Annotated in this window: 105 protein-coding genes and 4 pseudogenes (1 of these 109 only partly in view); 37 read left to right on the top strand and 72 right to left on the bottom strand. The window is 71.2% G+C overall.

All coding sequences use genetic code 11. The features are described from left to right. Positions 1 to 90: 90 nt before the first annotated feature. From ACWCXB_RS23375 to ACWCXB_RS23410, 8 genes are all read right to left on the bottom strand, one after another. Entirely contained in the window at positions 91 to 912 is an 822-nt protein-coding gene (locus ACWCXB_RS23375; RefSeq protein WP_450725415.1) for a TrmH family RNA methyltransferase, read from the bottom strand. A gap of 64 nt (positions 913 to 976) precedes the next feature. Continuing rightward, positions 977 to 2,218, bottom strand: a complete 1,242-nt coding sequence (gene cobA / locus ACWCXB_RS23380) for a uroporphyrinogen-III C-methyltransferase (protein WP_450725416.1) — start codon at positions 2,216 to 2,218, stop codon at positions 977 to 979. Positions 2,219 to 2,430: 212 nt separating this feature from the next. Then, the gene (gene cobT / locus ACWCXB_RS23385; protein ID WP_450725417.1) at positions 2,431 to 5,883 is read right to left on the bottom strand and encodes a nicotinate-nucleotide--dimethylbenzimidazole phosphoribosyltransferase; all 3,453 of its coding nucleotides are present in this window, start codon (positions 5,881 to 5,883) and stop codon (positions 2,431 to 2,433) included. A gap of 349 nt (positions 5,884 to 6,232) precedes the next feature. Continuing rightward, the gene (cbiE, locus tag ACWCXB_RS23390) at positions 6,233 to 7,513 is read right to left on the bottom strand and encodes a precorrin-6y C5,15-methyltransferase (decarboxylating) subunit CbiE (protein ID WP_450725418.1); all 1,281 of its coding nucleotides are present in this window, start codon (positions 7,511 to 7,513) and stop codon (positions 6,233 to 6,235) included. A 78-nt stretch (positions 7,514 to 7,591) separates the two neighbouring features. Then, complete coding sequence (locus ACWCXB_RS23395; RefSeq protein ID WP_450725419.1) at positions 7,592 to 8,236, bottom strand: GNAT family N-acetyltransferase; 645 nt, start codon at positions 8,234 to 8,236, stop codon at positions 7,592 to 7,594. Between the two features lie 184 nt (positions 8,237 to 8,420). Further along, positions 8,421 to 9,293, bottom strand: coding sequence for a MetQ/NlpA family ABC transporter substrate-binding protein (locus ACWCXB_RS23400; protein ID WP_450725420.1), 873 nt, complete (start codon positions 9,291 to 9,293; stop codon positions 8,421 to 8,423). 73 nt (positions 9,294 to 9,366) lie between these two features. Further along, positions 9,367 to 10,035 (bottom strand): methionine ABC transporter permease, encoded by a 669-nt coding sequence (locus tag ACWCXB_RS23405; RefSeq protein WP_450725421.1) that lies wholly within the window; start codon positions 10,033 to 10,035, stop codon positions 9,367 to 9,369. Continuing rightward, the gene (locus tag ACWCXB_RS23410) at positions 10,032 to 11,096 is read right to left on the bottom strand and encodes a methionine ABC transporter ATP-binding protein (RefSeq protein WP_450725422.1); all 1,065 of its coding nucleotides are present in this window, start codon (positions 11,094 to 11,096) and stop codon (positions 10,032 to 10,034) included. The genes ACWCXB_RS23405 and ACWCXB_RS23410 overlap by 4 nt, the downstream gene beginning before the upstream one ends. A gap of 617 nt (positions 11,097 to 11,713) precedes the next feature. Between ACWCXB_RS23410 and ACWCXB_RS23415 the strand changes: the two genes are divergently transcribed. Together ACWCXB_RS23415 and ACWCXB_RS23420 are read left to right on the top strand one after the other, a co-directional pair. After that, complete coding sequence (locus ACWCXB_RS23415; RefSeq protein WP_450725423.1) at positions 11,714 to 12,073, top strand: hypothetical protein; 360 nt, start codon at positions 11,714 to 11,716, stop codon at positions 12,071 to 12,073. A gap of 2 nt (positions 12,074 to 12,075) precedes the next feature. Beyond that, complete coding sequence (locus ACWCXB_RS23420; protein WP_450725424.1) at positions 12,076 to 12,519, top strand: hypothetical protein; 444 nt, start codon at positions 12,076 to 12,078, stop codon at positions 12,517 to 12,519. A gap of 16 nt (positions 12,520 to 12,535) precedes the next feature. Here ACWCXB_RS23420 and ACWCXB_RS23425 read toward each other — a convergent pair whose 3' ends face one another. The 3 genes from ACWCXB_RS23425 to ACWCXB_RS23435 all read right to left on the bottom strand — a co-directional run bounded on the left by ACWCXB_RS23425 (position 12,536) and on the right by ACWCXB_RS23435 (position 15,042). Further along, the gene (locus ACWCXB_RS23425; RefSeq protein ID WP_450725425.1) at positions 12,536 to 13,039 is read right to left on the bottom strand and encodes a GNAT family N-acetyltransferase; all 504 of its coding nucleotides are present in this window, start codon (positions 13,037 to 13,039) and stop codon (positions 12,536 to 12,538) included. A gap of 36 nt (positions 13,040 to 13,075) precedes the next feature. Then, a complete protein-coding gene (locus ACWCXB_RS23430) occupies positions 13,076 to 13,723 on the bottom strand; it encodes a sigma-70 family RNA polymerase sigma factor (RefSeq protein WP_450725426.1) in 648 nt (215 codons plus the stop codon). A gap of 146 nt (positions 13,724 to 13,869) precedes the next feature. Then, positions 13,870 to 15,042: a glycerophosphodiester phosphodiesterase gene (locus ACWCXB_RS23435; protein ID WP_450725427.1), complete on the bottom strand. Its 1,173-nt coding sequence runs from the start codon at positions 15,040 to 15,042 to the stop codon at positions 13,870 to 13,872. A gap of 152 nt (positions 15,043 to 15,194) precedes the next feature. Between ACWCXB_RS23435 and ACWCXB_RS23440 the strand changes: the two genes are divergently transcribed. Continuing rightward, positions 15,195 to 15,956: a lysophospholipid acyltransferase family protein gene (locus ACWCXB_RS23440; protein ID WP_450725516.1), complete on the top strand. Its 762-nt coding sequence runs from the start codon at positions 15,195 to 15,197 to the stop codon at positions 15,954 to 15,956. Between the two features lie 91 nt (positions 15,957 to 16,047). Here ACWCXB_RS23440 and ACWCXB_RS23445 read toward each other — a convergent pair whose 3' ends face one another. After that, positions 16,048 to 17,598, bottom strand: a complete 1,551-nt coding sequence (locus ACWCXB_RS23445; protein ID WP_450725428.1) for an MFS transporter — start codon at positions 17,596 to 17,598, stop codon at positions 16,048 to 16,050. Further along, positions 17,595 to 18,146: a TetR/AcrR family transcriptional regulator gene (locus tag ACWCXB_RS23450; protein WP_450725429.1), complete on the bottom strand. Its 552-nt coding sequence runs from the start codon at positions 18,144 to 18,146 to the stop codon at positions 17,595 to 17,597. The genes ACWCXB_RS23445 and ACWCXB_RS23450 overlap by 4 nt, the downstream gene beginning before the upstream one ends. An 85-nt stretch (positions 18,147 to 18,231) precedes the next feature. Between ACWCXB_RS23450 and ACWCXB_RS23455 the strand changes: the two genes are divergently transcribed. Then, positions 18,232 to 18,747 carry a hypothetical protein gene (locus tag ACWCXB_RS23455; RefSeq protein ID WP_450725430.1) on the top strand — a complete coding sequence of 172 codons (516 nt, stop codon included), beginning with the start codon at positions 18,232 to 18,234 and terminating at the stop codon, positions 18,745 to 18,747. 67 nt (positions 18,748 to 18,814) lie between these two features. Here the strand turns inward: ACWCXB_RS23455 and ACWCXB_RS23460 are convergent, their stop codons facing one another. The 3 genes from ACWCXB_RS23460 to ACWCXB_RS23470 all read right to left on the bottom strand — a co-directional run bounded on the left by ACWCXB_RS23460 (position 18,815) and on the right by ACWCXB_RS23470 (position 23,903). After that, entirely contained in the window at positions 18,815 to 21,034 is a 2,220-nt protein-coding gene (locus ACWCXB_RS23460) for an NADP-dependent isocitrate dehydrogenase (RefSeq protein ID WP_450725431.1), read from the bottom strand. Between the two features lie 162 nt (positions 21,035 to 21,196). Next, positions 21,197 to 22,624, bottom strand: coding sequence for an argininosuccinate lyase (gene argH / locus ACWCXB_RS23465; RefSeq protein WP_450725432.1), 1,428 nt, complete (start codon positions 22,622 to 22,624; stop codon positions 21,197 to 21,199). 85 nt (positions 22,625 to 22,709) lie between these two features. Then, complete coding sequence (locus ACWCXB_RS23470; RefSeq protein ID WP_450725433.1) at positions 22,710 to 23,903, bottom strand: argininosuccinate synthase; 1,194 nt, start codon at positions 23,901 to 23,903, stop codon at positions 22,710 to 22,712. 140 nt (positions 23,904 to 24,043) lie between these two features. Here ACWCXB_RS23470 and ACWCXB_RS23475 point away from each other — a divergent pair, with 140 nt between their 5' ends. From ACWCXB_RS23475 to ACWCXB_RS23490, 4 genes and pseudogenes are all read left to right on the top strand, one after another. After that, positions 24,044 to 25,492, top strand: a complete 1,449-nt coding sequence (locus tag ACWCXB_RS23475; RefSeq protein ID WP_450725434.1) for a hypothetical protein — start codon at positions 24,044 to 24,046, stop codon at positions 25,490 to 25,492. After that, positions 25,468 to 26,049 carry a pyridoxamine 5'-phosphate oxidase family protein gene (locus tag ACWCXB_RS23480; RefSeq protein WP_450725435.1) on the top strand — a complete coding sequence of 194 codons (582 nt, stop codon included), beginning with the start codon at positions 25,468 to 25,470 and terminating at the stop codon, positions 26,047 to 26,049. Before ACWCXB_RS23475 ends, ACWCXB_RS23480 begins: the two co-directional genes overlap by 25 nt. 130 nt (positions 26,050 to 26,179) lie before the next feature. Further along, positions 26,180 to 27,547: a ferredoxin reductase family protein gene (locus tag ACWCXB_RS23485; protein WP_450725517.1), complete on the top strand. Its 1,368-nt coding sequence runs from the start codon at positions 26,180 to 26,182 to the stop codon at positions 27,545 to 27,547. Positions 27,548 to 27,623: 76 nt separating this feature from the next. Next, positions 27,624 to 28,085, top strand: a pseudogene (locus tag ACWCXB_RS23490) (FAD:protein FMN transferase); the annotation flags it as partial. A gap of 46 nt (positions 28,086 to 28,131) precedes the next feature. Here the strand turns inward: ACWCXB_RS23490 and ACWCXB_RS23495 are convergent. Further along, entirely contained in the window at positions 28,132 to 29,559 is a 1,428-nt protein-coding gene (locus ACWCXB_RS23495; protein WP_450725436.1) for an MFS transporter, read from the bottom strand. Positions 29,560 to 29,682: 123 nt separating this feature from the next. Between ACWCXB_RS23495 and ACWCXB_RS23500 the strand changes: the two genes are divergently transcribed. Continuing rightward, positions 29,683 to 30,687: a sigma-70 family RNA polymerase sigma factor gene (locus ACWCXB_RS23500; protein ID WP_450725437.1), complete on the top strand. Its 1,005-nt coding sequence runs from the start codon at positions 29,683 to 29,685 to the stop codon at positions 30,685 to 30,687. 5 nt (positions 30,688 to 30,692) lie between these two features. Here ACWCXB_RS23500 and ACWCXB_RS23505 read toward each other — a convergent pair whose 3' ends face one another. The 8 genes from ACWCXB_RS23505 to ACWCXB_RS23540 form a co-directional block, all read right to left on the bottom strand. Next, positions 30,693 to 31,232: an arginine repressor gene (locus ACWCXB_RS23505; protein WP_450725438.1), complete on the bottom strand. Its 540-nt coding sequence runs from the start codon at positions 31,230 to 31,232 to the stop codon at positions 30,693 to 30,695. 7 nt (positions 31,233 to 31,239) lie between these two features. Further along, on the bottom strand, positions 31,240 to 32,439 hold the full coding sequence (locus tag ACWCXB_RS23510) for an acetylornithine transaminase (protein ID WP_450725439.1): 1,200 nt from the start codon (positions 32,437 to 32,439) through the stop codon (positions 31,240 to 31,242). Continuing rightward, positions 32,436 to 33,341 (bottom strand): acetylglutamate kinase, encoded by a 906-nt coding sequence (argB, locus tag ACWCXB_RS23515; protein WP_450725440.1) that lies wholly within the window; start codon positions 33,339 to 33,341, stop codon positions 32,436 to 32,438. The genes ACWCXB_RS23510 and argB overlap by 4 nt, the downstream gene beginning before the upstream one ends. A 21-nt stretch (positions 33,342 to 33,362) precedes the next feature. Then, on the bottom strand, positions 33,363 to 34,517 hold the full coding sequence (gene argJ / locus ACWCXB_RS23520; protein WP_450725441.1) for a bifunctional glutamate N-acetyltransferase/amino-acid acetyltransferase ArgJ: 1,155 nt from the start codon (positions 34,515 to 34,517) through the stop codon (positions 33,363 to 33,365). Further along, positions 34,514 to 35,542, bottom strand: a complete 1,029-nt coding sequence (gene argC / locus ACWCXB_RS23525) for an N-acetyl-gamma-glutamyl-phosphate reductase (RefSeq protein WP_450725442.1) — start codon at positions 35,540 to 35,542, stop codon at positions 34,514 to 34,516. Before argC ends, argJ begins: the two co-directional genes overlap by 4 nt. A gap of 113 nt (positions 35,543 to 35,655) precedes the next feature. Next, complete coding sequence (locus ACWCXB_RS23530; RefSeq protein ID WP_450725443.1) at positions 35,656 to 36,735, bottom strand: sensor histidine kinase; 1,080 nt, start codon at positions 36,733 to 36,735, stop codon at positions 35,656 to 35,658. Next, the gene (locus ACWCXB_RS23535) at positions 36,728 to 37,423 is read right to left on the bottom strand and encodes a response regulator transcription factor (RefSeq protein WP_450725444.1); all 696 of its coding nucleotides are present in this window, start codon (positions 37,421 to 37,423) and stop codon (positions 36,728 to 36,730) included. Before ACWCXB_RS23535 ends, ACWCXB_RS23530 begins: the two co-directional genes overlap by 8 nt. Before the next feature lie 68 nt (positions 37,424 to 37,491). Next, positions 37,492 to 38,196 carry a VanZ family protein gene (locus ACWCXB_RS23540; RefSeq protein WP_450725445.1) on the bottom strand — a complete coding sequence of 235 codons (705 nt, stop codon included), beginning with the start codon at positions 38,194 to 38,196 and terminating at the stop codon, positions 37,492 to 37,494. A 352-nt stretch (positions 38,197 to 38,548) separates the two neighbouring features. Here ACWCXB_RS23540 and ACWCXB_RS23545 point away from each other — a divergent pair, with 352 nt between their 5' ends. The 4 genes from ACWCXB_RS23545 to ACWCXB_RS23560 all read left to right on the top strand — a co-directional run bounded on the left by ACWCXB_RS23545 (position 38,549) and on the right by ACWCXB_RS23560 (position 43,083). Next, entirely contained in the window at positions 38,549 to 39,289 is a 741-nt protein-coding gene (locus ACWCXB_RS23545) for a VOC family protein (RefSeq protein ID WP_450725446.1), read from the top strand. Positions 39,290 to 39,725: 436 nt separating this feature from the next. Then, positions 39,726 to 40,976 (top strand): MFS transporter, encoded by a 1,251-nt coding sequence (locus tag ACWCXB_RS23550; RefSeq protein ID WP_450725447.1) that lies wholly within the window; start codon positions 39,726 to 39,728, stop codon positions 40,974 to 40,976. 183 nt (positions 40,977 to 41,159) lie between these two features. Then, complete coding sequence (locus tag ACWCXB_RS23555) at positions 41,160 to 41,954, top strand: ArsR/SmtB family transcription factor (protein WP_450725448.1); 795 nt, start codon at positions 41,160 to 41,162, stop codon at positions 41,952 to 41,954. 85 nt (positions 41,955 to 42,039) lie between these two features. Further along, complete coding sequence (locus ACWCXB_RS23560) at positions 42,040 to 43,083, top strand: pyridoxal-phosphate dependent enzyme (RefSeq protein WP_450725449.1); 1,044 nt, start codon at positions 42,040 to 42,042, stop codon at positions 43,081 to 43,083. Here the strand turns inward: ACWCXB_RS23560 and ACWCXB_RS23565 are convergent. The 3 genes from ACWCXB_RS23565 to ACWCXB_RS23575 all read right to left on the bottom strand — a co-directional run bounded on the left by ACWCXB_RS23565 (position 43,060) and on the right by ACWCXB_RS23575 (position 45,631). Further along, positions 43,060 to 43,635 (bottom strand): histidine phosphatase family protein, encoded by a 576-nt coding sequence (locus ACWCXB_RS23565; protein WP_450725450.1) that lies wholly within the window; start codon positions 43,633 to 43,635, stop codon positions 43,060 to 43,062. The genes ACWCXB_RS23560 and ACWCXB_RS23565 overlap by 24 nt on opposite strands. Before the next feature lie 61 nt (positions 43,636 to 43,696). Beyond that, a complete protein-coding gene (locus tag ACWCXB_RS23570; RefSeq protein WP_450725451.1) occupies positions 43,697 to 44,137 on the bottom strand; it encodes a GNAT family N-acetyltransferase in 441 nt (146 codons plus the stop codon). Between the two features lie 57 nt (positions 44,138 to 44,194). Further along, positions 44,195 to 45,631 carry an aminotransferase-like domain-containing protein gene (locus tag ACWCXB_RS23575; protein WP_450725452.1) on the bottom strand — a complete coding sequence of 479 codons (1,437 nt, stop codon included), beginning with the start codon at positions 45,629 to 45,631 and terminating at the stop codon, positions 44,195 to 44,197. On the opposite strand from ACWCXB_RS23575, the gene ACWCXB_RS23580 reads away from it, so the two are divergent. Both ACWCXB_RS23580 and ACWCXB_RS23585 read left to right on the top strand, forming a co-directional pair. Then, positions 45,630 to 46,580: a DMT family transporter gene (locus ACWCXB_RS23580; protein WP_450725453.1), complete on the top strand. Its 951-nt coding sequence runs from the start codon at positions 45,630 to 45,632 to the stop codon at positions 46,578 to 46,580. The genes ACWCXB_RS23575 and ACWCXB_RS23580 overlap by 2 nt on opposite strands. A gap of 91 nt (positions 46,581 to 46,671) precedes the next feature. Beyond that, positions 46,672 to 46,866 (top strand): DUF1918 domain-containing protein, encoded by a 195-nt coding sequence (locus ACWCXB_RS23585; protein WP_450725454.1) that lies wholly within the window; start codon positions 46,672 to 46,674, stop codon positions 46,864 to 46,866. A 48-nt stretch (positions 46,867 to 46,914) separates the two neighbouring features. On the opposite strand, the gene ACWCXB_RS23590 is transcribed toward ACWCXB_RS23585, so the two are convergent. Further along, positions 46,915 to 48,156 (bottom strand): glycoside hydrolase family 10 protein, encoded by a 1,242-nt coding sequence (locus ACWCXB_RS23590; protein ID WP_450725455.1) that lies wholly within the window; start codon positions 48,154 to 48,156, stop codon positions 46,915 to 46,917. Between the two features lie 192 nt (positions 48,157 to 48,348). Between ACWCXB_RS23590 and ACWCXB_RS23595 the strand changes: the two genes are divergently transcribed. Then, a complete protein-coding gene (locus tag ACWCXB_RS23595; protein ID WP_450725518.1) occupies positions 48,349 to 49,209 on the top strand; it encodes a 3-hydroxybutyryl-CoA dehydrogenase in 861 nt (286 codons plus the stop codon). 145 nt (positions 49,210 to 49,354) lie between these two features. Continuing rightward, entirely contained in the window at positions 49,355 to 49,612 is a 258-nt protein-coding gene (locus ACWCXB_RS23600) for a hypothetical protein (RefSeq protein WP_450725456.1), read from the top strand. A gap of 93 nt (positions 49,613 to 49,705) precedes the next feature. Here the strand turns inward: ACWCXB_RS23600 and ACWCXB_RS23605 are convergent, their stop codons facing one another. The 14 genes and pseudogenes from ACWCXB_RS23605 to ACWCXB_RS23670 all read right to left on the bottom strand — a co-directional run bounded on the left by ACWCXB_RS23605 (position 49,706) and on the right by ACWCXB_RS23670 (position 64,944). After that, positions 49,706 to 50,236 (bottom strand): NUDIX hydrolase, encoded by a 531-nt coding sequence (locus ACWCXB_RS23605; protein WP_450725457.1) that lies wholly within the window; start codon positions 50,234 to 50,236, stop codon positions 49,706 to 49,708. 85 nt (positions 50,237 to 50,321) lie between these two features. After that, positions 50,322 to 51,662, bottom strand: coding sequence for a transcriptional regulator (locus ACWCXB_RS23610; protein WP_450725458.1), 1,341 nt, complete (start codon positions 51,660 to 51,662; stop codon positions 50,322 to 50,324). 263 nt (positions 51,663 to 51,925) lie between these two features. After that, positions 51,926 to 52,941: pseudogene (locus ACWCXB_RS23615) on the bottom strand (PP2C family protein-serine/threonine phosphatase). A gap of 342 nt (positions 52,942 to 53,283) precedes the next feature. Further along, complete coding sequence (gene pheT / locus ACWCXB_RS23620; protein WP_450725459.1) at positions 53,284 to 55,815, bottom strand: phenylalanine--tRNA ligase subunit beta; 2,532 nt, start codon at positions 55,813 to 55,815, stop codon at positions 53,284 to 53,286. Continuing rightward, positions 55,815 to 56,939 carry a phenylalanine--tRNA ligase subunit alpha gene (gene pheS, locus ACWCXB_RS23625; RefSeq protein ID WP_450725460.1) on the bottom strand — a complete coding sequence of 375 codons (1,125 nt, stop codon included), beginning with the start codon at positions 56,937 to 56,939 and terminating at the stop codon, positions 55,815 to 55,817. The genes pheT and pheS overlap by 1 nt, the downstream gene beginning before the upstream one ends. A 134-nt stretch (positions 56,940 to 57,073) precedes the next feature. Continuing rightward, a complete protein-coding gene (locus tag ACWCXB_RS23630; protein WP_450725461.1) occupies positions 57,074 to 58,213 on the bottom strand; it encodes an ATP-binding protein in 1,140 nt (379 codons plus the stop codon). A gap of 104 nt (positions 58,214 to 58,317) precedes the next feature. After that, positions 58,318 to 59,166 carry a TrmH family RNA methyltransferase gene (locus tag ACWCXB_RS23635; protein ID WP_450725462.1) on the bottom strand — a complete coding sequence of 283 codons (849 nt, stop codon included), beginning with the start codon at positions 59,164 to 59,166 and terminating at the stop codon, positions 58,318 to 58,320. A 336-nt stretch (positions 59,167 to 59,502) separates the two neighbouring features. Continuing rightward, positions 59,503 to 59,895, bottom strand: a complete 393-nt coding sequence (gene rplT / locus ACWCXB_RS23640) for a 50S ribosomal protein L20 (protein ID WP_242333133.1) — start codon at positions 59,893 to 59,895, stop codon at positions 59,503 to 59,505. Positions 59,896 to 60,000: 105 nt separating this feature from the next. Further along, entirely contained in the window at positions 60,001 to 60,195 is a 195-nt protein-coding gene (gene rpmI, locus ACWCXB_RS23645; protein ID WP_017945471.1) for a 50S ribosomal protein L35, read from the bottom strand. 103 nt (positions 60,196 to 60,298) lie between these two features. Further along, positions 60,299 to 60,919: a translation initiation factor IF-3 gene (gene infC, locus ACWCXB_RS23650; RefSeq protein ID WP_450725519.1), complete on the bottom strand. Its 621-nt coding sequence runs from the start codon at positions 60,917 to 60,919 to the stop codon at positions 60,299 to 60,301. Positions 60,920 to 61,284: 365 nt separating this feature from the next. Beyond that, positions 61,285 to 61,677, bottom strand: coding sequence for a DUF1844 domain-containing protein (locus tag ACWCXB_RS23655; RefSeq protein ID WP_450725463.1), 393 nt, complete (start codon positions 61,675 to 61,677; stop codon positions 61,285 to 61,287). A gap of 24 nt (positions 61,678 to 61,701) precedes the next feature. Further along, on the bottom strand, positions 61,702 to 62,433 hold the full coding sequence (locus ACWCXB_RS23660) for an SseB family protein (protein WP_450725464.1): 732 nt from the start codon (positions 62,431 to 62,433) through the stop codon (positions 61,702 to 61,704). A 52-nt stretch (positions 62,434 to 62,485) separates the two neighbouring features. Then, the gene (gene mycP / locus ACWCXB_RS23665) at positions 62,486 to 63,682 is read right to left on the bottom strand and encodes a type VII secretion-associated serine protease mycosin (protein ID WP_450725465.1); all 1,197 of its coding nucleotides are present in this window, start codon (positions 63,680 to 63,682) and stop codon (positions 62,486 to 62,488) included. Continuing rightward, complete coding sequence (locus tag ACWCXB_RS23670; RefSeq protein WP_450725466.1) at positions 63,679 to 64,944, bottom strand: hypothetical protein; 1,266 nt, start codon at positions 64,942 to 64,944, stop codon at positions 63,679 to 63,681. Before ACWCXB_RS23670 ends, mycP begins: the two co-directional genes overlap by 4 nt. Before the next feature lie 183 nt (positions 64,945 to 65,127). On the opposite strand from ACWCXB_RS23670, the gene ACWCXB_RS23675 reads away from it, so the two are divergent. After that, positions 65,128 to 66,330 (top strand): amino acid deaminase/aldolase, encoded by a 1,203-nt coding sequence (locus ACWCXB_RS23675; protein ID WP_450725467.1) that lies wholly within the window; start codon positions 65,128 to 65,130, stop codon positions 66,328 to 66,330. 27 nt (positions 66,331 to 66,357) lie between these two features. Here ACWCXB_RS23675 and ACWCXB_RS23680 read toward each other — a convergent pair. The 5 genes and pseudogenes from ACWCXB_RS23680 to ACWCXB_RS23700 all read right to left on the bottom strand — a co-directional run. After that, positions 66,358 to 66,539 (bottom strand): annotated as a pseudogene (locus tag ACWCXB_RS23680) (hypothetical protein); the annotation flags it as partial. Between the two features lie 199 nt (positions 66,540 to 66,738). Continuing rightward, positions 66,739 to 66,870 (bottom strand): annotated as a pseudogene (locus ACWCXB_RS23685) (hypothetical protein); the annotation flags it as partial. A 78-nt stretch (positions 66,871 to 66,948) separates the two neighbouring features. Further along, entirely contained in the window at positions 66,949 to 67,767 is an 819-nt protein-coding gene (locus tag ACWCXB_RS23690; protein ID WP_450725468.1) for a 3-oxoacyl-ACP reductase, read from the bottom strand. A gap of 5 nt (positions 67,768 to 67,772) precedes the next feature. Beyond that, positions 67,773 to 69,143 carry an aldehyde dehydrogenase family protein gene (locus tag ACWCXB_RS23695; protein WP_450725469.1) on the bottom strand — a complete coding sequence of 457 codons (1,371 nt, stop codon included), beginning with the start codon at positions 69,141 to 69,143 and terminating at the stop codon, positions 67,773 to 67,775. Between the two features lie 8 nt (positions 69,144 to 69,151). Beyond that, positions 69,152 to 70,525 (bottom strand): glutamine synthetase family protein, encoded by a 1,374-nt coding sequence (locus ACWCXB_RS23700; RefSeq protein WP_450725470.1) that lies wholly within the window; start codon positions 70,523 to 70,525, stop codon positions 69,152 to 69,154. Between the two features lie 103 nt (positions 70,526 to 70,628). Between ACWCXB_RS23700 and ACWCXB_RS23705 the strand changes: the two genes are divergently transcribed. The 5 genes from ACWCXB_RS23705 to ACWCXB_RS23725 all read left to right on the top strand — a co-directional run bounded on the left by ACWCXB_RS23705 (position 70,629) and on the right by ACWCXB_RS23725 (position 74,923). Further along, entirely contained in the window at positions 70,629 to 71,354 is a 726-nt protein-coding gene (locus ACWCXB_RS23705) for a FadR/GntR family transcriptional regulator (protein ID WP_450725471.1), read from the top strand. A gap of 102 nt (positions 71,355 to 71,456) precedes the next feature. After that, on the top strand, positions 71,457 to 72,905 hold the full coding sequence (gene eat, locus ACWCXB_RS23710) for an ethanolamine permease (RefSeq protein ID WP_450725472.1): 1,449 nt from the start codon (positions 71,457 to 71,459) through the stop codon (positions 72,903 to 72,905). Positions 72,906 to 72,919: 14 nt separating this feature from the next. Further along, a complete protein-coding gene (locus ACWCXB_RS23715) occupies positions 72,920 to 73,597 on the top strand; it encodes a gamma-glutamyl-gamma-aminobutyrate hydrolase family protein (RefSeq protein WP_450725473.1) in 678 nt (225 codons plus the stop codon). A 220-nt stretch (positions 73,598 to 73,817) separates the two neighbouring features. Further along, complete coding sequence (locus tag ACWCXB_RS23720) at positions 73,818 to 74,441, top strand: DUF6230 family protein (protein WP_450725474.1); 624 nt, start codon at positions 73,818 to 73,820, stop codon at positions 74,439 to 74,441. A 23-nt stretch (positions 74,442 to 74,464) separates the two neighbouring features. After that, entirely contained in the window at positions 74,465 to 74,923 is a 459-nt protein-coding gene (locus ACWCXB_RS23725; protein WP_450725475.1) for a DUF6114 domain-containing protein, read from the top strand. Here ACWCXB_RS23725 and ACWCXB_RS23730 read toward each other — a convergent pair. After that, positions 74,898 to 75,827, bottom strand: coding sequence for a LysR family transcriptional regulator (locus ACWCXB_RS23730; RefSeq protein WP_450725476.1), 930 nt, complete (start codon positions 75,825 to 75,827; stop codon positions 74,898 to 74,900). The genes ACWCXB_RS23725 and ACWCXB_RS23730 overlap by 26 nt on opposite strands. Positions 75,828 to 75,897: 70 nt before the next feature. On the opposite strand from ACWCXB_RS23730, the gene ACWCXB_RS23735 reads away from it, so the two are divergent. After that, positions 75,898 to 77,094 carry a TDT family transporter gene (locus ACWCXB_RS23735; protein ID WP_450725477.1) on the top strand — a complete coding sequence of 399 codons (1,197 nt, stop codon included), beginning with the start codon at positions 75,898 to 75,900 and terminating at the stop codon, positions 77,092 to 77,094. Here the strand turns inward: ACWCXB_RS23735 and ACWCXB_RS23740 are convergent. The 4 genes from ACWCXB_RS23740 to ACWCXB_RS23755 form a co-directional block, all read right to left on the bottom strand. Continuing rightward, positions 77,033 to 77,737, bottom strand: a complete 705-nt coding sequence (locus tag ACWCXB_RS23740; protein WP_450725478.1) for a helical backbone metal receptor — start codon at positions 77,735 to 77,737, stop codon at positions 77,033 to 77,035. The genes ACWCXB_RS23735 and ACWCXB_RS23740 overlap by 62 nt on opposite strands. Further along, positions 77,734 to 78,285: a helix-turn-helix domain-containing protein gene (locus tag ACWCXB_RS23745; protein ID WP_450725479.1), complete on the bottom strand. Its 552-nt coding sequence runs from the start codon at positions 78,283 to 78,285 to the stop codon at positions 77,734 to 77,736. Before ACWCXB_RS23745 ends, ACWCXB_RS23740 begins: the two co-directional genes overlap by 4 nt. Positions 78,286 to 78,556: 271 nt before the next feature. After that, positions 78,557 to 80,368 (bottom strand): ABC transporter permease/substrate binding protein, encoded by a 1,812-nt coding sequence (locus ACWCXB_RS23750; protein ID WP_450725480.1) that lies wholly within the window; start codon positions 80,366 to 80,368, stop codon positions 78,557 to 78,559. Beyond that, positions 80,361 to 81,479 carry a quaternary amine ABC transporter ATP-binding protein gene (locus tag ACWCXB_RS23755; protein WP_450725520.1) on the bottom strand — a complete coding sequence of 373 codons (1,119 nt, stop codon included), beginning with the start codon at positions 81,477 to 81,479 and terminating at the stop codon, positions 80,361 to 80,363. The genes ACWCXB_RS23750 and ACWCXB_RS23755 overlap by 8 nt, the downstream gene beginning before the upstream one ends. A gap of 336 nt (positions 81,480 to 81,815) precedes the next feature. Between ACWCXB_RS23755 and ACWCXB_RS23760 the strand changes: the two genes are divergently transcribed. Both ACWCXB_RS23760 and ACWCXB_RS23765 read left to right on the top strand, forming a co-directional pair. Then, positions 81,816 to 82,721, top strand: coding sequence for a 5'-3' exonuclease (locus ACWCXB_RS23760; RefSeq protein WP_450725521.1), 906 nt, complete (start codon positions 81,816 to 81,818; stop codon positions 82,719 to 82,721). A gap of 96 nt (positions 82,722 to 82,817) precedes the next feature. Continuing rightward, entirely contained in the window at positions 82,818 to 83,660 is an 843-nt protein-coding gene (locus ACWCXB_RS23765; protein WP_450725481.1) for a siderophore-interacting protein, read from the top strand. Positions 83,661 to 83,771: 111 nt separating this feature from the next. Here the strand turns inward: ACWCXB_RS23765 and ACWCXB_RS23770 are convergent, their stop codons facing one another. After that, positions 83,772 to 84,404, bottom strand: coding sequence for a MerR family transcriptional regulator (locus ACWCXB_RS23770; protein WP_450725482.1), 633 nt, complete (start codon positions 84,402 to 84,404; stop codon positions 83,772 to 83,774). 103 nt (positions 84,405 to 84,507) lie between these two features. On the opposite strand from ACWCXB_RS23770, the gene ACWCXB_RS23775 reads away from it, so the two are divergent. From ACWCXB_RS23775 to ACWCXB_RS23815, 9 genes are all read left to right on the top strand, one after another. Then, the gene (locus ACWCXB_RS23775) at positions 84,508 to 85,464 is read left to right on the top strand and encodes a hypothetical protein (protein ID WP_450725483.1); all 957 of its coding nucleotides are present in this window, start codon (positions 84,508 to 84,510) and stop codon (positions 85,462 to 85,464) included. Beyond that, positions 85,461 to 85,931, top strand: a complete 471-nt coding sequence (locus ACWCXB_RS23780; protein WP_450725484.1) for an ABA4-like family protein — start codon at positions 85,461 to 85,463, stop codon at positions 85,929 to 85,931. Before ACWCXB_RS23775 ends, ACWCXB_RS23780 begins: the two co-directional genes overlap by 4 nt. Before the next feature lie 40 nt (positions 85,932 to 85,971). Further along, positions 85,972 to 86,556 (top strand): sigma-70 family RNA polymerase sigma factor, encoded by a 585-nt coding sequence (locus ACWCXB_RS23785; RefSeq protein WP_450725485.1) that lies wholly within the window; start codon positions 85,972 to 85,974, stop codon positions 86,554 to 86,556. Next, a complete protein-coding gene (locus ACWCXB_RS23790; protein ID WP_450725486.1) occupies positions 86,553 to 87,362 on the top strand; it encodes an anti-sigma factor in 810 nt (269 codons plus the stop codon). The genes ACWCXB_RS23785 and ACWCXB_RS23790 overlap by 4 nt, the downstream gene beginning before the upstream one ends. 476 nt (positions 87,363 to 87,838) lie before the next feature. Then, complete coding sequence (locus tag ACWCXB_RS23795; RefSeq protein ID WP_450725487.1) at positions 87,839 to 88,966, top strand: GNAT family N-acetyltransferase; 1,128 nt, start codon at positions 87,839 to 87,841, stop codon at positions 88,964 to 88,966. Positions 88,967 to 89,068: 102 nt separating this feature from the next. After that, positions 89,069 to 89,191: a hypothetical protein gene (locus tag ACWCXB_RS23800; protein ID WP_450725488.1), complete on the top strand. Its 123-nt coding sequence runs from the start codon at positions 89,069 to 89,071 to the stop codon at positions 89,189 to 89,191. 411 nt (positions 89,192 to 89,602) lie between these two features. Further along, positions 89,603 to 89,818: a hypothetical protein gene (locus tag ACWCXB_RS23805; RefSeq protein ID WP_450725489.1), complete on the top strand. Its 216-nt coding sequence runs from the start codon at positions 89,603 to 89,605 to the stop codon at positions 89,816 to 89,818. A 214-nt stretch (positions 89,819 to 90,032) separates the two neighbouring features. Beyond that, positions 90,033 to 90,374, top strand: coding sequence for a DUF397 domain-containing protein (locus ACWCXB_RS23810; protein ID WP_450725490.1), 342 nt, complete (start codon positions 90,033 to 90,035; stop codon positions 90,372 to 90,374). A gap of 489 nt (positions 90,375 to 90,863) precedes the next feature. Next, positions 90,864 to 91,802: an ADP-ribosylglycohydrolase family protein gene (locus tag ACWCXB_RS23815; RefSeq protein ID WP_450725491.1), complete on the top strand. Its 939-nt coding sequence runs from the start codon at positions 90,864 to 90,866 to the stop codon at positions 91,800 to 91,802. 669 nt (positions 91,803 to 92,471) lie between these two features. Here the strand turns inward: ACWCXB_RS23815 and ACWCXB_RS23820 are convergent. Next, positions 92,472 to 93,095: a TetR/AcrR family transcriptional regulator gene (locus ACWCXB_RS23820; RefSeq protein ID WP_450725492.1), complete on the bottom strand. Its 624-nt coding sequence runs from the start codon at positions 93,093 to 93,095 to the stop codon at positions 92,472 to 92,474. 242 nt (positions 93,096 to 93,337) lie between these two features. Here ACWCXB_RS23820 and atzF point away from each other — a divergent pair, with 242 nt between their 5' ends. After that, positions 93,338 to 94,975, top strand: a complete 1,638-nt coding sequence (gene atzF / locus ACWCXB_RS23825) for an allophanate hydrolase (protein ID WP_450725493.1) — start codon at positions 93,338 to 93,340, stop codon at positions 94,973 to 94,975. Between the two features lie 97 nt (positions 94,976 to 95,072). On the opposite strand, the gene ACWCXB_RS23830 is transcribed toward atzF, so the two are convergent. The 13 genes from ACWCXB_RS23830 to ACWCXB_RS23890 form a co-directional block, all read right to left on the bottom strand. Then, on the bottom strand, positions 95,073 to 97,910 hold the full coding sequence (locus tag ACWCXB_RS23830; RefSeq protein ID WP_450725494.1) for a DEAD/DEAH box helicase: 2,838 nt from the start codon (positions 97,908 to 97,910) through the stop codon (positions 95,073 to 95,075). A gap of 164 nt (positions 97,911 to 98,074) precedes the next feature. Then, positions 98,075 to 99,025, bottom strand: a complete 951-nt coding sequence (gene tatC / locus ACWCXB_RS23835) for a twin-arginine translocase subunit TatC (protein WP_450725495.1) — start codon at positions 99,023 to 99,025, stop codon at positions 98,075 to 98,077. A 41-nt stretch (positions 99,026 to 99,066) separates the two neighbouring features. Beyond that, a complete protein-coding gene (tatA, locus tag ACWCXB_RS23840) occupies positions 99,067 to 99,354 on the bottom strand; it encodes a Sec-independent protein translocase subunit TatA (protein WP_450725496.1) in 288 nt (95 codons plus the stop codon). Positions 99,355 to 99,564: 210 nt separating this feature from the next. Further along, positions 99,565 to 99,762 carry a hypothetical protein gene (locus ACWCXB_RS23845; RefSeq protein WP_450725497.1) on the bottom strand — a complete coding sequence of 66 codons (198 nt, stop codon included), beginning with the start codon at positions 99,760 to 99,762 and terminating at the stop codon, positions 99,565 to 99,567. A gap of 40 nt (positions 99,763 to 99,802) precedes the next feature. Beyond that, positions 99,803 to 100,066: a hypothetical protein gene (locus ACWCXB_RS23850; RefSeq protein ID WP_450725498.1), complete on the bottom strand. Its 264-nt coding sequence runs from the start codon at positions 100,064 to 100,066 to the stop codon at positions 99,803 to 99,805. 25 nt (positions 100,067 to 100,091) lie between these two features. After that, complete coding sequence (locus tag ACWCXB_RS23855; RefSeq protein WP_450725499.1) at positions 100,092 to 101,060, bottom strand: helix-turn-helix transcriptional regulator; 969 nt, start codon at positions 101,058 to 101,060, stop codon at positions 100,092 to 100,094. A gap of 19 nt (positions 101,061 to 101,079) precedes the next feature. Then, positions 101,080 to 102,039 carry a helix-turn-helix transcriptional regulator gene (locus tag ACWCXB_RS23860; RefSeq protein ID WP_450725500.1) on the bottom strand — a complete coding sequence of 320 codons (960 nt, stop codon included), beginning with the start codon at positions 102,037 to 102,039 and terminating at the stop codon, positions 101,080 to 101,082. A 134-nt stretch (positions 102,040 to 102,173) separates the two neighbouring features. Next, positions 102,174 to 102,548, bottom strand: a complete 375-nt coding sequence (locus ACWCXB_RS23865; RefSeq protein ID WP_450725501.1) for an FKBP-type peptidyl-prolyl cis-trans isomerase — start codon at positions 102,546 to 102,548, stop codon at positions 102,174 to 102,176. 54 nt (positions 102,549 to 102,602) lie between these two features. After that, positions 102,603 to 103,574: an FKBP-type peptidyl-prolyl cis-trans isomerase gene (locus tag ACWCXB_RS23870; RefSeq protein ID WP_450725502.1), complete on the bottom strand. Its 972-nt coding sequence runs from the start codon at positions 103,572 to 103,574 to the stop codon at positions 102,603 to 102,605. A 206-nt stretch (positions 103,575 to 103,780) separates the two neighbouring features. Continuing rightward, positions 103,781 to 104,269, bottom strand: a complete 489-nt coding sequence (locus tag ACWCXB_RS23875; protein ID WP_450725503.1) for a hypothetical protein — start codon at positions 104,267 to 104,269, stop codon at positions 103,781 to 103,783. A 191-nt stretch (positions 104,270 to 104,460) separates the two neighbouring features. After that, complete coding sequence (locus tag ACWCXB_RS23880; protein WP_450725504.1) at positions 104,461 to 105,078, bottom strand: matrixin family metalloprotease; 618 nt, start codon at positions 105,076 to 105,078, stop codon at positions 104,461 to 104,463. Positions 105,079 to 105,503: 425 nt separating this feature from the next. Then, the gene (pafA, locus tag ACWCXB_RS23885; RefSeq protein ID WP_450725505.1) at positions 105,504 to 106,865 is read right to left on the bottom strand and encodes a Pup--protein ligase; all 1,362 of its coding nucleotides are present in this window, start codon (positions 106,863 to 106,865) and stop codon (positions 105,504 to 105,506) included. A 9-nt stretch (positions 106,866 to 106,874) separates the two neighbouring features. Next, positions 106,875 to 108,146, bottom strand: coding sequence for an MFS transporter (locus ACWCXB_RS23890; protein WP_450725506.1), 1,272 nt, complete (start codon positions 108,144 to 108,146; stop codon positions 106,875 to 106,877). 127 nt (positions 108,147 to 108,273) lie between these two features. Here ACWCXB_RS23890 and ACWCXB_RS23895 point away from each other — a divergent pair, with 127 nt between their 5' ends. Continuing rightward, a complete protein-coding gene (locus ACWCXB_RS23895) occupies positions 108,274 to 109,299 on the top strand; it encodes a LacI family DNA-binding transcriptional regulator (protein ID WP_450725507.1) in 1,026 nt (341 codons plus the stop codon). Between the two features lie 311 nt (positions 109,300 to 109,610). On the opposite strand, the gene prcA is transcribed toward ACWCXB_RS23895, so the two are convergent. The 4 genes from prcA to dop all read right to left on the bottom strand — a co-directional run. Next, a complete protein-coding gene (gene prcA, locus ACWCXB_RS23900; protein WP_450725508.1) occupies positions 109,611 to 110,369 on the bottom strand; it encodes a proteasome subunit alpha in 759 nt (252 codons plus the stop codon). Between the two features lie 52 nt (positions 110,370 to 110,421). After that, entirely contained in the window at positions 110,422 to 111,267 is an 846-nt protein-coding gene (gene prcB / locus ACWCXB_RS23905; protein WP_450725509.1) for a proteasome subunit beta, read from the bottom strand. 171 nt (positions 111,268 to 111,438) lie between these two features. After that, the gene (locus tag ACWCXB_RS23910) at positions 111,439 to 111,657 is read right to left on the bottom strand and encodes a ubiquitin-like protein Pup (protein ID WP_093657191.1); all 219 of its coding nucleotides are present in this window, start codon (positions 111,655 to 111,657) and stop codon (positions 111,439 to 111,441) included. A 154-nt stretch (positions 111,658 to 111,811) separates the two neighbouring features. After that, positions 111,812 to 112,329, bottom strand: the 3' end of a protein-coding gene (dop, locus tag ACWCXB_RS23915; RefSeq protein ID WP_450725510.1) for a depupylase/deamidase Dop. Its footprint extends 994 nt past the window's final position; the window shows 518 of its 1,512 coding nt (coding positions 995–1,512); its start codon lies off the right edge, out of view; its stop codon occupies positions 111,812 to 111,814.

Raw genomic sequence — 112,329 nt, forward strand, 5'->3', positions numbered from 1 at the left:
CCTCCACACCTACAACCACCACCGCTGCCACACCGCAATCGGAGGGCAACCTCCGATCAGCCGCGTCAACAACGCTGCGGGTCAATACACCTAGGCGCTGTCGGGGCGGCCCGTGGCGACCGCGTAGAAGGCGACCGCGGCCGCCGCGCCCACGTTCAGCGAGTCCACGCCGTGCGCCATGGGGATGCGTACCCACTCGTCGGCCGCCACCAGGGCCTGCGTGGACAGTCCGTCGCCCTCGGCGCCGAGCATCAGCGCGACCCGGTCGATCCGGTGGGGAGCCGCCTCGTCGATGGCCGAGGCCTTCTCGTCCGGGGTGAGGGCGAGCAGCTTGAAGCCCGCCTCCCGTACCGCCTCCAGGCCCTTGGGCCAGGTGTCCAGGCGGGCGTACGGGACGGAGAAGACGGCGCCCATGGAGACCTTCACCGAGCGGCGGTACAGCGGGTCCGCGCAGTCGGGCGACAGCAGTACGGCGTCCATACCGAGTGCGGCCGCGCTGCGGAAGATCGCGCCGATGTTGGTGTGGTCGTTGACCGCCTCCATGACCACGACCCGGCGGGCGCTCCGGAGCAGTTCGTCGGCCGTCGGCAGCGGCTTGCGCTGCATGGAGGCGAGCGCCCCGCGGTGCACGTGGTAGCCGGTGACGCGTTCGGCGAGCTCCGGGCTCACGGCGTACACAGGGGCCGGGAGCTCGTCGATGACATCCCGCATGACGTCGACCCACTTGGCCGAGAGCAGCATCGAGCGCATCTCGTAACCGGCGTCCTTGGCCCGTCTGATGACTTTCTCGCCCTCGGCGATGAAGAGGCCCTCGGCGGGCTCGCGCTTACGCCGCAGCTCGACGTCGGTCAGGCCCGTGTAGTCGCGCAGACGCGGGTCGTCGGGGTCGTCGACGGTGATGAGATCAGCCACAGGGTGATACTGCCTTGTCCGGGGGGAGGTGCCAACGGCTCGGGCGGGGATTGGTTACCGCTGGTTACTTCTGTGGGCCCTCGGCGACGACATCGCCGATGACGATGACGGCCGGAGGCCGGACGTCCTGGGCGCTGACCGTCTCCGCGACCGTCGCGAGCGTGGCGTCCACGCGGCGCTGGGCGGCCGTCGTGCCCTCCTGGACGAGGGCGAGCGGGGTGTCGGGCGCCTTGCCGTGGGCGATGAGCGCCTCGGCGATCGCGCCGATCTTGTCGACACCCATGAGGATCACGAGGGTGCCGGTCAGCTTGGCGAGCGACTTCCAGTCGACGAGGGAACGCGGGTCGTCCGGCGCGACATGGCCGCTGACGACCGTGAACTCGTGGGCGACGCCCCGGTGGGTGACCGGGATGCCCGCTGCGCCGGGGACCGAGATCGCGCTGGAGATTCCGGGGACCACCGTGCAGGCGATGCCCGCCTCGGCGAGTGCCTGGGCCTCCTCCATGCCGCGGCCGAAGACGAACGGGTCGCCGCCCTTGAGGCGGACCACCGACTTGCCCGCCTTGGCGTGCTCGATGAGCGCGTTGTTGATGGCCTCCTGGGCCATGAAGCGGCCGTACGGGATCTTCGCGGCGTCGATCACCTCGACATGCGGAGGGAGTTCGTCGAGCAGGTCGCGCGGGCCGAGGCGGTCGGCGATGACGACATCGGCCTCGGCGAGGAGGCGGCGGCCCCGGACCGTGATCAGGTCAGGGTCGCCGGGACCGCCGCCGACCAGCGCGACGAAGGGGGCGCGGGCGCGGCGGTGGGGTGCGGCGAGGGACCCGTCGCGGAGGCCCTCGACGATGGCGTCGCGCACGGCGGCGGAGCGGCGGGGGTCCTTCCCGGTGAGGACCGCGACGGTCACGCCCTCGCTGCGGCCGGTGGCCGGGGTCCAGGCGGTGGCCGCCTCGGCGTCGTCGGAGCGTACGCACCAGGTCCTGGTCCGCTCGGCCTCGGCGGACGCGGCCTCGTTGGCGGCGGGGTCGGAGGTGGCGACAAGCACGTACCAGGTGTCGGCGAGGTCCCCGTCCTCGTAGCGGCGCTTCGTCCAGCTGATCTCGCCGGCCTCCGCCATGGCCTCGACGGACGGCGTCGCCGACGGCGAGATCAGGGTGACGTCGGCGCCGGCCCCGATGAGCGCCGGCAGACGGCGCTGGGCGACCTGGCCGCCGCCGATGACGACGACGCGGCGGCCGGAGAGGCGGAGTCCTACGGGGTACGCGGGGTGCTCGACGTTCTCGACGTTCTCGACGTGCTCGGCCATGGCGGTGCGGCTCCTCGGGGCGGCGGTGCGGGGCCGCTGCGACGGTGAAGCGGCTGGTGGGGACGGGGATGAGGGTCCTGGCGACCACGATACGGCGTCGCGGTCACCCGGTACCGGGCAACCCCATCCACCCGGCCCGTCCGGCGATTGAGGACGGACACACCGGCCACGCCCGCGGTACCGGGCAAGCCCCGGTACCGCGGGCGGCCGGGCTATTTCTCCGTGACGCCCGCCGAGTCGAACGTCGCGACCTCGTGCATCGCGCGGGCAGCGCTCTGGACCAGCGGGAGGGCCAGGAGCGCGCCCGTGCCCTCGCCGAGGCGGAGGTCGAGGTCGACCAGGGGGCGCAGGCCGAGCTTGTTGAGGGCCGCGACATGGCCGGGCTCCGCGCTGCGGTGGCCCGCGATGCAGGCCGCGAGAGCCTCGGGCGCGACCGCGCGGGCGACCAGCGCCGCAGCGCCCGCCGACACACCGTCCAGGACGACCGGCGTACGCAGCGACGCGCCGCCCAGGATGAAGCCCACCAGCGCCGCGTGCTCCAGACCGCCCACCGCCGCGAGGACGCCGACCGGGTCGGCCGGGTCGGGCTGGTGGAGCTCCAGCGCGCGCCGGACGACATCGACCTTCCGCGCGTGCATCTCGTCGTTGATGCCGGTACCGCGCCCGGTGACCTCCGCCGCGTCCACCCCCGTGTACACGGAGATCAGCGCGGCCGACGCCGTCGTGTTGGCGATGCCCATCTCACCGGTGAGCAGCGCCTTGTTGCCGGCGGCGACCAGATCGCGGGCCGTCTCGATGCCGACCTCGATCGCGGCGAGCACCTCGTCGCGCGTGAGCGCGGGCCCCGTCGTGAAGTCGGCCGTGCCGGGGCGGACCTTGCGCGGCAGCAGGCCGGGCGTGGCCGGCAGGTCGGACGCCACGCCGACGTCGATGACGCAGACCTCCGCGCCGACCTGGTTGGCGAAGGCGTTGCACACGGCTCCGCCGCCGAGGAAGTTCGCGACCATCTGGCCGGTCACCTCCTGAGGCCAGGCGGTGACGCCCTGCGCGTGCACGCCGTGGTCCCCCGCGAAGATCGCGACCGCCGCAGGCTCCGGGATCGGCGGCGGGCACAACCGGGACAGCCCGGCCAGCTGCGCGGAGATGATCTCCAGCATGCCGAGCGCTCCGGCCGGCTTGGTCATCCGCTTCTGCCGCTCCCAGGCCTCACCGAGCGCCTTGGCGTCCAGGGGACGGATGTTGGAGACGGTCTCCTGGAGCAGGTCGTGCGGCTCCTCGCCGGGCAGGGCGCGGCGGCCGTACGTCTCCTCGTGGACGACCCAGGACAGCGGGCGGCGCTTGGACCAGCCCGCCTGCATCAGCTCGGGCTCCTCGGGGAACTCGTCGACGTAACCGACGCACAGGTAGGCCACGACCTCGAGGTGTTCCGGAAGGCCGAGCGCGCGGACCATCTCGCGCTCGTCGAAGAAGCTGACCCAGCCCACCCCGAGACCCTCGGCGCGGGCGGCGAGCCACAGGTTCTCGACGGCGAGGGCCGAGGAGTACGGGGCCATCTGCGGCTGGGTGTGCCGGCCGAGGGTGTGGCGGCCGCCGCGCGTCGGGTCGGCCGTGACCACGATGTTCACCGGCGTGTCGAGGATCGCCTCGATCTTCAGTTCCTTGAACTGCTTCGCCCGGCCCTTCGGCAGCGACTTGGCGTAGGCCTCGCGCTGACGCTGCGCCAGTTCGTGCATCGTGCGGCGCGTCTCGGCGGAGCGGATGACGACGAAGTCCCAGGGCTGCGAGTGGCCGACGCTGGGCGCGGTGTGCGCGGCCTCCAGAACCCGGAGGAGCACCTCGTGCGGGATGGGGTCGGAGCGGAAGCCGTTGCGGATGTCGCGGCGCTCGCGCATCACGCGGAGCACGGCCTCGCGCTCGGCGTCGTCGTAGCCGGGGGCGGGGGCTGATACGGGAACGGGGGTGCTGCCGGTGCTGGTGACGGCTTCGCCGTCCGGGACGACCGGCTCCGACGGAGGCTCCGTCTCCTCGGCCGCCTGCGGTTCCGCCGGTTCGTCGAGCAGCTCGGGCTCGCCCGTGGGCTCCTCCATGGGCTCCTCCATGGGCTGCGCCGCCGGCTCGTCGTCACCGCCGCCGTTGCGGGAGGCGGGTACGACGGCGATCGCCTCGGGCTCCGGCTCGGGTGCGGGAGCGGGCTCCTCGGAAACGGGACCTTCGGCTGCGGGACCTTCCGAGGCGGGACCTTCGGCTGCGGGACCTTCCGAGGCGGGAGCTTCGGCTGATGGAACTTCGGCTGCGGGAACTTCGGCTGCGGGGTCGGCGACGGCGGCCTGCTCGGCGGGCTCCGCCGGCTCCTCCGCGGGGGCGGGCTCGGCTGCCGACTCCACCGACTCGGCTGCCGCCTCCACGGCCTGCGGTTCGGGCGCGACGGCAACGGGCTCCGTCGCGAAGCGCTCCTCCTCGGCCGGAACCATCACGGCGACCGGTGACGGGGCCAGGTGCGGCGTGGTCGGAAGCGAGCCCTCCACGGGCACGAACTGCCCGACGGGCACGGGCTCCGGAGCCATGACGGGGGCCTCGGCCGGGACAGCGGCCGGGGCGGCCGCAGGGGCAGCCAGGGCCGTGTCGGAGGCGACCTGAACGGCCTCAGGGACGACCGTTTCTGCTGGAGCCGCGACGACGGGCGCCCCGGGCACGGGAGTCCACGGGGCCGCGCCCTGCGGCGGAATCTCGCCCAGCTGCGGCGCGGCGAGCACCGCCGCCCCTTCGCGCGCTACGTCGAGGTACTCGGGCCCCGTGGTCGGCGGGCCCGCATGGCGGACGGCCATGGGGTGCGGCGGCGTGTGGCCGCCCCCGCCGGCCGGCTGCCCGGCCGGTCCGCGGTCCGAGAGGGAGCGCACGACACCACCGGTGGCGTCGGGCACCGGCGGGCCCATGTGGAGCGGACGACGCGCTGGAGGAGGCGTGGGGGCGGACGCGGGCGGCGGGACACGTACGCCACCGAGGTCGAGCGAACCGGAGTCCCGGCCGCCGGCCTCGTGCGCCCCCGCCTCGTGCACCGCGTGCGCGTGGACCAGCGGCTCGGGCGCGACCTGGTGCGGTACGGGGACGACCTGCTCGGCCATGACCGGCTCGGCCGCGACCTGCTCGTGGACCACCGGCTCCGGGGCGACGGGCACTCCGGACCCGGGGACCGACGCGGTCTCCGGGGCCATCGGCGCGGCCGGCGCGACGGGCTCCGCCGTCATCGACTCCGCCGGCGCGGGCACCACATGCGCCACCGCCTCCGGCGCCACCGGCTGCGGCATCGCCTGCTGCGGCATCGCCTGCTGCACGGCCGCCTGAACGGCCGCGGCGGCAGCGCCCGGAGCCGCGCCCTCCATGGGCAGTTGCGCGGCGGTCGCGGCCGGGGCCTGTGACGCCACGGGAGCGGCAGGCGGCACGACCGGGGGCGCGGACGCGGCCGGCGGAACCATCGACTGCGGCTCGCTCCACGCACCCTGCGCGCCCGGCATCAGCAGCAGGTCGTCGTCCTCGCCGGCGGATTCGGCTGCGTGCTCGGAGGGGTCGAGGAAGGTGTATGCGCCCGGAGCGGGGATGCCCGGCTGCTCCACCATGCCTGCGTTCTCCGGCAGCCCCTCGCCCGGGATCTGGCCGGTGTCAGTCATGCGTACCCCTCGCCCATCGGTTGTGCTCCTTCAGACCTTCGCCCGGGGCGCCCGATCGCGGCACACACATGGCGCCCGTCAGTACAAGAACGAGCGTGTGCGCCGCGCGGCACGAAAAGCCCACAGACACCAAGCATTGTCGTGGCCGTTCGCCCCCATGGCAGCAGGATCCGCCACGGTTCGCTGTGGACTGCGCCACGTTGCGCGTCCCCCGGTCGCGCCGTACCACAGCAGGACCCAAAACGGTCCCCTTTTCCGGACATTGACGAACGAATCGACGAACGGCCGGCTGCGGTACAACGATCGGCCAGCCTACCGCGCCGCCGTACGGCGCCAGGGGCAGGGGGCGTCAGAGGGCCTGATCCCGCCGGTGGCCGGCGAGCAGGAAAACGACCGACCGCTCGCGCTCCGACCAGGCGCCGGGGTCCAGCTCGACGGACTGGAGCAGGGCGCATTCGACGGCGTAGCCGCCGTCGGCCAGGGCCGCGCCGATCGCCTCGGCCTCGTCGCGCGTGGAGGCATGGGTGACGATGCGCTCGGGACGCCGGTCGGCGCAGGCGGTGACCACGGGCACTCCCCCGCCACCGATGCGTACGACATCGGGCTCGGGCAGCCGCTCCAGCACGTGCGGCGCACGGCCGCGAACAGTCTCGAGCTGAACGCCGTGGCGGCGCGCGGCGGCTTCGGTGCGCAGACAGGCGGCGGGGTCGTCGTCGACCGCGATGACCGCGGCGCCGAAGCGCGCGGCGTCGGCGGCCAGCTCCCCGCTGCCGCAGCCGATGTCCCAGACGAGGTCGCCGAGGCGCGGGCCGAGGCGGGCCAGCTGCGCGGCGCGCAGCTGCACCGACTCGCCCTCGCCGAGCGGCGGCCGGGCGTGCTCGCCCGGCCGGACATGCTCGCCCATGTGCTCGCGGCCGCTCTCCCGGACGTCCTCCCGGTCGGGCTCCGGGGGCAGCGCCCAGCCGCGCACCTGCGAGGGGTAGCCGGGCTCGCGCCCGGCCACCCAGCCTCCGCCGGTCACCGACGCGGCGCCCCCGATGACGATGACGACGTTCGGGTCTCGCCAGGTGTGGTCGGCGACCTTGTCGGAGGTGAGCACGGTGACCTGTTCGCGCTCGGTGCCGAGCTCCTCGCAGATCACGAAGGTGCGGTGGACGCCCTCGAGGAGGAGGGCGAGTTCGGCCGGGCCCGCTCCGGGTGAGGTGAGGACGGCGACCTTGGTGTGGGCGCGGCAGACGTTGACCGCACGCCGGAGCGTACGGCCGTGGGCGACGACGACCTGGGCGTCGTCCCAGGGCATCCCGGCGCGGGCGAAGGCGGTGGCGACGGACGAGACGGCGGGGACGACCTCGACCTCGAGTCCGTGCTGCGGTGCCCTGAGCGTCCGTACGACGCCGAAGAAGCCGGGGTCGCCGTCGGCCAGGACGACGGGGCTGCCGCGGTGCGCGGCGATCCTGCGGGCTGCGAGATCGACGCTGCCGAGCCGGATGCGCTCGGCGCCCGCGGGCACCTCGGGGAGCGCCAGATGGTGGGCGGCGCCGGCGACGAGCGTGGCGGCGGCAAGGGCGGACCTGGCGGCCGAGGGCAGGGGTGAACCGTCCCAGCCGATCACCGTGACCCGGTCGGCCATCGTCGTCTGTCTCCTGGAGTTCGCTGAGGTCGCCGACGGTCTCGCCGACGTTGTCCCAGGTCGTGAGCGTACCTGGTATCAGTTCCAGTCGGCGAAGGAGGAATATCCGGCATCGGCCATCTGGTCGGCGACGCCGTCGAGGTCCTCGGGGAGCAGGCTCCAGACGATCAGGTCGGTTCTGATGTCCGCCCAGCCGGTCTCGGTCCGGGTGCGCGCTATCCAGGCGTTGCGCAGGACACCTTCGCTGATGCAGCCGATCTTCTGGGCGACCTGCTGCGATGCGGTGTTGTCGGCGGCCGTCCGGATCTCCAGTCGCTCGAACTTCTGGTCGCGGAAGAGCCACTGGGCGACGGCGAGCATGGATTCGGTGGCATAGCCCTCGCCGCGCGCCCAGGGGGCGGTGGCATAGGCGGCCTCGGCGGCGAGGACACGCCAGTCGGTGTTCTGCAGATACACGATGCCGACGAGCCGCTGGGTGAGGAACTCGGTGACGGCGAAGACGATGCCCCGGCCCTCCGCGCGCTCAGCAGGAGCGATCCTGCGCACCCAGTCCTCGGCGTCCTGCTGGGTGTACGGGTGGGGCACGGAGGTCCAGGTGGTGACCATCTCGTCGTTCATCATCTCGGTGTGGGCCGGGATGTCGGCGTCCTCGAAGGCGCGCAGGACCAACCGCTCCGTGCTGATGGAGATGTCCGGGAAGGTGGTAGTCATGCGCAGCTCCATGCCGAAGACCGTCGTGAATGTCGTGAAGGCCGTAAGGGCACAGCATGCAGCATCGGGTGAGGGATGTGCATGGCCGGGTCGGTACGCGGAGGACATGCCGAAGGAAACGCGGCGGTGACGCCGAAGGCCCCGAGCACCACGGGGATGCGCGGGGCCTTCGCCCACAAGGTCCTTACGTGTGCCGTTACTTGGCGGCGGCACCGAAGGCCGGGACGACGGAACCGTCGTAGGTGTCCTCGATGTACTTCTTCACCTCAGGGGAGTTGAGGAGCTTCGCGAGCTTCTCGACGCGCGGGTCCTTCTCGTTGCCCTCCTTGACGGCGAGGAAGTTGGCGTAGGGGTTGCCCTCCGCCTTCTCCAGCACCAGGGAGTCCTTGGCGGGCGCGAGGTCGGCCTCGATGGCGTAGTTGCCGTTGATGACGGCGGCGTCGACGTCGTTCAGGGCGCGGGGCACGGTGGCGGCCTCCAGCTCCTTGAACTCCAGGCCCTTCTTGTCGGTGATGTCGGAGAGCTTGGCGTTGGTGCCGACACCCGGCTTGAGGGTGATGAGGCCGTTCTCCGCGAGCAGCTGGAGCGCGCGGCCCTCGTTGGTGGTGTCGTTGGGGACGGCGATCGTCTGGCCGGCCTTGATGTCCTTGAGGGACGTGACCTTCTTGGAGTAGAGGCCGAGCGGCTCGAGGTGGACGTTGACGACCGGGACGATGGTCGTGTTGTTCTTCTTGTTGAAGTCGTCCAGGTACGGCTTGTGCTGGAAGAAGTTGGCGTCGACCTGGCCCTGCTGGGTGGCGGTGTTGGGCAGGACGTAGTCCGTGAACTCCTTGACCTCCAGCTCGAGGCCGGCCTTGTCGGCAAGGTTCTTCTTGACGAAGTTCAGGATGTCGGCGTGCGGCGTCGGGGACGCGGCGACGACGAGCGGCTTGGACCCGGCGGCCTTGTCGCCGGAGTCGGCCTTGGCGCCCGGGTCGGAGGCGGTGCCGCAGGCAGTGAGGCCGAGGGTGAGGGCTGCGGTGGCGGCAGCGGCCGCGGTGAGCTTGATGGTCTTGCGGTGGTTACGCACGAAAAGTGCCTCTTTCTGGTGTTGCGGTGGTGACGCCCGGACAAGGAGTGCGGGCCATGGGGGGCAGATGAGGTCAGGCGGTGCGGCCGCGGCGGGCCAGCAGGCGCACGACTCCGTCGCCGATCAGCTGTACGGCGGTGACGACGGCGATCAGGATGACGACGGTGATGAGCATGAACTGGGTCTCGAAGCGCTGGAAGCCGTAGGTGACGGCCTTGGATCCGAGGCCCTCGCCGCCGACCGCGCCGGCCATCGCCGAGTAGCCGACGAGGACGATCACGGTGGTGGTGATCGCGGCGACGATCGAGGGCAGGGCCTGCGGGAGCAGCACCTTGCGGATGATCGTCGGGATGGAACCGCCCATGGACTGGACCGCTTCGACCAGTCCGTGGTCGACCTCGCGGATCGCCGTCTCGACGAGTCGCGCGAAGAAGGGGATGGCGCCGACGGCGAGCGGCACGATCATGGCGGTGGGGCCGATGAAGGTGCCGACCACCGCGGTGGTGAAGGGGATCAGCGCGATGAGCAGGATGATGAACGGCAGCGAGCGGCCGATGTTCACGATCACGCCGACGACCTTGTTCACCGGGGTGTTCTGCAGCAGTCCGCCCTTGTCGGTGAGGACCAGCAGAATGCCGAGCGGAAGTCCGCCGGCGACGGTGACGACCGTGGACCAGAGCACCATGTAGAGGGTGTCGATGGTGCCCTGGGTCAGCAGCGGCTGCATCTCGGACCAGGTCACTTGACGGTCTCCTTCACCAGCGGGGTGTTCTGTGCCGGCACGGCGGCGGCCGGCGTGTCCTCGTCGACGACCTCGACCTGGAGGCCCTGTTCGCGCAGGAAGCCGACGGGTACGACGTTCTCCTCGTAACGGCCGGGCAGTTCGATGCGCATCCTGCCGATCTGCTTTCCGCCGACGGTGTCCATCGCGGCGCCGAGGATCGAGATGTCGATGTTGTACGTGCGCGAGAGCTGCGAGATCACCGGCTGGGTGGCGGCCTCACCGTGGAAGGTGACGTCGACGACCGTACGGTCAGGGCCCGAGGCGGCCCCGGTGACCGGGAACAGCTCCTGGGCGAGCTCGGAGCCGGGCGTGGCGAGCAGTTCGCTCACCGTGCCGGACTCGATGATCCGGCCCTGCTTCATCAGGGCCGCCGAGTCGCAGACCGTCTTGACGACGTCCATCTCGTGGGTGATGAGGAGGACGGTGAGTCCGAGCTGCCGGTTGAGGTCGCGCAGCAACTGGAGGATCGAGCGGGTTGTCTCCGGGTCGAGGGCGCTGGTGGCCTCGTCGGAGAGGAGCACCTTCGGATTTCCGGCGAGGGCGCGGGCGATGCCGACGCGCTGCTTCTGGCCGCCGGAGAGCTGTCCGGGGTATGCCTTGGCCTTGTCGGCGAGGCCGACGAGGTCGAGGAGTTCGAGGGCGCGGCGGGAGCGCTCGGCACCGGAGACGCCGAGGATCTCCAGGGGCAGCTCGATGTTGTCCTTGACGCTGCGCGAGGACAGCAGGTTGAAGTGCTGGAAGACCATGCCGATGCGGCTGCGCGCCCGGCGCAGTTCCTTGCCGGCGCGGTTGCCGCGGCCCGCGAGGGCGGTGAGGTCGACGCCGTCGACGGTCACGGTGCCGGAGGTGGGACGCTCCAGCAGGTTGACGCAGCGGATGAGGGAGGACTTTCCGGCGCCGCTGCGGCCGATGACGCCGAAGACCTCGCCCTCACGGACGTGCAGGTCGACGCCGTCCAGAGCGGTGACGTCGCGGCCTCGCGACTGATAGACCTTGGTGAGGCCCGTAGTGGTGATCACAGGGGTTTCCGTCACTGTCGAGTGCACGGCGTGCGGTTCCGCCGGGCACGGGGCATGTCGTCTTGGGGACAGCAGGGCGCAGCACGGGTGACTGGGTGGCAGCGTGCACGCGGGGCAGACCGGTCCGGCAGTCTTCGGCGGACGCGGCGTGGCTGTCGGGTCTCGCTTCGGGGCGCGAGGCTCAGGCAGGGGCCCTCAGAAGGCGCACATTCGACACATACAACGAGCACCGGGCGTCGTGTTCGCCTCGGTCGCAAGGGTGCGGCTGCTCGTCGTGGTCATGCGGGCAAGTAAAGCAGACACGCGTGCGAGCGGATCACCGGTGTCCGTATAGCGGACTCGCTTGATCCGGAGTGCGGACAGCCCGGCCGGCCGCGGTGCCCTCGATCCCATGGGCCGTGGCCGGCGGGGCCACGGCGGAGAGGGTCCTTGACGACGACGTCCGGGAGAAGCTCGGCCGGCTCGTTGTGGCCAAGGCCAAGGCCAAGACCACGGTCGTTCCGGGCACGATGCCGGACCGCGTCCGGGCCCCACCGCGTCCGGCACGGTTCCCGGCCCCGGTCCGGGCACGGGGGGCGAGCACCAGGGGCCGCTCGGCCCGTAATACCCTCGGCTGCATGCTCGACGCCCTCACGATCGCCCTCTCCGCGGCCGCGCTCGCCCTCGCCGCCTGGTGCGGTTTCGCCGCGTACCGGGACCAGCCGACGAAGGACTGGCACTTCATCGGCATGGCCGTGGTGACGGTGCTGGCGCTGGCCCAGCTGGTGACGGGGATCGTGCAGCTGGCCCGTGGCGAAGAGGCCGACGAGGGCTCGGTGATCTTCGTCGCGTATCTGCTCGGCACGTTCGCCGCGATCCCGGCGGCCGGCTTCCTGTCGCTGACCGAGCGGACGCGCTGGGGTTCGGTGACGGTCGCGGCGGGTGCCGTGGTCCTCGCCGTCCTGGAAGTACGGCTCTACGACATCTGGAAGGCCTGACGATGACCGACGCCGCCACCGACGCCACCGGCGTCACCGAGGAGCGGCCGGGCGGACCGCGGACCCGGCTGGTCCGCGGCCCCGGCGTACTGGTCGTCTGGCTGTACGGCGTGATGTCGGTGGGCGCGGTGTCGCGCTCGGTCTACCAGATCGCCACGGAGTACGAACGGGCCCCGCTCGCCTACTCCCTCTCGGCGATCGCCGCCGTCGTGTACGCGTTCATCACGTACACCCTGGTGCGCGGCGGGGAGGCGGCCCGCAGGGCGGCGCTGGTGTGCTGCGCCGCCGAGCTCGTGGGCGTACTGGTCGTGGGCACCTGGACGCTGGCGGATCCGTCCGCGTTCCCGGATGCCACGGTGTGGTCCGACTACGGAATGGGCTACCTCTTCATCCCGGTGCTGCTGCCGGTCACGGGAATCCTGTGGCTGCGCAAGGCCCGGCGCTGAGCCGGGCGTTCGTCCGCTACGCGCTCGCGGCGTAGTCCCGAGCGTCGGCGTCCTTCTCCAGGGTGATCAGCGTCAGCCTCGGGCCGACCTCGCGGGTGGACACGGGTGCGTAGCCGTGGCTGCGGTAGAGCCGCAGATTGCCCTCGCTGCGGTGGCCGGTGAAGAGCTGGAAGCGCTTGGCGGCCGGCTCGCCCGCGAAGTGCGTCTCGATGGCGTCGAGCAGCCGTCCGCCGAGGCCGTGGCGCTGCATCCGCGGGTGGACGATGAGCTTGGCGATCCTGGCCGTGCCTGCGTCGTCGATCTCGCCGCGTACGGACGCGATGACCTCCTCGCCGAGGCGGGCCACGAGGGCGTGTCCGCGAGCCAGCTCGGCCCGCAGGTCGTCGAGGGTCTGGGTGAGCGGTTCGATGCCGTAGTCGCCGTAGAGCTCCGCCTCGCTCTGGTAGCACAGGTACTGCAGCTTGAGGATGTGCTCGGCGTCCTGCGCCGCCGCCGCTGAGATGCTCACGCTCATACCCATGTGTGCATGCCTCCCGCTCACCTGTCGCCCGGTTGTCTACCGCTCCTTTCCCCGGAGTTCAGGAGCCGCAACCTCTGCCCCGAGCATTCTGCGCAGACATCCCAGGCAACGGGAACGCATTGGCCCCAGACTTCCTTGTGAGATACCCAACTGTCCTGCGATTTCTCGGTAGGTGGGGTCCACCGGGGACAGCATCGCAGTCAGCAGCCGCGGACAGTGTCCTGGAGTACGGGCCACCGCGGCACGCAACACCCGGCGCCGTTCGGCGACGAGGGCCGCCCGCTCAGGGCACGCCGTGGGTCCCGCCGCCGGTTCGTCCGCGTAGGGCCGCTCCCGCAGGACCCGCCGCCGGGCGCGGCGGGCCTCGTCGCGTACGGCTCCGCGGACCCAGCCGGCCGCGTCGGCGGGCGGCCCTTCGGCGTCGAGCCGTTCCAGCAGCCGTACCCACACGTCCTGTTCGATGTCCCCGGAGTCCAGGGCACTGTCGTCCGCCTCCGCTCCGGCCTCCGCGACGACGAGCGGCTGCAGCACGCGTACGAGCGCGCTCGCCGCACCGGGCGACGCGGCGCCGGACGAGGCCGCGCCGGATGCGGCGGCGCCGAGGGCCGGACGGCGGTGTCCGCCCTCCGTAGCGGGCTGCGTGGTGAGGGCAGGCAGGAAGGCGATGTCTTCGCGGGGGGTCATGTCCGGCGGGACGTCACCGCCGCGAGCTGTGGTTTCGACGGCGGCCCGCTCTCACCCGACCGCATGACTGCCGTTCAGCCGCTGACGCACGCCCGCCGGGCAGCGGCGGGTGCCCCTGCCCGGCGGTCGCCGCGCGCTGCGGCGGGTCAGCCGTCGACGAAGTCGGCGCGGGCGAGCAGTCCCGTGTCCGGGTTGTCGGTGAAGATGCCGTCGATGCCCTGCTCGAAGTAGACCTTGAGGGCGCCGAAGGCGTCGCCGTACGCGTTCGGGTCGGTGCCGCGCCGGAAGTCGGCGGGCAGGAAGGAGTTCTCGTTCCGCATTGTGTACGGGTGCAGGATCAGCCCCTCCGCGTGCGCGTCCCGGACCAGCGTGGTCGGCGTGCCGAGTTTGCCGCTCGCGTCCTTCGGGATGATCAGGTCGAGGGTCGGTCCGATGCCCTGCGCGAACGAGGCGATCCACCGCAGGCCCTCGGGCTTGACGAGGTCCGCGACCGTGCGCGGGTCGCCCGCCTGGACGAAGTCCCAGGGGCGGGTGCTCGCGCCGGAGAGCAGAACGACGCGCGGCGAGGAGACGAGCTTCGCGAGCCGCTGGATGCTGCTGGGCTCGAACGACTGAAGGAAGACGGGCGAGTTCGCGCGATGGCGTCCGTACCGGCGCAGCAGCTTCGCGAGCGGCTCCTCCAGGCCGAGGCCGATGCCGCGGAAGTAGGTGGGGTGCTTGGTCTCGACGTGCAGCCAGACGGGGGCGCCGCGGCGGTGGCCCTCCTTCTCCGCCCAGCGCAGCACCTCCTCGAAGGTGGGGATCTCCCAGCGGCCGTCGTAGAGGCTGTTCTCCTGCCTGGTGCCGGGGATCCGCTCCTTGGCCCGCAGGGTCTTCAGTTCGGCGAGCGTGAAGTCCTCGGTGAACCAGCCGGTGAGGTTCGTTCCGTCGACGGTCTTCGTCGTCCTGCGCGCGGCGAACTCGGGGCGGGATGCGACGTCCGTCGTGCCCGTGATGTCGTTCTCGTGACGGCAGACCAGATGTCCGTCCTTCGTGGGCACGAGGTCCTGCTCGATGACGTGCGCGCCCATGTCGAGGGCCAGCTGGTACGAGCCCAGGGTGTGCTCGGGTCGGTAGCCGCTCGCGCCGCGGTGCGCGATGACCGTGGGCACGGGCAGCCCGTGGCGGCCGGACCCGTACGCCTGGCCCCGGCCGTCGGCGCCGTGACGTTCCTGCGCGTGCGCCGCCGAGGCGGCACCGAGACCGAGCGTCGCCGAACCGAGCACCGCGGCGCCCAGGACGGTGCGCCGCCCGGGGGTCCTGTCCGCACCGTGTGTCATGAGCGCTCCTCCAAAGGGATGTGATGTCCCGCACCTGTCGGACGGGGCCTGCGCGGCGCACGATGCTAGGTGCCGGGACGTTACGTGCGGCAGACGCTGGGCGAACGCGTCGAAAACTCGGGTCAACACTGTGTATCCACTCGGTGAACCCAATGTGCGCGGGGGCCGGACCCGCGAGTATCGTCCTCACCTGCAGAGACTTCGCCGGCCGTTCCCGCCCGCCCATGACTTCGGAGGACCCGTTGTCCCGCTTGTCGCTCATCAAGGCAGTGCTCGGACCGATCCTGCGCCTGATGTTCCGCCCCCGGGTGGAAGGCGCTCAGCACATTCCCGGGGACGGCCCGGTCATCCTCGCCGGCAACCACCTCACGTTCATCGACTCGATGGTCCTGCCGTTGGTCTGCGACCGGCCGGTCTTCTTCATCGGCAAGGACGAGTACGTCACGGGCAAGGGTGTGAAGGGCCGGCTGATGGCCTGGTTCTTCACGGGCGTCGGCATGATCCCGGTCGACCGGGACGGGGCGAACGGCGGAGTCGCGGCGCTGATGACGGGCCGCCGGGTGCTGGAGGAGGGCAGGATCTTCGGCATCTACCCGGAGGGCACCCGCTCCCCTGACGGCCGCCTCTACCGGGGCCGTACGGGCATCGCACGCCTGACCCTGATGACGGGCGCGCCCGTCGTCCCGTTCGCGATGATCGGCACGGACAAGCTCCAGCCGGGCGGCGCGGGCCTGCCGCGTCCCGGCCGGGTGACCGTCCGCTTCGGCGAGCCGATGGAGTTCTCGCGCTACGAGGGCATGGACCGCGACCGCTATGTGCTGCGCGCGGTGACGGACTCGGTGATGGCCGAGGTGATGCGCCTGTCCGGCCAGGAGTACGTGGACATGTACGCAACGAAGGCGAAGGCGGCGTAGCGCTCGACATGGCTTGAACGGGTGGGCCCCGGCCGGGTGTGACCGGTCGGGGCCCGCGCAGCTCTGGGGGTGGGACGCATGCCCACACCGGTTACGGGTGCTCGATGCCGTCGGCCAGCTTCTGGCCGCGCAGCAGGAACCACGCGGCGGCCGCCGTGGCGAGCAACACCGCCGCGCCCACACCCGATGCGAGCCTGAGCCCGTCGACGAACGCCTCCTGGGCCGCGCCGACGAGCGCCGCACCCTGCTCCTGCGGCAGCACCGCGGCCGCCTCGACGGCGCCGCCCAGCGACTCGTGCGCCGCGGACGCAGCGCCCGACGGCACCCCGGCCGGGGTCACGAAGTCGCGGTAGACGCCGGTCACGACCGAGCCGAGCAGGGCGATACCGAGCGCCGCTCCGAGTTCGTACGCCGTCTCGGACACCGCGGACGCCGCGCCCGCCTGCTCCTTCGGCACGCTGGACAGGATCACGTCCGCCGTGACGGTGAACGAGAACCCGGCGCCGATACCGACGACGAGCAGGGCCGCGCCGAGCGACGGATATGCGGTCGACCGGCCGATCAGGGTCAGGGCGGCGAGTGCGAGCCCGACCGCGGCGAGACCGCCGGCGACCACGGACCGTACGGAGAACCGCCGGGCGACGGTGCCCGCGACCAGACCGGTGGCCACGGCGCCGATCGCGGCGGGGAGTTCCGCGAGTCCGGCCTCGAACGGCTGCCTCCCCTGGACCAGTTGCAGGAACTGGGAGAGGAAGAAGACGAGCCCGGACAGGCCCAGGATCGTCAGCAGGTCGGCCAGCACCGCGCCGGAGAAGCCCCGGTGCCGGAACAGCCGCATGTCGAGCAGCGGCGCGGGCAGCGTCAGCTGTCTGCGGACGAAGCCGTGCAGTCCGGCCACGCCGATGAGCGCGGAGGCGACCGTCTCCCAGGTCAGCCCGTGGGTCGCGGCTTCCTTGACGGCGTACACGACGCCGACCATGCCGATGAGGGACAGCGCGACGCTCATCAGGTCCCACGGTCCTGCGACCGGGTTCTTGGACTCGGGCAGCAGCTTGATGCCGACGAGGACGAGGACCGCCATCACGGGAAGGTTGATGAGGAACACCGAGCCCCACCAGAAGTGCTCCAGCAGGAATCCGCCGACGACCGGACCGACGGCCGCACCCGCCGAGGCCATGGCGCCCCAGATGCCGATGGCGAGGCTGCGCTCCCTGGGGTCGTGGAAGATGTTCCGGATCAGCGCCAGGGTGGACGGCATCAGGGTGGCACCGGCGACACCGAGCAGGGCGCGAGCGGCGATCATCATCTCGGGCGTGGTGGCGTACGCGTTGAGCACGGACACCGCGCCGAAGGCGACGGCACCGCTCAGCAGCAGCTTCTTGCGGCCGATGCGGTCGCCGAGGCTGCCCATGGAGACGAGCAGGCCGGCGATGACGAAGGAATAGACGTCGCCGATCCACAGGAGCTGGGTGGCCGACGGTTTGAGGTCCTCACTGAGGAAGGGCGTCGCGAGGCCGAGTACGGTGGCGTCGACGGCCACCAGCAGCACGGCCAGCACCAGTACCGCGAGCGCGAGCCAGCGCCCGGGGCGGTACAGGGTGTCGTCCGTCCCGCTCGGGCGCTGGACGGTACTGCTGCTCATTTCTCCACACTCCGTCGTGCTCCGCCGAGCAGCAGCTCGGCGATCATGTACTGGAAGTCGTTCTTGGCGACCCGGCCGTCCATGACGGACCAGGCGCAGGTGCCGATCAGCCCGTAGAGGGCCTCGGTGAGCCATGCGGGCGAGAGGTCGATGCGGAACTCGCCCTGCTCCTGGCCCCGCCGGAAGAGGGCGGACACGCGGGCGTCGAGCCTGGCCCAGCCCTCGTTCATCTGGTCGCCCTCGAACAGCTGGTTCTCGGTGACCAGGAAGGCGAGGAGCTCTGCGGCTGGCTCCATCTCGGCGATCAGCCGGCGCAGCGCGTCGCTCGCACCGCCCTCGTCGAGCCGGGCCCGGTCCAGGGCGGCCTCGAACTCCTGGATACCGAAGGCTTCGAGCGCCCTCACGAGGGCGTCCCGCCCCGCGAAGTGCCGGTGCAGCGTGGCGCGCCCGATGCCCGCCGCGCGCGCGACCTCGTCCATCGTGGCGGTCGACTTGCGGGCGAGGAGGGCGGCGGCGGTGCGGAGCACCTGTTCACGGTCCATGGCCATGAGACAAGCATACACCGAATGAGACGTCAATGTCTCATTCGATAAATCGATGCCTCACTGAGAGGCTGAGGGAGATCCTGTGCGCATGAAGCCGCTGCTGCTGATCGACATCGACGGTCCGCTCAATCCGTACGGCGGGAAGCCGGAGCGCCGGCCGGATGGCTATACGACCCATCGGATGCGGCCGAGCGGCTGGACGCACGACAAGGCGCTGCGGGTCTGGCTCAACCACGGGCACGGTCGCGAACTGCTGGCCCTGGCCGAGTGGTACGAGCTGGCATGGGCGACGACCTGGAAGGGCGAGGCCAACGAGTGGGTGGGCCCGCATCTGGGGCTGCCCGAACTCCCGTTCATCGACTGGCTCGTGATGCACGGGGCCTCGCCGCGCGGGACGTTCTGGAAGACGCAGTACGTGCTCGACTACGCGGCCGGACGGCCGTTCGCGTGGATCGACGACGAGATCACGCACCTGGACAGGGAATGGGTGCAGCAGCACCATCTTGCCGACGCACTGTTGTTGCGCGTCGACCACCGGATCGGACTGACCCGGCCGGACTTCGACGCGCTCGCGGACTGGGCGTCGGCGCTCCCGCGGGACTGAGGGCCTGGAAAACACGGCCGCCCCGGCCGGACAGGCGTCCGGCCGGGGCGGTCAGTGGATGTGCGGATCAGGCCAGGGTCGCCAGAGCCTGGTTGAAGGTCGTCGACGGGCGCATGACCGCCGACGCCTTCGTGACGTCCGGCTGGTAGTAGCCGCCGATGTCGGCCGGCGAGCCCTGCACCGCGAGCAGCTCGTCGACGATCGTCCGCTCCTGCTCGGTCAGCGTCTTGGCCAGGGGCGCGAACGCCCCCGCGAGCTCCGCGTCGTCGGTCTGCCTGGCCAGCTCCTGGGCCCAGTAGAGCGCCAGGTAGAAGTGGCTGCCGCGGTTGTCGATGCCACCCACGCGGCGGGTGGGCGACTTGTCCTCGTTCAGGAAGGTCGCCGTCGCCCGGTCCAGGGTGTCGGCGAGGACCTGGGCGCGAGCGTTGCCCGTGGTCTGCGCGAGGTGCTCGAAGCTGGCCGCGAGCGCGAAGAACTCGCCCAGGCTGTCCCAGCGCAGGTAGTTCTCCTTGACGAGCTGCTGGACGTGCTTGGGCGCGGAGCCGCCGGCACCCGTCTCGAACAGCCCGCCGCCGTTCATGAGCGGGACGACGGAGAGCATCTTGGCGCTCGTGCCGAGCTCGAGGATCGGGAAGAGGTCGGTCAGGTAGTCACGCAGCACGTTGCCGGTGACCGAGATGGTGTTCTCGCCGCGGCGGATGCGCTCCAGGGAGAACTTGGTTGCCTCGACCGGGGAGAGGATCCTGATGTCCAGGCCCTCGGTGTCGTGCTCCGGCAGGTACGCCTTGACCTTCTCGATGAGCTTCGCGTCGTGCGCGCGGTTCTCGTCGAGCCAGAACACGGCCGGGTCACCGGTCGCGCGGGCGCGGGTGACGGCGAGCTTGACCCAGTCCCGGATCGGAGCGTCCTTGGCCTGGCACATACGGAAGATGTCCTCGGCGCCGACGACCTGCTCCAGGACGACGTTGCCGGCCTCGTCGACGACGCGCACCGTGCCCGTGGTGGGGATCTCGAAGGTCTTGTCGTGGCTGCCGTACTCCTCGGCCTTCTGCGCCATCAGACCGACGTTGGGCACCGAGCCCATCGTCGACGGATCGAAGGCGCCGTTCGCGCGGCAGTCGTCGATGACGACCTGGTAGACACCGGCGTAGCTGCTGTCCGGGAGGACCGCGAGGGTGTCGGCCTCCTGGCCGTCCGGGCCCCACATGTGGCCGGAGGTGCGGATCATCGCCGGCATGGAGGCGTCGACGATGACGTCGCTCGGGACGTGCAGGTTGGTGATGCCACGGTCGGAGTCGACCATCGCGAGCGCGGGGCCCTCGGCGAGCTCGGCGTCGAAGGACGCCTTGATCTCGGCGCCCTCGGACAGCGCCTCCAGGCCCTTGAAGATGCCGCCGAGACCGTCGTTCGGGGTCAGGCCGGCCGCGGCGAGCGTCTCGCCGTACTTCGCGAACGTCTTCGGGAAGAAGGCGCGCACCACGTGGCCGAAGACGATCGGGTCGGAGACCTTCATCATCGTGGCCTTCAGGTGCACCGAGAACAGCACGCCCTCGGCCTTGGCGCGGGCGACCTGCGCGGCCAGGAACTCACGCAGCGGCGCCACGCGCATGACGGACGCGTCCACGACCTCGCCCGCCAGCACCGGCACGGACTCGCGCAGGACGGTGGTGCTGCCGTCGTCACCCTTCAGCTCGATGCGCAGCGAGCCGTCCTTGGTGATGACCGCGGACTTCTCGGTGGAGCGGAAGTCGTCGGCGCCCATGGTGGCGACGTTCGTCTTCGACTCGGGCGTCCACGCGCCCATGCGGTGCGGGTGGGCCTTGGCGTAGTTCTTGACCGACGCGGGGGCGCGGCGGTCGGAGTTGCCCTCGCGCAGGACCGGGTTGACGGCGCTGCCCTTGACCTTGTCGTAGCGGGCGCGGATGTCGCGCTCCTCGTCGGTCTTCGGGTCGTCCGGGTAGTCCGGCAGCGCGTAGCCCTGCTCCTGCAGCTCGGCGATCACGGCCTTCAGCTGCGGGATCGACGCCGAGATGTTCGGCAGCTTGATGATGTTCGCACCGGGGGTCTTGGCCAGCTCGCCGAGCTCGGCGAGGGCGTCGCCGATCCGCTGCCCCTCCTCCAGACGCTCCGGGAACTGGGCGATGATCCGCCCGGCCAGGGAGATGTCGCGGGTCTCCACAGTGACCCCGGCGGTCGAGGCGTACGCCTGGACGACAGGCAGGAACGAATACGTCGCCAGGGCCGGAGCCTCGTCAGTGTGCGTATAGATGATGGTCGAGTCAGTCACCGGGTGCTCCGCTCCACGTCTGCAACATTGCTCGACATCAAGATATCTCGTGCCGACGGCCCTCTCGACAGGGCCCTGCCCCCACGCGTGGCGGTGCGGCCGGAAGAAGACGCCGCCGCCCCGTCTCCGTGAAACAGGGCGGCGGCGCCGTGACGACCGCTGTCAGAGCTTGGCGGTGGCCCAGGCGCGCTGGGCGGCCAGGTCGGCCTTGACCTCCGCGAGCTGGACGGCGACGGCCGACGGGGCCGTGCCTCCGCGTCCGCTGCGGGAGGCGAGCGCGCCGGGGACGTTGAGGACCGTGCGGACCTCAGGGGTCAGGTGCTCGGAGATCTTGGCGAACTGGTCGTCCGTGAGCTGGTCCAGCTCGATTCCGTGCGCCTCGCACTCCTTGACGCACTCCCCCGCGACCTCGTGCGCGACGCGGAACGGCACGCCCTGCTTGACCAGCCACTCGGCGATGTCGGTCGCGAGCGAGAAGCCGGCCGGGGCGAGCTCCTCCATCCGCTCGCGATGGACGGTGAGCGTGGCCATCATCCCGGTGAAGGCAGGGAGCAGGACCTCCAGCTGGTCGCAGGAGTCGAAGACCGGCTCCTTGTCCTCCTGGAGGTCGCGGTTGTACGCGAGCGGCAGCGCCTTCAAGGTCGCGAGCAGCCCGGTGAGGTTGCCGATGAGCCGGCCCGACTTGCCGCGCGCCAGCTCGGCGATGTCCGGGTTCTTCTTCTGCGGCATGATCGACGAGCCGGTGGAGAAGGCGTCGTGGAGGGTCACGAAGGAGAACTCCTTCGTGTTCCAGATGATGACCTCCTCGGCGATCCGGGAGAGGTTGACGCCGATCATCGCGGTGATGAACGCGAACTCGGCGACGAAGTCGCGGGACGCCGTGCCATCGATCGAGTTGGCGGCGGAACCGTGCTCGAAGCCGAGGTCCTTGGCCACCGCCTCCGGGTCGAGCCCGAGGGACGATCCGGCGAGCGCACCGGAACCGTACGGGGAGACGGCCGTGCGCTCGTCCCACTGCCGCAGCCGTTCGGCGTCCCGGGACAGCGACTGGACGTGCGCCAGGACGTGGTGGGCGAAGAGGACGGGCTGGGCGTGCTGCAGATGCGTACGACCGGGCATGGCGACGTCCGGGTGGGCCTCGGCGAGGCCGACGAGGGCGTCCTGGAGGTCGGCGATCAAACCGCCGATGATCCGGGCGTGGTCGCGCAGGTACATCCGGAAGAGGGTGGCGACCTGGTCGTTGCGGGACCGGCCGGCGCGCAGCTTGCCGCCGAGGTCGGGGCCGAGGCGCTCGAGGAGTCCGCGCTCCAGGGCGGTGTGGACGTCCTCGTCGGCGATGGTGCCCACGAAGCTTCCGTCGGCGACGTCCGCCTCGAGCTGGTCGAGCCCGGCCAGCATGCGGGTCAGCTCGTCCTCGGTGAGCAGGCCCGCCTTGTGGAGCACGCGCGCGTGGGCGCGGGAGCCGGCGATGTCGTACGGCGCGAGCCGCCAGTCGAAGTGGACCGAGGCGGACAGCTTGGCCAGGGCCTCGGCGGGACCGGCGGCGAACCGGCCGCCCCAGAGCCGTACGTCACCGTTGTTGCTGCTCACTTCTGAAGCTCCTCAAAGACTGTGGATGTGCCACCGCCTCCCCGGCACGGAGGAACGGGGAGGCGGTTGGTTCAACGTGCGGGGGTTACGCGAGGTCCCGCTTCGCCGCGATCTTCGAGGACAGGCCGAAGATGTCGATGAAGCCCTGCGCCTTCGACTGGTCGAAGGTGTCGCCCGAGTCGTACGTGGCGAGGTTGAAGTCGTACAGCGACTCGTCCGACTTCCGGCCGGTGACCACGGCGCGGCCGCCGTGCAGGGTCATCCGGATGTCGCCGGTGACGTGCTGGTTGGCCTCGTTGATGAAGCCGTCCAGGGCGCGCTTGAGCGGCGAGAACCACAGGCCGTCGTAGACCAGCTCGCCCCAGCGCTGCTCGACCTGCCGCTTGTAGCGGGCCAGCTCGCGCTCGACCGTGACGTTCTCCAGCTCCTGGTGGGCGGTGATCAGCGCGATCGCGCCCGGGGCCTCGTACACCTCACGGGACTTGATGCCGACGAGCCGGTCCTCGACCATGTCGATCCGGCCGATGCCCTGGGCGCCGGCGCGCTCGTTGAGCTGCTGGATGGCCTGCAGGACGGTGACGGGCTTGCCGTCGATGGCGACCGGGACGCCCTCCTTGAAGGAGATGATCACCTCGTCGGCCTCGCGCGGGGTGGCCGGGTTGGAGGTGTACTCGTAGATGTCCTCGATCGGCGCGTTCCAGATGTCCTCCAGGAAGCCGGTCTCGACGGCCCGTCCGAAGACGTTCTGGTCGATGGAGTACGGCGACTTCTTGGTGGTCGCGATCGGGAGCTGCTTCTCCTCGCAGAAGGCGATCGCCTTGTCCCGGGTCATCGCGTAGTCACGGACCGGGGCGATGCACTTCAGGTCGGGGCCGAGGGCCTGGATGCCGGCCTCGAAGCGGACCTGGTCGTTGCCCTTGCCGGTGCAGCCGTGGGCGACGATGCCGGCGTTGTGCTTCTTGGCGGCGGCGACCAGGTGCTTGACGATGGTCGGCCGGGAGAGGGCGGAGACCAGCGGGTACCGGTCCATGTAGAGGGCGTTGGCCTTGATCGCCGGGAGGCAGTACTCCTCGGCGAACTCGTCCTTGGCGTCCGCGACCTCGGCCTCGACGGCACCGCAGGCGAGCGCGCGCTTGCGGATGACGTCCAGGTCCTCGCCGCCCTGGCCGACGTCCACGGCAACGGCGATGACCTCGGCGCCCGTCTCCTCGGCGATCCAGCCGATGGCGACGGAGGTGTCCAGACCGCCCGAGTAGGCGAGTACGACGCGCTCGGTCACGGGATTCTCCTTACGGTGCATGCGGTGATGGGTATAACTATGCAGACCTCCGTATGTTTTGTCAACGCCATGGATATCCGGTCGCCGTCGAGGATCGCTCTCCGTGCGCTCACACCATGCCGACCAGGAGATACGCCGCCATGGAACGGTTTGCGCAGGGAGGGCCGGTCCAGCAGGGAGGGCCGGTCCATGAGGCGCTCGTGACGGATCCCGAGGCATGGCTGGACTTCGACACCGCGGTGCGCATCCGGCGACTGAACACCCCCGAGAGCGACGCCGGAGGAAACACGCACCACCCGGCCCTCGCCCTGTGCCACCGTGACGGCCGCGTCCGGGAGTCGGCGCTGGAGCAGGCGGCAGCACGGCCCGAACTCCTGTCGCTGATCGTGATCCGCACCGCGGACTGGGCCGCTCCGGTACGCGGGCGGGCCCGGGCCCTGCTCCCGGGGCTGCTCGCCTCCGCGCGCCCCGAGACGCTCGCGCCGCTCACCGCGCTCGTCCTGCGCCTGGCCCGCCGTGAGCGCGGCGCCTTCGCACGCGACACCCTCGCCGCACTCCTGCGGTCCGCTCCGCCCGCGGTCTTCCCACCACTGCTGTCCGCCGAGGACCGGGACACACGCCGTTTCGCGTACAGGGCGGCCGTCGAACGCAGCCTGCTTCCCGCGGCGCGCCTGGCACGGGCCGCCGCGACCGACGCCGACACCGTCGTGCAGAACCTGTGCGCCGAGGCCGCTCTCGCCCTCGACGCGAGCGGTGACGAGGTGATCGTTCCGCTGCTGGAGTCGCGGCAGCCGGGAGTGCGGTCCGCCGGAGTCACCGCACTGCGCCGGGCCGGACGCCACGCCGAGGCCCGGCCGTATCTCACCGACCGCTCAGGACTGGTCCGGGCCTGCGCCCGCTATGTGCTGCGGCAGGGCGGCCTCGAACCGCTCCCGCTCTACCGCGCCCTGTGCGCCGACCCGTCCGACCCCGGCGTACCGGGGTGGGCGCCCCTGGGGCTCGCCGAATGCGGCGAGCCCCGCGATGCCGCGCTGCTGTGGCCGCTCACCGCCCACCCGGTCCCGGCGGTGCGGGCCCGGGCGGTCGCCGGACTGCGCACGCTCGACAAGGTCGACACGGAGCGGCTGCGCCCGCTGCTCGACGACCCGGCGCCTGCCGTCGCGCGGGAGACGGTCTCCGCGCTGCTCCCGTCGGCCGACCGGCTGCCGGAGGACTGGCTCGCGCGGCGGCTCGCCGCCGACCGGCCGGCCCACACACGGCGGGCGGCGTTCCGGCTGCTGCGCGCGCAGGGCGGAATCGCGCAACTCCGGGCCGCCGTGCGCCTGCTGGATGATGAGGACCCCTCGCTCCGGGCCCTGGCCGGTTCCGCGATCCAGCAGTGGGAACCGCCGGTGGGAGGGCACCACGACCCTGCCGAACTCGCCGCACTGCTGTTGGACCGTTGCACGCACCTGTTCGGCGACTACGAGATGCAGCGACTGCGGGTGCGGTCAGGCGTACCGGAGTCCGGGACGAACAGCGCGGAGCGTCCCCGCCGTTCGCTCATCAGGTCCATAATCCGAGCATGGGGCAAACATACGAACGCATAGAGGGTCGTATCCGGACATTCATCGAAGAGCAGCCGGTTTTCTTCACGGCCACCGCCCCGCTCGCGGGCGACGGTCACGTCAACCTCTCCCCCAAGGGCCGCAAGGGCACCCTCGCCGTCGTCGACGAACTGACCCTGGCCTACCTCGACTTCGGAGGCAGCGGCGCCGAGACCATCGCCCATGTACGGGAGAACGGCCGCATCACCCTGATGTGGTGTGCGTTCACCGGTCCGCCGAAGGTGCTGCGGGTGCACGGTCAGGGGGAGGCGGTGTTCCGGGACGATCCGCAGTGGGCGGAGTTCATCGCGTACTTCAAGGACGCGGACGGGGCCGCGGCCCGGGCGGTCATCGTGGTGCACGCCCGCCGGATCAGTGACGCGTGCGGATTCGCCGTACCGTTCATGGACTATCGCGAGGAGCGAACGCAGCACGCTGAGCACTTCGGGCGGAAGACGGACGAGGAGTTCGCCGCGTACTGCGAGAAGAAACCGCATGTCGGAGTGAGCCTCGACGGGCTGCCGGCGCTCCCTCTCCCGCTGCCCGCCCGTACCGACTGACCCCCTGTCAGCAGGCCCTGCGGACGTCCGGACGCGCGCAGGTGACACATGAGGCCCGGCGTTGAACTCCTCGGCCCTCGTCTCCGTATCCACCAGAGCGATACGGATGAGCCGAGGAGCAGCCGTGACGATGATTCAGAGCGGTCGGGCCGCAAGGCGCCAGACCATGCGCGCGATCCGGCCGCGCCGCAATCCGGCGGCGGTGCTGCTGGCCGCGGCCTGGGCGGGAGCGGCCGCCGTCCTGTGGCTGTGGTGGGAGAACACGGCGGTCGTCCATATGGACACCGCCGAGTGGCTGATCGGAGCGGGCCGGATCACGGGCCTGCTCGGCGGCTACATGATCGCGCTCGTGGTGCTGCAGATGGCGCGTGTCCCTGCGCTGGAACGACGTGTGGGTTCCGACCGGTCGGCCCGCTGGCACGCGATGAGCGGCCGGTACGCGATCGGTCTCGTCGTCGCCCATGTCGTACTGACCATCTGGGGATACTCCGTACAGGGCCGTACCGGCCTCGCCGAGCAGACCGTGACCGTCGTCGTCGACTTCCCCGAAATGATCAAGGCGGCGGTCGGCACCTTCCTCCTGCTGGTGGTCGGCTTCGTGTCGGCCGGTGCGGTGCGCCGCCGTATGCGCTACGAGACCTGGTACTACCTGCATCTGCTGACCTATGCCGCCGTGTACCTGACCTTCTGGCACCAGCTCGCCACCGGCGCCGAGTTCGTGGCCAGTGCGACCGCTCGTACGGTCTGGTACGTGCTGTACGCCGCGGTCGGCGCACTGCTCCTCTGGTACCGCGCCCTGGCACCGGTGCGGCTCAACCTCCGGCACCGGATGCGGGTGGAATCCGTCGTGAACGAGGCTCCCGGCGTGGTCTCCGTGCTGATCACCGGTCGGCGACTGCACCGGCTCGGCGCCGAGGCCGGTCAGTTCTTCCGCTGGCGGTTCCTCACCAGTGGTCTGCGCTGGAGCTCCAATCCGTACTCCCTCTCCGCTCCGCCCCGCCCGGATCTGCTGCGCATCACCGTCAAGGCCGTCGGCGAGCACAGCACGGCGCTCGCCCGGCTGGAACCGGGGACGCGGGTCTGGGCCGAGGGACCGTACGGAGCGATGACCGCGGGCCGGCGGAGCCGGAACAAGGTGCTCCTGATCGCCGGCGGGGCGGGCATCACCCCGCTGCGGGCCCTGTTCGAGACGCTGCCGGGCGGCCCCGGTGACCTGTCCCTGCTCTACCGGGCCGGGACGAGGGAGGACCTGGCGCTGTGGAGTGAGCTGCAGCAGATCGCCGAGGCGCGGGAGGCGAAGCTGATGTACGCCGTGAACGGGCCGGACGGGGCACGTCCCCGCATCACCACCGAGCGGCTCAAGGAGGTGCTGCCGGACATCGATCAGCACGACGTCTATCTGTGCGGACCGCCCGGTCTCGCCGAGGAGTCGTACCACGCGCTGCGCGCGGCGGGAGTGCCGTCCCGCCGTATCCACCACGAGTCGTTCGAGATGTGAGGCCGTCCGTGAAGAGGAAACACCCCCTGCGCCGGATCCTTCTCGCCGTCGCCGGCACCACGTCGGCCGTCGTGCTGGCTGGGCGGTGGAATGCGCGGCGCGCATGCTCGCCTCGTCCGGTGCCTCCGCGGTCTGTCTCAACGGCGGGGGCGACGTCCAGTTGCACGGCGGCCCGTGGCGGGTCGGCATCTCGGACCCGCTGTCCCCCGGCGGGCTGGTCGCGGTGGTCGAGACCGAAGAAGGCCTCGCCGTCGCCACATCGGGGCCGGCCGAACGCGGCTGCCACATCGTCGATCCGCACACGGGCGCCCCGCCGGCCGGCGGTCTCGCCTCGCTCACCGTCGTGACGCCGGGCCTGACCCAGGCGGACGCCCGGGCGACGGCCGCCTACGCCATGGGCGAGCGGGCCCGCGACTGGCTGGAGGGGATGCCGGACACGGAGGGCTTCGCCGTCGCCGCGGACGGCAGCACCTGGCAGACCAGTGGCTTCGCCCGTCATCTGGCGAAGCAGCGCCACCCGGACGCACCGGCCGCCTGACCCCGGGGCCGCCGAGGGAGCGCCGGGGGCGGCGGCCCGGGGTCTCTCAGCGGCGGGCTCGGCCGAGGAGCAGCAGGGCGACCAGCAACCCGGCCGCCGAGAAGCCGATCGAGGCGGCGAAGTCCGTGCGGAAGCCTTCGGTGAGGGCGGCGAGGGGATCGGCCGCGCCGGTACGGGGCACGGCGACCGTGGAGAGGACGGCCACACCGAAGGCGCCGCCGATCTGGAAGGACGCGGTGTTCAGTCCGGAGGCCAGTCCGGACTCCTGTTCGGCGACTCCGGCGAGCGACGCGACCGATGCCGCGACGAAGGCGGCTCCGAGCCCGGGCCCGAACACCAGCAACCCGAGGAAGATGTCACCGAAGTAGCTGCCGTCCGTCGAGACCTGGGTGAGCAGAAGGCAGCCGATGCCCGTCAGGGCCATGCCGACCACGGCGACGGAGCGCGGCCCGGTGCGGGTGACGACGGCCTGGCCGGCCACCGAGCCCACGGCCGCCATGACCGGCATCACGGCGGAGCTGAGTCCGAACAGCAGGGCGGAGTAGCCCAGCACCTGCTGGGCGTACTGGGACACCGTGAGCGACATGCCCCAGGCGGCCATGCCGAGGAGTATCAGCACGAGGTTCCCGCCCACCAGTGCTCGCGAGCGGAAGATCCGCAGCGGCGCCAGCGGGGCGGCGGAGCGCGACTCGACGAGGGCGAAGACCGCGATCAGCAGCGCCGACAGGCAGAGCAGCCCGACGGTCCGGCCGTGGCTCCAGCCGATGTGCGGTGCCTCGACCACGGCGTACACGAGCAGGGCGAGCGCCGCGGTGACCGTCACGGCACCCGCGAGGTCGAAGTGCCGCTCGCGCGTCAGGGCCCGGCTCTCGCGCAGCAGTACGGGGCTGAGCCCGAACAGCGCGAGGGCGACGGGCACATTGATGAAGAAGATCCACTCCCAGCCGAGCCACGACGTCAGCGGGCCGCCGATCAGCAGCGCGGCCGTGGCACCGATGCCGCCGACCGCCGACCAGGTGCCGAGCGCCTTGTTGCGCTCGGAGCCCTCGGGGAAGGTCGTCATCAGGATGGAGAGCGCGGTGGGCGCCATGATCGCCGCCGAGATGCCCTGGAGGACCCGGGCCAGGATCAGTACGCCGCCGGTCCAGGCGAATCCGCACAGCAGCGAGGAGACGAGGAACAGGGCGGTGCCCGCCATGAACATACGGCGCCGACCGAGCAGGTCGGCCGAGCGACCGCCGAGCAGCAGCAGACCGCCGAAAGCCAGCAGATAGGCGCTCATGACCCACTGTTCGCCGCCTCCGGCGAAGCCGAGATCGCGCTGGATCGACGGGAGGGCGAGGATGACGATCTGCGCGTCGAGAATGACCATGAAGTCGGCGGCGCAGAGCAGCGCCAGCGCCCTCCAGCGGCGCGGATCCGGCTGCTGCTCCGCATCGGGCCGATGCTGTGTCCGGGGGTCTGAAGCGTCCATACCCGTACCGACGGGGCGGCTGCGGAAAAGTCATCGCTGTTCCACCGGGCGGCGGGCGATGAGTTCCGGCCGGTCCCCGAGTCTGTTCAAGTGGGCCACGTACGTGCGAAGGGGGCGGAGGGAGTGACAGCCATGGCGAGCGACACGGACTTCGCGAGCCTCACCGAGCCGTACCGTCGCGAGCTGCTCGCCCACTGCTACCGGATGCTCGGCTCCGTCCACGACGCCGAGGACCTGGTCCAGGAGACGTATCTGCGCGCCTGGCGCGCGTACGACGGCTTCGAGGGCCGCTCCTCGCTGCGCACCTGGCTCTACCGCATCGCGACCAACGCCTGTCTGACCGCCCTGGAGCAGGGCAGCCACCGCCCGTTGCCGTCGGGGCTCGGCGCGCCCGGCGACGACCCGGGCGGGCCGCTGGCTCCCGAGCAGCCGGAGGTGCCCTGGCTGCAGCCGCTGCCGGACGCGCTGCTCGCGGCGGACCGCCCCGAAGGGGCCGACCCGGCCGCCGTCGTCGCCGCGCGCGAGAGTGTCCGGCTGGCGTTCGTCGCCGCGCTTCAGCTGCTTCCGCCCCGGCAGCGGGCGATCCTGATCCTGCGCGATGTGCTGCGGTGGCGCGCCTCCGAGGTCGCCGAACTGATCGAGACCACGGAGACGGCCGTGAACAGCGCCCTCCAGCGCGCCCGCACCCAGCTCTCCCGGGCGGCGCCCGCGGCGGACACGGTGGCGCGTCCCGCCGATGCCGAGCAGCGGGAGCTGGTGGAGCGGTACGCGACGGCGTTCGCCAACGCCGACATCGAGGGCCTGATTCGGCTGCTGACGGATGACATCGTCTTCGAGATGCCGCCGATCCCGACGTGGTTCACCGGCCGCGAAGCCGCCGTGCAGCTGATCTCGACGCACTGCCCGGTGTTCGGCAACCCGGGCAGCCGTCTCGTACCCACGGCGGCGAACGGCCAGCCGGCGCTCGCGCTGTACGAGTGCGGCGAGGACGGCGTCCTGCGTGCGTTTTCCGTCGAGGTGCACACGGTCACGGCGTCCGGGATCGCCCGGGTCGTCTCCTTCCAGGACCCGTCGCTCTTCCCGGCCTTCGGGCTGCCGCTCGCCGAGCAGGCACCGGCGGTGCGCTGAGGCTGTCAGCGGTCGTTCTGCGCCAGCCGCAGCAGATGGTCCGCCAGGGCCTTGCCGCCCGCCGGGTCGCGGGAGATCAGCAGCAGGGTGTCGTCCCCCGCGATCGTGCCGAGGATCGCCTGCAGTTCGGCCTGGTCGATGGCCGAGGCGAGGAACTGGGCCGCGCCCGGCGGCGTACGCAGGACCACCAGGTTGGCCGAGGCCTCCGCGGAGATCAGCAGCTCACCGGAGAGGCGGCGCATCCGCTCCTCCTTCGCGGACTCGCCGAGCGGGGCCTGCGGGGTGCGGAAACCGCCCTCGCTCGGCACCGCGTAGATCAGCTCGCCCCCGGTGTTGCGGATCTTCACCGCGCCGAGCTCGTCGAGATCCCGGGAGAGCGTCGCCTGGGTGACGCTCAGCCCGTCGTCGGCGAGGAGCTTCGCCAGCTGGCTCTGCGAGCGCACCGGCTGCCGGTTGAGGATGTCCACGATCCGGCGGTGGCGTGCCGTGCGGGTCTGCGGCACCGACTGGCCGCCGGTCTCGGTGTCCTGCGTCGCCTCGGTCATCGTCGTCTCATTCTCCGGATCGTCCGTCCCCGTGCTGTACCGCGTCGAGGATGCCGGGGAACGCCTGAAGGAATACGTCCACCTCCGCGTCGCCGATGATCAGCGGCGGCATGATCCTTACGACATCGGGGGCGGGCGCGTTGACCAGGAGGCCGGCACCCTGAGCCGCCTTCTGCGCCTGGGGCGCGAGGGGCTCGTTGAGCACGATACCCAGCAGCAGGCCCGCGCCGCGGACATGCGAGACCAGAGGATGGGCCAGGGACTCGATTCCGTCCCTGAGCCGCTCGCCGGTCCGCTTCACCTCGTCGAGGGTGCCGTCGAGGGTCCTGAGTACGGCGAGTCCGGCCGCGCAGGCGACCGGATTGCCGCCGAAGGTCGTGCCGTGCTGGCCCGGACGGAAGAGGTCGGCCGCCTCGCCGAACGCGACGACCGCGCCGAGCGGCAGGCCGCCGCCGAGGCCCTTGGCAAGGGTCACGATGTCCGGCTCGACGCCGTGCGCCTGGTGCTCGAACCAGTGTCCGGTCCGTCCGATGCCGGTCTGGACCTCGTCGAGGACGAGCAGGGTGCCTGTGGCGCGGGTGATCTCGCGGACGGCCTTGAGATAGCCGGCAGGCGGGACGACCACGCCGTTCTCGCCCTGGATCGGCTCGATGATCACGATGGCGGTGTCGGTGGTCACGGCGGCCCGGAGCGCTTCGACATCGCCGTACGGAACGTGGGTGACGTCACCGGGCAGCGGGAGGAACGGCTGCTGCTTCGCGGGCTGGCCGGTGAGCGCGAGGGCGCCCATGGTCCGGCCGTGGAAGCCTCCGGCCGTGGCGACCATGTGGGTGCGTCCGGTCAGCCGGCCCAGCTTGAAGGCGGCTTCGTTGGCCTCGGCGCCCGAGTTGCAGAACAGGACGCGTCCGGGCCGGCCGAAGAGCTGGAGCAGCCGCTCGGCGAGGGCGACGGGCGGCTCGGCGACGTACAGATTGGAGACATGGCCGAGCGAGGCGATCTGGCGGGAGACGGCCTCGACGATCGCAGGGTGGGCGTGGCCGAGCGCGTTCACGGCGATGCCGCCGACGAAGTCGAGGTACTCGTTGCCGTCGGCGTCCCAGACCTTCGCGCCCTCGCCCCGGACGAGGGACAGCTGTGGCGTGCCGTAGTTGTCCATCATCGAGCCCTGCCAGCGCTGCGACAGCCGCTGATTGGCCGTGTCGCTCACGGGGTTCCCCCTTCGGTTCCGTCGGGCACGACCATCGTGCCGATGCCCTCGTCGGTGAAGATCTCCAGGAGGATGGAGTGCTGCACCCGGCCGTCGATGACACGCGCGGTGTTGACGCCGTTGCGCACGGCGTACAGGCAGCCCTCCATCTTGGGGACCATTCCGCTGGAGAGCTCGGGCAGCAGCTTCTCCAGCTCGGTGGCGGTGAGGCGGCTGATGACCTCGTCGCTGTTGGGCCAGTCCTCGTAGAGGCCCTCGACATCGGTGAGGACCATCAGGGTCTCGGCGCCGAGCGCGGCGGCGAGCGCCGCCGCCGCGGTGTCGGCGTTGACGTTGTACACATGACCGTCGTCGGCGCTGCGTGCGATGGAGGAGATGACGGGGATACGGCCGTCGTTCAGCAGGGCCTCGATCGCTCCGGTGTCGATCTCGGTGATCTCGCCGACCCGGCCGATGTCGACGAGCTCGCCGTCGATGGTCGGGCGGTGCTTGGTGGCGGTGATGGTGTGCGCGTCCTCGCCGGTGAGGCCTATGGCGAGCGGGCCGTGCTGGTTGAGCAGCCCGACCAGCTCGCGCTGGACCTGTCCGGCCAGCACCATCCGTACGACGTCCATCGCTTCGGGCGTCGTCACACGGAGTCCGGCCTTGAATTCGCTGACCAGCCCGTGCCTGTCGAGCTGTGCGCTGATCTGGGGGCCGCCGCCGTGCACGACGACGGGCTTGATGCCGGCGTGCCGCAGGAAGACGACGTCCTGGGCGAAGGCCGCCTTCAACTCCTCGTCGACCATGGCGTTTCCGCCGAACTTGATGACGACCGTCTTGCCGTGGTGCCGGGTGAGCCACGGGAGTGCCTCGATCAAGGTCTGCGCCTTGGGGAGTGCGGTGTGCTTACGCGTGCTCATTGGTCCCTTGTCCCTGGTTCCTCAGGAGGAGTAGGCGCTGTTCTCGTGGACGTAGTCGGCGGTGAGGTCATTGGCCCAGATGACGGCCGATTCGCTGCCCGCGGCGAGGTCCGCGGTGATCCTCACCTCTCGGTAGCGCATGTCGACGAGGTCGCGGTCCTCGCCGACGGAGCCGTTCCTGCAGACCCAGACGTCGTTGATGGCCACGTTGAGCATGTCGGGTTCGAAGGCGGCCTTCGTCGTGCCGATCGCCGACAGCACCCGGCCCCAGTTGGGGTCCTCGCCGTGGATGGCGCACTTGAGGAGGTTGTTACGGGCGATCGAGCGGCCCACCTCGACGGCGTCATCCTCGCTCGCGGCGTTGATCACCTCGATGCGGATGTCCTTGGACGCGCCCTCGGCGTCGCCGATGAGCTGGCGGGCGAGGTCGTCGCAGACGGCCCGTACGGCGTCGGCGAACGCGTCGTACTCCGGGGTGACCTCGGCAGCACCGGACGCGAGGAGCAGCACGGTGTCGTTGGTGGACATGCAGCCGTCGGAGTCGACCCGGTCGAACGTGACGCGGGTGGCGTCGCGCAGCGCCTTGTCGAGGGTGGCGCTGTCCAGGTCTGCGTCGGTGGTGAGGACGACGAGCATGGTGGCGAGGCCGGGGGCGAGCATGCCCGCGCCCTTGGCCATGCCGCCGACGGTCCAGCCCTCGCCCTGGTGGACGGCCGTCTTGTGGACGGTGTCCGTGGTCTTGATGGCGATGGCGGCCTTCTCGCCGCCGCGCGCGCTGAGCTGGGCGGCCGCCTTCTCGATGCCGGGCAGCAGCTTGTCCATGGGCAGCAGGACGCCGATGAGCCCGGTGGACGCGACGGCGATCTCACCGGCGCTGTGGCCCTCGAGCACCTCGGCGGCCTTCTCGGCGGTGGCGTGCGTGTCCTGGAAGCCCTTGGGGCCGGTGCAGGCGTTGGCGCCGCCGGAGTTGAGAACGACGGCGGAGACGGCTCCGCCCTTGAGGACCTGCTCGGACCAGAGGACGGGCGCGGCCTTGACACGGTTGGAGGTGAAGACACCGGCGGCGGCGTGGCGCGGCCCGTTGTTGACGACGAGCGCCAGGTCGGGGTTGCCGTTCTCCTTGATCCCGGCGGCGATCCCGGCAGCCGTGAATCCCTGTGCAGCGGTGACGCTCAAGGTGCCACTCCGATCGTGGAAAGGCCCGTGGTCTGGTCGAGACCCAGGGCGATGTTCATGCTCTGGACCGCGCCGCCCGCCGTTCCCTTGGTGAGGTTGTCGATGGCGCTGATCGCGATGATGCGGCCGGCGGCCTCGTCGTGGGCGACCTGCACCTGAACGGCGTTGGAACCGTAGACGGACGCCGTGGAGGGCCACCGCCCCTCGGGGAGGAGATGGACGAACGGCTCGTCCGCGTACGCCTTCTCGTACGCGCTGCGTACGGCGTCGGCGGTCGTGCCCGGCTTCGCCTTGGCGCTGCAGGTGGCGAGGATGCCGCGGGACATGGGGGCGAGGGTGGGCGTGAACGACACGGTGACCGGCTCCCCCGCCACCGCGCTGAGGTTCTGGATCATCTCGGGTGTGTGCCGGTGGCCGCCGCCGACGCCGTAAGGGGTCATGGAGCCCATGACCTCGGAGCCGAGCAGATGCGGCTTGAGGGCCTTGCCGGCGCCTGAGGTGCCGGTGGCGGCGATGATCACGGCCTCGGGCTCGGCGAGCCCGCCCGCGTACGCCGGGAAGAGCGCGAGCGAGACCGCGGTCGGGAAGCAGCCGGGCACCGCGATGCGCTTGGACCCCTCCAGCGCGACGCGGGCACCCGGCAGTTCGGGCAGGCCGTAGGGCCAGGTACCGGCATGCGCGGAGCCGTAGAACTTCTCCCAGTCGGCGGAGTCCCTCAGCCGGAAGTCGGCGCCCATGTCGACGACGAGGACGTCGGCGCCGAGCTGCTCGGCGACGGCGGCGGACTGGCCGTGCGGCAGTGCGAGGAAGACGACGTCGTGGCCCTCGAGCACCTCGGCAGTGGTGGGCTCGAGGACGCGGTCGGCGAGCGGCAGGAGATGCGGCTGGAGGGAGCCGAGCCGCTGCCCGGCGTTGGAGTGGCCGGTCAGGGCACCGATCTCGACTCCGGGGTGCGCGAGGAGCAGCCGGAGAAGCTCTCCGCCCGCGTATCCACTCGCCCCCGCCACTGCTGCACGTACCACCATCGGACCCTCCTCATTCATGGCATGACTATACGCAGGACTGCAGGTTTATGCAACGGCCCCTTGTTCCGCGCACGCGGTCAATACATCTAGCGGGCACCGCTCGGGGACGATGCCTAGGGTGCGCCGGGAAGCCGGACCGTGACGAGGAGACCGCCGGCGGGGCGGGGGACGAGGTCGAGGGTCCCGTCGTGGGCGCGGACGATGCTGTGCACGATGGCCAGGCCGAGGCCGACGCCGGCGTGCTCGTCGGTGCGTACGCGTTCCGTTCCGCGCTGGAAGGGTTCGGTGAGGGTCGGTACCAGTTCCGGTGGGAGCCGACGGCCCGTGTTCTCGACCCGCAGCACGCTCGTGTCGCCGTGCGCCTCGGTGTGGACCGTCACGGTGCCGCCGGCGGAGAGGTTGTGGACGATGGCGTTCTGGACGAGGTTCGTCACCATCCGCAGCAGGAGCTCCGCGGAGCCGCTGGTCCGTGTCGCTCCGCCGGTGACGTCGAGCGTGATCCCGCGCTGTTCGGCGAAAGGGAGCAGGGTTTCGGCGGCCTCTTCGGCGACGAGGGAGAGGTCGACGCTCCCGCGGGTGAAGTTTCCGCGGTCGCTGCGGCTGAGCAGCAGGAGGGCCTCGGTGAGGTCGATCGCGCGCGTATTGACAGCCTGCAGGCGTTCGATGAGTTCGCCCCGGTCCCGCGTGGGGTCCTTGCGGGCGACGTCGAGCAGCGTCTGCGAGATGGCCAGCGGGGTGCGCAGTTCGTGGGAGGCGTTCGCGGCGAACCTCTGCTGCTCGGCGACGTGCGACTCGAGTTGTTCGAGCATGGTGTCGAACGCGTCGGCGAGTTCACGGAATTCGTCCTGGCGGCCTTCCATGCGGATCCGGTGGGACAGCGATCCGTTCCCGGCCATCCGTGCCGCGGCCGTGATCTGTGTGAGTGGTGCGAGCATCCGGCCGGCGAGGATCCATCCCCCGACGAGGCCGAACACGAGCAGGAAGACCATCGCCACGGCCGCGGCGGGGGCGAAGGTGCGCACAAGGAGGTAGCGGTTGGGCGAGATCCCGAGAAGGCCCTTGGGGGTGTCGGGTACGTAGCGCAGCAGGAACACCCACACCACGGCCAGAAGGAGAGCGCCGGCGACGGCGAGGAACCCGGCGTAGCTGAGGGTGAGTTTCAGTCGGACGCTGAGCCCTGGGCGTCTATGCATGCGTACTGCCGGGGCGGGTGGTGTCGGGGCCGGTGTCGATGCGGTAGCCGACACCCGGCACCGTGGCGATGATCCATGGTTCGCCGAGCCGTTTGCGCAGTGCGGAGACGGTGATGCGCACGGCGTTGGTGAAGGGGTGGGCGTTCTCGTCCCAGGCCCGTTCCAGCAGCTCTTCGGTGCTGACGACCCCGCCCTCGGCGGCGACGAGGACTTCCAGCACGGCGAACTGTTTGCGGGTGAGCGCGACGTAGCGTCCGTCGCGGAAGACCTCCCGGCGGAAGGGGTCGAGCCGCAGGCCCGCGATCTCGCGGACCGGGGGCCGGGAGAACGCGCGCCTGCGGTCGAGCGCCCTCAGCCGCAGGACGAGCTCCCGCAGCTCGAACGGCTTGGTGAGGTAGTCGTCGGCACCGAGCTCGAACCCGGACGCCTTGTCGTCGATCCGGTCGGCAGCGGTGAGCATGAGGATCGGGATGCCGCTGCCGGAGGCGACGATGCGCCGGGCGACCTCGTCGCCGGAGGGGCCGGGGATGTCGCGGTCGAGGACCGCGAGGTCGTAGGAGTTGACGCTGAGCAGTTCCAGGGCGGAGTCGCCGTCGCCGGCGATGTCGGCGGCGATCGCCTCCAGCCGCAGACCGTCACGGACGGCTTCGGCCAGGTAGGGCTCGTCCTCCACGATCAGTACGCGCATGTCCGAAGCCTAAGCAGCACAACATATCGCCGACGTATGCAAGGACATATGCACACCGGACACGCGACTCAGCCTGCCGGTGCCAGCGCGGGGCGAGGCTTGTCCGACGGCGCTGCCGCCGTAGTGCGCCACCAGCGGCGCGACGCCAGCGCGGCCAGCACGGCGCCGGCGGCGTTGACCAGTACGTCGTCCACGGAGGACACCCGGTCCAGCCGCAGGACGTACTGTGCGGTTTCGACCAGGACCGAGCAGCCCGCCCCGAGCGCCAGGATCCGCGGCACGGTCGCCAGCGCCGCGAACCGCATCGGGGCGAAGAACCCCAGCGCCGCGAAGACCAGCAGGTTGCCGACGATCCCGAGCGGCCCCATCGTGAGCAGGTCCCGCAGCGGTACCAGGCTCACCCGGCCGGGGACGATGCCGACCCCGGCGCCCGGCATCATGGTCATCCATACGAACGGCACCGTCCCGTGGACCATGCCCACCTCGGCCAGCGACATCCGCCACGCCGATGTGATGCCGGCGGCACGCCGACGACGCGCAAGAGCCCACACCACCAGCGCGGCCAACGGCAGCGCGACCAATGTCATGAGCACTACACCGTTGAACGTATCGAAGCAGCCGTGCCACCGCCCGGCCATGCACCTCGGAGCGGACATCATCAGCGGCCCCCGCACGACGAACAAGGCGCTCGCCATGCCGAGGACCGCCAGACTGAGGAGCACGATCCTGCGCGTGCGGCGGGGCGGTGCTGACAGGGATGCGGTGTGGTTCATGCCCCCATTGGAGACGGAGGGCCGTTGCGGTGGCGTATGCGATTTTCGATACGCCCGCGATACACGGAATCCGATCCCCGGCATCGAGGAACTGGCGCAAGCCGGCATGGAGATGGTCCCGCCTCCGGTGATCGCGCCAGTGCGAGAGTGAGCGTGCAGTTGGCCAGACGTGCCATCTATGGCACTCAGTCATACCGGGTGTGACTTGGCGCTTCACTTGGCGAGTGAGCAGTTGACCTGGCGGGGCTGGGCGCCCTGGTTGGCGAGCTGAGCATTGCGGCTGTGAGCGAGTCGATCTCTGTTTGGCGACGGTGCGGATGTCGTTGCTGAGCGGGTGCATAGGATCGCCGGCATGGCACTGCGACCAGTTCAGGTGAACATCAAGGCTCTTGATGGCTCGGCGGTCGGCCGGTTCTGGGCGGAGGCGCTCGGCTGGAGTGCTTACAGCCCCGGCGTGACCACCTACGTTGGACCCGTCGGCGGCCTCATCTGGCCGGACCCGGTCGCCGTCTGCGTCGACGTCGTTCCCGTCCCGGCACCCAAGACAACAACAAAGAACCGTGTGCACCTCGATCTCGCCACCACCTCTGCGGCCCATCAGGCGGAGTTGGTCGCGCGCCTCCAGGCTCTCGGTGCGACGCCCGCCCACGTGGGCCAGGGCAAAGTGCCGTGGACGGTCCTCGCCGATCCGGAGGGCAACGAGTTCTGCGTGCTGGAGCCTCGGGAGATCTACCGCGACACCGGGCCGATCGCCCGGGTGGTGGTCGACTGCGCGGATCCGCAGGGCATGGCCCGGTTCTGGGGCGAGGCGATGGACTGGACCCTGCACGAGGTGACCGACGATCATGCGGTGCTGCGCTCCGCCAAGGGTGTCGGCCCGTATCTCGAGTTCCTCCGCACGCCCGGCGTGAAGACCGTGCCGGACCGCGTCCATCTTGACCTGCTGCCGTACCCCGGTGACGACAAAGAAGCGGAGGTGGCCCGGCTGCGGGCCCTCGGCGCCACCGACCTCGACCTCGGCCAGGGCGACGTCCCGTGGACGTGCCTGGCCGACCCGGAGGGCCACGAGTTCTGCGTCCTCGCCCCGTCCTGACGCGGAGCCTTGACGACACCCCGACACATGAGCCCTGTCTGCTCATGTGATGAGCGCAGATGGGGAGCGGGAGCGCTGGGAACTGCGGTCCGAAGCCGGTGTGGGGCCACGGCAGTTCGGGATGTCTCCAGCCGAGGTCGCCACGCACTGCTGGTCTCTGATACTGAGGGCTGGTGTTCGCGCAGCGAGTGACTCACGAGGAGCGAAGACATGGTCGGTCGTCCGAGCACGCGTTGACATGTGAGGCCCTGAGCGGCCTGTCATCGTGTGCTGCCCTTGATGCGCGGCATAGCGAGCCTTCCTTCCCCGCTGCCTGAAATGGTCGGTGCACCTGTCGTGCGCCGGTTGGCGGGGCTCGTCTTCGGTCATCCGAGGGGTCCCTGTGCCGTCCTCTTCCTCCGCTGTATCCGATTCCGGTCGACCTGTTCCGTCAAGCATGTGGCGGGACGGCGACTTCCGCAGGCTCTGGGTGGGCCAGACGGCCTCCCAACTGGGCGAACATGCAAGTCTGGTGGTTCTGCCGCTCTTCGCTGTCCTGACGCTCAACGCCGGTGCCGGCCAGTTGGGCGCCCTGCGCGCGGTGGGGCAGGCGCCGATCCTGCTGCTGTCGCTCTTCGTCGGCGCATGGGTGGACAGGTGGCGGACCCGTACGGTGATGGTGCTGACGGACGCCGGTCGGGCCCTGGCACTGGGCGCCGCCGCCGTGGCGGGCCTCCTCGGTGGGCTCGGCCTGCCGGCGCTGCTTGTGGTTGCCTTCGCCGTCGGGACTCTGTCCGTGTTCTTCGACGTGGCATACCAGGCGTCTTTGGTACGGCTGGTGAAACGCGATCAGTTGGTGCGGGGCAACAGCGCGCTCGAGGGCAGTCGGTCCGCTGCGCAGATCGGCGGTCCCGCCCTCGGCGGTGCGTTGGTGTCTGCGCTGTCGGCGCCGATCGCGGCCGCCTCCAGCGCGCTGTTTTTCGCGCTGTCGTTCCTGTCGATCCGACGGATCGGTCGCCGCGAATCCATCCCGGCACGCTCGGAACGTCCTCCTCGGGTCTGGCGGCGGATCCATGAGGGCCTCCGCTTTGTCGCCGGCGACACCTCGCTGCGGACTGTGTGCCTCGCATCAGCCGCCTTCCAGTTCTTCTTCGCGGCTGTGATGACCGTCTATCTGTTGCTCCTGCCACGGGACCTGCACCTGTCGGGCACCGTCGTTGGGCTGGCACTCGCGGCGACGGGGCCGGGCGCGCTCCTGGGCTCGCTGCTGGCCGCCCGCCTACCGAGCCGCTTCGGATATGGCGCTGTGCTCGTGTCCGCGGCAGCACTCGGCGACGGCGTGTTCCTGTTCGTGCCCGCACTGCACGGCTCCTCCGTGGCGACGGTTCCGGCGCTCCTTACGGTCAACTTCGTCTTCGGGACCTTCAGCCAGCTGGTGAACGTCACGGTCATGGCCGTCCGGCAGACCGTCACTCCGGACGGGATGCAAGCCCGCGCGGCCGCGACGATCAACTTTGTCGGCATGGGGCTGACCCCGCTCGGCTCGCTGCTCGGCGGCTTTCTCGCGGAAGTGTGGGGGACGCGCACCAGCCTCCTGGTAACAGCCGCAGGCATGCTGCTGTCGCCGGCACTGATGGCCGTTTCCCCGCTCGCCCGCCTGGGACGGACGCTTCCCGCCCCTCCGGAGACTCCGGTCCCGTCTGCGTGAGGGCTTCCATCGCCGTCACAGCCGCCGTCATGGCGCCCGCCCCACGTGCACCCCGCCGCAGCACTGTCAGTTTCGGGCGTGCGCGGCTCCGGCGCCCGCCCGCGTGATTGACGTGCAGCCAATTGGCTGCCTATATTTCATGCAGCTGATCGGCTGCATCTTTGGGGAGGGCGAGAGACTCGGATGGACGAGGTGTTCAAGGCACTGGCCGACGCGAGCCGCCGCCGATTGCTGGACAGCCTGAACGCCCGGAACGGGCAGAGCCTGCGCGAGCTGTGCGCCGGGCTCGACATGGCCCGGCAGTCGGTCAGCAAGCACCTCGCGGTGCTGGAGGCGGCCAATCTGGTGACCACCGTGCGGCGCGGCCGGGAGAAGTTGCACTACCTCAACGCCGTGCCCATCAATGCCATCGCCGAGCGCTGGATCAGTCAGTACGACCGCGAGCGCGTGCGCGCCCTCGCCGACCTGAAGGCCGCATTGGAGCGAGAACCCATGAACGACACCCCCTCATTCGTCTACACCACGTACATCAACACCACTCCGGAGCGGCTCTGGCAGGCACTGACCGACCCGGCCTTCACCCGTCGCTACTGGGGCGTGACGTTCACGTCGGACTGGACGGCGGGGTCGCGGATGACCTGGGAGCAGGAGGGCGTCACGATCGCGGACCCGGCCCAGGTCGTGCTCGAGTCCGAGCCGTACCGCCGGCTGTCGTACACCTGGCACAACTTCACGCCCGAGCTCGCGAAGGCCTTCGGGATGAGCGAGGAGCTCTTCGCCCGGATGGCCGATGAGCCCCGCTCCAAGGTGACGTTCGAGATCGAGCCGGCCGGGGAGCTGGTCAAGCTGACCGTCGTCCACGACGGCTTCACCCCCGGGAGCACCGTGCTGGAGGCCGTGGGCGGCGGCTGGCCCCACATCCTGTCCGGCCTCAAGACGCTGCTGGAGACGGGCGAGGCACTGCCTCGGCCGTCGTAGCCACCCACACCGCCGCCGGACGGAGGCTCTGCCATACGGAGGTGATGGTGCGGAGTGTGCCGGGCAGGGCGGGGATCATAGGCGCATGGTGCATGCGGAGAGCGGCGGCGGTTGGGCCGCGGATGCCGTACGTGAGCTGTGCGCGGACGCGGAACCGACCCCGTTGGTCCGGCTGGCCGGGCCGCCCGGCGAGCTGTACGTCAAGGACGAGTCCGCGCACCCGTCGGGGACGCTCAAGCACCGCCTCGTCCGGGCGCTGCTGTGCGAAGCGGTCCTGGACGGCGCGGTGCGCGAGGGGACGACCGTCGTGATGGGGTCGGGCGGCCCCGCGGCCGTGGCCGGGGCGTACTGCGCTCGCCGGGCCGGGCTGGCGTTCGTCGCGCTCGTACCGGCCATGACTCCCCCGGCGGTGCGGGAGTCGGTCGAGCGGTACGGCGGCCGGTGGCGGATCGCGTCGGTGCCCGCGGACATCCAGGACGAGGCACGCGGGCTCGCGGACAAGATCGGCGGTCACTTCCTGGATCATTTCGCCGACTCGGAGCGGGCGATCGGGCGCTGCCCGCTGCCGGATCTCGCCGAGGAGCTGTACGGGCAGCTGGCGGAGGCCGATGCCGCGGATCCGGCGTGGCTGGTGGCAGGGCTCGGCACGGGTACGACCACGGCGACGCTCGGGCGGTACGCACGCAAGCGGTGCGGACCCGGGACCCGGGTCGCGGGCGTGGATGCCGAGCACTCCGCGTACTTCCCGGCCTGGGCGAGCGGCTGCGCCGACTACACGACCGGGTTGCCGTCCCAGATCCCCGGCATCGGCCGGCCGCGCACGGAACCGGCGTTCCGCCCGGAGCTGCTGGACCTCGTGATCCCGGTGGCGGAGGACGCGGCGGCGGACGGGCTGCGGTGGCTGCGCGCGCAGGCGACGCACGGGAACGGGGACGGCCTGGGAAAGGGCAGGGGAAGCGGCAAGGGCGGCCCGGGCTGGGGCGGGGGCGAGCTCGCGACCGGCGCTGTCGGCTGGGCCGTACGCCACCTGCTCACGCGCATGCGGGAGTCGGCCGCTCCCGGGAGCGTGGTCATGGTGACCGGTGAGCGGGCGGCCCGCTCGCGCTCAGCCACCCGCCTCCAGACATAGGTTCCAGCGGCCCGACCTGCCCGTCAGGACGACGGTGGAGAGCGGGCGGACGTCGACGTTCCAGTACGTCGGCGGCGGGGCCTTCAGCGCGTACACGAGCGCGGCGCGTACGACAGCGGGTTCGGCGACGGCCACGACGGAACTGCCGTCGTCGGCGGGGCGGGTGTCCAGCCAGCCGCCTATGCGGGAGATGAACCCCAGCAGCGGCTCCCCGCCGTGCGGCGCCGACCGCGGATCGGCGAGCCACGCATCGACCGCGGCCGGCTCCCTCGCCGCCACCTCCGCCAGCGTGAAGCCGCGCCACCGCCCCATGTCACAGTCGCTCAGCGCGGGCTGGGCCAGCGGGGCGTATCCGAGCGCGTCGGCAGTCGCCCGGCTGCGGGCGGTCGGCGAGCAGTAGCGCAGCTCGGCGGCGCCCAGGGGCATGAGGGCAGGCGCGGCGAGCTGCACCTCGTGCCAGCCGGCCAGGTCCAGCGGCCGGTCGTCGTCGAAGCGCTCGGCCAACCGGGAGGAGCAGCGCGCGGCGGCGACAAGGGTGACCCGAACACTCATGGCGGGATCGTGGTGCCGCACGCGGCCCAGGTCAAGGGGGGTTACTGACCGTTAACGAAGCTCACCGGAGTCCGAGGGCCATCCACTTCCCCGGCTCACTGAGCTGGGCGAATCCGGCCTTCTCGTAAACACCGTGGGCGTCCTCGGTGGCGAGCAGGATCCGCCGCAGCCCGAGCGGTGCGAGGTGGTCCCGGACCGCCTCGACGAGCGCGGTGCCGAGCCCCTTGCCGCGCACGGACCGGTCGACGTACACATCGCAGAGCCAGGCGAAGGTGGCGTGATCGGTGACGACGCGGGCGTACGCGACGAGCTCGCCGGAGGCCGTTTCGTACGCCCCGAAGTTCAGCGAGCCGGCGATCGCCCGGTCCTGCTTCTCGCGGGCGCGGCCGACGGCCCAGTACGCGTCGGTGGAGAGCCAGTGGTGGATACGGGCGGGGTCGAGGCGGGCGGGGTCGGTGGAGATCTCGTAGGCACCGGAGGTGACCGTCATGTCGTCGCTCATCACCGCACTCTCACAGGCCTGGGGCCGATTGTCAGTGGCCGCTGCCACGATCTTTCGTCACCTCAGGACCTCGTCGCAGGCGGTGCGCAGCCGCCGTACGCCTTCCGCGATCTCCGTCGGCCCCGCCACACCCGCGAAGCTCAACCGCAGGTGGCCGGCCGGGGGTTCGGCGCTGAAGTAGGGGCGGCCGGGTGCGACGGCGACGCCGGCGCGGAGGGCCGTGGAGACGAGGGCGGACTCGTCCGTGCCGTCGGGAAGGCGTAGCCAGAGGTGGTAGCCGCCGGAGGGGATGTGCGGGAGGGCGAGTTCGGGGAGGTGCAGGCGCAGGGCGGCGGTCGTGGTGTCGCGGCGTGCCTTCAACTCGGCGGCGACGGCTCGGAGATGGCGGCTCCAGGCCGGGGAGCCGACGAGTTCGAGAGCGGCCTCCTGGAGGGGACGGGGCACGAAGAAGTTGTCGACGACGTGGATGGCGCGCAGGCGTTCGAGGACCGGGCCGCGGGCGGTGAGGGCGCCCACGCGCAGGCTCGGTGACGTGACCTTCGTGAGGGAGCACACGTGGACGACGACGCCGTCGGGGTCGTCCGCGGCGAGTGCGGCGGGGAGAGGGCCCGCATCGTCGTGGACGAGGCGGCGGGCGAAGTCGTCCTCGACGACGAACGCGCCGGCGGCGCGGGCGATCCGCAGGACCTCGGCGCGACGTGCCGGCGCGAGCACGGCACCCGTGGGGTTCTGGAAGAGCGGCTGGGAGACGAAGACCCGGGCGCCGGTCGCGTGGAAGGCGGCGGCGAGAAGCTCGGGGCGCACGCCCTCGGGGTCGACCGGCACGGGCACCGGGCGGAGTCCGGCGGCGCGGGCGATGGCCAGCATTCCTGGATAGGTGGGCGATTCCACGAGTACGGGGGCGCCGGGCGGGGCGAGGGCGCGCAGCGCGGTGGTGAGGGCGGACTGGCCGCCCGCGGTGACCAGCACCTCGGCGGACGTGACCCCGGGGCCGACACCGCGAGCGAACCATTCGCGCAGCTCCGGCAGCCCGTCGCTGGGTGGCCTGCCCCAGGCTCCGGGACGCCTCCCGGCCCTGGCGAGCGCGGCGGCCATCGCCTGCTCGGGCTGGAGGGAGGGGTGCAGATAGCCTCCGTTGAACTCGATCACTCCGGGCGGCGGGGCCGCCAGCGTCACCAGCACACCCGACGCGTCGACCGCCCGCGGCACCACCTCCGTCGCGGCGTCCGCGCTGAGCGCGACCTCCTGCCAGGACGTGTCCCCGGGCTCGGGGGTGCCCGTACGCGGCTGCGCCCGGAAGGCGCCCGCGCCCGGCCGGGTGACGACCAGCCCCTCGGCGGCGAGCTGCGCGAGGGCGCGGGAGACGGTCACCGGGGACACGCGGTAGCGCTCGACGATGACACGACTCGACGGCAGCTTCTCGCCGATCGAGTAGCGGTTCAGCTCCCGCTTCAGCGAGTTCGCCAACTCTGCCACACTGCTACGCTCTTGCATGACAGCACAGGATAGCGCTACTCCCATCAGCTCGATAGCGGTCAGCGGTTCGGTCCCGAACGGCGCGACGGCGACCGGCACGACGGTGCCCGGTGGACGTCGCGGCACGCTGCTCGCCTCGCTCGGTGTCGTCGCCTTCTCGCTCACCTTCCCCTCCACCGTCTGGGCCATGGAGTCCTTCGGCCCCTGGTCCCTCGTCGCCGTACGGAGCGTTCTCGCCGCCGTCATCGCGGGCGGCTTCCTCCTCGCCCTCCGTGTGCCGGTCCCCGACCGGCGGCTCCTGGGCTCCCTCGCCGTCGTCGCGGGCGGCGTGGTCGTGGGCTTCCCGCTGCTGACGACCCTCGCCCTGCAGAGCTCGACGACCTCGCACGCCGCCGTCGTCGTCGGGCTCCTCCCGCTCACGACCGCCGTCTTCGCCGCCGTACGCACCGGGCGGCGGCCCTCCCGCACCTTCTGGGCCGCCGCGCTCGCCGGCGCGGCCGTCGTGATCGCGTTCACGCTGCAGCAGAGCGGCGGCGCGCTCTCCACCGGCGACGTCTACCTGTTCGGCGCCCTGCTGGTCTGCGCCGCGGGCTACACGGAGGGCGGTCGGCTGGCGCGGCTGATGCCCGGCTGGCAGGTGATCGGCTGGGCGCTGATCCTGTGCCTGCCGCTCGCCGTGCCGGGAGCGGTCGTCGCTCTGATGGCCGAACCCGTCCGGCCGACCGCCCACGGCATCGCCGGCCTGCTGTGGGTGGCCGCCGGATCGACGTTCTTCGGGCTGTACGTCTGGTACCGCGGCATGGCCTCGATCGGCATCGCCAAGGCCAGCCAGCTCCAGCTCGCCCAGCCCCTGCTGACCCTCGTCTGGTCGGTGCTGCTGCTCTCCGAGCAGTTCTCCCCCGCCGCACCGCTGGCAGCCGGTGCCGTCCTCGTCTGCATCGCCGTCACCCAGCGCGCGAACACCTGAGGACCCTGAGACAGTCTGCGGGTGACAAGGGTCACACCCCCGGACGTAGACTCAGGAATACCGACCACCCCCTTCAAGGAGGTCACGCCCGATGGAAGCGAGTGTGGGAGACAAGCTGCTCGTGCACGGCCGGGTCGTCGGCCAGCACGACCGGTTCGCCGAAGTCGTAGAGGTTCTGGGCGATCACGGCACTCCGCCCTACCGCGTCCGCTTCGAGGACGACGGTCACGAGTGCCTGATGTCACCAGGTCCCGACACCGTCGTACGCCACCGCGAGCAGGCCTGATCAAGAGCTCGGCATCCGTGGCCGGTCTTCCCGATCAGGTACTCGAGCTCAGCGCGGCGCCCGGACCCGGGTCGGATAGTGATCGGCCACGACCTTGGCCATCGCCCCGATCCGGTCCGCCATGACTTCCTTCCCCGAGAAGAAGCAATGGCCGCGCACCTCCGCGTAGTCGGCGGCGAGCGTGAGATGCCGGGACAGCTCGGCCCGGTCCTGCCAGGCGTCGGCCTGAGCCGGATCTCCCGCCTTGTACAGGGCCTCGCCGATGTAGAGGTCGACACCGGTTCCCCGCACCACTTCGTCCCACCAGGGCACCAGGGTCGCGTAGTCAGCGGCGGCCATGCCGATGTGCCAGTACAACTGCGGGACGACGTAGTCGATCCAGCCCTTGCGCACCCACTTACGGATGTCGGCGTACAGATCGTCGTACGTCTCCACGCCCGCCGTCGTGTCGGAGCCGAGCGGGTCGGTCCCGGCGTTCCGCCAGACCCCGAAGGGGCTGATGCCGAAGCGCACCCCCGAACGGGTCGACGGGATCCGTGCGGCCGTCTCGCGCACCAGTAGGTCGATGTTGTTGCGCCGCCAGGCCGCCTTGCTCCGAAAGCCCGCGCCGTGCTCCTCGTACGCCGCGTCGTCGTCGAACTTCTGCCCGGCGACCGGATAGGGATAGAAATAGTCGTCCCAGTGCACGGCATCGATGTCGTACCGCGCGACGGCGTCGAGGATCGCGTCCTGGACGAAGGCCCTGACCTCGGGGAGTCCCGGGTTGTAGTAGAGCTTTCCGCCGTACGGAACCACCCAGCCGGGGTTCAGCCGGGCCGGATGCCTCGCGGAGAGCCGCGTCCGGTCCGTGTGCGTGGCGACCCGGTACGGGTTGAACCAGGCGTGGAGCTCCAGTCCGCGCGCATGGGCCTCGCGCACGGCGGTGCCGAGCGGATCCCAGCCGGGGTTGCGCCCCTGGACACCGGTCAGGCACTCGGCCCACGGCTCGAACGGCGACGGCCACAGCGCGTCGGCCGTCGGCCGGACCTGGAGGACGACGGTGTTGAGCCGGCGGGCCACCGCCGAATCGAGGTGGTCCAGCAGCTCCGCGCGCTGCTCGGCCGCACTCAGCCCCTTCTCGGACGGCCAGTCGCGGTTGGCGACGCAGGCCAGCCACATGCCGCGGAACTCCCGCCCGCTCCTGCGGCGGGCCGGGGCGGCGGCCGCGCCCGCCGAGCTGTCCGCGGCCACGGCCAGCGCGGCGAGGGAGCCGGCCGCTGACATGAATCCTCTTCTGGTGATCCGCCTCATGAACCGACCCCTCCACTGCTCCGTACTCAATCCCTTACTCACTGTCACCACACAGCATGCCGCCCCGGCCCTCGGAGCACACGCACCCTCGGAGTAACGTCGTGGGGTCGAGGCGGGCACCGGAACCAAACGGGGGACCTGCCGCACTGAAGACCGCGCAAGATCAGCGAAAGGCACGATGTGACCGAGACTGTGGCCGACGTATCCCGCGTCGGAGTGGTGGGCTGTGGCCAGATGGGCGCCGGTATCGCCGAGGTGTGCGCGCGCAGCGGACTCGAGGTCAAGGTCGCGGAGACCACCGGCGAGGCCCTTGAGATCGGCCGTACGCGTCTGTACAACTCCCTCTCGAAGGCCGCCGAGCGCGGCAAGATCACCGAGGAGGAGCGCGACGCGACGCTGGCTCGGCTCAGCTTCACGACCGATCTCGGGGAGTTCGCGGACCGCGACCTCGTCATCGAGGCCGTCGTCGAGAACGAGCAGGTCAAGACCGAGATCTTCCAGGTGCTCGACCAGGTGGTGACCCGGCCGGATGCCATCCTCGCGTCGAACACGTCCTCCATTCCCCTGGTGAAGCTGGCCGTCGCGACGTCCCGTCCCGACCAGGTCATCGGCATCCACTTCTTCAACCCGGCGCCGGTGCAGAAGCTCGTCGAGCTGATTCCCGCGCTGACCACCTCCGAGGAGACCATCAAGCGCTCCGAGGGCGTGGTCCAGCAGGCGCTGGGCAAGCACGCGATCCGTGCGCAGGACCGCTCTGGCTTCGTCGTGAACGCGCTCCTCATCCCGTATCTGCTCTCCGCGATCCGGATGTTCGAGTCGGGCATCGCGAGCCGTGAGGACATCGACAACGGCATGGAGCTCGGCTGCGCCCACCCCATGGGCCCGCTCAAGCTGGCGGACCTGATCGGCCTCGACACGGTGGCCTCGGTCGCCGACTCGATGTACGCGGAGTTCAAGGAGCCGCTGTACGCCGCCCCGCCGCTGCTGCAGCGCATGGTGGACGCGGGGCGGCTGGGCCGTAAGACGGGGTCCGGCTTCTACTCGTACTCCTGATTCGTACAGGTGTTTCACACGGGGTGTGAGGAGCGTGTCCGCATATGCCGTGCGCACACGCTCCCCCGCTCCCACCAGGGAGAGTTGACTCGGATCCGCTCAGCAGAGGGACCCGTGGGACAACTTTCCGAAGAGGAGCACTCAGGTGACCACCGACCCCGATCACTTAGCGGCCGTCGAGGAGTTCGCGGAGCTGCGCCGCTCTCTCGACGTCGGCCTCGCCCGGATCGACGGGCATCTCGCCCTGCTCGCCCAGCGCCATGACCAGATCGACCGGGACCTCATCGATCTGGCCACGCGCGTGGTGGCGCTCGAGCACGCGAAATGGCCGCTGCCCGCCGTCGCCGCGCTCACCGCGGTGGGCGCGCTGGCGGTAGCGGTCTGGCAGGCGCTCGGACCGTAGCGGAAGCCGCCGCACGTACGGGCGGCGGCAAGGGCAGCGACGCGGTCGGCGGCCTGGGCGGCAGCGAGGCCGACAGTCCGGCCGGCCGCACGGTCAGCCCAGGCGCAGATGGTGCAGCATCAACAGCCCGGCCGCCATGTTGGCGGCCGGGACCTCGCCTCGGGCGATCATGTCGGGGACCAGCTTCAGCGGTATCCACTCGCGGCGCGAGGACTCGAAGTCGTCCTCGGGATGGCCGGTGTACGTCGCCGCCTCCGACCAGTAGAGATGGTGCCGCGAGTCGGTGAGGCCGTTGGACGGCTCGACGGTGAGCAGATGCTGGAGCGGCCCCGGCCGCCATCCGGTCTCCTCCTCCATCTCCCGCGCCGCCGCGGCCTCGATGTCCTCGCCGTCCTCGACGACACCCGCGGCGAGTTCCCAGCCCCAGCTGTCGGTGATGAAGCGGTGCCGCCAGAGCATGAGGACTTCGTTCGCCTCGTTGACGGCGGTCGCGACCGCGACCGGGCGCAGACGGATGAGGAAGTGGTCCAGGTGCCGGCCGTCGGGCAGTTCCACGTCCGCGAGGTTGACCCTGAACCAGCGGTTCTCATACACAGTGTGTTCGCTTAAATTCGTCCACTGCACTTCTCTGCCACCTTCCGACAAGTAGATGGCAATATCGCAGCAGGAGTGCGCTCACAGGGGAACGCTCACCAAGCAACCCGCTCCGTCACAGGGGCACGCGCAGCGCCCCGTCGATGAGTTCTGCCGCCTCGGCGGCGGTCGCGGATCCACTGTCGACCAGGTGCCGGCGGACCTCCCGCAGCCGGTCCCTCAGCCGCTGGGACTCCATCCCCCGCGCCCGCTCCGCCATTTCCGTCGCGGTCCCCGCGGCCCGGTCCGCCTCGCCCTGAAGGACCTCGATCTGGCTGAGCATGGCCAGCCGGTGGACCCGGCCCCGGTCGTGCGCCGGTGTCGCCGCCGCCGCCGCGGCGTGCTCGCGGGCCGCGGTCAGATCGCCCAGGCTCAGCAGGGCCTCCGCGACCTGGACGTTCACGAGCCCCGGCTGCACATAGCCCGTCTCGTCCGGCTCATGTCCCGGGCGGATCCGCTCCGCCTCGGCCTCGGCGCGCCGGATGCGGCCGAGCGCGCTGCTGCCGTCGCCGAGATGCGCGTACGCCTTCGCCTGCATCGCGTACAGATCGGCGGCCAGCGCGGGCGTGATCTGGCGCCCGGCCGCCCGCAGCGCGGCCTCCGCGAAGGCGACCGCCTGCCGGAACTCCCCCATGAACAGTGACTGGTTGACCAGCAGCGCGATGACATAGGCGCCGAGGCCCCGGTCGCCGCTCGCCTTCGCCAGGCGCAGCGCCTGGTGGAAGTAGCGCTGGGCGAGTCCGTGCGCGTCGGAGTCGTACGCGCAGATGCCCGCGACGGCCACCAGTCCGCCCGTGGCGCGATGCAGTTGGCGGCCGAGGGCGTCGCTGTAGGCGCCGCGGAGCAGCGGGGCGGTCTCGGCGTTGAGGAAGCCGACGATCCGCGAGCGGGTGGCGATGCCGCCGGCCTTCCGGTACATCAGCTCGTAGTGCGCGCGAGCGGCGCGCAGCATCTTGATGTCGGCCATGCTGACCCGGGTCTGGCCGTTGCGGGAGACGTCCGCGTCCTCCGGGGGGTTCTCCCACTCCCAGACGGGCATCACCGCCGGCGTGCCCGTGACCGCCACCGCGCCGATGATGTGCGGGCGTTGCTGCTCGTCGCAGCGCCACAGGGCGGTGGCGCGCTCGACGAACCCGGAGAGTGACGAGCCGTGCGGGGTCGCGGCCTCCCCGGGGACGCCGAGACCGATGTCGTCGAGCGTGACCGCGCGGTGCAGCCGGGAGGCGAGCACCTCGCAGATCAGATCGGGTACCTGGCCACGGGGCCGCTGGCCCTTCAACCAGCGGGCCACGGCCGTGTGTTCGTACCGGAGGGCGAGGCCTCTCGCTCGGCCCGCCTGGTTGACGTGGGCGGCCAGGCCCGCGTGGGAGATGCCCGCCTCGTCGAGCAGGGCGTCGAGCAGGGTGTTGGGCTGCATGGGCCCCTCCGTTGGCTCGGTGCGGCCCAGCGTAGTGGAGCGCCGTTCGCACGGGGTGTGAAACGAGTGCATGTACCCATGCCGCGCGCGCTCTGCCGCCGTGCGCTGTGCGCCGGTTGACTGAGCTGTCTCTCAGGAGGCGGCCGGGCCGCCGGCTCCCCCTCGTACAGTGCGGCGGCCCGCACCCGCGCCGTCCGTCCTGCCGATCTGCCCGACACTCCGCGGCAGGGCGGGCGGCGCCGGCCGCGAGAGCCCTTTGCTCTCTATCGATTGGAGGGTTCCGGGCGGGTACGGCGCAGGCCTGGTTCTGCGGACTGCGCCGGGACCCGCATGCGGTCGTTGCGGAGCACCATGAGCGCCACATCGTCGGTGAGCCGTCCGCCCGTGTGCCGCAGCAGCGCCGAGTGCACGCGGTGGATCACCGCGGCGGGCGCGGCGGACGGGCCGACGGCGGTCTCGGCGAGCACTTCCTCCAGCCCGAAGAACCGTCCGGCGGCGTCGCGCGCGTCCTCCGCGCCGTCCGTGTGCAGGAACAGCGCCTCGCCGGGCAGGAGTCGGGCACACGGGTGGACGGGGATGCGGTCCGGCAGCGGGAAGGGTCCGAGCGGCGGCAGCGGGGATCCGGCGGCGAGCTGCCGGGCGCCGTGGCGCAGGCGGTACGGCCACGGGTGGCCGCAGTTCACGGCGTGTACGTCACCGTCGGCGCGGATCTCCAGGAGCAGGACGGTCACGAACTCCTCGGGCTGATCGTCCCCGCCCCGCTCCCGCAGATGGCGCTGCAGCGCCCGGTCCAGTCTCCGCAGCACGCCGGGGAGTTCCGCCTCGTCGTGTGCCGCCTCCCGGAAGCTTCCGAGCACCGCGGCGACGGCCCCGACGGCGGCGAGCCCGTGCCCGCGTACGTCCCCGATGACGACCCGCACCCCGTGCGGGGTGGCCATGGCCTCGTACAGGTCCCCGCCGACGGCCGCGCCCCGGTACGCGGACAGCTGTCCGGCGGCGACGGCGAGGCCGTCGAGCCGCGGCGGCAGCGGCCGCAGGAGCACCTGCTGCGCCGCATGCGCGATCTTCCGCACCCGTTTGAGCTCCCGTGCGGGCCCCCGCCGCACCCCGTACAGCAGCCCGCCCCGACGGTCAGGAACACGACGCTGGTGCCGATCCGCGCCCCGAGCCCGTCCTGCCCCGCCAACGGACACCACAGCCGCCATGCCACGGCCGCGGCCCCCCACGCCCCTGGCAGCACGAACGGCAACACCCTCCTGACCGGGGCCGGACCGGTCACCCCGCGTCGCCGGACCGCCCGCGCCACCGCGGCCAGTCGCCGCCCCGCCCCGTGCAACGGCAGCCACCGCCTCGTACGCCGGTGGAGCCATGCAGGGAAGGGACACCGTGACCTGATTCGCATCTGCCGCTGGCCCCCCTCGTAGGCCCGTCCGGCGCGCAGGCCCGCCCCTACGGCCGGGACGATTCTGTCGATCGTCGATGGGGGTTGGGAACGTCACCCAGGGTTCTCACCCGAATGAGTGAGGGGCGTACCCGGAACACGTCCGGGTACGCCCCTCGGCTCAAGCGCCAGGCGTCAGGCGTCGGGCGCCAGACGTCAGGCGTCGGGCCTGCGCAGCCGTCAGGCGCCGCGCAGCACCGCGCCCACGCGCTCCGCGGCGAGCGCGATCGCGGCGTCGCGGGCGGCGGAAGCCTCCTCGACCGTCAGCGTGCGGTCCGCGGCGCGGAACCGCAGCGCGTAGGCCAGCGACTTCTTGCCCTCGCCGATCTGCTCGCCGGTGAAGACGTCGAACAGCCGGATGGACTCCAGCAGCTCGCCCGCGCCCTCGCGCAGGACCCGCTCGACCTCTTCGGCCGGGACGTCGGAGGAGACGACCAGCGCGACGTCCTGCGTGGCCACGGGGAAGGTGGAGATCCGCGGGGCCCGGAGGGTGCCCTGGCCCGCCTGCTCCAGCAGGTCCAGCTCGACTTCCATCGCGCAGGTGCGCTCCGGCAGTCCGAGCGCGTTGATGACGCGCGGGTGCAGTTCGCCCGCGTGGCCGACGAGGATCTCCTCGCCGTTCACGGTGGCGTACAGCGCGGCGCACCGGCCCGGGTGCCACGGCGCGTGCTGATCGGCACGCACGGTGAGCTCGACACCGGCCTCGCGGGCGACCGTACGGGCGGACTCGACCGCGTCGGCCCAGTCGGCCGGACGGCCTGCGCCCCACCAGCCTGCCTGCTCGCGGGAGCCCGCCAGGACGGTCGCGGCGCGGCGCGGCTGGCGCGGCAGCGCCGCGTTCAGCGCGGCGACCTCCTCGTCCGTGGGGCGGCGGTCGACGGGCAGCAATGCCGGGAGGACGCTCTCCTCGCCGGTCGGCCGGAAGACCAGACCGGTCTCGAAGAGAGCCAGGTCGTGCGAGCCGCGACCGACGTTGCGCCGCAGCGCGGCGAGCAGCCCGGGCAGCAGCGTGGTGCGCAGCGCCGGTTCCTCGTCGGAGATCGGGTTGACCAGCTTGACCACGGTGCGCCGCGGGTCACCGGCCTCCAGACCGAGCTGGTCGAACACGGCCTCGCCGACGAACGGGTAGTTCAGCGCCTCGACATGGCCGGATCCGGCCAGCGCCCGGCCGACCCGGCGGTGCAGCCGCTGCCGCGCGGTGAGCCCGCGGCCGGACGGCGGCGTGGGCAGCGTCGAGGGGAGGTTCTCGTATCCCTCGAGCCGGATGACCTCCTCGGCGAGGTCGTTCGGCGCGCCCAGGTCGGGCCGCCACGACGGGACGGTGACGACGAGCTCGTCCTGGCCGTACACGTCGCAGCCGACTTCCTGGAGGCGGCGTACGACGGTCTCGCGGCCGTATTCGACACCCGCGACGCGGTCGGGGTGGTCGGCGCGCATCGTGACCGTGCGCGGCGCGGAGGGCGCGACGATCTCGGTGACACCGGCCTCGGCCGTGCCGCCCGCGAGCAGCACCAGCAGGTCGACCGTGCGCTGCGCGGCAGCGGCGGCGGCCTGCGGGTCGACGCCGCGCTCGAAGCGCTTGGACGCCTCGGAGGACAGCTTGTGGCGGCGCGCGGTGCGGGCGATCGAGACGGCGTCGAAGTGGGCGGCCTCGATGACGACCTCGGTGGTGCCCTTGACCTCGCCGGTCTCGGGGTCGCGGACCGAGTCGGCGATCTCGGTGTTCGCGCCGCCCATCACGCCCGCGAGACCGATCGGCCCGCGGTTGTCGGTGATGACGAGGTCCTCGGCGTCCAGGACGCGCTTGGCCCCGTCGAGGGTGGTGAACTTCTCGCCGGGCTCGGCGCGGCGCACCCCGATCGGTCCGTCGACGAGGGACCGGTCGTAGGCGTGCAGGGGCTGGCCGAGCTCCAGCATCACGTAGTTGGTGACGTCCACGGCGAGCGAGACCGGCCGCATGCCGGCCTTCTGCAGACGACGCCGCAGCCAGATCGGCGAGTGTGCCTCGGGGTCGAGACCGACGACCGTACGGGCGACGAAGCGGTCGCAGCCGATCGGGTCGGCGATCTTCACCGGGTGGCCGAAGGAGTTCGGGCCCGGGACGTCGAGCAGCGCCGGGTCGCGCAGCGGCAGCCCGTACGCGATGGCGGTCTCGCGGGCGACACCGCGCATCGACAGGCAGTAGCCGCGGTCGGGCGTGACGGCGATGTCGAGGACGTCGTCGAACAGCTCCAGCAGCTCGGTGCCGTCGATGCCCACCTCGTACTCCGGCGGCAGCACGATGATGCCGTGCGAGCCGTCGTCTCCCATGCCGAGCTCGTCGCCGGAGCAGATCATGCCGCGGGACATCCGGCCGTACGTCTTGCGCTCGGCGATCTGGAAGTCGCCGGGCAGGACCGCACCGGGCAGGGCCACGACGACCTTGTCGCCGACGGCGAAGTTCCGGGCGCCGCAGATGATCTCCTGCGGCTCGCCCGTGCCGTTGGCCTGGCCGACGTCGACGGTGCAGTAGCGGATCGGCTTCTTGAACTCGGTCAGCTCCTCGATGGTGAGCACCTGGCCCACGACCAGGGGGCCCTTGAGCCCGCCGCCGAGCTGCTCGACGGTCTCGACCTCCAGGCCGGCCGCGATGAGCTTGGTCTGTACGTCACGGCCGGTCTCCGTCGCCGGCAGGTCGACGTACTCCCGCAGCCATGAAAGCGGGACCCGCATCAGATCTCCATCCCGAACGGCCGGGTGAACCGGACGTCACCCTCGACCATGTCTCGCATGTCCTCGACGTTGTGGCGGAACATCAGCATCCGCTCGATACCGAACCCGAAGGCGAATCCGCTGTACTTCTCGGGGTCGACGCCGCAGGCGACGAGCACCTTCGGGTTGACCATCCCGCAGCCGCCGAGCTCGATCCAGCCCTCGCTCGAGCAGGTGCGGCACGGCCGGTCCGGGTTGCCGACGGACTCACCGCGGCACACGTAGCAGACCATGTCCATCTCGGCGGACGGCTCGGTGAACGGGAAGAAGTTCGGCCGCAGCCGGGTCTTCATGCCCTCGCCGCCGAAGAGCGCCCGGACCATGTGGTCCAGCGTGCCCTTGAGGTCGGCCATGGTGAGACCCTCGTCGACGGCGAGCAGCTCGACCTGGTGGAAGACCGGCGTGTGGGTGGCGTCCAGATCGTCGGTGCGGTACACGCGGCCGGGGCAGATCACGTACAGCGGCGGCTCGCGGTCCAGCATCGAGCGGACCTGCACGGGCGAGGTGTGCGTGCGCAGCACGACGCCGGAGCCGGCGCCGCCGTCCGGGGCCTGCACGAAGAAGGTGTCGTGCTCGCCGCGGGCGGGGTGGTCCGCGGCAATGTTCAGCGCGTCGAAGTTCAGCCACTCGGACTCGACCTCGGGGCCTTCGGCGACCTCGTAGCCCATGGCCACGAAGATGTCCTCGATGCGTTCCGAGAGCGTCGTCAGCGGATGCCGGGCGCCGGCCGGAGTGCGGTCGTAGGGCAGCGTGACGTCCACCGCCTCCTCGACCAGCACGCGTGCGTCGCGCTCCGCCTCCAGCTCGGCCTGGCGGGCGGCCAGGGCCTTGTTCACGGCACCGCGTGCCTGGCCCACGCGCTTGCCGGCGTCGGCCTTCGCGTGCGGCGGCAGGGCGCCGATCTCCCGGTTGGCGAGCGCGAGCGGCGACGTGGGGCCGGTGTGCGCGATCTTCGCCTCGTGCAGCGCGTCGAGGTCGCCGGCGGCGGCGAAGGCGGCGAGCGCCTCGTCCCGCATGCGCTCGATCTCTTCCGGTTTCAGTGCCTCGACCTCGACTGGGTCGTACGACTTATTGGGTGCCGACATTTCTTCCCGTACTTCCGATGGGGTGGCTGGGGCCCCCGCTCGACGACCGAGGACGCAAACGTGCCAAAGGTCGAGTCTAACGGGGTGAGGTGTGCGTAAGAGCCCGTGGGCCGAAGGGCGAGACTCAGCGTGTGTCAGCTGAGGTACGCCGGGGCGCCGACGGGCAGAATAAATCGGAACTCGGCGCCGCCGCCGGGTCCGCGGCCGACGGTGATCGTGCCGCCGTGCGCCTCGACGATTCCCTTGACGATGTAGAGACCGAGTCCGGTGCCGCCACGCTTGCTCCCCCGCCAGAAGCGGGTGAAGACACGGCCCATCGACTCCTCGGGAATGCCGGGGCCTTCGTCGCTCACGGTGACGGCCGTTCCCTTCACAGCGTTCTTGCCGGTCCCGCCGGGGGCGGCGGGCGCGGGTGCCACCTCGATGGTGACGGTTCCCTCGCCGTGGCGCACCGCATTTTCCAGCAGGTTGCCGAGGACCTGGTCGATCTTGTCGGGATCCGCCCAGAGGTCGGGCAGCTTGCGCTGGATGCGGACGAAGAAGCGGTCCGGTGACTGGCCGGCCGCGGTGTGGGCCTGGATGTGGCGGCCGACGGCGGCGGCGATGTCGACGGGCTGGCGGCGCACCTCGAGGCGTCCGGAGTCGATGCGGGAGATGTCGAGGAGCTCGGCGATGAGCCGGGTGACACGGTTGGCATCGGCGTCGACGGTCTCCAGCATGAGCCGCTTCTGGTCGTCGGTGAAGCGCTCCCACTTGGCGAGCAGGGTGGCCGTGAAGCCCTTGACGGAGGTCAGCGGGGAGCGCAGCTCGTGGGCGACGGTGGCGATCAGTTCGGCGTGGCTGCGCTCGGTGCGGCGCCGGGCCTCGGTGCCGCGCAGGCTGACCACGACGCGGCGCACCGGCCCGGTGGGGGCCTCGCGCACGTACCGCGCGCAGACGAGGACCTCGCGGCCGCCGGGGAGCAGGAGATTGCGCTCGGGCTGGCCGACGCGGGTGGCGAGGCCACCGTACGGATCGGTCAGGGTCCACCAGCGGCGTCCCTTGAGGTCCTCCAGGGGCAGGGCCTGCTCGAGCGGGCGGCCGAGCGCCTCGGCCCGGGGGGTCGCGGTGATCCGTACGGCCGCGGCGTTGAAGCAGATCACCCGGCCGGTCTCGTCGGCGACGACGAATCCGTCGGGGAGGTCGTCGGGGTCGATGTCCGGGCCCGCGGCGCCCGTGGAGGAACACGCGAAGGCGAGGTGCGCCTCCGACGGCCCGCTCGTGCCGACAGCCATCCCCGTACCCCACCTCTCGAACCGGTGCAGTGGGCCCCCGAGTTCGTCACTTTACTAGTCGCCGGTGACGGAGCGACACCCTGCGGGTCCCGGGGTCCCCTCGGTCACCGTGCCCGGCAGCCGCCTTGGGTGCGCTGCGCGCGGGCGGAGGCGTACAGGCACACCGCGGCGGCGGTCGCGAGATTGAGGCTCTCGGCCTTGCCGTGGATGGGTACGCGCACCACGGCGTCCGCGAGCGCGCGGGTCTCCTCGGGCAGGCCCCAGGCCTCGTTGCCGAAGATCCACGCGGTCGGCCCGCCCATGGTCCCGGCGTCGAGCTCGTCGTCCAGGTCGTCGTCCCCGGCCCCGTCGGCGGCGAGGATCCGCACACCGGCGGCCCGCAGCCCGCTGACGGCCTGCTCGACGGGTACGCCGACGGCGACGGGCAGATGGAACAGCGAACCGACCGACGCCCGCACCGACTTGGGGTTGTACAGGTCCACGGACGCGTCGGTGAGCACGACGGCGTCCGCACCCGCGGCGTCCGCGCAGCGCAGGACCGTACCGGCGTTCCCGGGGTCGCGTACGTGTGCGAGGACGGCGACGAGCCTGGGCTCGGCGGCGAGGATCTCCTCGAACGGCGAGTCGAGGAAGCGGCAGACGCCGACGAGCCCCTGAGGCGTGACGGTCTGCGAGACCTCGGCCAGCACCGTGTCGGCGGCGTAGTGGATCCGGGCGCCGGCGGCGCGGGCGGCGTCGACGATGTCCGCGTAGCGCTCCGCCGCCTCGACGGTGGTGAACAGCTCGGTCAGTGTCGCCTCACCGTCACCGCCCCGGTGCGCCACGGCCTCCCGCACGGCCTGCGGCCCCTCGGCGATGAACCGCCGGTCCTTGGACCGGAAGTTCCGCCGGGCCAGGCGTCGCGCGGCGACGACGCGCGGGGACCGGGGGGAGATCAGCTCGGGGGTGCGCATGGGGGTGCTCCTTCGTGACCGGGCCCTGGGCCCGGGGCCCGGGGCCCGGTGCGCCCTGCGGGCGGGCTGCTGGGGTGCCCGGTACCGGGTGGGTCCCGGTGTGTCCGTCCTCGAGCTCCCCCTACGCCCTGCTGCGTGGGGGACCCCCAGACGGGCTGGGATGCGTGGCCGGTGCCGCGGGGTGCGGCGGGGTGTCCGTCCTTGAACGCCGGACGGGCTGAAATGCGTGGCCGGCACCGCAGAGTGCGGCGGGAAACGCCGGGCCCGACGCACGCGGACCCGCAGGCCAGGGGCCTGCGGGTCCGGGGCAGTCCGGAGGGACGCGAGGGGCGGCCGTCAGGCCGCCGACGCGGCCTTCGGGGCGTTGACGTCCGCCGGGAGCGCCTTCTGGGCGACCTCGACGAGCGCGGCGAACGCACCGGCGTCGTTGACCGCGAGCTCGGCGAGGATCTTGCGGTCCACCTCGACGTTGGCGGCCTTCAGACCCTGGATGAAGCGGTTGTAGGTGATGCCGTTCGCGCGGGCAGCGGCGTTGATGCGCTGGATCCACAGCTGACGGAAGTCGCCCTTGCGCTTCTTGCGGTCGTTGTAGTTGTAGACGAGGGAGTGGGTGACCTGCTCCTTCGCCTTGCGGTACAGGCGGGAACGCTGACCGCGGTAACCGCTGGCCTGCTCGAGGATCGCCCGGCGCTTCTTGTGGGCGTTGACTGCCCGCTTGACGCGTGCCACTTGTTAACTCCTTGTAGCGGGGCCGTGGTTGGACTCACACGACCCGGAAACGAATTGGTCCCGGTCTTTGCCCGGAAGCCCCCGTCACCGAGGGCAGGGAATCAGTCAGATGCCCAGCATCTTCTTGATCTTGGCGGCGTCACCCGGGGCCATCTCGGCGTTGCCGGTGAGGCGACGCGTCAGCTTGGACGACTTGCGCTCGAGCAGGTGGCGCTTGCCGGCGCGCTCACGGAGCACCTTGCCGGAGCCGGTGATCTTGAAGCGCTTCTTGGCACCGCTGTGCGTCTTGTTCTTCGGCATAGCGCCGTTCTCTCCTCGTCAGTGCGCTTCCGTCGCCGGTCCGTAAACCGGCAGGCGAAAGCGTCAGATGTATCGGTTGATGTCCGGGACGGTTGTCCTGGAATCAGGCCTCGGCAGGCTCCTCGGCGGAGTCCGCCGCCGGGGCGGACTGACCCTGGCGCTCCGCCTTGCGGGCGGCCTGGGCCTCGCGGGCCTCGGCCATCGCCTCGGTCTTCTTCTTGTGCGGACCGAGAACCATGATCATGTTGCGGCCGTCCTGCTTCGGGTTCGACTCCACGAAGCCGAGGTCCTGGACGTCCTCCGCGAGCCGCTGCAGCAGCCGGTAGCCGAGCTCCGGCCGGGACTGCTCGCGACCACGGAACATGATCGTGATCTTGACCTTGTCGCCCTGCTTGAGGAACCGGACGACGTGACCCTTCTTGGTGTCATAGTCGTGCGGATCGATCTTCGGCCGGAGCTTCATCTCCTTGATGACCGTGTGCGCCTGGTTCTTGCGCGCCTCACGGGCCTTCATGGCCGACTCGTACTTGAACTTGCCGTAGTCCATGAGCTTGCAGACAGGCGGACGGGCGTTCGCCGCTACCTCGACCAGGTCGAGGTCGTACTCCTGGGCAAGCTCCAGGGCCTTGGCAAGCGGAACAATCCCGACCTGCTCGCCGCTGGGACCGACAAGTCGCACCTCGGGAACGCGAATCCGGTCGTTGATGCGGGGCTCGGCGCTGATGGATCCTCCTCGGTAGCACCACGCGGCAGTCTGGCGGACGGCCGCGCAACGTCTGTTTCGTTAGACCAACCACGCCGGTTCATGAAAAATGCCCCGACGGGACACAGGCGGGGCTCCTTGAACTACCGGAACACCGCCGCGGTCAACCGCGGGGCGCTACATCGGACGGCTCCATCGTCCGTACGGAACGATGGTCGCCGTCTGACCGGTGACCCGCCGCCCCTGAGGGTGGCCAGGTGGGAGATCGGAGCCTCCACTTGTGGGTCGGACACAGGCGCGTCCGACCGGTCGTTACACAAGGTTAGCAGCTCCGGGCGGAAGGGGCTAACCGGCGGGCGGCAGGTCGCCGCCCGCGCGTCACGGGCTCAGCCGAAGACCGGCCCCGTGTACTTCTCGCCCGGGCCCTGGCCCGGCTCGTCGGGCACGACCGACGCCTCGCGGAAGGCCAGCTGGAGCGACTTCAGGCCGTCGCGCAGCGGCGCCGCGTGGAAGGAGCTGATCTCCGTCGCACCGGCGTCGAGCAGTCCGGCCAACGCGTGGACGAGCTTGCGGGCCTCGTCCAGGTCCTTGTGCTTCTCGCCGTCCTCGGTCAGGCCGAGCTTCACCGCTGCTGCGCTCATCAGGTTCACCGCGACCGTGACGATGACCTCGACCGCGGGGACCTCCGCGATGTCGCGGGTCATGGCGTCGAAGTCGGGAGACTCCTCGCCCGGGGTCTCGTTGCCGGGGGTCGCATTGCTGGGGGTCGCGTCACTCATGCGCCACACGATATGCGGTGCCCCTCAGGGCCGTACGTAGAGGGGCTCCCCCGGAGGCGATGCCTCCGCCGGCAGCAGCGCCAGGTCGAGTCCCCGCACCAGCCGGGCCCGCAGCGTCTCGTCGGCCGCCAGCGTGCGGGCGACACGGCGGGCCGCATCGGCCGGGACCGCGTCCGGTGCCAGGACGAGCGCGAGGGTGCCGTCGGCGCTGCCGGGGCCGAGGTGCGCGCGGAGGACCGCGGGCTCGGCGGCGACCGCCGCCCGTACCGCCGCCGTCACCGAAGGGTCGGCCAGCGGGTCCGTGCTCGTGCGTCCCTCGGCGAGGGCGAGCAGGGCGGGGCCGGTGAGCTGGTACGGCACCGGGCCCGCGAGGTCCAGGACGAGCGTGTCCGCCTTCTCGTGCGCGGCGGCCTGCAGCGCCTGGTGCAGAGGTACGGCGACGGGCCGGGCCGCCGGGTCCCAGCGGGCCAGCGACGCGGTCGACGTGAACGCGGGCAGGGCCCGGCGGCCGCCCGCCGTCAGCGTCGGCACGGCCATGTCGCTCGTCTTCTCGCGGCGCAGACCGTTCTCGTCCTCCTCGACCTCACCGAGCACGGCGACGACCGGGACGAGCAGCCGGGCGCCCTTGAGTGCTTCGAGCACGGGCCGCTCGGCGCTCCTGTCCTCGGCCCAGGCCGCGAGCGCCGCCGTCAGGGCGGGGTCGGCGGTGCCGTCGTCGTCGGAGAAACCGGGGTCGGGAATGTTCTTGAGCGCCACGCGAGGAGCCTAACCTCCCCCCGGTGGGTGCCCGTGTCCCGGTCGCCGCACTTCAGGTGCGGCGGCGGCCGCCGCGCCACAGGACGACGGCGCCGGCGAGCAGCAGGGCGCCCGTGCCTCCGGTGGCGGGGACGAGCCAGCCGCCCGGCTCGTCCGCCGCGGACGGGGCGGCCGGGCCGCTGCCGAAGTAGCGCTTGCGGTAACCGGACGTGGCCGCGGCCTTCGCATCGGCCGGGGTCAGCTTGCCGGCCGCCTCGAGCGCGGCGGCCGGGTCGACGATTCCGTACCCCTTGGCGTCGTCGCGGCCGCTCTTGGGGCTGCTCCGCGCGGTGTCGGCGAGGAGTTTCTTGATCTGGGCGGGGGTCAGACCGGGGTGGGCGGACCGTACGAGCGCGACGGCTCCGGAGACGAACGCCGATGCGGCGCTGGTACCCCAGCCCTCGTAGTAGCGCCGGTCGGGGTCGGCGATGACGACATCGACACCGGGGGCGCTGACGGTGGCGTACCAGCGGCGGGTCGAGAAGGAGGCATGGGTGCCGAAGCGGTCGACGGCGGCGACGGCGATAACACCGGGGTAGGCGGCGGGGTAGGAGATGTGGTCGCCCTTCTCGCCGCCGTTGCCGGCCGACGCGACCACCACGGCGCCCTTGGCGAGGGCGTACTGGACGGCGGCGTCCTCGCTCTTCTCCGGGTGCGCGGACTCGCTGTCGTCGCCGAGGGAGAGGTTGATGACGTCGGCGCCGTGGTCGGCGGCCCAGCGGATGCCGTCGGCGAGGGCGGAGCCGCGGGTGCTGCGGGCCCTCTTGCGGGCGGGGTCACTGCCTTCGAGGATCACGCGGACCGGCTGGATCTTCGCCTCGGGGGCGATGCCGAGGACCCCGTCCTCGCCGCCGGGCCCGTGACCGTGCCCGGCGATGATGCCGGCCATGGCGGTCCCGTGCCGGGCCCAGGCGCGGTCACCGCGCCCGGCCCCGAAGCCGACGAGGTCCTTGGTCGGGAGCACCTGGCCCGCGAGGTCGGGGTGGCTGTCGTCGACACCGGTGTCGAGGACGGCGACGGTGATCCCCTTGCCCTTGGTGGTCTGCCACGCCTCGTCGGTGTGCATGTCGTCCAGGGCCCACTGGCGGGCGCGGATGCCGTCGGCCTGGGCGGGGGCGGCGGACACCAGGACGAAGGCGAGGGCGGCGGCGAGGGCCCCGGTGAGGCGGCGGCGTGCGGGCTTCGCGGGACGGACGGGCTTCGCGGTCATTCGGGGCGCTCCGTGGCCGGGGCTGCGGTCTTGCGGAGGGCGCGCTCGATGCGGTCCGCGATGCCCTTGGCCTCGTGGCCGAGGCCCGCCTGGGCGGGTGCGGAGGTGGCGCCGCCGACCATCGCCTCGCCGGCGGGCTGGGGGTCGGCGACGGTGCGGCCGTCGGCGAAGCCCGAGACGGCGTACACGATCACCGGCGCGTCGCGCAGGACGCCGAACGTCCAACTTGCCCGCTGCTTGTCGCCGAAGCGCGCGGCGACGGTCCCGGGGGCGGCGTACGTCCGGGGCATGAGGTCCGTGCGTTCGTCGAGGCCCTCGGCGGAGAAGCGGGTGCGCAGGGCGGCCATCGCGGCCTGGTCCGCCTCGGTGAAAATCATGCCGACGGTGGTGACACTGCTGGCGGTGGCGTCGGTGTACGTCGCCCGCAGGACGCGCAGGCAGCCGACCGGCTGCACCACCTTCACCAGCAGCGGGTCGAGAGCCCCCGTGCAAGGCCCGTCGGGTGCGACGGCGATCCTCGTCCACGTCCGGTCGGCGCCTCCGGGCCCCGCGCCGGTGCCTTTGAGGGTGCGCGGGAAGAGGCTGTCGACGGGGGCGCTGTGCCAGAGCGTGCGTGCCTCGGTGTAGCCGCCCCGGGTGGTGGGCGACGCGGACGAGTCCCCGACGAGCCAGCTCCCGGTGACGGCGCCCCCGACCAGCCCGAGCCCGAGGACCAGGCAGGCGAGCGCGCCGGCGGTCCGCGCGGGGTGCCGGGTCCGTATGGGCCGTAGTCGGGTCGTGATCTCCGTCGGTGTCTCGGGGAGGGCGCTCGAGTACGGGAAGACCGGGGGCGTCCACGGCGGCCTCGAGGGCTGCGGAGGAACGGCCGCGCCGATCCCCGGTACCGGTGCCGAGGCGGCCTGACCCGCCGGATCCGCCGGACGCGCAGGACCCGCCGGACGCGCAGGACCGGCCGGGCGCGCCTGCTCGGCGTACGGACGCGGCCCGGCACCTCCCTGCCCGCCCGGCACCGACGAGCCGTCACCTTGTGAGGGGACGGAGGCGCCCGGCCGGCTCCCGGGCGGCGGCCCGGAGGGGCGCGGGGGCACGGCACCGGGTGCCGCGTCGGCAGCAGCACGCGGCGGAGGCGTCGAGTCGGTGATCGGGCGGAGGCGGGTGGTGGTCTCGGCAGGGGACGGCGAGGGCACGGGGGGCTCGGCCGGAGGCACCGGAGGGAGGAGGGCGTCGGTGATGCGCGACGAGCGTGGTGCTTCGGTGCTCATCCGCCCCCCGTTTCCCTCGTCTCGTAGCGCCGCCGGATCGCCTTTCGGGGCACGCCCGTTCGTCACCGCGTGTGCTCACTCTACGGGCAGATACGGGCCTCGCGGCAACGGGACCGCAGGCCCGGGGCATCTGACCGGAACGTCCCCCTACCCTCCGGTAATCCGGTCTGGCAGGCTCGGGCCATGACTCCCCGTGCCGCAGACCGGACCCGGTACGACCGGGCCACCGCCCATCTCGACGCGCCCCTCGCCATCGTCGATCTCGAGGCGTTCGACGCGAACGCGGCGGACCTGGTCCGCCGGGCGGGCGGGAAGCCGATCCGCGTGGCGAGCAAGTCCGTCAGGTGCCGTGCGCTGCTGGAGCGAGTGCTGGCCATGGACGGTTTCGCGGGGATCATGTCGTTCACGCTGGACGAGTCGCTCTGGCTGGCCAGGGCCGGCTTCGACGATGTGCTCCTCGCCTATCCGTCCGCGGACCGGGCCGCGTTCGCCGAGCTGGCCGGGGACGCCAAGCTCGCCGCCGCCGTCACCGTGATGGTCGACGACCCGGCGCAGCTGGAGCTGATCGACCGGGCGCGGGACGGCGGCGCGGAGGAGATCCGGGTCTGTCTGGAACTCGACACCGCGCTGCATCTCCTCGGCGGGCGGGTACGGATCGGGGCGCGCCGTTCGCCGCTGCGCGAGCCGGCCCAGCTGGCCGAGCTGGCCCGTGCCGTCGTCGGCCGACCGGGCTTCCGGCTGGTGGGCCTCATGGCGTACGAGGGGCATGTCGCGGGCGTCGGCGACGCGGTGTCGGGGAGCCCGTTGCGGTCGCGGGCGATCCGGCTGATGCAGTCGGCGGCCCGCCGCGAGCTGGCGCTGCGCCGCGCCGCCGTCGTGCGCGCGGTCCGGGCCGTGGCCCCCGAGCTGGAGTTCGTGAACGGCGGCGGCACGGGCAGCGTGCAGCACACGGCGGGCGAGGACGCGGTCACGGAGATCGCCGCGGGCTCGGGGCTCTACGTGCCGCGGCTGTTCGACAACTACACGTCCTTCAGCGGGCGGCCGGCGGCGCTGTTCGCCCAGCCCGTGGTGCGCCGCCCCGGCGTGGGCGTGGTGACGGTACTCGGCGGCGGCTATCCGGCGTCGGGGGCCGCTGGACGGGACCGGCTGCCGGTGCCGTATCTGCCGGAGGGGCTGCGGTACGACCCGCAGGAGGGGCCGGGCGAGGTGCAGACCCCGCTGCTGGGCGCGCCGGCCGACGATCTCCTCATCGGCGACAAGGTGTGGTTCCGGCACGCGAAGGCCGGGGAGCTGTGCGAGCGGTTCGACGAGCTGCGGCTGATCGAGGGCGACCGGGTGGTGGCGTCCGTACCGACGTACCGGGGCGAGGGCCGTACGTTCCTCTGACCTCTGAGCACCCCCTGACGAGTGCCTTTACGGGCCGACCGTCGACCCGACGCCTCCGCTCACATCGCCGATCGGGCGGATGCCCTCGACGATGCGGTCCATGTCGATGAGCGGCGGCCCGTCGGGGCCCGCGTCGAGTCGAAAGCGAGGCGCACGATGATCAGCGCCTCGGAGCCGACCGCGGAGGGGAAGACCAGCGACTGGACGTAGGCCGTGTTCGAGAACTCCCGCCTGGCCCGCGACGTCTGGCACGCACACTCGCTGCGTTGTCGGAGTCATCCAAGTACGTCCAGTACGAGGATGATCCTCCGCCTTGCGATTGCACGCACCAGCGCCGCGAGCCCCGCCCTACGGGCGGACGGCGCCAGTTCTCAAACACGGCCTGGCCGCCGGGCCCCGCGCCGGTCGTCACCCGCCGGCGGACGAGGTGCCCGGTGCGTCCGGCGACCACGGCGGATCTCGACGCGAGCTGCTCATGGTCGGGGCGGACAAGGCCGTCGGCGCGGCGACGGGCCGGGTGTGCCCGGTCCAGGCTGAGCCGTCCCACCAGCGTTCGGTGGCCGGGGTGCCTGGATCCGGTTACCAGCCGGGCGGAGTCGCCATGCTCACGCGGTCACCCTACAGAGGCGTGACGTACGCCCCCGAGATCCCGCCGTCGACGAGGAAGTCCGTCGCGTTGACGAACGACGAGTCGTCACTGGCGAGGAAGGCCACGGCCGCCGCGATCTCGTCCGCGTCCGCGAAGCGTCCCACCGGGATGTGCACGAGCCGCCGCGCGGCCCGCTCGGGGTCCTTGGCGAACAGCTCCTGCAGCAGCGGGGTGTTGACCGGTCCGGGGCAGAGGGCGTTGACCCGGATACCCTCGCGGGCGAACTGCACACCGAGCTCACGGGACATGGCGAGCACGCCGCCCTTGGAGGCCGTGTACGAGATCTGCGAGGTCGCAGCGCCCATGCGCGCCACGAACGACGCCGTGTTGATGATGGAGCCCCTGCCCTGCCGCCGCATGTAGGGGATGGCGGCCTTGCAGCACAGGTACACGGAGGTGAGGTTGACCTCCTGCACCCGCTTCCAGGCGTCGAGGCCGGTCTCCAGGATCGAGTCGTCGTCGGGCGGCGAGATCCCCGCGTTGTTGAAGGCGATGTCCACGCTGCCGTACGTGTCGAAGGCGGCCTTGAACAGCGCTTCGACCTGTTCGGCATCGGTGACGTCGACCTTCACGAAGGTCCCGCCGACCTCGTCGGCCGCCGCCTTGCCGGCGGTCTCGTCGATGTCGCCGCAGACGACGTTGGCGCCCTCGGAGGCCAGCCGGCGCGCTGTGGCCAGGCCGATGCCGCTGCCGGCACCGGTGATGACGGCGGTACGGCCGACCAGGCGGCGGCAGACGGCAGCCTCGGGGGTCCGGGGGGCGCTCCCCGGAGATGCAGGCGTGGTCATGTGGTTCAGGCCTCCGTGCTGAGGAAGACGTTCTTGGTTTCGGTGAAGGCGGTGAGGGCGTCGGGGCCGAGTTCACGGCCGAGGCCGGACTGCTTGTAGCCGCCGAAGGGGGTCCAGTAGCGGACGCTGGAGTGGGAGTTGACCGAGAGGTTGCCGGCGGCGACGGCCCCGGAGACGCGCAGGGCACGGCCGACGTCACGGGTCCAGATGGAGCCGGAGAGTCCGTACTCGGTGGCATTGGCCAGGCGTACGGCGTCGTCCTCGTCGTCGAAGGGGAGGACGACGGCGACGGGGCCGAAGACCTCTTCGGTGGCGATGGGGGCGTCGGGGCCGACGCCCGTGACGAGGGTCGGTGGGAACCAGAAGCCCGGGCCCTCGGGAGCGCTGCCGCGGACCGTTGCAAGGTCATCGGTGACATACGACCGTACGCGGTCCAGTTGCACGCGTGAGATGAGCGGCCCCATCTGTGTCTTCTCGTCAGCCGGATCGCCGACGACGACCGACTTGAGGGCGGGGGCGAGCCGGTCCAGGAAGTCGTCGTACACGGAGCGCTGGACGAGGATGCGGGTGCGGGCGCAGCAGTCCTGGCCGCTGTTGTCGAGGAACGACATGGGGGCGGCGGCGGCCGCGGCTTCGATGTCGGCGTCGGCGAAGACGATGTTGGGGCTCTTGCCGCCGAGTTCGAGGGTCACGCGCTTCACGCGGTCGGCGCACAGCGACATGATCTGCTTGCCGATCCGGGTCGATCCCGTGAACACGATCTTGGCTACGCCGTCATGGCGTACGAGTGCGTCGCCCGCGATGTCGCCGCGGCCGGGCAGCACCTGGAACAGCCCCTCCGGCAGTCCCGCCTCCAGGGCGAGTTCGGCGAGCCGCAGCGCGGTGAGCGGTGTGGTCTCGGCGGGCTTGAGGACGACCGCGTTCCCGGCCGCGAGTGCGGGGGCGGTGCCCCAGGCGGCGATCGGCATGGGGAAGTTCCAGGGCGCGATGACGCCGATGACGCCGAGGGGCTCGAGGATCGTGATGTCGAGTCCGCCGGGGACCGGGATCTGGCGTCCGCCGAGCCGCTCCACTCCCCCGGCCGCATAGTCGAGCAGGTCACGGACGTTCCCGGCTTCCCAGCGGGCGTTGCCGATGGTGTGGCCGGCCTCGCGGACCTCGATCCGCGCCAGTTCCTCGATGTGGTCGTCGACGACACCCGCGAAACGGCGCAGCAGCCGGGCGCGGTCGGCGGGGGCCGCGGCCGCCCAGGCGCGCTGGGCGTGTGCGGCCCGGACGACGGCGGCGTCGACGTCCCGCTCGACGGCGCCGGGGACCGTGGCGATGACTTCCTCGGTGGCCGGGTTCAGCACATCGAGTGCGTACGTTTGCGACAAGTGGTGCCTCACATGCGTTCGAAGGAGCGGCGGAGCTCCCAGTCGGTCACCGCGGCGTCGAAGGCTTCCAGTTCGACCCGCGCCATGTTGCGGTAGTGGGCGACGACCTCGTCGCCGAAGGCGGCCTTGGCGATGGGGCTGTTCTCCCAGAGCTCGGCGGCCTCCCTGAGGGTCGTGGGGACGTGCGCGTAGTCGGCGGAGTAGGCGTTGCCGGCGCAGACCTCTGGGAGCTCGAGCTGCTGCTCGATGCCGTACAGCCCGGCGGCGACCAGTCCGGCGACGGCGAGATGCGGGTTGACGTCCCCGCCGGGGAGCCGGTTCTCGAAGCGCATCGAGCGTCCGTGGCCGACGACGCGCAGCGCGCAGGTGCGGTTGTCGTGGCCCCAGGCGACGGCGGTGGGGGCGAACGAGCCCGGCTGGAAGCGCTTGTACGAGTTGATGTTCGGGGCGTACAGGAGCGAGAAGTCCCGCAGCGCGGCGAGCTGCCCGGCGAGGAAGTGCCGCATGACCTGTGACATGCCGTGCTCCTGGCCGCTCCCCTCCCCTGCCATCACATTGCGTCCGTCGGCGTCCTGCAAGGACAGATGGATGTGACAGGAGTTGCCCTCGCGCTCGTTGTACTTCGCCATGAACGTGAGCGAGACGCCCTCCTGGGCGGCGATCTCCTTGGCGCCCGTCTTGTAGACGGCGTGCTGGTCGCACGTGACCAGGGCCTCGTCGTAGCGGAAGGCGATCTCGTGCTGGCCGGGGTTGCACTCGCCCTTGGCGGACTCGACGGTCAGTCCGGCCGCGCCCATCTCGTTTCGGATACGCCGCAGCAGCGGCTCGATCCGGCCCGTCCCGAGGACGGAATAGTCGATGTTGTACTGGTTGGCGGGGGTCAGCCCGCGGTAGTTGGCGTCCCAGGCCTGCTCGTACGAGTCCTTGAAGACGATGAACTCGAGCTCGGTGCCGACCTGCGCGGTGTACCCGAGTTCGGCGAGGCGCTCCAGCTGGCGGCGCAGGATCTGGCGGGGAGCGGCGACGACGGGTGTGCCGTCGTTCCAGGCGAGATCGGCGATCAGCATCGCCGTGCCCTCGTTCCAGGGGACGCGGCGCAGGGTGGCCAGGTCGGGGTGCATGGCGAAGTCGCCGTATCCCTGCTCCCAGGACGACATCTCGTAGCCGTCCACCGTATTCATCTCGGTGTCGACGGCGAGGAGGTAGTTGCAGCCCTCGGTGCCGTGCTCCAGGACCTCGTCGAGGAAGAAGCGCGCGGCGAACCGCTTGCCCTGGAGCCTGCCCTGCATGTCGGGGAAGGCCAGGACTACGGTGTCGATCTCACCGCTCGCAACGAGGACTCTCAGCTCCTCGACGGTGAGTGGGGGTGTGCGGTCTGCCACGGGATGCGCCTCCTAAGGTCAGCCGGGAAGCCATAAGGTATTCCCGAAGACCATTGCTTGGGAAGGGGAAACCGCACGGAATGCGATCGCGAGGTGGATCCAAGTGACGAAGAGCGAGGCCGGGGACCGGCTCACGTCCGTCCTGCGGCCGGTGCGCGCGGGCAACGGCTTCGAGGAGGCCCTGGAGCAGATCCTCCAGGTGGTACGGCTCGGGCTGGTGCCCGGCGGCGAACGGCTGCCGGCCGAACGCGAGCTCGCGGACCGGATGGGGATCAGCCGCGTCACGCTCCGCGAGGTGCTCAAGGTCCTGCAGGAGCAGGGGCTGGTCGAGAGCCGGCGCGGCCGCTACGGAGGAACGTTCGTCCTGCACCGCGGCCGGGTCCCGGGCGAGGAGGAGCTGCGCCGGCGCATCGCGGCGGTCGACGTCGAGGACACGCTCCGCTTCCGCGAGGTACTGGAGGTCGGCGCCGCGGGGCTGTGCGCGGCGCACGGCCTCACCGACGAGGGCGCCGAGCGACTGCGCACGGCGCTCGCGGCGACGCACGACGCGCCCCTCGACGACTACCGCCGCCGGGACACGCTGCTCCACCTCACCCTCGCCGAACTGTCCGGCTCCCCGAGCCTGACCGCTCAGTACGCGGCCGTCCGGGCGACCGTGAACGATCTGCTGGACTGCATTCCGCTGCTCGTACGGAACCTGGAGCACTCCCAGCAGCAGCACACCGCGCTGGTCGAAGCGGTGCTGGACGGGGACGCCGACGCGGCGCGCGAGGTGACGCGGGAGCACTGCGCGGGCACGGCGGCACTGCTGCGCGGCTTCCTCACGTAGATCGTGACGTAACCCGAAAGTAACGCACGGGTCTTGCGTTCTCCCCACGCTCACCGCAAAGGTATGGCTCCATTCCATTGGGCCCGACGCGGGAGCTCTGCCATGACACTGGAAGACACCACCGGGAGCAACACACCACCACCACCGGACGACTATCTGGAGCGCCGCACTCTGCGGCGCGGCAGCGCGGGCTGGCTGCTCCTCACGGGGCTCGGTGTCGCCTATGTCGTCTCCGGGGACTTCTCCGGCTGGAACATCGGTCTGTCCAAGGGCGGCTTCGGCGGGCTCGCCGCCGCCACCGTGCTGATGGGGGTGATGTACGCGTGCCTCGTCTTCGCGCTCGCCGAGCTGTCCGCGATCCTGCCGACGGCGGGCGGCGGCTACGGCTTCGCACGCAGGGCGCTCGGCACATGGGGCGGCTTCCTCACCGGTACGGCGATCCTCATCGAGTACATCCTCGCGCCCGCCGCGATCGTCATCTTCATCGGTGACTACGTCGAATCGCTCGGGCTGTTCGGCCTCACCTCGGGGTGGCCCGTCTACCTGGCCTGCTTCGCGATCTTCATCGGGATCCATCTGTGGGGCGTCGGCGAGGCGCTGCGGTTCAGCCTCGTCGTGACGGCGATCGCGGTCGCCGCACTCCTGATCTTCGCCATCGGCGCCTTCACCGACTTCCAGACCGCCGGGCTCGACGACATCCCCGTCGACAAGGAGGCGTTCGGCTCCGGTTCCTGGCTGCCGTTCGGGCTGCTCGGCATCTGGGCGGCGTTCCCCTTCGGAATGTGGTTCTTCCTCGGGGTCGAGGGGGTGCCGCTCGCCGCGGAGGAGGCGAAGGATCCGGTACGGTCGATGCCGAGGGCCCTCGCCGTCTCGATGGGCATCCTGGTCCTGCTCGCCGTGCTGACGTTCTTCGCCTCCACCGGGGCGCGCGGCTCGGCAGCCATCCAGGAGGCCGGAAACCCGCTGGTGGTGGCGCTCCAGGGCGACGGCGACCCCACCGCGCTCAGCCGCTTCGTCAACTACGCGGGCCTCGCGGGCCTGGTGGCCTCGTTCTTCTCCCTCATCTACGCCGGGTCGCGCCAGCTCTTCGCCCTGTCCCGGGCCGGATACCTGCCCCGCTTCCTCTCCCTGACCAGCCGCCGCAAGTCCCCCTACCTCGGGCTGCTGATCCCCGGCGCGCTCGGCTTCGCGCTGGCCGCCGGCACGGGCGACGGGGCGCGGATGCTGAACATCGCGGTGTTCGGCGCGACGATCTCGTACGCGCTGATGGCGCTGTCGCACATCGTGCTGCGGCGCCGCGAGCCGGAGCTCCCCAGGCCGTACCGCACCCCGGGCGGCATCCTGACCTCCTCGGTCGCCTTCGTCCTGGCCCTGTCCGCCCTGGTGGCCACCTTCCTGGTGGACAAGGACGCGGCCTTCATCGCTCTCGCCGTCTACGGCGTCGCCCTCGCGTACTTCGCCTTCTACAGTCGGCACCGGCTGGTGGCGCGAGCGCCGGAGGAGGAGTTCGCGGCGCTGGCCGCGGCCGAGGCCGAACTCGCACGCGACTGACCGGAGAAAAGACAGTGACCCAGCCGCTCATCGGCGTCAGCACGTATCTGGAGCAGGCCTCGTGGGGCGTGTGGCAGCTGCCGGCCGCGCTGCTGCCGGAGGGCTATCCACGGCTCGTCCAGTCGGCGGGGGGCATCGCCGCGATGCTCCCCCCGGACGATCCGGGTCGCGCGGCGTCCGTCGTGGCCCGGCTGGACGGGCTCGTCGTGGCGGGCGGACCGGACGTCGAGCCGGTCCGCTACGGCGCCGAGCCCGACCCGCGCACCGGGCCGCCTGCGCGGGAGCGGGACGCGTGGGAGCTGGCGCTGATCGAGGCGGCGCTGGGGTCCGGGACGCCGCTGCTCGGGATCTGCCGGGGGATGCAGCTGCTGAACGTTGCCCTGGGCGGGACGCTCGTCCAGCACATGGAGGGCCATGCGAAGGAGGTCGGCGTCTTCGGGCGGCACGCGGTGACACCGGTGCCGGGGACGCGGTACGCCGCGCTCGTGCCGGAGGAGTCGTCCGTGCCGACGTACCACCACCAGTCGGTGGACCGCCTCGGCGCCGACCTCGTGGTCTCGGCCCACGCGGAGGACGGCACGGTCGAGGCGATCGAACTGCCGGACCCCGCCTGGGTCCTGGGCGTCCAGTGGCATCCGGAGATGGGCGAGGACACGCGGGTGATGCGGGGGCTGGTGCGCGCGGCGTCCTGACGGGCCCTCCGGGCCGGTGCCGGCCGCGGCACCACACTGCCGCGGCGCCGACACCGCGTGTCCGCCGAAAGCGCCATCGACGAGCCGATCACCCGTCTGCACGGCCTGACGTGCGGACGGAACGGGCGCCAGCAAGCCTAGGCTCAGTCATTCACCGTTGGACGTCGCTTTCCGCTGCCCGGTATCGGCAGGCCCACCTCACTCGACCGGAGGACACGCAATGTCGCGCGGCTTCGGCAGGACCCGCTGGAAGCGATTCGCCGCTGTCCTGGTCCTGAGCGGCACGGCGGCAGCGGCTCTCGGTATCGGCATGGCCCAAGGGGCACTGGCCGCGTCGTTCTTCATCTCCGGCCGTAAGTTCCAGATCACGGCGGACACTCTGGACGCTCGGGGTCTCAGCATCTACGGCATGGTGGACGTGACCAAGAAGGGCAGCCTCGTGCCGGTCGTGGTCAACGGGTTCCGCCATGCGAAGATCAGCGGGCTGTGCCAGTCCGTGGTGGTCCCGATCCCGGTCCTGGGTCCGTACACACTGAGGCTCACCGGCGGCGACGAGCGCCGGGCCGAGGCGGAGAACCTGTTCATCGACGCGACGTCCGTGTCGGTCGGCCAGGCGGACCTCGACGACCTCGACATCGGTGTGGCGATCGGCGCGGTCACCAAGGGACCGATCAATCCGGAGGACCGGGACTCGCGGTTCTTCGACCCCAACGGCGTCGCCCAGCAGGCGGAGTCGGTCACCCTGACCGACGTGCGGGTTACCGCGGTCGCGCTCTCGGCGGCCACGTTCAACATCCCTGACCTGAGTCTGCGCGTCAAACAGGGCAACCGCGAGTGCCCCTGATCCTTGGCACAGGGAAAAGACACGTGATCCTCGATCTCTTCGGCAGACGCCCGGAAGTACGCAACGCGATCGTCGGCGCCCGACGGAGATTCAGGACATGGCGCCGTGAACGACCCTTCTGGGCAGGGCTGTTCACGCTCGCCGCGGGCCTGCCCATCATCTATTTCCCTTACGTCCGCCTGAGCCTCAGCGGCATCCCGCTGGCGCTGTCCACCACGGCCGGCGCAGGGTCGCTGATCATCGGGATCCTGCTCGTCGTCCTGGGCATCGCCCTCTGGTTCCAGCAGCAGGCGCGCGTGTTCGCCGGGATCACGGCCCTGCTGCTCACCCTCGTCTCCTTCCCCGTCGCGAACTTCGGGGGCCTCTTCCTCGGTCTGCTCCTCGGGCTCATCGGCGGTTCCCTGGCCTGTGCCTGGGATCCGCCCACCGGTCAGGCCCCGGTCGACCGGCCGCCCGCTACCCCGGGGCACCCCGGCGTGTGAGCGCGAGAAGGTCGCGCGCCGGGCCCGCGGGGCGGTGACCCACGGGCCACACCGCGCGGAGGTCGCGGTGGAGGTGGACGGCCTCCAGCGGGACGCGGACCAGGCGGCGGGCGGCGAGCTCCTCGGTCACCGCGAGTTCGCTGAGGACAGCGGGCCCCGCGCCGCTGACCGCCGCCGCCTTCACCGCCGTCGTGGAGGCGAGTTCGAGCAGCGGCTCGGCGAGCCCCCCGTACTCCGCGAGCGCCGAGTCGAGGACCTGCCGGGTGCCCGAGCCGCGTTCGCGCAGCACCAGGGAGGTCGCCGCCAGCTCCTGTGGCGGAAGCGGCGCGCGGCGCCGCGCCCACGCGTGCCCGGGCGCGGCCACCACGACGAGCCGGTCGTGGCCGATGACCGCCCCGTCGAGGCCCGCCGGCACCGCGAGCCCCTCGACGAAGCCGAGGTCGGCCTCGTCCCGCAGGAGCCGCTCCGCAACCGCTGCGGAATTGCCCGCGAGCAGCGACACCGCCGTGCCCGGGCGTTGCTCCCGCAGGGCGATGAGCCAGCCCGGAAGCAGGTACTCCGCGATGGTCATGCTCGCCGCCACCCGCAGCCGCGAGTCCCTCCGCCCCCGCAGCGCCTGCGCGCCCACGTCGAACGCCTCCGCCGCCTCCACGATCCGGCGCGCCCAGTCGGTGACGAGCGCCCCCGCGTCGGTGAGCCGGGAGCCTCGCGGCGAGCGGTCGAGGAGGGCGACGCCGAGCTGCCGCTCCATGGAGCGGATCCGGCTGCTCGCGGCGGGCTGGGTGATGCCCAGCTCACGCGCCGCGCGCCCGAGGCTGCCGTGCCGGGCGACGGCCAGCAGCAGTTCCAGCGCCCCGAGGTCGGGCACCCGGTGGGCCAGCAGGCCTTGTCGCTCATCACTCATAAACCCAGCTTATGGGGGCATAGAAGAACCATCCCTGGTGGGAGGCCGTACGCAAGCCGAGGCTGGCCCCATGGTCCACTCCCCGGTCACCGAGCCGCCCTCGCTCTCCTCGCCGCGCCCGCTTCCCTCGCCGCGCCCGCCCGCGCCGCCCTCGCTCCCCGCGCCGCCTTCGTTCCCCTCGCTCCGCGGCCTCGGACCGAACTGGTACGCCACGGTGATGGGCACCGCGATCGTGGCCAACGCCGGTGCGGCCCTGCCGGTGCGGCCACCGGGGCTGCGGCCCGCGTGCGAGGCGGTGTGGCTGCTGTCCGCACTGCTGCTCGTGGCCCTGCTCGTCGCCCGCGCCGGCCACTGGATCCACCACCGCGACCAGGCCCGCGCCCACCTGCTCGACCCCGCGGTCGCCCCGTTCTACGGCTGCCTCGCGATGGCGCTGCTCGCAGTCGGCATCGGCACGCTGTCGGTCGGCCCCGGCGTGATCGGCCAGGAGACGGCGACCGTGGCGGGCGCCGCCCTCTTCGGCGTCGGCACGCTCACCGCGCTCGCCGTCGCCGTGGCGATCCCGTATCTGATGATCACGCGCCACGAGGTCGCCCCGGGCAGCGCTTCGCCGGTGTGGCTGCTGCCGGTGGTGGCTCCGATGGTGGCGGCGGCGGCCGGACCGTTGCTGGTGGAGAGGCTGCCCGCCGGTCAGTGGCGCGAGGCGATGCTGGTGGCCTGCTACGGAATGTTCGGGCTGAGCCTGCTGGCGGTGCTGATGATGCTCCCCTTCGTCTTCGCCCGGCTGGTCCGCCACGGTCCGCTGCCGCTCGCCCTGACCCCGACGCTGTTCCTGGTCCTGGGTCCGCTGGGCCAGTCGACGACCGCGGTGAACAAGCTGGCGGATGTGGCGCCGACGGCGGTTTCGGCGCCGTACGCGAGCGGGATGAGCGTCTTCGCGGTCGTCTACGGGGTTCCGGTGCTGGGTTTCGCCCTGCTGTGGCTGGTCCTGGCCGGGCTCATGGTGGTCCGCGCGGCCCGCCGGGGGATGCCGTTCGCGATGACGTGGTGGGGGTTCACCTTCCCGGTCGGCACCTGTGTCACGGGCGCGGCGGGGCTGGCCGCTCGGACGGGTCTGCTCGCCCTGGAATGGCTGGCGGTGGGGCTGTACGTGCTCCTGCTCGCGGCCTGGGCCGTGGCCGGGGTCCGTACGCTGCGCGGCCTGGTCAGCGGAGCGCTGCTCGCAGCGCCGCGGGTGCCGCTGCCAGCGACGGGCCGTACCAGGTGAGCATGCGTCCGTCGACGAGGGCGGCGGGCAGTCCGGGGAACGCCTCGGGCCCGTCGTCCGCAGTGAAGCGATAGGGCTCGTCGGGCAGGACGACGAGGTCGGCGCCCGCCGCGTTGAGCTCGTCGAGCGGGATCCGGGGATACCGCTCCGGGTGCCCGCCATAGACGTTCTCCACGCCGAGGCGGGCCAGCAGATCCCCCGCGAAGGTGTCGCGGCCGAGCACCATCCAGGGCCGCCGCCAGACCGGTACGACCGCGCGCCGCACCTCGCCCGGCTCGACGGCCGCCCAGGCGGCCTGCGCCTCGTCGATCCAGCGCGGCCGGCCCACTCCGCAGGCCCGCAGGACGCGCTCCAGTTCCGTGAAGGCCTGCGGCAGCGTCCGCACCTCCGTCACGAGGACGTCGAGTCCGGCGGCGCGCAGGGCGGCGATGTCGGGGGCCCGGTTCTCCTCCTCGTTGGCGATGACGAGATCGGGGGCGAGGGCGGTGATCGCGGGGACGTCGGGGTTCTTGGTACCGCCGACACGGACCGCGTCGAGGTCCGCGGGGTGGGTGCACCAGTCGGTGACGCCGGCCAGCAGTCCGGGCGCGCTGACCGCGACGGCCTCGGTGAGGGACGGGACGAGCGAGACGACCCGTTTCACGGTCCGGGTTCGATGTGTTCGCGGACGGCGACGACGAGGAGGCGGGTGCCCGGCCTGGTGGCCCGCCACCGGTGGCGCACGCCTCCGGACAGATACAGGGTGTCGCCCTTCTCCAGCCGGTAGGCGCGGCCCTCGGCCTCGACCTCGGCGGCCCCGTCGGCGACGTACATGAGCTCGTCGTTGCGGTGCTGGTACTCCCGGTCCGCGTCCTGCTCCCCCGTGTACTCGACCGCGTGCAGCTGGTGATGGCCGCGCACGAGGGACCGCACGCCCGGGGCCGCGCCGGAGGCGCCGGGGTCGTCCGCGCGGACGACATCGACGATGCGGGCCGAGTCCGCGGCGGCCAGCAGCTCGGCGGCGGTGGTCCCCAGCGCCTCGGCGACCCGCTGAAGGGAGCGCATGCTGGGCCGGGCCCGCTCGTTCTCGATCTGACTGAGGAAAGGCACGGACAGGCCGCTGCGTTGGGCGACGGCGGCCAGTGTGAGGTCGAGGGCCTTGCGGCGTCTGCGGACGGCGGAGCCGACGCGGAGTGTTTCCTTGTCTGCCATGGCTGCGTTCCCTCCCTCCTTGTCTGTACCTTACGCAGATTCCGGGCACCGATTCGCACAGTTGTCACAGGCGTAACGGTGAGGGCCCCGCCACTGTATGTGACGGGGCCCGACCGGTGGGGGGAGGGGGATGGTCTACTGAGGTGCCGGCCGGTCCACGATGCCTGGGTTCTGCTCCATCCAGGCCTTGACCGCTTCCTCCTCGTGGCTCGTGCCGCGCTTCTGGATCTCGTTCTCCAGGCCGGCGAGCTCCTGCTCGCTCAGCCTGAAGTCACTTGCCGGCCTTGGCGACCGGGGTCCACTTGCCGACGAGGCCGGGGTTGTCCTTCAGCCAGGCCCGGACGGCTTCCTGCTCCTTGCCCTTGCCGGTCTCCTGGATCTTCGCCTCGAGACCGGTGAGCTGCTCCTCGGTCATCGTGAAGTTCTTGAGCCACTTGCCGACCTGCGGGTTCTCGGCGGAGAAGCCCTTGCGGGCGAGCGTGTGCACGCCGTCGCCCTTGCCCCAGGTGCCCTTGGGGTCCTTGAGCTTCTTCAGGTCGTACGTGCTGTAGGCCCAGTGCGGCGACCACAGGGTGGTGACGATGGGTTCCTTCTTGTCGTACGCGCGCTTCAGCTCGGCCAGCATGCCGGGCGTGGAGCCGTCGACGACCTTGTACTCGCCCTCCAGGCCGTACTCCTTGAGGACCTTGTCCTTGAGGATCCCCATCATTCCGGCGCTCGGCTCGATGCCGATGATGCGGCCCTTGAAGGTGGACGCCTTGCCCTTGAGGTCGTCGAGGGAGTCGATGCCCTTCATGTACCCGGGGACGGACAGCTCCAGCGAGGTGGGGCCGTACCAGGAGCCCACGTCCTCCAGCTTGTCCTGGTACTTGTCCCAGTACTGGGCGTGGGTGACGGGCAGCCAGGAGTCGGTCTGGAAGTCGATCTGGCCGCCGGCGAGACCGGTGTAGAGGGAGCCGGCCTCCAGCTGCTTGGCGTCGACCTCGAAGCCGCGCTGCTCCAACAGCTCCTTCCAGAGGAAGGTGGAGGCGATGCCCTCGTCCCAGGGGATGTAGCCCATGGAGATCTTCTTGCCCTGGCCGACGCTCGTGGCGTCGGAGGTGCCGGCGGACTTGGCACCGCCGAAGATCCCCATGCCGCCCGCGACGAGCGCGAGGATCACGACACCGGTGACGGCGACGACGGGCTGGGGGCGGTAGTTCCAGATCTTCATCCCGCCGGTCATGGCCTTCGCCTTGGCGAGGGCGCGGCGGCCGAGCGGCGAGACCTGGCGGCCCAGCGCACCGGTGATCCGGTCCAGGTACATGGCCAGGATGACGATGGAGATGCCCGCCTCGAAGCCGAGGCCGATGTCGACGTTGCCGATGGCGCGGTAGACCGCGCCGCCGAGGCCGCCGCCGCCGACCATGCCGGCGATGACGACCATGGACAGGCCGAGCATGATGACCTGGTTGATACCGGCCATGATCGTGGGCAGCGCGAGCGGCAGCTGGACGCGCAGCAGGGTGTTGCGCGGGGTCGTGCCGAAGGCCTCGGCGGCCTCGACGAGTTCCTTGTCGACCTGGCGGATGCCGAGTTCGGTCATCCGTACGCCCGGCGGCAGGGCGAAGACGATGGTGGCGATGATGCCGGGCACCACGCCGACGCCGAAGAAGATGATGCCGGGGATCAGATAGACCATGGCCGGCATGGTCTGCATGAAGTCCAGGACCGGCCGGGTCACGGCGCTCACGGCCTTCGAGCGGGAGGCCCAGATGCCGAGCGGCACCGCGATCGCCAGGGTGACGATCGTGGCGACGAGGACGAGCGACAGGGTCGACATGGCGTCGTCCCACAGCTCGATCGAGTCGATCAGAGCGAATCCGGCGAAGGCGAGGACGCCCGCGAGCAGTCCGCGCAGCCACCAGGCGGCGACGGCGAGGATGCCGGCGAAGAGCAGCGGCTGGGGCGCGGAGAGCGCCGCGTCGATGCCGTCGTACATGCCGGTGACGAGCTTGCTGATGGCGTCGAACAGCCAGGAGAGGTGGGACTGGAGCCAGTCGACACCGCTGTCGACCCACTGGCCGAGGTGGAGCCTAGGCATGGGCGGCCACCTCCTTCGGCCGCTGCTGGGCCGGGATGGCACACGGCGCCGGCTCACCGCGTTCGTCGCCGACGAAGCCGATCAGCCGCGACTGCGGTACGACGCCGACGACCTCGCCGGCCGCGTTCCTGACCGCCACGGGGTGCGGGACGCGGGCGCTGACGGCACACACGTCGGCGACGAGGGTCTCGGGGGTGACGGTCTCGCAGCCGCAGTCGTCCGCGCCGGGGCCCGGCTCGGTCATGACGGCCGCCGCGGTCAGGACACGGGTGCGGTCCACGTCCTGGATGAAGGACGCCACGTAGTCGTTGGCGGGGCGCAGCAGGATGTCCTCGGCGGTGCCGAGCTGGACGATCCGGCCGTCGCGCATCACCGCGATCCGGTCGCCGAGGCGCATGGCCTCGTTGAGGTCGTGCGTGATGAAGACGATCGTCTTCTTGAGCCGCTTCTGGAGTTCGAGGAGCTGGTCCTGCATGTCGCGGCGGATCAGCGGGTCGAGGGCGCTGAAGGACTCGTCCATCAGCAGCAGATCGGCGTCGGTGGCGAGCGCGCGGGCGAGGCCGACGCGCTGCTGCATACCGCCGGAGAGCTCGTCGGGCCAGGACTTCTCCCAGCCGGCGAGCCCGGCGAGCTCCAGGGCCTCGGTGGCGCGGCGCTCACGCTCGGCGCGCGGGACTCCCTGCACCTCGAGGCCGTAGGCGGCGTTCTCCAGCACGCTGCGGTGCGGGAAGAGGGCGAAGTGCTGGAAGACCATGCTGATCTTGGTGGAGCGCACGGTGCGGAGGTCGCGGGCGCTCAGGGTGGTCAGGTCCTCACCGTCGAAGAGGACGCGTCCGGCGGTCGGTTCCAGCAGCCCGTTGAGCATGCGCAGCAACGTGGACTTTCCGGATCCGGAGAGACCCATGACGACAAAGATCTGACCGGGCTCGACGGTGAAGGACGCGTCGATCACCGCTGCGGTCGTTCCGTCGGCGCGGAGCTCGTCGCGGCCGGCGCCGCCCTCGAGCTTCCGTACCGCTTCGTCGGGTCGTTTGCCGAACACCTTGTACAGGTGCTCGGCTTCAAGCCTGGACACATAAACCTCACGTGTTGAACCGAGAACGGCCCGCATCCCCCGCCTGCGGGCCGTGGAGCGGGCGGGTTCGGCCCGCTTCCCCATGAGTTGCGCCCTGTTTCGGCCGACGTGGCCGGTTCAGGGCGCAATGGGGTCCGCTCCGGCGCTGCGCCTGCCCGGGTATGCCGGGGGCAAACGGAAAGTGATCCAGTTCACGTGGAGGACACCGTGTGGCCGTGCGTACGCCGGGGTAGTGATCATCGATGGCCGGTCGCGGTCGCCGGTCGCCGGTCGCCGGTCGTGGGTCGTGGGGCCGGGGCGCCGCCGCTGGGGCCGTGTGACCGGGGCACTGTCGGTGGGGTGGGGCATCATCGGACTGTGACGCGACGCCTGATGCTCCTCGACACCGCCTCCCTCTACTTCCGCGCCTACTTCGGGGTCCCCGACTCCGTGCGCGCGCCCGACGGCACGCCGGTCAACGCGGTGCGCGGGCTGATCGAATTCATCACCAGGCTGGTTCAGGACCACCACCCCGACGAGCTGGTGGCCTGCATGGACGCCGACTGGCGCCCGCACTGGCGGGTGGAGCTCATTCCGTCGTACAAGGCGCACCGGGTCGCGGTGGAGACCGAGACGGGTCCCGACGAGGAGGAGATCCCGGACGCGCTGTCCCCGCAGGTCCCGATCATCGAGCAGGTGCTGGACGCGCTCGGCATCGCACGGGTCGGGGTCGCGGCGTACGAGGCGGACGACATCATCGGCACGCTCGCCGGGCGCGCGGCGGGGCCGGTGGACATCGTGACCGGCGACCGGGATCTGTACCAGCTGGTGGACGACGCGCGGGGCGTGCGGGTGCTGTATCCGCTGAAGGGCGTCGGGATGATGCAGGCCACGGACGAGGCGGTGCTGCGCGAGAAGTACGGGGTCGACGGGCCCGGGTACGCGGATCTGGCGCTGCTCCGCGGCGACCCGAGCGACGGACTCCCGGGGGTGCCGGGCATCGGCGAGAAGACGGCGGCGAAGCTGCTGGAGGCCTTCGGGGACCTCGCCGGGATCATGGCGGCCGTCGACGACCCGACGTCGAAGCTGACACCCTCGCAGCGCAAGCGGCTGGACGAGGCGCGTGAGTACGTCGCGGTCGCACCGAAGGTGGTGCGGGTGGCCGGGGACGTACCGCTGCCCGCTTTCGATCCGGCGCTGCCGAAGGAGCCGCGTGATCCGGAGCGGCTGGAGGAGCTGGCGGCCCGGTGGGGTCTCGGGCGGGTCGTACACCGGCTCCTGGTGGAACTGAAGGCGTGAGCGGAGCCCGAGCCCGGCGTGGGTCCGCGCGGTGATCACCGGAGCCAGGTGCTAACTTAGGTTAGCCTAACCGCTGCACGACCGAGGGAGACCGCCGTGGCAGAGACGTCCGCCCGCAAGGCACCGCAGACCCATGAGGCGCGGGTGGTGCGCACCGACCGGATCACTCCGCACATGGTGCGCGTCGTGCTCGGCGGCGAGGGTCTGGCCGCGTTCGCGACGGACGGGTCGACGGACGCCTACGTCAAGCTGGTCTTCCCGGTGCCGGGAGTGACGTATCCGGAGCCGTTCGACATGGCCCGGATCCGTGAGGAGCTCCCGCGCGACCAGTGGCCGACCAACCGCACGTACACGGTGCGGGCGTGGGACCCGGTCCACCGCGAGCTGACGATCGACTTCGTGGTCCACGGCGACGAGGGTCTGGCCGGACCCTGGGCGGCGCGCGTCCAGCCGGGCGAGACGATGTGGCTGCTGGGCCCGGGCGGGGGTTACGCCCCTGACGCGGCCGCGGACTGGCATCTGCTGGCCGGCGACGAGAGTGCCCTGCCGGCGATCGCCGCGTCGCTGGAACGGATGCCGGCGGGCGCCGTCGTCCACGCGTTCGTGGAGGTGGCAGGACCTGCGGAGGAGCAGAAGATCGCGACGCCGGACGGGGTCACGGTGAACTGGCTGCACCGGGGCGACCGGCCCGTGGGCGAGGCGCTGGTCGCGGCGGTCCGCGAGCTGGACTTTCCCGCCGGCGACGTCCACGCCTTCGTGCACGGCGAGGCTGGCGCGGTGAAGGAGCTCCGCCGCCACCTCCGCCTGGAGCGGGGCATCCCCGCAGCGCGCCTGTCGATCTCGGGCTACTGGCGCCTGGGCAAGTCGGACGAGGCGTGGCGCGCGATGAAGCGCGACTGGAACGCGCAGGTCGAGCGCGAGCAGGAGCAGGCTGCGTAAGGCCTCCTCTCCGGACCGCACTCGGCCCGCACCCCCTGGCGATCACGCCCTGAGCGCTCCGGCGCAGGCGGGGATGTGCGCGGCGCCCCCACGCGGCGCACCCCCACTGCGTCATTCCGTCTCGTACGTCCGGGCGGACGCGTCCACGTGCGCCATGCGCCTCAGCGCAGCCAGCATCGCCTCGCCCAGCACCGTCCCGACCACCGAGCTCTCCACCATGTCCTCGCGCGCCACGAAGCGCCCGACGTAGGCCAGGTCGGCCCGCGCCGCCTTCTCCGCCGCGGCGGCGTAGTCGTCGAGGACCGCCTCCCCATAGCCGCCGTATCCGACGCGATCCAGCGCCGCCAGTGCCGCCGCCAGCGCCTCCGACTGGCAGTCCTCGACGTCCATCTCCCAGCCCCGCCTCTCGATCAGGGCGGCCACCTTCGCTCGGGCCGCGCTCATCGCGGCATCAGGATCGGCCTCGTAGTGCGGCACGAGCAGGTGCACCGCCTCGCCCAGGACCTTGTGCACCGACTGGCCGGGGTCGTCGATCGCCGCCAGCACTTCCCGGATCCCCGCGACCGAGAGGCCGCCGATGTCGAGCAGGGCCCGGATGAGGCGGAGCCGCCGTTCGTGCGTCTCGTCGTACGACGCCTGGTTCGGGCTCGTCAGCTGGCCGGCGGGGAGCAGTCCCTCGCGTACGTAGTACTTGATCGTCGGAACGGACACCCCGGTCCTGCGACTCAACTCCCCGATGCGCACCGTGCATTCACCTCTCCGGCCTTGCCAACTCGACACCCCATCATAGATAGTCCCCCTATCGGATAGCGGAGAGTGCCACTATCCATTATCTCGGGGGTGCCCCATGTCTCTGTCCGCCTGGCATCGGCCACTGGTCGTCTTCTCGGGAGCCATGGCCGCCTTAGCGGTCGTCTCGGCGATCGGCCTCGTCGTGGACGACCGGGTCCTCGTCGGCTCGCCGATCTGGTTCAAGCCGTTCAAGTTCTCGGTGTCCTTCGTCGCCTACTCCCTGTCGCTGGCCTGGATGCTGTCGCTGCTTCCCCGCGCCCGGCGCGTCGGCTGGTGGGCAGGTACGGTCATCACCGCGGCGAGCGTGATCGAGATGACGATCATCGTGGGACAGGTGATCCGCGGGAAGCGCAGCCACTTCAACAACGAGACGCCCTTCGACTCGCTGCTCTTCCAGATCATGGGCGGCACCATCGTCGTCCTGTGGATCGCCATGCTCCTCGTCGCCGTACTGCTCTTCCGCTCCCGGCTCGCCGACCGCGCGTCCGCCTGGGCACTGCGGCTCGGCACGCTGATCGCCCTGGCCGGAGCCGCGCTCGGATTCCTGATGACACAGCCCGCACCCGGGCAGAACCGGGCCACCTCCCAGGTGGTCGGAGCGCACAGTGTCGGCGTCGCGGACGGCGGGCCGTCCATGCCACTGACCGGCTGGTCGACGACCGGTGGCGATCTGCGCATCCCGCACTTCGTCGGCATGCACGCCCTTCAACTGCTGCCGCTCCTCCTGCTCGCACTCCTCGCACTCGCGCCGCGCTTCCCCGCACTGCGCGACGAGCGGGTGCGGCTCCGGCTGGTGCTCGTGGCCTCCGGTGCATACGCCGCAGTGTTCGTCCTGGTCACCTGGCAGGCGATGCGCGGCCGGCCCCTGATCCACCCCGACGGGGCGACGCTCGGCGCCACGGCGCTGATCGCAATGGGCACCGTCGCGGCCACGGCCCTGTCGCTGCGCACAACTCCCGTACCGCACAAGGAAGTCGACGGCGACCACAGCGAATTGGAGCACCTGGCATGACCGCCTTTCTCTTCGACCTGACCTTCTGTCTGGCCGCGCCCTTCTGGCTGTTGATGATCTTCGCGCCCAACTGGTCCCGCACCTCGCGGATCGCCGCATCGCCCCTGACGGCCATGCCGATCCTGCTCGTCTACCTCGGGCTCGCGATCCCGGTCTTCCCCGAACTCTGGGACGCCGTACGCTCCCCCGACCTGGAGGGATTCCGGGAACTGACGGCGCTCGCCGACGGCGCCGGGGCGGTCTGGGCACAGGTCATCGCCTGGGATCTCCTGATCGGGCAATGGATGTACCTCGAGGGGCGCCGGCTCGGTCTTCATCCGCTGCTGATGGGCCCGCTGTTGGTGCTCACGATTCTGCTGTCGCCGATCGGATTGCTGGTGTTCCTGCCCCTGCGCGCGCTTGCGGGCAAGCTGCCGGGCAAAAAGTTCGGCGCAGGTGCAGTCAAGGCGGGCTCCGGCTCCGTATAGCTCGGTACAAGAGAAGGAAGACCGGGCGAGGGGAGCGCGCGTGAGGGAAGCCGTACACATCGCAGGGGCACCACCGGCAGGTCCGGGGCTCGACGAGTTGCTCGTGCGGGTCGCGCGCGGCGACCAGGAGGCCTTCTCCCGGGTGTACGACGCGGTCTGCGGGCCCGTACTCGGTGTCGTTCGCAGCGTGCTGCGCGATCCGGCACAGTCGGAGGAGGTGACGCAGGAGGTGCTGGTCGAACTGTGGCGCACGGCTGCGCGCTTCCAGCCGTCCCGGGGCTCTGCGATGACATGGACGCTCACCCTCGCCCACCGCCGCGCGGTGGACCGGGTGCGCTCCGCCCAGGCCGCGGCCGAGCGGGAGCAGAAAGCGGCCAGGCTCGGCGGGACCCCGGCCTTCGACGAGGTCGTCGAGCAGGTCGAGGCCCGGCTGGAGCGGGAACAGGTCCGCCGCTGTCTGCGTACCCTGACCGAGCTGCAGCGCCAGTCGGTGACCCTCGCCTACTACCGGGGGCTCGCCTACCGCGAGGTGGCCGAGCTGCTTTCCGTGCCGCTGGGCACCGTGAAGACCCGTATGCGCGACGGGCTGATCCGGCTGCGCGACTGTCTGGGGGTAAGCGCATGAGCACGGTGGGACGGAGCGCCGGGCGCGACGCCGAACTGCACACGCTGACCGGCGCGTACGCCCTGCATGCGCTCGGCGACCGCGAACGCGCGCGGTTCGAGCGGCACCTGGACGCCTGCGCGGCGTGCGCACAGGAGGTGCGGGAGCTCAGCGCGACGGCGGTACGGCTGGGACTCGCCGCCACCGAGAACCCGCCGCCCGCGATGAAGGGGCAGGTGCTGGCGCGGATCGCGATGGTACGTCAGGAAGCGCCGCTGGTGGGCCCCTCGATCACAGAACCCGGGGGCGCCCCGCCGCGGATCCGCAGCGTCCGGCCGGGCGGCAGGCGCAGGCTCTCCCGCTTCGTGCTCGCCGCGTGCGTGGCGGCCGTGGCCGCGTCCGGAGGTGTCGCGGTCTGGCAGCAGCGCGCCGCCGAGGAGGCCCGGGCCGAGGCACACCAGGCCCAGCGTCAGGCCGAGGCGCTGGCCCAGGTGCTGACGGCACCCGACGTACGGACCAGCACCAGGGCGCTCGGCGGCGGCGGAGCGACCGGCACCGTAGCCGTGTCACGCGAGCGGGACGGTGCCGTGTTCCTGGCGTCCGGGCTGCCGCGGGCAGGTGCCGGAAAGGTGTACCAGCTCTGGTTCGCGGACGGCGGGACCATGCGCCCCGCCGGGCTGCTGGACTCGTCGGGATCACCGGAAGCCCTGCTCATGGACGGGCCGGTGGGCCGTGCGACGGCGATGGGCGTCACGGTGGAGCCGGCGGGCGGCTCGCCCGCACCGACGTCCGAGCCGCTCGCGGTGCTCGACTTCCCGGCGGTGTAAGACCACCTCGCTGTAGGCACGGTGAGGGGCGGGGCCGTGAGGAGATCGGCCCCGCCCCGACACGGCCGTGACATGGCCGAAACGGCCCGTCCTTGCAGGTTGATAGGCAGGGCGACGCACCCACTGTGGATTTGAGTCCCCGGGCGCGCCGTGAGGGGATCGCCCGGAATGCAGTCACGTGATCCACCGGACAGGGCCGCGCACGGCCCCTCGCAAGAGAGTCTGGGGCCCTGAGCTGCGGCTTCGAACTCTCGCCGCATCACGACAGCGGTTGTTCAGCACTCTGGGAGGCGCCCGCCCGGGGGCGAGGTCGATGTTCACGAGAACGGACAGCACCCGTCGGCTGACTCCCCATCCAGGGCAGGGGTGGCTTTCCTGAGCCTCGGCACCCGTAGTAGCCGACCCGGGTCGCTTATAGGTCATCACGTGTGTGATGACTACATCGTGTGGAGTCGGAGAGGACGATCCAGGCGGCCATGGTGGTCGCTGGCGCCGGCTACCTGCTGCGGTTCCCGCGGAAAGGCAAGGTAGACCGGCTTGGTCCTCGATCCTCGGGGGTGTCGCCGGACCGTTCACCTCGCCTGCGGCGCACCTCCGTGGTGCGATGGAACGGGGGTAGGAAGGAGAGAGTGATGGTCCCACCAGCAGCGGAGCGCAAGAGTGGCGCGGCCCCGGTATCAGTCCGCCCGCTGGATGAGGCGGACCTGGATCGGGCCGATGAGATCTGCAGGGTCGCCTTCGGGACCTTCCTGGGGGCACCTGATCCGTTCGGGACCGTCGACTACGTCCGCACCCGCTGGGCGGCCGATCCACAGGCGGCGTTCGCGGCGACGGTCGAGGGCGAAGTAGTTGGATCGAACTTCGCCGCCAACTGGGGCAGCGTCGGGTTTTTCGGACCCCTGACCGTACGTCCGGATCTGTGGGACCAGGGCATCGGCAGGCGTCTGATGGAGCCGGTCATCGACTGCTTCGACGCCTGGGGGAATCGCCACCTCGGCTTGTTCACCTTCTCGCACAGTCCCAAGCATCTTGAGCTCTACCGCCGGTACGGTTTCTGGCCTCGATTCCTCACAGCCATCATGAAGAAGCAGGTCACAGACGGTGCCGCAGTCCCCGGCCGGGTGCTCTATGGCGAACTGCCCGCCGCCGAGCGGCCCGACGCACTGAGCCTCTGTCGCGCACTGACCGGAGCCGTGTACGAGGGCCTGAGCCTGGAACGCGAGATCGTGGCCGCGCACGCGCAGGGACTCGGTGACACCATCCTGCTCCATGGCGCCGGCTCCGAGCTCGACGGCCTGGCCGTCTGCCACTGCGGAGCCGGGTCGGAGGCTGGCGTGGACGTGTGCTTCGTCAAATTCGGCGCCGTACGTCCTGGGCCGGAGGCCGCCGACCGGTTCGAGCGACTGCTCGACGCATGCGAGCGGCTGGCCGCCGAGCGCGGGCTGGGGCAACTGGACGCTGGCATGAACCTGGGTCGCCCGGATGCCTACCGGCGCATGATCGACCGCGGTTTCCGCACCTGGTTGCAGGGCGTGACCATGCACAGGCCCAACGAACCCGGGTACAGCCACCCCGACGCGTATGTGATCGACGACTGGCGTTGACCACCGCCGCGCTCGGCCCGCCAGGAAGGCCCGGTGCTGTCAGAACCCGTGAATATTCCGAGCCAGTTCCGACGGCAAGACACCTCCTGGACCACTGTCGAAGTGCTGTCCGTTCCCGTGGCGCTGTACGGCAGGGTGTGGGACCGGCTCAACGAGACCGCCGCGTACGGGCCGAAGGCGCACCGGCTGATTGCCCGAGCCCGCGCACAGCTGCCCCCTGCGTGAGCAACCCGGGCCAACGCCCCGCGCAGCCCTCGCAATCACGCGCAATCGCCGCGCTGCCGGACGGCCGCCGTTCTTACGGTCCTGGTCATGGAGACGGGAACTCCGGGCTGGTGCCATTTGCACAGCCCTTCTGGGACTGCTCAGACTGTCGTGACCATCGAGCGCGCCTCGGGTGTGCCGTATCCGCTGACCGCGTGCGCGCCGTGCCGTGAGCAGCGCGGCCTCGTCGAGCGGCGGCCGTCATGAGCCCGCGAGCGCCGTATATCACGCCGGACCGCGTGGTCATCCCCTGCTACTGCTGGATCAGGAAGCCCAGCACGGGGCCCGCTGCACCCGCAGGCCGGAGCCCACCGGCGACCACGAGGACTATTACGCCCCCGCGCGCCGGCCGAACCGTGGCCCGGAGCCCCGGTGACCGCGCCCGCGCCCGCGCCGGAGAAGGCGTCCACGCGGATCTGCCGGTATCAGCCTGTGCCGGGCGCGCGGCAGCTCTCGTGGGAGCAGGCGGCGGGCCGGGCGTGTGTCACCTGCGGCCGGCCCTTGACGACGGGAGCGGTCTACATGGGGTGGGCGCGCGGCCGGGACGGCGCGCACAGCCTCGACTGCGAGGTGTGGGCCTGCCCCTGAACTCCTGTCCGCTGCCGACCGACAGGCAGCGCGCGGGCCCACCCGTGGCGACCGCACCGGGTTAAGGGTCGCACCCCATGAACGCCCGCCCCGGCCAGAACCGTATGAACCGAGCGAGGCGGGTTTGCAAGACCCCGTCCCCGCACCCCCAACCCTGGACAGGCCGAGTGCGGGGCCGGGTCCCAACCAGAGCAATTACCAGAGAGGCAGACCTGTGGGAACCATCAGCAACGGACGCAGCACCATGGCGTACGAGAACCTGAACGCCACGGGCCTTGACTGGCGCAAGGCCAGCAGGACCGACCTCGACCCCATTCTGAAGGACTGCGTCATCGTCGCCGCAGCGCCTGACGCGAAGGACCATCCCCACCCCAACATCGTGGACGGGACCCGCATGGTCGCCCTGTCCGACGACAAGGACCAAGCCAGTCCGGTCCTGTACTTCACCCGTGCCGAGATCCGGAAGTTCTTCGAGGGTGTGAAGGCCGGCGAGTTCGACGACCTCATGGCCACCGACGCGGAGATGGAGCGCGCTGCCGCCGCCGTGGCTGTCTGACCATGGACGCCGGCCAAGTCACGAAGGCGTTCTCGCACGTGCAGCAGCGCTTCGGAGGTACCCCGTGCCGGGAATGCCGAGGCCGTAGCACCGTCGCGCTCGTGTACGAGGGTGCAGTCATCGTCTCGTGCGAGGACTGCGGAGGAGCCACCCGCAAGGGACAGCTCGTACGGCATCCCCGCTGAACGCAACCGCCCGAAACCGCCTCGGTCGGCCACCAACCCGTCGTCCTGGCCGGCCGGGGCAGCACCAGGCCCCCGAGCGCGTACACGTCTTCGCGCTCGGGGGCCTTTGTACAACTTGGTACAGAGGGGGGAGCAGGGGGAGTGTTTGGACATTTCCGTGCCAACGTTGCCGTATGAAACCGATACGAGCACGGAGCTGCACCGGTCAGTGGCTGTGGGGCAGATACCACACTGCTGTTCGTGGGCGGCACGCTGGTGGCGGGGGCGGCGTACCGGGCGCTGCGGGGGCGCCTACGCTGACCGGATGCGTACGCACACGGCGGACCGAACGGACCGGGTCATCGGGGCGGTGGTCGGCTCCGCTGTCGGCGACGCGCTCGGCGCACCGTTCGAGTTCGGGCTCGCGGGGGTGTACGCGGCCCACTTCCCCGACGGCGCCGGGGAGATGTGCGGAGGCGGCGGCTGGGACCCGGGCGAGGCCACCGACGACACCCAGATGGCCGTCCTCGTCGGCGAATCCCTGCTGGAACGGGGCGGACTCGACCCAGAGGACATGTTCGACCGCTTCCGGCGCTGGGCGGCGGGCGAGCCGAAGGACATCGGCCTCCAGACGGAGCAGGTGCTCGGCAGCGGCGACCCTTGGGATCTCGCTGCGGCCCTGCACTTCCAGGTCAACGGCCGTGCGGCGGGCAACGGTTCACTGATGCGGGCGGCGACGTCCGCGGTGTACTTCGCCCGTGACGGACGCACCGGCACGATGGCCGCCGCCCGCCGGATCGCGGCCCTCACCCATGGCGACCGGGCCGCGTGGGAGGGCACGGCGGTGCTTCACGAGCTGATCCGGGTCGCGCTCGACGCGGGTGACCCGGTCGGTGCGGTGCCGGACGCGCTGTCCGAGGTGCACGAGGACCACCGGGGGCGCTGGGCCGCGGCACTGGCGCCCGGGTGGCACCCGGACGACGCGACCGAGTTCAACGGCGCGGTGTGGCCGTGCCTGGGGTCGGCGCTGTGGGCAGTGCGGACGACGACGTCGTTCGAGGATGCGCTGGGCGCCGCGATCGATCTGGGCGGCGACACGGACACGGTCGCGGCGGTCACGGGCGCGCTGGCGGGCGCGGTGTACGGCGCGTCCGCGATTCCGCTGCGCTGGACGGAGCCGCTGCACGTGCCGCTCCCCGGGTACGGTGCCCGTGTCCTTCGCACCCAGGACCTGGCGGCCCTGGCTACGACGTTGGCCCAATAGCGCGCCGACGCCGTGACGGTGGCCGGTGTGCCCGTACCGGCACCGCCGGGTGGGCCGGGGTGTCCGTCCTAAAAACGCCGGACGCGCTGGGTGGTCGGGGGTGCCCCGTGCCGTGGCTGTCCCGTTGGGGTCCGCTCCGGGGCTCGCGTCCTGGATTGCGCTGCATCCGATATGCGGCTCCGCCGCGTGGTCACCGCGCTTCGCGCGAGCTGCGGGCGCTTTACGTCCAGAACACGACCCCTGCGCGTCCCCCTTCGTGGTGACCGGTGGGGGCTCGCCGCTGGCTCGCGGACCAGCTCGTGGGCAGGCGTTCCGCAAGGCGAGCGAAGCGAGATGGGGTCCCCCCAAACGAAGCTCTGGCGGAGGGTGGGCACAAACCACCCACCGACCTGCAGTCGGCGGGCGACCCGGGGCGGGGCCGTGCAGGGTCACCCCCGCAGAAATCGGCTGCCCGTACCGGATGACGCCGTACCCAACCGATTTCGAGGAGGCGAGCCCGGAGGGGCCCCGACCCACCACCCACCGACAGCAGCCGCACCCAGCCCGTCTGGGGGTCCCCCCCACGCCGCAGGGCATAGGGGGAGCTTGAGGACGGACACACCGGGTGCGCACCCGGTACCGGGCACGGGCAACGCCCAAGGCGCCGGGCCAGGGGGAGCGCCGCCCCCGCTAAACCCCCACGATCCTCAGCGCCGCATCCGCCGTCGCCGCCGCGAAGGACGTCACCGGACGGTCCGGGTCCGAGCGGTGGACCAGGATGACGCCCTCGATGAGGCCGAAGACCAGGTCCGTGCGGAGTGCGAGCTCAGGCTTGTCGAGCGCGCGCCCAGGCTCCGTGCCGGCAAGCAGCTGCCCGTACGCGTCCTTCAGGTCCGCCCGCACCCGGTGAAACCCGGCGAAACGTTCCGCCTGAATCTCGGGGAGCAGGTACAGCATGCCCAGATTGTGCTGCCCCCCGCACAGCAGCTCGACGTCGGAGCGGCAGAGCTCCCACAGTCTCTCCTCCGCGCCGCGCTCGTCGTCCGCAAGCAGCCTGCGCGCGAGGGCCAGCGACGGTGTGACCGTCGATTCGAGGAGCTCGGCGAGGAGGTCCTCCTTGCCGCCGAAGTAGTGGTACATCGTGGCCTGCCGCATCCCTGCGCGCTCCGCCACGGCCCGGGTGGTCGTCGCCGCGTAGCCCAGCGTCGTGAACAACTCCGCCGCAGCCCCGAGCAGCTCCTCGCGCGCGGACAGCCCGCTGTCCGGTCGCTGCTCGGCGCGAGGTCGCCCGACCTTCCGTCCCGTCGTACCCATGCTGCCGATCGTCCCACACACCGGTGACGACCGGATCTTGGTGAGCGTTCGGTTACACCCGGCAATGGACGTGCAATGGGGCCGTAGGGCTGACGCAGAACATGGTTTGTGGGCAGTTGTTCCGCAGGGCGAGCGAGGGGAGATGAGGGTCCCCCAGGCGAAGCTCTGGGGGAGGGTGGGCACAAACCACCCACCGGCCCGCAGACGGGCACGCACGTCAACGCACCCGAGGAGTCCCGCGCATGCCCCACCCCGCACTCCCCCGCGTCCGCGCCGCCTACGCCCGCATCGCGCAGGCCGCCCGCCCGGACCTCTGGATCACCCTGCGCCCGCAGGCCGACGCCGAGGCGGATGCCCGGGACGTCGACGCCCGGCGCGCAGCCGGCGAACGCCTGCCGCTCGCGGGAACCGTCGTCGCGGTCAAGGGCAACATCGACGTCGCGGGGCTGCCCACCACCGCGGGCTGCCCCTCGTACGCCTACGAGCCCGACCACGACGCCCCCGCGGTCGCCCGGCTGAAGGCCGCGGGCGCCGTCATCCTCGGAACCACCAACATGGACCAGTTCGCGACCGGACTGGTCGGCACCCGCTCCCCGTACGGCGCCGTCCGCAGCGCCCATGACCCCGACCGTGTCGCCGGCGGCTCCAGTTCCGGCTCGGCGGTCGCGGTCGCTCTCGGTATCGCCGACATCGCCCTCGGCACGGACACCGCGGGCTCCGGCCGCGTGCCCGCCGCGTTCAACGGCATCGTGGGCCTGAAGCCCACCCCCGGCCTCGTTCCGACGGACGGCGTGGTTCCGGCCTGCGCGAGCCTGGACTGCGTCAGCGTCCTCGCCCGTACGCTCACGGAGGCGCGGCTCGCGCTGGGCGTGCTGGCGCGCGGCGGGCCCCCGGTGGCCGCCCCTACCCGGCTCCCCGGGCCATGGCGGGTCGCCGTGCCACCGGCCACGGGGCTCGGCGAGCTGGACGACGGCTGGGCCGAGGCGTACGAGGCGGCGGCGGCCCGGCTCGAGGCGGCGGGGGCGGAGCTGCGGCCGGTCGATCTCGCACCGTTCACGGAGGCGGCGACGATGCTGTACGAAGGCGCGTTCGTGGCCGAGCGGTACACCGCGGTGGGTTCCTTTGTCGACAAGGGGACCCAGGATCTCGATCCGACCGTCGCCGGGATCATCCGCCGCGCCCGCGACATCCCCGCCCACCGGCTCTTCGCCGACCGGACCCGTCTCGCCACGCTGCGCGCATCCGCCCTGGCCGGTCTCGGCGACGCCGACGCGCTGCTGCTGCCGACCACACCCGGTCATCCGACCTTCGCCGAGGTGGCCGCCGATCCCTTGGGCAGCAACGCCCGTCTCGGGCGGTACACCAACTCGACCAATCTCTTCGGTCTGGCGGCGGTCGCTGTCCCTGCGGGCGAGGTGGACGGGCGTCCCTTCGGCGCGATGCTGATCGGCCCCGCCGGCACGGACGACACCCTCGCCACGATCGCCGCTCCGCTCACCCCACCCGTGCGCCTGGCCGTGGTGGGCGCACATCTGACGGGGCAGCCCCTCAACCCCGAACTGCTCGCACTCGGCGCTCGGTTGCTCCGTACGACCACGACCGCGCCCCACTACCGCCTGTACGCCCTGCGCACCGACCCGCCCAAACCCGGCCTCGCGTATGTCTCCGAGGGCGGCGCCCCGATCGAGGCCGAGGTCTGGGAGCTGCCTGCGGAGGGCCTCGGCCGCCTCGTCGCCGCGCTCCCCCGTCCCATGGCGATCGGCCGCATCACTCTGGCCGACGACAGCGCCATGGCCGGATTCCTCTGCGAGCCCGAAGCCCTCGACGGCGCCGAGGACATCACGCACCACGGCGGCTGGCGGGCGTACCTGAACGACTGACGTGCGTGAACGTGCGTGAACGACTGACGTACGTGAATGGCTGACCAGCAGCACGAAGGGCCCTGCACCGACGTGGTGCAGGGCCCTTCGGCTACCGCTATCCGACCGAGCTGTACGCCACGACGCCGCGCAGCAGGGCGTCGACCGCCTTGCGGGCGGTGCGCGTCACCGTCGAGCCCTCGCCGCCGTCGCCCGGGGCCGCCGCGATCTGACCGAGGACGTCGATGACCTGCTTGCACCAGCGCACGAAGTCGCCCGCGGGCATCTCCGCCTCGCGCAGCACCTCGTCGAGGCCCTTGCCCGACGCCCACTGGTACGCCGCCCAGGCGAAGCCGAGATCGGGCTCGCGCTGGCCGACACCCTCGGCCTGGTTGATCTTGAACTCTTCCTCGAGCGCGTCCAGCCGACCCCAGATCCGCACCATCTCGCCCAGCGCGGCCTTGGCCTTCCCCGACGGCAGCTTCGGCGCCACCGCATCGTCGGCCTGACGGGCCTCGTACACCAACGCCGAGACGCATGCGGCCAGTTCGGCCGGGTTCAGCCCTTCCCAGACCCGCTCGCGCAGGCACTCGCTCGCCAGCAGGTCCAGCTCGCCGTACAGCCGGGCCAGCCGCTTGCCGTGCTCCGTGACCTCGTTGCCACGGAGGTAGTCCATCTCCGTCAGCAGGCGGACGATACGGTCGAAGGTCCGGGCGATCGTGTTCGTACGCCCCTCGATCCGGCGCTCCAGCTGGCGGGTGTCCCGCTGCAGGCGGTGGTAGCGCTCGGCCCACCGGGCGTGGTCCTCGCGCTCGTCGCACCCGTGGCAGGGGTGGGCGCGAATGTCCTTGCGCAGGCGGGCGATCTCGCGGTCGTCCGCGGCCTCGGACCTCGGCCTGCGGTGGCGCTCGGGCGCGATGTGCCCGGCCTTCGTCCGCAGCGCGGACGCCAGGTCCCGCCGCGACTGCGGCGAGCGCGGGTTGAAGGAGCGGGGGATCCGCATCCGCTCGAGCGGCTCCACGGGCACCGGGAAGTCCATCGAGGCGAGCCGCTTGACCTGCCGCTCGGCAGTCAGCACGAGCGGCCGCGGCCCGTCGTGGTACTCGAAACCGCCCCGCTGGCCGCCCGCACGTCCGGCCGGCAGCCCCGGATCCAGCACCAGCGCGAGACCCGCGTACTTACCCGTCGGGACATGGATCACATCGCCCGGCTTGAGCTTCTCCAGCGAGCCCGCGGCGGCCGCCCTGCGCTGTGCCGCACCCTGCTTGGCCAGCTCGGTCTCGCGGTCCTTGAGCTCGCGCCGCAGCACCGCATACTCCTCGAAGTCGCCGAGGTGGCAGGTCATGCCCTCCCGGTAGCCTTCGAGGCCCTCCTCGTTCCGCTGCACCTGGCGCGATATGCCGACGACCGACTTGTCCGCCTGGAACTGCGCGAAGGACGTCTCCAGCAGCTCGCGCGAGCGGTGCCGGCCGAACTGCTGGACCAGGTTCACGGCCATGTTGTACGACGGCTTGAAGCTGGAGCGCAGCGGATACGTGCGCGTACCGGCCAGGCCCGCGAGCGCGCCCGGATCCATGGCGCGCTGCCAGAGCACCACCGCGTGGCCCTCGACGTCGATGCCCCGACGGCCCGCCCGGCCGGTCAACTGGGTGTACTCGCCGGGGGTGATGTCGGCATGTTGCTCGCCGTTCCACTTGACGAGCTTCTCCAGGACCACCGACCTGGCGGGCATGTTGATGCCGAGGGCGAGGGTCTCGGTGGCGAAGACGGCCTTGACGAGGCCGCGGACGAAGAGCTCTTCGACAACTTCCTTGAAGGTGGGGAGCATTCCGGCGTGGTGCGCGGCTATGCCCCGCTCGAGTCCCTCCAACCACTCGTAGTAGCCCAGCACATGGAGGTCCTCGCCGGGGATGGAGGCCGTGCGCTCCTCGACGATCTCGCGTACCTTCTGGCGCGCCTCCTCGTCGTTGAGCCTCAGTCCCGCGTACAGGCACTGCTGGACGGCGGCCTCGCAGGCGGCGCGGCTGAAGATGAACGTGATCGCGGGCAGCAGGCCCTCGGCGTCGAGCCGCTCTATGACCTCCGGCCGGGAGGGGGTCCAGATCCTGCTGCGCTGACGGCGCTCGCGCTCTCGGTCGGCCTCGCGGACCATCTTGCCGCGACGGCGGTCCCGCGGGTTGTACGTCCGCGAGTTCTCCATGCGGGCCGTGCGGACGAGATCGGGGTTGACCTCGCGCCGGGCTGCGCCGCGGCCGCCATGGTCGGTCTCCTCCTCGAAGAGGTCGAACATCCGCCGCCCTGCGAGCACGTGCTGCCACAGCGGCACGGGGCGGGACTCGGAGACGATCACTTCGGTGTCGCCACGGACCGTGTCCAGCCAGTCACCGAACTCTTCGGCGTTGGACACGGTGGCCGAAAGGGACACCAGGGTCACGGAGTCGGGGAGGTGAATGATCACTTCTTCCCAGACGGCGCCGCGGAAGCGGTCCGAGAGATAGTGCACCTCGTCCATCACGACATAGCCGAGACCGCGGAGCGACTGCGAGCCCGCGTACAGCATGTTGCGCAGGACCTCGGTGGTCATGACGATCACCGGCGCCTCGGAGTTGACGCTGTTGTCGCCGGTGAGCAGACCGACCTTCTCCGGGCCGTACCGCCGGACCAGGTCCGAGTACTTCTGGTTGGACAGCGCCTTGATGGGCGTCGTGTAGAAACACTTGCGCCCTTGAGCCAGTGCGAGGTGGACGGCGAATTCGCCCACGATGGTCTTGCCCGACCCGGTGGGCGCCGCGACGAGCACACCCTTGCCGGCCTCCAGGGCCTGGCAGGCCTCGATCTGGAACGGGTCCAGGTCGAACTCGTACAGCTCGCGGAAAGGAGCGAGTGCCGTGGCCTGCTCGGCAGCGCGGGTCCGAGCAGCTGCGTATCGCTCAGCTGGTGAGAGGTCCTCTGTCATCTTGTTGTCGAGACTACCTGCCCCCTCTGACAGTGGGCGCGATCTTTAATCGACGATGAATCAACCGTGGTGAGCGCACACATGCAACGTGGCCGGGTGCACGCTCTGCGCGCACCCGGCCACGTTCTGCGCCCCACCGTCACGGCAGGCGCCACGTCATACGGTCACGTGATGTCGTCGTACCCGTTGATCCTGTCCCGGTCCTGACCGCTCGCCTGCTCGGGCAGGGCACCGGCGGCGGGGACGGCCTCGATCTCGCCGAGGGGGGCGGGAGTGAGGTCCAGGTCGGAGGCCTCGTCGTCGCTGAGTCCGGCGTCCGGGTTCCTGCGCCGGCGACGTGCATCGTTCACGAAGGAGAAGGCGACGGCCACGAAGTACAGGACGGCAAGCGGTCCGGCCAGCAGCAGCATGGAGATCGGCTCGCCGCCCGGGGTCGCGATCGCCGCGAAGGCGGTGAGCCCGATGATCATTCCGCGCCACCAGCCGAGCATGCGCCTGGCGCTGAGGACCCCGGTCAGGTTGAGCAGGATGAGCAGGAGCGGCAGTTCGAAGGCGGCACCGAAGACGATCACCATGCGGGTGATCAGATCCAGGTAGTCGTCGAGCGGCAGCAGGTTCTTCGCGCCTTCCGGCGTGAAGCCGAGCATGATCTCCGCCGTCTGCGGCAGGATCGCGTACGCGAGATAGGCGCCGCCCAGGAAGAGCGGGACACCGGCTGCCACAAAGCTCAGCGCATAGCGCTTCTCGTGGTTGTGAAGTCCCGGAGCGACAAAGGCCCAGAGCTGGTACAGCCAGATCGGAGTGGCGGCCAGCACACCCGTCATCAGAGCGACCTTGAGCGCAATGGTGAACGGGGACAGGAGCCCCTGGGTGGTCATCTCCGCGCAGGGCTTGCCGTTGCGCATGGTCTCCGCGCCGTCCGCACAGCCGACCGACTCGAGGATCGGCCGCATCAGGAACTCGAAGATCTCCTTCTGGAAGAAGGCCGCGGCGATCGTGACCACGACGATCGCCAGGACCGACTTCATCAGCCGGTTACGCAGCTCACGCAGGTGCTCCCCGAGAGGCATCCGCCCCTCGGCGTCCTTCTCCTGCTTGCGGGCAGACTTGAGCAACCCACTTCCTCGTCTCGTGCGAAAACCGTCGGGGAATCAGGTCAGCTCTGCGTCGTGCGGTTCGGCTCCGAAACCGGACGGCTGCTCGTCACATCTCCGGGAGCGGCCTGGATCGTACGAGGCGAATCCTGCTGCTGCGCAGTCTGGTCCGTGGTCGCCGTCGGCGCCGGCGCCTCGTCGTCCTTCTTCATCGCCTTGGCCTCGCTCTTCAGGATGCGAGCGGACTTACCGAGCGAACGAGCCATGTCAGGCAGCTTCTTGGCACCGAACAGCAACAGGATGATCACGACGATCAGAAGGATCTCAAGGGGCTTCAGATTGCCGATCATGTGCGACTTCCTTCTCACTGAGGCGGCTGAAGGGCGGGGCTGCCCGGTCGGTCGGACAGTCGTCCGATCACCACGTTGTCAGCGATCGTAACCCGCCGGAGTAAACGCAGGGCAATGCCTGTGCATACTCGCGCTTGCGACCCACACGCGTGTGCGGCCCGCCACGGGCAGCGTACCTCCCGGGCCTGATCGGGCGGCGACCGCGCCCCGCTACCGCAAGGCTTCGCCGGTCCGCGCCAGCCTCGTCGCCGACTGCTCCAGCTCCTCCGCCGCGTCATTGATCAGCTCGGCGGTCCTGGCCACCTGACGGCCGAGACGCTGAGCCTCCAGGAAGACCCTGATGCCGAGAACGCCGAGGACGGCGATCCCGAGGAATCCGAGGGCGATGGCGAGCATGGGCCAGAACATGGTGCAGAGCCTAGAGGTCGGAGGGAGCCCGGAGGGACATTCAGACGGTGGAGTGGAGGCGCAGCGTCCGCACACCGCCGCCGGTGAGGAGTTCCACGATCCGCTCCCCCGCCGGCTTGCGCACCGCCGTCCCGCACTCGGGGCACGTGAAGGAGTAGAAGGTGGTCCGCCGGCTCGCGCCGATGGCCAGCCGCAGTGCGCTCGCCGAGAGCTCGAAGCGGGCGCGGCAGTCGGGGCAGGCCGCCTTGAAGAGGACCGGGACCTTGGGCGCCGAGATTCCGGGCAACGCGGACATATCCCTCATATCTCCCATCGGTCGCGGTCGGTCGTCAGTCCTGGGCGTCGTATGCGGTGAGCGCCTCGCGTGCCGCCCGCCGGGCGCTCTCCGCGAGGTCCTGCGGGGAGACGATCCGGCCGTCCCGCCCGAGCCGCAGCGCGAGCCGTCGCAGCGACGTCGGGTCAGGGGTGCGCAGGGTGATCCGCAGGCCGCCCTCGGGCAGCTCCTCCGCGCTGTCGTGTGGGTAGTACTCGGCGACCCAGCGGCCGCCCGGCCCGACCTCGATCACGACCTCGGGGTCGTCGGCCGACGGCTGGACCAGCCCCTCGGACAGATCCCGCAGCTCGATCTCGGGCGGCGCGGACGGCTCGTCCAGGAGCCGGATCTCGGCGACCCGGTCGAGGCGGAAGGTCCGGCGCGCCTCGGAGAGGTAGCACCAGGCCTCCATATACGTATGCCCGACGGCGAAGAGCCGGATCGGGTCGACCTCCCGCTCGGTGAGCTCGTCGCGGGCCGGGGAGTAGTAGCGCAGCCACAGTCTGCGACGCTCGGAGATCGCCCGGTCGACCTCGGCGAAGACGCCGCCCTCGGACTCGAAGGTCACCGAGAGCCGGGAGCTGGCGCCCGCGGCCTCTCCGGCCGCCGCCTCCAGCTTGGCGGTGGCCCGCAGGAGCGCCTCGCGGTCGCCCTCGCGCAGACCGGGCAGGGTGGCGACGGCACGCGCGGCGACCAGCAGCGCGGTGGCCTCGTCGGCGGCGAGCCGCAGGGGCTCGGCAGCTTCGGCGGCGAGGGCGCCCGGGTTGCGCCACCAGATCCGGTCGCCGTCGGTGTCGATGTCGAGCAGATCGCCGCCGCGGAAGCTGGTCCCGCACATGGGCAGCACATCCAGGTCGGAGATCAGCTCGTCCTCGGTGATCCCGAAGGCCCGGGCGACGTCCCCGACGCGCGCGCCGGGGCGCTCGCGCAGATACGTCACCAGCGAGAGCATCCGCCGGGTCTGGTCGATGGCGTTCGCGGCCATGGTTGTCCGAGCCCCCCCCTCAGCCCTTGGCCACGGCACGCAGCCGGTCCATGACATCCGCCCGCAGGTCCGCGGGCTCCAGTACGACGACGTCCGGGCCGAACTCGACCAGCCAGGCGTCCAGTCCGTGCCCGTACGGAATCTCCAACTCGTCCCAGCCGTCGCCCAGTTCCCGTACGGAGGTGGCGCGGGCGCGCAGCGGATAGCCGGCCTCCGCCCGCAGCCTGATCAGCGCGGAACGGGTCGCGGTCTCCCCCGCCCAGCTCTCCACGGTCTCGCGCACGGTGACCACATCGGGGACGGGCGCGGTGAAGGAGCCGGCGCGGGAGCGAACCCGCCCGGTGATGCGGGAGAGCCGGAAGACCCGCTCGGCGCCGCGGTCGCGGTCGAAGCCGGCGAGGTACCAGTGGCCGCGCCAGCACTCGAGCGTCCACGGCTCGACGTGGCGGGTCTCGGGGCGTACGGCATTGGACTTGCGGTAGTCGAAGACGACGGGCCTGCGGTCGCGGCAGGCGAGCATGAGCGGTTCGAAGGCGGCCTCATGGACCGGGATACGCGGCTCGAGGGCGCTGTGCTGGGCCGCGTCGTACGAGTCCTCGGCCTCGGGCATTCCGGCGGCACGCAGCTTCTGCAGTGCTCCGCTGGCCGCTCCGGCGAGCCGGGCCTGCTGCCAGACCTTGGCGGCGAGGCCGAGTGCGGCGGCCTCCTCGGCGTCGAGGGTGATGGGCGGGAGGCGGTTGGAGTCGCGGCGGGCGAGGTAGCCGATCTCGCCCTCGAGGTTCTCCACGGTGGCGATGACCAGGCCGAGTTCGCGCAGATCGTCCTTGTCGCGCTCGAACATGCGGTTGAAGGACTCGTCGTTCCCGGCCTCCAGGTAGGCCTCGATGGAGCCGCGCAGCTCGCGCTTGCTGAGCGGCCGCCGCGTCCCGAGCAGACACAGCGCCAGGTTCATCAGCCGCTCGGCCTTGGCAATGGCCATCGACGCCCTACCCGCCCTTCCTCGCAAGTCCTCTGATCGTCGAACCTACCGCTACGGAGCGTCGTGGCAAAAGCGCGGGGCCCCTGCCCGGACGGACAGGGGCCCCACTGTGACCGGTTGGGAACCGGTTGCGATCAGATCGCGACCAGGTCGCAGACGAAGATCAGCGTCTCACCCGGGGCGATGAGGCCGCCACCGGCGCCGCGGTCGCCGTACGCGAGGTGCGCGGGGATGGTCAGCTGGCGGCGGCCGCCGACCTTCATGCCCTGCACGCCCTTGTCCCAGCCCTGGATGACCTGGCCGACACCGAGCTGGAACTGCAGCGGGGTGCCGCGGTTCCAGGACGCGTCGAACTCCTCACCGGTGGAGAAGGCCACGCCCACGTAGTGCACGGAGACCGTGTCGCCGGCCTTGGCCTCGGGGCCGTCGCCTTCCCAGATGTCCTTGATCTCCAGGTCGGCCGGCGGCTCGCCGCCCGGGAAGTCGATCTCGGGCTTCTCGATGCTCACTGCTGTGCTCCTTGTTGTGTTGCTGCAACCAGGACAGTCTCACAGATCGAGGTGTCAGACAGCGCCAAGGATGTCGACGACGAAGACCAGCGTGTTCTTGGCGAGCTCGTTGCTCGGGTCCGCGCCGTAGCCGAGGGACGGCGGGATCACCAGCAGCACGCGGTCACCGATGCGCTTGCCCGTCAGGCCCTGGTCCCAGCCCTTCACCACGGATTCGGTGCCGATCTGGAAGGCGATCGCTCCTCCGTGGTCCCAGGAGGAGTCGAACTTCTGGCCGTCCTCCCACTTCACGCCCGTGTACTGGCCGATCAGGCCCTGGCCCGGCTCGATCTTGGCGCCGGTGCCCTTGATCAGCACCTGCTGCTTGAGCTCGGTGGGAGCCTTGGCACCCTTCGGGATGGTGATGACGGCGGCCTTCTGCGGCTCGGCCTTCACCGTGGGCATTCCGGCGTCGGGCGCTGCCTGCTCACCCTTGACCTCGCCCTTGGGGGCGACGGCCGCCGCCCCGGCCACGTCGAGCACCCAGACGAGGGTGTCCTTCTCCGTGATGCCCGACTGGGGGTTCAGGCCCTGGCCGATCAGGTCACCGGCCGTGCCCTGGACCAGGATGCGGCTACCGGCCTTCTTGCCCGCCACGGCGTCGAGGACCTTCGCGGGCAGCTGCTGGCTCTGCTGACCGATGCGTTCCACCGACTGGCGGTGCGGCTGCTTGTCTCCACCGGGTGCGGCCCAGGTGCCGCCGAGGTCGGCCGGGTCGTCCCACTTCCGCACGGTCCAGTCCAGCCGGACGAAATCACCCTTCTTGGCCTCCGTGCCCTTGCCGTCGGAGACCGTCTTGATCACCGTCTCGGTGGAGGGCTTGGCGTCCTTGGCCACGGAGACCTCGGGCTTGGCGCCGAACGCCCCCTTGATCTCGGCCACACCTTCCGTCGACTCGTTCGAGGAATCCGACCCACACGCGGCGGTGAACAGCAGGACGGGCACGGCCAGCAGGGAGGCGATACGTCGCTTCGTGTTGTAGTTCATCAGTCCAACTGTGAGTCGAGGCCACGGGCAATGGTCGCCACTCTACGGTGTGGCGTCGGCTCTCGGCGGAAGACCATTCACCCGTTCTCACCGCGCCGCGGCCCTCCTCTCCGCACGGGACGGTGAGGAGGGCCGCGGCGGTCCAACGGTGGCGGATCCGAGAGCGACTCGGTCCCCGGGGCGTGATCAGGAAGGGACCTGCGGCATCAGGAGACGGACCGCAGCGACCGCAGCTCGGCGTCGAACTCCGCCCTGCTCAGCCGGGCGGCCTTGCTTCCGTCCCCCGTGCGCGGGGCGTAGGTGGCGTCGATCAGCTCCGCGCCCGACTCCAGGTACACGAAGTGCGGTGTGAGCGCCGGGGACGACTCCGAGTCCACAGCCTCGTTGCGACCGGCGAAGACGAACAGCTCATTGCCCTTGGTGAAGGTCTCCTTGGCCGGAGCCTCCTCCATCACGTACTTCACGCCGTCCGCGACGCCGCCCATGGATCGCACGACGACTTCCGACCCCGTCCTCAGGCCGCCCTTGTGGACCTTGCCCACGCGGATGACGACCGGCGTGTAGACGGCCTCGAAGGTGGATCCGTCCTCGAGCTTGTCCGTGACATGCACGTCAGGGCGTCGCGAGACGACGGTCCCTTCGAAGACGTTCTCGTTCAGCGGGAATGCGACCGCGGCGGCCGGATCGCTGTCCACTTTGTATGCGTGCCCCTCGACGACACGCGTCTGGGAGGAACTCGCGGCACTCTTCTCCTTGGGGGCCGGACCCCCTGTCGAATTCCCGGATCCGGAGCACGCGGAAACACTCAGGGCCATGGCCGCGAGAATCACCGTCGTACCCATGTGAGCGCGCAGGCGCCTCATCCCGTTCATCTTCTCTCCCCCGCTCAGTAAAGGGCCTTGACGCCGGCAACGTCGTCGCTGTTGAGCTTGCGCCGGGTTCCCCTGTCGATGGCCGTCATGACCGACGCCTTCTCGGCCGCCGTGTAGGCCGTTCCGTCGGTGCAGTGCGGCCTCCAGGGGTGCGCGAGACCGGTGAAGTGACCCACCTCGTGCACGACGACGGTCTGGACGTCGGCCTTGCCTCGACTGATGTGCTGACTGCCGTTCACCCAGGTGAAGCGGTTGGAGAGGTAGAGCGTTCCCCCGGTGTGCCGGTTGCCGACCTTCTGAGTGGCCGCGTAACCGGGAGCGGCACCCATCAGACTTGTGTAGCTGTGGGAGGCGCGGAACGTGTAGATCAGCCATCCGCTGGTGTACGTGGGCGAGGCGTAGCGCAGGCCGGAACCGTTGCGGTTCCACTGGGTCAGGCCGCCGTTGAGGCCGTTCCTGAGGCGGCTCGGGAAGGTGGTGTTCCCAGCCAGGGACTTCGTCCCCGAGGACTGCCACTTCACCATGTTGGAGGTGCAGTACGCCGAAGCCGGCGACGCTGTAACGGCCACCAGACCCGTTGCCAGTACGGCCCCGGCGGCGCCGAGAGCAAGCGCCTTTCGTCCCCCCTTCACGAGGGACGGCATGGATATTCCACCGATAGGCATGAAGATTCCCCCTTGCTCGGTCATTCCGTGCCCGTCCTTCACCGGGGCAAAGTTGGGGGGTCGAGCGCTCCCCAACATCCCTGGTCTGCCGGTGAATTGACGGTGTGTCGACCCTAGCAGTCGGTTCTTCGGCCCGATCGGCGCGCAGATATGCGGGCACCGAAAATGCGGCGCGCCATTTCACATGACGTGATAGAGAAACCGGGAGGAATTTTGCAGCAATCTGTCCTTTTTACCGGGAGGTCATGTCCGTCGATCCCCTGGAATATGAAATTCCGGACCCGTGCACGGGAGCCGGGCGATGTGGCATGTCTCTCACAAACGACGGCCGCCCGGTGCCGGGGTTGTTTGCCCCGGCACCGGGCGGCCGATCTGCTACGCGACCCGGCTTGCTACATACCGGCGATCAGCTTCTCCACCCGGTCGTCGACCGACCGGAAGGGGTCCTTGCACAACACGGTGCGCTGCGCCTGGTCGTTCAGCTTGAGGTGCACCCAGTCGACGGTGAAGTCGCGCCGCTGCTCCTGGGCGCGGCGGATGAAGTCGCCGCGCAACCGTGCCCTGGTGGTCTGCGGGGGCACGGACTTGCCCTCGAAGATCTTCAGGTCGTTACAGATCCTGGCCGCCTGGCCCTTCTTCTCGAGGAGGTAGTAGAGCCCGCGGCGGCGGTGGATGTCGTGGTAGGCGAGGTCTATCTGCGCGACCCGGGGGTGCGACATCGTCATGTTGTGCTTGGCCCGGTACCGCTCGATGAGCTTGTACTTCATCACCCAGTCGATCTCGGTGCCGATCCGGTCGAGGTCCTCCTGCTCGATCGCGTCGAGCGTGCGGCCCCACAGTTCGAGGACCTGTTCGACCGTGCCGGTGCGAATGCCGCGGCGGTCGACGAAGTCCACGGCCTTTTCGTAGTACTCGCGCTGGACCTCGAGCGCGGAGGCCTCGCGGCCGCTGGCCAGGCGCACCTTGCGCTGGCCCGTGATGTCGTGGCTGACCTCGCGGATCGCCCGGATGGGGTTCTCCAGCGTCAGATCGCGCATCACCGTGCCCGCCTCGATCATGCGCAGCACGAGGTCGGTGGCGCCGACCTTGAGCAGCATGGTCGTCTCGGACATGTTCGAATCGCCCACGATGACGTGCAGCCGGCGGTACCGCTCGGCGTCGGCGTGCGGCTCGTCGCGGGTGTTGATGATGGGACGGGAGCGGGTGGTGGCGGAGCTGACGCCCTCCCAGATGTGCTCGGCACGCTGGCTGACGCAGTAGACCGCGCCGCGCGGGGTCTGCAGCACCTTTCCCGCGCCGCAGAGCAGCTGCCGGGTGACGAGGAACGGGATCAGGATGTCCGCGAGCCGGGAGAACTCTCCATGGCGGGCGACGAGGTAGTTCTCGTGGCAGCCGTAGGAGTTTCCCGCCGAATCGGTGTTGTTCTTGAAGAGGTAGACGTCGCCCGCGATTCCCTCCTCGTGCAGGCGGCGTTCGGCGTCGACGAGCAGGCCCTCGAGGATGCGCTCGCCTGCCTTGTCGTGAGTGACCAGCTCGGTCACGTTGTCGCATTCGGGAGTTGCGTACTCCGGATGCGAACCCACGTCCAGGTAGAGGCGGGCCCCATTGCGCAGGAAGACGTTGCTGCTGCGGCCCCATGACACAACACGGCGGAAGAGGTAGCGCGCCACTTCGTCAGGAGACAGTCGGCGCTGTCCCCTGAACGTGCACGTGACGCCGTACTCGTTCTCCAGCCCGAAAATGCGGCGGTCCATGACTGAACATTACGCCTGATGGCCTGAGCTGAAACCGGGTTCGACAGCACCGCTTCGATCATTTTCATCCGCTGACGCGATGTGTTCGGTGCGGCCGGGAAGTGCGAGGACCCGTCCGGTGGCCAGCAGAACGAGCAGTGCGGCGAGTCCGCCGGCGCCCGCGACGGCGAAGCCCGCGACGGTCCCACCGAGTTCCACCGCCGGGCCCGCGGTCGCCGTTCCGGCGGCCGCGCCGACGCCGAACGTGGTCACGAGCCAGGAGAACGCCTCGGTGACGGTGCCCCGGGGGGCGTGCCGGTCGACGACGATGAACGCGCACGCGATGGCCGGCGCCAGGAACACGCCGGCGACGGCGCCGAGGGCGGTCATCGCGGTGACACCGGGGGTGAGCATGAGCGGCAGATAGCCGAGCGCGAGCAGGCCGACGATGACGCGCAGGCGGCGTTCGGGTGCACCGGCCCACTGACGGGCGCCGTAGACGGCGCCGCCGACGAGGGCACCGAGGCCGAGGGCGGCCATCAGCCAGCCGTACACGGAGGCGTGGCCGTGGTCGTCGGCGTATGCGACACCGGCGACGGTGATGGAGCCGAGGGCGAGGCCGACGAAGAAGAACGAGCCGAGCAGGGCGAGCAGCCCGGGCGAGCGGAGAGCACCCAGCCAGTGGGCCTCGCGGGGTGCGGAACGCCAGGTCCTGGACGGCTCGGAGAGCACCACCGACAGCGCGCCCGCGACTCCGACGGCATTGATGACCAGGAGTGCGGCCGCGGGCGAGAAGAGCCAGACGAGCAGCGTCACCAGCAACGGACCGACCGTGAACATGACCTCCTGGGCGATCGCGTCCATGGCGTAGGCGCGGTGGACCCGGTCCTCGCGATGGCCGAGAACGATCGGCCAGAGCGCGCGCAGACCGCCTTCGAGCGGCGGAGTGAAGAGGCCGGCGACGATGACTGCCGCGTATGCCACCGAGAGCGGGGCGATGCCGGTGACGGCGAACAGCACCATGCCGAGTGCGGAGACGACGGCGGCGGGCAACTGGACCCTGGGCTGTCCGTGCAGGTCGACGAGGCGGCCGAGGAGCGGCTGCCCGACGGCAGTGGCGAGACCGTAGACGGCCGTGAGGGCGCCCGCGAGGGTGTAGCTGCCGCCCTCGGCGCGGATGAACAGCACGATCGCGACATGTGCGGTGGCGTTCGGCAGGCGGCCGACGAGGGTGCCTGCGAGCAGGCGCGCGGCGTGCGGCGCCTTGAGGATGTCTGCGTACCCGGACGCTCCCGCGGCCATGTCCCGCCTCTTCGGTCGGCCCCGCTTCCCGCGGAGTTTTACGTATAACGTCGTAGGTCATACGTATCATGTCCGCAGGCCGCGAGTCCACCCCTCGCGGCGGACGACGCGACGCGCGGAGGCAAGTGTGCAGACCCGGGAGCCCGTCGGCGGCGCGCGGCCGACCAGCAAGGACGTGGCGCGGGCGGCGGGTGTCTCGCAGGCCACAGTGTCGCTCGTGCTCGGCGACAAATGGCGGGGCCGGGTCTCCGAGCGCACCGCGGATCTGGTCAGGCGCACGGCCGGGGAGCTCGGCTACCGGCCGAATCTGGCGGCCCGCAATCTGCGGCTGGGCCGCACGCGGACGGCGCTGCTGGTGGTGCCCGCCCTGACCAACGAGTTCTTCGCACGGGTGTACGCGGGCGCGGCGGCCGTCGCCTCCGAGCACGGCTTCGGCGTGGTGCTCTACCCCTCCCCGGAGGGCGTCGGACCCGCGAAGGACCCGTTCGCCTCGGCGCGGGCCGCGCTGGACGGGGTGATCGCCTCGTCGATGGCGGCGGGCGCGCTGGACGCGATCCGCGGCACCGATCTGCCGCTGGTGATGCTCGACAGCGACCCGTCCGATCCGGCGTCGGCGGCCCAGGTGAACCTCGACATCGCGGACGGCATGCGCCAGGTGACGGACCATCTGCTCGGTCTCGGCCACCGGCGCCTCGTCCATCTGGCGTCGGCCGTGCCGTCCTGGACCTTCGAGGTACGGGCCAGGGCGCTGGGCGCGGCGCTGCGGGCGGCGCCGGGGGCCTCTCTTCGTACCTTTCCGGCTCCGCTGGACGTGAGTGGGGCGCGGGAGGCGGCCGAGCGGGCCCTGGCCGGGCCCGGGCCGCGGCCCACGGCACTGATCTGCGACGACGACGTCCTGGCTGCGGGCGCGTGCAAAGCGGTCCGGCGCCTGGGCCTGCGCGTGCCGGAGGACGTCTCGGTGACCGGCTTCGACGACCTGGCCCTCGCGACGGCCCTGGAACCGGAGCTCACGACGGTCCGCCTCCCCGCGGAGCGCGTGGGCGAGGCGGGCATGTCCGCGCTGCTCTCCGTCCTTCGGGGCGAGCCCCCGACCCCGGGCGCGCTCCCGGTCACCCTGATCCCGCGCGCCTCCACGGCCCCGCCACCGCACTGACGCCGTTCCGCCATCGACCGGACCACCCACGGCCCGCACCCGGGGAACGGCCGGGGCGGGGCCGTGCAGGATCGCCCCGCAGAAGTCGGCTGCCCGTACCGGATGACGCCGTACCCACCGATTTCGAGGAGGCGAGCCCGGAGGGGCCCCGCACCACCACCCACCGGCGCACCCCGAGCCCGTCCGGCGCTTGAGGACGGACACACCGGACGCCACCACGACACCGCCCACCCCAAGGAACGCCCCCGCCCCGGGCGCATACGCGTCCGGGGCGGGGGCGTGGGGCCCACTACAGGGGCCCAGGGAGGCGGTTACGCCTCCTCGTCCTGCTCCTCGTCCGACGGCGCCTCCGTGGGCGCGGACGCCGCGTCGTCCGCCTGCAGCAGACGCGACAGCTGCCGCCCTACGATGCGCTTGAACTTCCGCTGCTGCGGCCGCGTCCGGTCCAGGATCGCCACCTCCAGCCGCTCCGCGGGGATCTCCCGCTCCGTCCCGTTGGTGTCGCGGGACAACGCCTGCACCGCGAGCTTCAGCGCCTCGGCGAGCGACATCCCGTCCCGGTGCCGCTGGTCGAGGAAGCTGCTGATCTGCTCCGCGTTGCCGCCGACCGCGACCGAGCCGTGCTCGTCCACGATCGAGCCGTCGTGCGGCAGCCGGTAGATCTGGTCCCCCTCGGGCGACGTACCGACCTCGGCGACGACCAGCTCCACCTCGTACGGCTTCTCGCCGGCGCTGGAGAAGATCGTGCCGAGCGTCTGCGCGTAGACGTTGGCGAGCCCACGGGCTGTCACATCGTCACGGTCGTACGTGTAGCCCCGCAGGTCGGCGTAGCGCACGCCGCCGATGCGCAGGTTCTCGTACTCGTTGTACTTGCCGGCCGCGGCGAAGCCGATCCGGTCGTAGATCTCGCTGAACTTGTGCAGCGCACGGGACGGGTTCTCACCGACGAAGACAATGCCGTCGGCGTACTGCAGCACAACCAGGCTGCGGCCGCGGGCGATGCCCTTGCGGGCGTACTCCGCCCGGTCGGCCATGGCCTGCTGGGGTGAGACATAGAACGGCGTCGACACCGGCTATCCGTCCCTTTCTGTCAGTGGCATATCGGTTCCAGAAGAAGGGGCATCAGAGCAGCGCGGCGCGCGGGCCGTCGGGCTGTTCGAGCCGGCGCTCCAGGATCGAGCGGGCGATCTCGGAGGACTCGGCCTCGGTCAGCTTCCGGAAGCCTTCGTCGGTGATGACGGTCACGATCGGGTAGATCCTGCGGGCCACGTCCGGGCCGCCCGTCGCGGAGTCGTCGTCGGCCGCGTCGTACAGCGCCTGGATGACGAGGGTGATGGACTGCTGCTCCGTCAGGTCCTCGCGATAGAGCTTCTTCATCGCCCCGCGGGCGAAGAGCGAACCGGAGCCCGTGGCCGCGAAGCCGTGCTCCTCGGAACGGCCGCCCGTGACGTCGTACGAGAAGATCCGGCCCTTCTCGCGGTCGACGTCCCAGCCGGCGAAGAGCGGGACCACGGCAAGGCCCTGCATGGCCATGCCGAGGTTGCTCCGGATCATCGTGGAGAGACGGTTCGCCTTGCCCTCAAGGGAGAGCTGGGCGCCTTCGACCTTCTCGAAATGCTCGAGCTCCAGCTGAAAGAGCTTGACCATCTCGACCGCGAGACCGGCCGTGCCGGCGATGCCCACCGCCGAGTACTCGTCGGCGGGGAACACCTTCTCGATGTCGCGCTGGGCGATGAGGTTGCCCATGGTCGCCCGGCGGTCACCGGCGAGCACCACGCCGCCGGGGAAGGACGCGGCGACGATCGTCGTGCCGTGGGGTGCTTCGATGGCGCCCTGCACAGGCGGCAGGACACGCTTGCCCGGAAGCAGGTCCGGGGAGTGCTCGCCCAGGAAGTCCATGAACGAGGACGAGCCGGGCGTCAGGAAGGCTGCCGGCAGACGCCCGGTGCTACGAGGGTTGGCTTCCACGCGATTCCTTCCGAATTGGCGGCGGCCCGCCACCTGGGCAAGGCCGATCTTGCATGCACTGCACGGACCTTACCCGTGCCGTCGCCGGTCATCCGTCCCGATGCCGTCGGCCCTGGGGCCGGCCGCACCGGGACGGACAACTGGGAGTACCCCCAACGCCGTTAGGAGGAGTTACTCTCCGCCCTTTTGGACGAAGGACCGCACGAAGTCCTCGGCGTTCTCCTCGAGGACGTCGTCGATCTCGTCGAGTACGGAGTCGACGTCGTCCGACAGCTTCTCCTGGCGCTCCTTGAGGTCTTCGGAGGCCTGCGCATCCTGCGCCTGCTCCTCGACCTCCTCGGTGGAGCGTGTAGCACGCTGCTGCCCGCCGCCGGTGTCCTTGGTCGCCATATCCCTCACCCCGCTCGGTTTTGCCCGTTTGGTTCGGCCCACTCAAGATCAGACCCTACAAGCAGGGTCTGACATCGGCCCCGCACTTTCCTCAACGTCCGGGGGTCACCTCGATGATTCCCGGACGCGGACCATTTCAGCCTCCGGACAGGACTCAGCCTCCCGACAGGACACGGACCAGGTCCTCCGCGGTGCGGCACCGGTCCAGCAGCTCCTTGACGTGGTTACGGGTGCCCCGCAGTGGCTCCAGCGTGGGCACTCGTTGCAGAGAGTCACGGCCCGGCAGATCGAAGATCACCGAGTCCCAGGAGGCCGCGGCGACGTCGTCCGCGTACTGCTCCAGGCAGCGACCGCGGAAATACGCCCTGGTGTCCTCAGGAGGCTTGCTCTCGGCCCGCTCGACGTCGGGCTCGTCCAGGAGCCGCTTCATCTTGCCGCGGGCCACCAGACGGTTGTACAGGCCCTTCTCGGGGCGTACGTCCGCGTACTGCAGGTCCACGAGGTGCAGCCGCGCCGCGTCCCAGTCCAGGGCGTCCCGGCGCCGGTAGCCCTCGAGGATCTCCCGCTTGGCGATCCAGTCGAGCTCCCCGGACAGGCTCATCGGGTCGTTCTCGAGCCGGTTGAGGGTGTCCTCCCAGCGGATCAGGACGTCCTTGGTCTGCTCGTCCGCGT

The sequence above is a fragment of the Streptomyces sp. NPDC001514 genome (assembly GCF_053597075.1).

What these genes read in the sequence shown, in the direction of transcription:
- cobA (WP_450725416.1), bottom strand. Translation starts at nt 2,218, where the DNA reads ATGGCCGAGCACGTCGAGAACGTCGAGAACGTCGAGCACCCCGCGTAC.
- cobT (WP_450725417.1), bottom strand. Translation starts at nt 5,883, where the DNA reads ATGACTGACACCGGCCAGATCCCGGGCGAGGGGCTGCCGGAGAACGCA.
- cbiE (WP_450725418.1), bottom strand. Translation starts at nt 7,513, where the DNA reads ATGGCCGACCGGGTCACGGTGATCGGCTGGGACGGTTCACCCCTGCCC.
- ACWCXB_RS23395 (WP_450725419.1), bottom strand. Translation starts at nt 8,236, where the DNA reads ATGGAGCTGCGCATGACTACCACCTTCCCGGACATCTCCATCAGCACG.
- ACWCXB_RS23415 (WP_450725423.1), top strand. Translation starts at nt 11,714, where the DNA reads ATGCTCGACGCCCTCACGATCGCCCTCTCCGCGGCCGCGCTCGCCCTC.
- ACWCXB_RS23420 (WP_450725424.1), top strand. Translation starts at nt 12,076, where the DNA reads ATGACCGACGCCGCCACCGACGCCACCGGCGTCACCGAGGAGCGGCCG.
- ACWCXB_RS23425 (WP_450725425.1), bottom strand. Translation starts at nt 13,039, where the DNA reads ATGGGTATGAGCGTGAGCATCTCAGCGGCGGCGGCGCAGGACGCCGAG.
- ACWCXB_RS23430 (WP_450725426.1), bottom strand. Translation starts at nt 13,723, where the DNA reads ATGACCCCCCGCGAAGACATCGCCTTCCTGCCTGCCCTCACCACGCAG.
- ACWCXB_RS23435 (WP_450725427.1), bottom strand. Translation starts at nt 15,042, where the DNA reads ATGACACACGGTGCGGACAGGACCCCCGGGCGGCGCACCGTCCTGGGC.
- ACWCXB_RS23440 (WP_450725516.1), top strand. Translation starts at nt 15,195, where the DNA reads ATGTGCGCGGGGGCCGGACCCGCGAGTATCGTCCTCACCTGCAGAGAC.
- ACWCXB_RS23445 (WP_450725428.1), bottom strand. Translation starts at nt 17,598, where the DNA reads ATGAGCAGCAGTACCGTCCAGCGCCCGAGCGGGACGGACGACACCCTG.
- ACWCXB_RS23450 (WP_450725429.1), bottom strand. Translation starts at nt 18,146, where the DNA reads ATGGCCATGGACCGTGAACAGGTGCTCCGCACCGCCGCCGCCCTCCTC.
- ACWCXB_RS23455 (WP_450725430.1), top strand. Translation starts at nt 18,232, where the DNA reads ATGAAGCCGCTGCTGCTGATCGACATCGACGGTCCGCTCAATCCGTAC.
- ACWCXB_RS23475 (WP_450725434.1), top strand. Translation starts at nt 24,044, where the DNA reads ATGGAACGGTTTGCGCAGGGAGGGCCGGTCCAGCAGGGAGGGCCGGTC.
- ACWCXB_RS23480 (WP_450725435.1), top strand. Translation starts at nt 25,468, where the DNA reads ATGGGGCAAACATACGAACGCATAGAGGGTCGTATCCGGACATTCATC.
- ACWCXB_RS23485 (WP_450725517.1), top strand. Translation starts at nt 26,180, where the DNA reads ATGATTCAGAGCGGTCGGGCCGCAAGGCGCCAGACCATGCGCGCGATC.
- ACWCXB_RS23495 (WP_450725436.1), bottom strand. Translation starts at nt 29,559, where the DNA reads ATGGACGCTTCAGACCCCCGGACACAGCATCGGCCCGATGCGGAGCAG.
- ACWCXB_RS23505 (WP_450725438.1), bottom strand. Translation starts at nt 31,232, where the DNA reads ATGACCGAGGCGACGCAGGACACCGAGACCGGCGGCCAGTCGGTGCCG.
- argB (WP_450725440.1), bottom strand. Translation starts at nt 33,341, where the DNA reads ATGAGCACGCGTAAGCACACCGCACTCCCCAAGGCGCAGACCTTGATC.
- argC (WP_450725442.1), bottom strand. Translation starts at nt 35,542, where the DNA reads ATGGTGGTACGTGCAGCAGTGGCGGGGGCGAGTGGATACGCGGGCGGA.
- ACWCXB_RS23530 (WP_450725443.1), bottom strand. Translation starts at nt 36,735, where the DNA reads ATGCATAGACGCCCAGGGCTCAGCGTCCGACTGAAACTCACCCTCAGC.
- ACWCXB_RS23535 (WP_450725444.1), bottom strand. Translation starts at nt 37,423, where the DNA reads ATGCGCGTACTGATCGTGGAGGACGAGCCCTACCTGGCCGAAGCCGTC.
- ACWCXB_RS23540 (WP_450725445.1), bottom strand. Translation starts at nt 38,196, where the DNA reads ATGAACCACACCGCATCCCTGTCAGCACCGCCCCGCCGCACGCGCAGG.
- ACWCXB_RS23545 (WP_450725446.1), top strand. Translation starts at nt 38,549, where the DNA reads ATGGCACTGCGACCAGTTCAGGTGAACATCAAGGCTCTTGATGGCTCG.
- ACWCXB_RS23550 (WP_450725447.1), top strand. Translation starts at nt 39,726, where the DNA reads ATGTGGCGGGACGGCGACTTCCGCAGGCTCTGGGTGGGCCAGACGGCC.
- ACWCXB_RS23555 (WP_450725448.1), top strand. Translation starts at nt 41,160, where the DNA reads ATGGACGAGGTGTTCAAGGCACTGGCCGACGCGAGCCGCCGCCGATTG.
- ACWCXB_RS23560 (WP_450725449.1), top strand. Translation starts at nt 42,040, where the DNA reads ATGGTGCATGCGGAGAGCGGCGGCGGTTGGGCCGCGGATGCCGTACGT.
- ACWCXB_RS23565 (WP_450725450.1), bottom strand. Translation starts at nt 43,635, where the DNA reads ATGAGTGTTCGGGTCACCCTTGTCGCCGCCGCGCGCTGCTCCTCCCGG.
- ACWCXB_RS23570 (WP_450725451.1), bottom strand. Translation starts at nt 44,137, where the DNA reads ATGAGCGACGACATGACGGTCACCTCCGGTGCCTACGAGATCTCCACC.
- ACWCXB_RS23580 (WP_450725453.1), top strand. Translation starts at nt 45,630, where the DNA reads ATGACAGCACAGGATAGCGCTACTCCCATCAGCTCGATAGCGGTCAGC.
- ACWCXB_RS23575 (WP_450725452.1), bottom strand. Translation starts at nt 45,631, where the DNA reads ATGCAAGAGCGTAGCAGTGTGGCAGAGTTGGCGAACTCGCTGAAGCGG.
- ACWCXB_RS23585 (WP_450725454.1), top strand. Translation starts at nt 46,672, where the DNA reads ATGGAAGCGAGTGTGGGAGACAAGCTGCTCGTGCACGGCCGGGTCGTC.
- ACWCXB_RS23590 (WP_450725455.1), bottom strand. Translation starts at nt 48,156, where the DNA reads ATGAGGCGGATCACCAGAAGAGGATTCATGTCAGCGGCCGGCTCCCTC.
- ACWCXB_RS23610 (WP_450725458.1), bottom strand. Translation starts at nt 51,662, where the DNA reads ATGCAGCCCAACACCCTGCTCGACGCCCTGCTCGACGAGGCGGGCATC.
- pheT (WP_450725459.1), bottom strand. Translation starts at nt 55,815, where the DNA reads ATGCGGGTCCCGCTTTCATGGCTGCGGGAGTACGTCGACCTGCCGGCG.
- pheS (WP_450725460.1), bottom strand. Translation starts at nt 56,939, where the DNA reads ATGTCGGCACCCAATAAGTCGTACGACCCAGTCGAGGTCGAGGCACTG.
- ACWCXB_RS23630 (WP_450725461.1), bottom strand. Translation starts at nt 58,213, where the DNA reads ATGGCTGTCGGCACGAGCGGGCCGTCGGAGGCGCACCTCGCCTTCGCG.
- ACWCXB_RS23635 (WP_450725462.1), bottom strand. Translation starts at nt 59,166, where the DNA reads ATGCGCACCCCCGAGCTGATCTCCCCCCGGTCCCCGCGCGTCGTCGCC.
- rpmI (WP_017945471.1), bottom strand. Translation starts at nt 60,195, where the DNA reads ATGCCGAAGAACAAGACGCACAGCGGTGCCAAGAAGCGCTTCAAGATC.
- ACWCXB_RS23655 (WP_450725463.1), bottom strand. Translation starts at nt 61,677, where the DNA reads ATGAGTGACGCGACCCCCAGCAATGCGACCCCCGGCAACGAGACCCCG.
- mycP (WP_450725465.1), bottom strand. Translation starts at nt 63,682, where the DNA reads ATGACCGCGAAGCCCGTCCGTCCCGCGAAGCCCGCACGCCGCCGCCTC.
- ACWCXB_RS23670 (WP_450725466.1), bottom strand. Translation starts at nt 64,944, where the DNA reads ATGAGCACCGAAGCACCACGCTCGTCGCGCATCACCGACGCCCTCCTC.
- ACWCXB_RS23675 (WP_450725467.1), top strand. Translation starts at nt 65,128, where the DNA reads ATGACTCCCCGTGCCGCAGACCGGACCCGGTACGACCGGGCCACCGCC.
- ACWCXB_RS23690 (WP_450725468.1), bottom strand. Translation starts at nt 67,767, where the DNA reads ATGACCACGCCTGCATCTCCGGGGAGCGCCCCCCGGACCCCCGAGGCT.
- eat (WP_450725472.1), top strand. Translation starts at nt 71,457, where the DNA reads ATGACACTGGAAGACACCACCGGGAGCAACACACCACCACCACCGGAC.
- ACWCXB_RS23720 (WP_450725474.1), top strand. Translation starts at nt 73,818, where the DNA reads ATGTCGCGCGGCTTCGGCAGGACCCGCTGGAAGCGATTCGCCGCTGTC.
- ACWCXB_RS23730 (WP_450725476.1), bottom strand. Translation starts at nt 75,827, where the DNA reads ATGAGTGATGAGCGACAAGGCCTGCTGGCCCACCGGGTGCCCGACCTC.
- ACWCXB_RS23735 (WP_450725477.1), top strand. Translation starts at nt 75,898, where the DNA reads ATGGTCCACTCCCCGGTCACCGAGCCGCCCTCGCTCTCCTCGCCGCGC.
- ACWCXB_RS23745 (WP_450725479.1), bottom strand. Translation starts at nt 78,285, where the DNA reads ATGGCAGACAAGGAAACACTCCGCGTCGGCTCCGCCGTCCGCAGACGC.
- ACWCXB_RS23750 (WP_450725480.1), bottom strand. Translation starts at nt 80,368, where the DNA reads ATGCCTAGGCTCCACCTCGGCCAGTGGGTCGACAGCGGTGTCGACTGG.
- ACWCXB_RS23755 (WP_450725520.1), bottom strand. Translation starts at nt 81,479, where the DNA reads ATGCGGGCCGTTCTCGGTTCAACACGTGAGGTTTATGTGTCCAGGCTT.
- ACWCXB_RS23760 (WP_450725521.1), top strand. Translation starts at nt 81,816, where the DNA reads ATGCTCCTCGACACCGCCTCCCTCTACTTCCGCGCCTACTTCGGGGTC.
- ACWCXB_RS23775 (WP_450725483.1), top strand. Translation starts at nt 84,508, where the DNA reads ATGTCTCTGTCCGCCTGGCATCGGCCACTGGTCGTCTTCTCGGGAGCC.
- ACWCXB_RS23780 (WP_450725484.1), top strand. Translation starts at nt 85,461, where the DNA reads ATGACCGCCTTTCTCTTCGACCTGACCTTCTGTCTGGCCGCGCCCTTC.
- ACWCXB_RS23790 (WP_450725486.1), top strand. Translation starts at nt 86,553, where the DNA reads ATGAGCACGGTGGGACGGAGCGCCGGGCGCGACGCCGAACTGCACACG.
- ACWCXB_RS23795 (WP_450725487.1), top strand. Translation starts at nt 87,839, where the DNA reads ATGGTGGTCGCTGGCGCCGGCTACCTGCTGCGGTTCCCGCGGAAAGGC.
- ACWCXB_RS23815 (WP_450725491.1), top strand. Translation starts at nt 90,864, where the DNA reads ATGCGTACGCACACGGCGGACCGAACGGACCGGGTCATCGGGGCGGTG.
- ACWCXB_RS23820 (WP_450725492.1), bottom strand. Translation starts at nt 93,095, where the DNA reads ATGGGTACGACGGGACGGAAGGTCGGGCGACCTCGCGCCGAGCAGCGA.
- atzF (WP_450725493.1), top strand. Translation starts at nt 93,338, where the DNA reads ATGCCCCACCCCGCACTCCCCCGCGTCCGCGCCGCCTACGCCCGCATC.
- ACWCXB_RS23830 (WP_450725494.1), bottom strand. Translation starts at nt 97,910, where the DNA reads ATGACAGAGGACCTCTCACCAGCTGAGCGATACGCAGCTGCTCGGACC.
- tatA (WP_450725496.1), bottom strand. Translation starts at nt 99,354, where the DNA reads ATGATCGGCAATCTGAAGCCCCTTGAGATCCTTCTGATCGTCGTGATC.
- ACWCXB_RS23845 (WP_450725497.1), bottom strand. Translation starts at nt 99,762, where the DNA reads ATGTTCTGGCCCATGCTCGCCATCGCCCTCGGATTCCTCGGGATCGCC.
- ACWCXB_RS23850 (WP_450725498.1), bottom strand. Translation starts at nt 100,066, where the DNA reads ATGAGGGATATGTCCGCGTTGCCCGGAATCTCGGCGCCCAAGGTCCCG.
- ACWCXB_RS23855 (WP_450725499.1), bottom strand. Translation starts at nt 101,060, where the DNA reads ATGGCCGCGAACGCCATCGACCAGACCCGGCGGATGCTCTCGCTGGTG.
- ACWCXB_RS23860 (WP_450725500.1), bottom strand. Translation starts at nt 102,039, where the DNA reads ATGGCCATTGCCAAGGCCGAGCGGCTGATGAACCTGGCGCTGTGTCTG.
- ACWCXB_RS23870 (WP_450725502.1), bottom strand. Translation starts at nt 103,574, where the DNA reads ATGAACTACAACACGAAGCGACGTATCGCCTCCCTGCTGGCCGTGCCC.
- pafA (WP_450725505.1), bottom strand. Translation starts at nt 106,865, where the DNA reads ATGGACCGCCGCATTTTCGGGCTGGAGAACGAGTACGGCGTCACGTGC.
- ACWCXB_RS23890 (WP_450725506.1), bottom strand. Translation starts at nt 108,146, where the DNA reads ATGGCCGCGGGAGCGTCCGGGTACGCAGACATCCTCAAGGCGCCGCAC.
- ACWCXB_RS23910 (WP_093657191.1), bottom strand. Translation starts at nt 111,657, where the DNA reads ATGGCGACCAAGGACACCGGCGGCGGGCAGCAGCGTGCTACACGCTCC.